Below are 115,343 nucleotides of genomic sequence, written 5' to 3' on the forward strand. Positions count from 1 at the left end.
AAATTTAATAGCCAAGATTTTATGGCAATAAATATTACAGCTACACTAGGAAAATTAGGAGAAGCCGAACCGAAACAGCAAGTAATAATTGATGTAGCTGGTACTGGAGAGGTTGCTAATCAATTTATTGGCAAGTTAGAAACAATCAAAGCATCCTGTCCTGCCAAAGATCCTTTATCAATTATTAAGAGTAATGGTGCTTTATCGAAGGAATTAGTAGCTGATGCTCTTACTGGTGAACAATATAAAGAAGCTGTAACAGAAAAAATTTCAGAAATTTTACATTCTGAACAAGATGAGGCTAAAGCAATAACAACATTAAAAAAACTAGATGGTGTTAAAGAGGCTTTAGCTGATTTGTTAGTAAAACAAATTGACCAAGCAATCGAAGCTCAAAAAGATAAAAAAACCGATAAATTAAGTGCAGAGTCAATTAACGATATTGCTAAAGAAACTGCTAGACAGTTAAGTAAGTTTATTGATCAGCCAGACAAATATACAATGAATAAATTTTCTAAAGATTTAGTAAAAGAGCGAGCTACTTCATCGGGTGTGATAGTTCCAAGGAAAAATTTTGTTGAAAAAATTTGTCAGTATTTAAAAAATAAATGGCACGGATATTATTACGATAAAAGCAAGATAGCGGCACTTGAACAATTGCATGATAAAGCAAAAATTGTAGGACAGGCAGCAAAATCACATATGTCATCTAAAATATCAATATCACCACCTCCACATAATAAAAAAGAGGGGGCTAGGACAATTTGAAAGAGTTATCGCAAGCAGCCTCCTAGTACTACAGTTGCAGATTGAATGTGAGTGTTCACGGAAAAAAGGTTAAAGTATAAGATGTCATTGCGAGGAGGTTGCCAGACCGACGAAGCAATCCAGGAAAGTGACTAGAAATGGATTGCTTCGTTGACCTTACGGTCTCCTCGCAATGACGCTTGGTGATCAGGTTTTTTTATTCATCACAAAAAAAATCGTGAATGCTCACATCTAAACTACAACTGTAGTACTAGTTTGATTATGAGTAAATTTAGCTTATCGAGATTATATGAGATAAAACCCGTATCCTTTTCTAATTTTCGATAGTTGTGCTATATACCATTTTACGCATAGTAATAAAACCTTGAGGAGCAGGATTGTTATCGACAAATTCCAGTATTTGTTTGGCATTTGCAAAGGCTGTTTTTGAGGTAGTATCAACTGTTAAATCATATTCACGCAAGCTACTTGCGTGAACTCTATCTATTTGATCATTCGATAAACCTATCGCACGATCACAGCGTAGAATTTCTCGCTCCTGCATCACTGAAAGATCACAGAAAACTCCAACAAAATAGACAATATAGCTACTCAAGGTTTTTATGTAAGATTTGAGACCGGAGTCATCAAGTAATACTTCATCAATAATAATATTATTTCCTCGGCTTGCAAGCAGATTGGCAAAATCTGGCATTACACCAAAAAGTTGCTCACCTTTTTCTCCACTCTCAACCCGCATAGTTGCCCCCCGATCATTTGTTCCTGACACAAAGGTAAAATATTCAGTAGACACTTTATCATTATATGAGCATGGCATCATATTGATAAAACTATCTACACCAAAAGTAAGCCAAGAATCCTTACTTAAATGTTGTATTGATCTTGCGATAGATGTTTTACCGGCAGAACCACATCCATTTAAAAATATAATCTTACTCATCTTGTACCTTCCTGATATTTTGTATTGCTACTATAACTCTCCCAATTTGTCTAGAGCAAATTTTTATAAATGATTAGAGGAATACAATAAAATTAGCTATAGCAATAAGTTAGGATATCAATAAATTAATAGAAGCACCATGGATAGAAATATTATCACTACAGAATATAAAGAGTTTTTAGAACAGTTAAAAGCCCGTGTATCTATAAGTCGTTATCAAGCAGCCCGATCTGTTAATAGACCTCTTGCATAACCTAAAGATAATTGAGGAATTTTTAGGAAAAACGAAGTCGAGTACCGCAGCGTACTAAGATGTACGTGAGGAACGGAGACGAGTTTTGACAACAAAATTACCAATTAGATTAGGTTATGCAAGAGGTCTAATAAAGAGCTGATAATTTTATACCACTATATTGGTAGCGAAATTTTAACTCGTCAAGAGCAACATGGTTGGGGTGCTAAGATTATTGACAAACTTAGCCGTGATTTAGTATCTGCTTTTCCTGAAATGAAAGGATTTAGCACTCGAAATCTGAAATATATGCAACAATTTGCTAAGGAATATCCTGATCCTGCATTTGTGCAAGAGGTGCTTGCACAATTAACATGGTATCATAATCTAACTCTTTTGGATAAGATTGCAGATAAAGAAACTCGTTTGTTTTATATTAAACACGCCATTGCATATGGTTGGTCAAGAAATGTAATGGTTATGCAAATTGAATTAGCTCTACATAAACGTCAAAATCAAGCTATAACAAATTTTAAAGATAAACTACCATCCCCGCAGTCAGATTTAGCCCATTATACTCTAAAAGATCCATATATTTTTGACTTCCTCAGCATAGGCGATGAAGCTCATGAGAGAGAAGTTGAAAGGGCATTAGTTTCTCACATGGAGAAATTTCTTCTTGAACTTGGAGCAGGCTTTTCCTTTGTAGGACGACAATATAAATTGTCAATAGGAAATGAAGACTATTATGTTGATCTGTTGTTCTATCATTTGCAACTCAGAGCCTTTATTATTATTGAACTCAAGACAGGTAAATTTTCTCCTCGTGATGTAGGACAATTGAATTTCTATTTATCAGCTGTTGACGATTTATTAAAGCAGCCGGGAGATAATCCATCTATAGGCTTAATTCTTTGTAAAGATAAAGGAGAACAAATCAAGGCTGAATATGCACTGCGAGACATGACTAAGCCGATTGGGCTTGCTGAATATAAGTTGGCTGAAAGCTTGCCAGAAAATATTAAAACATCCTTACCAACCATTGAAGAGCTTGAAGATGAATTGTCCAAGGATATTAAGGCTCTTGAGCAGACAACTGCTAAATTGCAATCATTAACTAACTTGCTAGCTAAAGAAAGAGAATTATTACACGAACTTGCCGAGAAAAATGCTACTTTAGCAGCTGAATTAGTAGCACTACATTATGCTACATATGCATTAGCGTATCAAAAAGAGAAAATAGCAGATGCAAGTAGTACAGCATTAGAAGAGTTAGAGAACATTGTAAAAATATGTGGTGGTTATGCAAAATTAGGCTTAACCCCAGTATAGACACAATTATACTCAAATCATTTGAATATATAGCTAATCGGCTTAGCTATAAAGCCAAGGTGGAACAGCCAAAGAAACTGGTAAGTTTCTTACAGTAATAACTGTATCTGCTAATGAATAATAATCATCCACCCTAATTAAAGCTATTGCCATGTTCTGATAAGCTGAACATACTACGCCAATTTTTATATTATTGGCGATAATTTCATCGTCTTTCGCGATATCTAAACTACCAACATTACCGGAATCTATGTTAATGGATAATTTAAATATTTTTTTTCTTACAACTCCTTGGTATTTTGTTCTGGAAACAACTTCCTGCCCAATATAACAACCCTTACTGTAACTTATAGCATTTAACTCCTCAGCCCCATATTCGATGGGAATAGACCTATTAGCAATTAAATCATCATAGCCATCAACTATGGCAAAATTATATTTATCCTGCTGATATAAGCCTTCTATTCTGGTGGTTGTTAAAAAATCATCTTTATTAATAATTGAACGAAAACCAAGTTGGTTATAACGAGGGTCTTGGTAGCTATTAAGTGGCAATTGCTGATTTGAGTAAATAACCTGATAGGCGTTAGTTAAGTCATTCACTTCAATTTTAGCACGTAACTTGTACTGCACTAAGTGATTTTTAAATAAATCAGACTGATTAATATTTATATCAATAAAAAACCTTGTTGCAGATAGTTTCAATACAAAAAAATCAAACAAATATCTCCCTTGGTTAGTTAGAGCATAGCTATAACAATAATCGTTATTTTTTATATCATTAGTGATCAAATTATGCAAAAAATTCATCGCATCATCACCAGAAACTTCAATTATTGATCTATTTGTTAATATTTCATACATAACTACCAACTATTACATTTTAATTGACTTTGTAACTTTTATAACTACTATAGAATAATGAAGCAACAATTGTTTGCCATAAATTATTTATTATATGAGATGCACTTCCTACTGTACTACTTCTGAATACAAAATGAACGATTTAGTAATAAACCTCAATAAAATCGGTCTTGAACCTAAATATTTCGATGATGTACTATATATTCAAAAAGAACAAGGGGAAAATTTAAATCCTATCGATGTTTTCTTTTTCCCTTTCGGTTGCGTTACTATATGGGGAGCTGAAGAAAGCCAAGAAAAAATGCTCCTTGCAGAAATAGCAGCTCTTAAAACTAATCAAAATGACGAGCTAGTTTCCGACTTTATTTATTTTGATTATGATGAAGCTACTGGTAAAACATTTATCGATGAAGAAAAAAACCAAATCATTCTTGCCGATAAATCAACTTTTATAAAATTATCTATCTCGCATGCTTTAGCTCAGTCAGTTAAGCTTAGTGTACTAGAAAAATCGGTAAGTAATCTAATTGTAAAAACCACCCCAATTCAACAAGAACTAGCCAGTACAGGTAGTGTATCACTTTCCAAAAAAGAAATATCTCAACAAATTGGGATATTATTTAACGAACGATATTCAATTAATTTACACAGCGATATACTGGATACTCCTGAATTCTTTTGGCGTCGTCCTAGTTACGAACCTTTATACTTAATGACTGCAGAGTTCCAAGATATTCAAATTCGTCAGAATATTCTTAATAATCGACTAAATATGATTCATGAACTTTACAATATTTTGTCAAATGACTTAAACTGTAAACACTCTACTAGACTTGAATGGATCATTATAATATTGATTACTATAGAAGTTGTGCTATCCCTTGCTCATGACAATCTCTTTTTCAAAATAATTGACTATTTTATAGATAAGATTTGAGATTTTGGATAGAATAAAAAATAACTGATGCAACTTATCTACAAAAATAAAAATATTCATCTTTTTATAAAAAAAATATAATAAATACTTAGTGGCAACTTAATTTTGAGTTATAATTTATATTATATAAAGTAATATGGTAATTTTTATGGAATTTCTCGATCAACAGCTAAAGTATGAAAACTGTCAATATGCTGATAGGCTACTCAAAAAACTATCTCAACTGAACCAACAAGTAATTTCACCAATAGATATTGAGGAGATTAAAAAAGGTATCTGTTACGCAAAAAAATATCATGGTAGCCAAATGCGACAATCCGGTACCCCATATTATTCTCATCCAATAGAAGTAGCATATATGGTGGCTGAATATACAGCACAAGAAATGCCTGAATTGTTTAGAACTGATATGATTATTACCAGCTTACTGCATGATACTATTGAAGATACAATACTTACTGAAAATATTATTGCTAAGGTTTTTGGTACGCAGATTGCCAGCCAAGTAGCAGATTTAACTAGGATTAAATCTTATGGGAAGATCAGCTCAGCAGAAACATTAAATTTATTATATAGTCAAAAGAAAGATGACGTTTTATTGATTAAGTTATTTGACCGGCTTCATAATATGCAAACTATTGGATATAAATCCCCAGAAAAGATTAAGAAGATAGTTGATGAAACAGTACAGAGTTTTCTAGCAGTATGTATTTATTTTGGTTATATAAAATTGGAAGAGTATTTGTTCAAATTATGTTGTAATTCTACATCTGTAGGATATAACACAAATGAGCTAGAAATTACTTATTAAATTATTAAACATTGCGTAACTTCTCCAACATTTCAAAATGACGCAAACCAAATCCATATAATACAATGAATGGTATAAATAATATTAGTAATCCCCAATTACCAAAACGCTCTATTAAATAAACTAATCCAAAAGAAGTAACAACATACATTGTTGCTCGCACTACAGCAAATGAGATACTGATACATCTAAAACGTTTAAATATAGGAAAATGTTTATAAAATATCGGCACTGCTGGAAATGTTCCTGTCTTAAATATCACTATAAAGAACTGCAATAATAATAAATAGAAAGAAGATGATATATTATTCAATAAATATGGCAAAAATATAATAGTACTAGCAAAAATTACTAATCTTGTTTTTAAAATTTTTAGTGGAGATATCTTATAACTCAAATAAGTGTATAGAATGACAATAAGTAGCTCCACTATTGCAATAATCAAGTTGTGGCTAATAATTTGTTGAGAAGTATAATTGAAGCTGGTTTTAAGTATGGTGCCACAATGCATATATAGGAAATAAAAATAAATTGGACCAGTGGCTCCAATTGATAAATAAGCCAATATAGTTTTTATATTAATTCTTTCATTTAACATTTCTTGATTAGTAACATCCTTTTTCTCTAAACCGAAAGTGTTAAGTTTTTTTACCAATCTTTTGGATGCATCAGCAAATTCTGTAGTTTCTCTAAGACGTGTCCTTGCTATAGCTCCAACCAGGGCAATCACTGTACCAAATAAAAAAGCATATCGCCAATTAAAACCATATGAAGTAACAAGCGTCGCGACCCCTAAAGCGAACACACCACCCAGCTCAGCGAATATTGTAATAGCACCAACAACAGGATATTGTATAGGAGGCTTGGTAATTTCAGTTAAATATAATCCAGCCCCTATTACTTCTCCTAAGGATGACAAACCTTGTACTATCCGACAAATAGTAATTAATACCGAAGCAGTAATACCAATTTTCGCATAAGTAGGCAAAATAAACATCACCAAACAAGAACATGCCATCATGAAAGTTGTGATAATTACCGTAGCTTTACGACCTACTTTATCGCCTATCCAACCAAAAATTATGGCACCAAATGGTCTTAACAAATATGTAGAACAAAAAGCAGCAGCCGTAAGAAGAGAATTCATATGTGGGTCATATTTAGGAAAAAATAACTCGTTCAATAATACTGCCATATGTATATAAAGCATCAAGTCAAAATACTCTAAAAATGTACCAATTGACAGCAAACCAACAGCTTCTGCTTGCTCCCTAGTTAGATTTCTTTGTTTTCCTTGATATTTTATTCCAGCAGAAACCATAATATTTTACTCCATCAAGCAAGGCTAGCTAATTTTGTTTAATTTTTACATCAGCTAGTATAATATATAATGGCTCGATAGAGTTAGAAAAATTACATTTTTTAGCTATTTTATCAGCTATATATTGACATATATGCCATGCCTTAATTTTAGTGAAACGCGGTAAGATTATTACATTTTCTAAATCCTTAATCTTGTCGTATATCATCTCTAACCCACTACCAGCACAGACTTTAATAATATTATCTTCTGTATTTAATAACTGCCTAACTTGGTCATAATTTACCAATAAAGGAATAGATGACTGTCCATCTTGATCAAAAACCTGGCTATATAATTGCTCTCTATATGCATTAAGAAAAATAAAAAACTTAGAAGTAACCTTTTTATTATGGTTATTTACTTGCCTAGTGGCTCTCCGCCAGGAATACTCAAAATTAGATATAGTAGTACCTATGATATTGGTACTTAGCAAAATGCCTTTTGCTACTGACAACCCTACCCTAATACCGGTAAAACTACCTGGACCATTTGTAACGGCTAGGTAATTTAAGTCATGGTAAGAAAGATTTGCTATTCTCAGAGCTTCTTCAATCATTGGCACTATTGTTTCAGCCTGCATAGAGGGTCTTAAATCCTCGATATAGGCTAAAATAACTTTATCTTCAGAAATCGCAACAGATGCACTATTATTTACCGTATCCAATGCTAAAATTTTCATTTATACTATCAACTCTTTAAATCATTTCAAGTATACTAAAATAGTAATGACAATGGAAATAAATAGCACAATTTTTAGATTGTACGATATTCGTGGAAGCAGTCTGCTAGATATTAATACAACTATTGCTTATAAAATTGGATTTTGTTTTACTAAACTGAGTATATCTAAACAAGGGAACAAAATATTGATAGGGCGAGATGGTAGATTAAGCTCCCCTGCCCTTTACCATGCTTTGGTTAATGGCATTATCTCAGCTGGTGGACAGGCTATCTCAATAGGAGTCGCCCCCTCTCCTATGCTATATTTTGCTGATAAAATATTTAAGCCACAAGCTAGTATAATGATCACAGGCTCACATAATCCCAAAGATGATAATGGCTTTAAAATGTTATCACAAGGAAAGTCTTTTTTCGACCAACAAATACAACATTTACTAAATAGCATTCTAAATACTGATTGGTCTAATATGCCTGATAAGTTTATAGCATCATCTATAGCGAAAGAGCTGGATATCACAGCTCAATACATAGATCGGATTTTACAAGAAATAACTATAGAACCTAAAATAAAAGTAGCATGGGATCCAGCTAACGGTGCGGCTGGAAATATTACTGATCTATTAGCATTAAGGTTACCCAACAAAAATATTGTCATCAATTCGGAAATTGATGGTAATTTTCCTAATCACCACCCAGATCCCACTATTGCTAAAAATCTAGAACAACTAATAGAAGTAGTGAAAACCCAAGATTGCGATATTGGTATTGCATTTGATGGAGATGCCGATCGTATAGCCATTATAAGTAAGAAAGGACGAATAATTTTAGGCGACCAGATTCTTTGTATATTAGCAAAAGATATAATTGACCAAAATCCACAAGCAACTATTATCATGGATATTAAATCAAGTAGTGCCATATTTAATCAGATTAAGTCATATGGCGGAAGACCGATAATGTGGAAAACAGGTCATTCCTTTATTAAAGACAAGATGCAAACAACTAAGGCATTACTGGGCGGCGAAACTAGCGGTCACATATTTTTTGCTGATAAATATTATGGATATGACGATGCAATTTATGCTGCTCTACGGTTTCTTGATTTATTATCAAGATCAGAAAAAACCTTGGACGATATGATAGATGAGCTACCTAAATGTTACAGCACTCCTGAAATTAGCATCCCGGTACCAGATGATCTCAAATTTGATATTATTCAGCAAATAAAAGAGGATTTAATCAGCCAAAATATCGCTTTCAATGACATTGATGGTATAAGGATTGACTTACCAATTGCCTCTAATGCATGGTGGTTACTCCGAGCCTCTAACACTGAAGCCAAAATTATTGCTAGATATGAATCAGATAGTTTGGAAGGAATGAATATTATAAAATCTGAACTTTCCTCTTTACTAGCTAAGTATGGTTTGAAGCTAGGTTAATAATATATAACACTAACCTAATTGTAAATAGTAATAATAGTATAGCCAAGTCCTAATAAATAGGATATAATAATGTCATTATGACACATTCAATAGATTTTCGAAAAAAAGTATAAGATATGGCTAATCCCCTATCTCTTCTCTCAACAGTCCCCTAATAGACGCTTGGTGATCAGATTTTTTATTCATCATAAGAAAATAGCAAAAAAACCGTGAACGCTCACCTCTAATATATTGATTGGACAGAGAGTTTTGGACTACAGCTTGTAATCCTTAAAGTTAGGTGGTAGCGAGGGAGGGACTTGAACCCCCGACACGCGGATTATGATTCCGCTGCTCTAACCAACTGAGCTACCCCGCCATGATGGAAAGAGCTTCAATACAAAAAAAGTAAGCCCCTGTCTTCCTCGCAATAACGCTAACCACATACGATTTTTAAAATGTATGCCTAGTATAGTCAATTGATGAGAAGTTGGTGACGTAGTGGCTCAATGCTCGCCTATTACTTATAGGCGTCGCTCCATCGCTCCTAGCCCCAACTCCTCCTGAATTGACTATATCTTTAACGTTTAGAGAACTGAGTACTTTTTCTAGCTTTATGCTTACCATATTTTTTCCGCTCTACAACTCTTGAATCTCTTGTTAAGAAGCCAGATTTGCGTAGAATACTGTGAAATTCTGGGGCCATTTTATCAAGAGCTCTAGCAACGCCATGTAATACAGCCCCCATTTGTCCTGATTTTCCGCCACCTTTGACAGTACATATTATATCATATTGTCCAGAAGTTTTGGTTACAACAAATGGTTGTAAGAGAGATTTGGTATGAGATTCACGAGTAAAATATTGTTCAACATTTTTTTTGTTAACAATTACTTTACCACTACCACTTTTTAACCAAACTCTAGCAATCGCATTTTTCCTTCTGCCTGTACCGTAAACCTTGTTATCACTGTTTTCTGCAGATGGTTTTTGCTTAACTAACTTACTCTGAACTGGACTATTCTTAGTGTTTTCACTTTGAAGCTTCAATGTTGTCATAATTCACTATTTTTTATTCTTGGTATTTTTGCTTGCAAAATCATAAAATTCTGGTTGTTGAGCTTTATGTGGGTGTTCATTCTCTGCATAAACATATAGATTACTCATTTGCTTTGATCCCAGAACATTTCTTGTGATCATTCTTTTTACAGAGAGTTTAACAACTCGCTCAGGGTGCTTACCAGCCAGGATTTTTCCAGCAGTTGTATCTTTTATTCCACCCGGGAAACCAGTATGACGATAATAAATTTTACCATCTTTAAGAGCTGATTTTTTACCTGTCAAGCAAATATGTTTGGCATTAATTATTACTACATAGTCACCACAATCTAAATGAGGAGTGAAGGAAGGCTTATGCTTACCGCGTAAGATTTTAGCCACCTCACTAGCAAGCCTACCTAATACAAGGTCTTTAGCATCTATAACCCACCACTTCTTTTGAATTTGCGATGGTTTTGCAGAATAAGTTTTCACGTTATATATCTTTATTAATTAGAATTATACTTGGAAATGGTACAAAAATTGCTGTTGCCATTCCCCAATCTGAGCTATATTAAATAGCATTATAACTAGTGTTTTGTCAAGATAAATGTACAGTATATTAAATATATACCATAATATAGTCTCTTGACTAATCTACCAACATAATTTTTTTATCAGTAATAATATACATAGCACCACAACAGGTTTTGCCTTGATATTCAATATTTTTAATAATTTTACTAATTACCGGAGTGGTGCTTAAATTACCATTAACATCTGATTGGAAACTATATAATTCACCTTTAGTAGAGATAATATTTAAATTCCAATCTTTTTCCCCAGTTGTTTTAGCAATTATCGGGGCTAAAAATGATGAAGCTTTAACTTTTTTGATATCTTTTCCATCGTTTAAATCTGCTACAAACTTAACTTTACCAAATTCAGTGCTTATAGCAGCTACTTGTCCAGCGTTATTTGTTACAAATAAACTATTACCAGCTAAAGACATTGATTGCACATCATAAGCTTTAGTTTGCCAAAGGATATTACCAGTCATAATGTCTAGCTTTATTAGCTTGCCAGCACTATTAGCTATATATATATGAGAGTTATTGATAACAGGTTTGCATAATATAAAAGCTGCCTCAAAATTTGGTAAACCTATTTCTCGCTGGCTAGATAAATCGTTAGTCCACAAAACTTTGCCGCTATTAGCTTCTAGAGCAATAATTTGCCCTGAATTATAGTTTACTATCACATAACCATTCTGTACTATTGGAGCAACATGATAACTTGATGACAAAGTTTCAATTATACCTTCATGTTGCCAAACAAAATTTAATTTCTCAATATTAATCGCTAATATTTGATTAGTTATTGTTTGAACTATAATAGTATGATTATTAATTAATACTGGTTTTATTCTAGTAATATCAGGTAATTCTTTTCTGATTATTTCATGCCCTGATTTACTATCTAAAACTACCAAAAATCTTGAACCATAGGTAACGTATAGTTTATCATTATGGTGTAATATTCCACCACCAGAATAATAGTCACTTTTGTTAGTACTTATATTATATGACCACATAATAGCTTTGTCTTTCATAGAAAAGGCGGAAACATTACCTTTATTATCTATGGTATAGACAACAGCTTTCTTAAAAATTGGCTCGGCTATTATTTTGTATTTTGTAACAGTATATTCATTATTCTGAAGCATCTCAGGGCTAAATATATCGGTTTTAGCAGAATCCACTTGAATTGCTTCATTAGTTTCTACAGATAATCTAGGAGTTAATTCTACAATATTTTTTGTTTTTTTACTTATTAGATCACAAGAAGTTAACATTAAAGGTAGTAAAAAAATAATTAATCGTTGTTTTGTCACAAGTTGTTTTGCCATAATCTAGACCTTTATTATTGTAAATTTGCAAGTAAAGCTTTAGCCTGCTCTTTAACTGTTTGAGTTGTACTTTCTAGTGATATCAACTTTTTTAAAGTATCTTCGGCTAAATCTTTTGAGTTGTTATTAATATACCAAATTGCTTTGATAATATTTGCTGTCCCAAAAAATGGTTTATTTTCATCATCAAAATAATTTAAATATTTCTCGATTTCATTAGTGTTTACATCAGATAAATTTGGTTCATCTATCATTAAACTCAACCAAACTAGATGGGCATAGGCATTTGTTAATTCATCATAATTGTTGTTATCGATAACTTTTTTTAATAAAGTTCTTGCTTCAATAAAATCTCCTTGGTGTATTTTGATACTAGCTTGCTCGATAGCAGCTAAACCACTTACTTTATTAGTACTTGTTGTCATTAAATTATCCAAAGACTTTATAGCAAGCTCTTTGTTATCATTAATAAGGGCTATAGATTTAGCTAAAATATCACCTGTCTTTTGGTTATTCTCTATTGCCTTTCTATCAAGCCAATTATTTATTAACATAAATAATATTACTATAAGTGTAAGGATTATAGTGATAGGAAGAATTTTTTTAAAGTAATAAAGTTTTTTTTCTTCATTTTTATCACTTAAAACTTCTTGCAAAATGTCAGTCATGATTATTTACCAATTATTATTCATATATCCTAATGTTTACAAGCAAATTTAATTCTTGCCTCCTTAGCTCTTTTTATTGAGGTAGCTGGTCTATTTGGAAACTCTGCTTCAAGTTTATCAAGAATAGAACATGCCTCTTGTCCTTTTTTAAGCTCTCCAAGAGATAATGCTAATTTTAGCAATGAGTCAGAAGCTTTGATCCCTTTTGGCGATTGTTTATAACCTTTTAAATAATTTATTGCGGCTTTATCAAACATCTTACGTCTAAAAAAAGATTCACCATACCAAAAATAAGCATTACTTAACAAAGGACTCTTAAAGTAATTTTTTAAGAAATTTGCAAATTTTTCTTCAGCCTCTGTTAATTTATTATCTTTTAAAGCGGCAAGTGCTAAATCATAAAGTTGTTTATCTGCTGCCACTCCCGAAATAGGTTTTACAACATCAGTAGCAACAACTTCTTTCTCCACTTTTTTAGTAGATGGTATATCAAAGACATCATTAGCCACAGAATCATCTACTGAATTTTTTGATGTATCGCTACTATCTTGGGAATTTGTTACCTCTTGTTTTGTCGAGTTTAAAATTTTCTCTAATTTACCAATAGTATGCTCAATTATTTCAATTCTGCCAAGTAAATGTTGATTTTCTTTTTCTAAACCATCTAATCTTTCCGTATAATCATTAGAGGTATCAAATTTCAAATTTTTTCTAGTAATTTGATTATCAGCTAATACTTGCGTAGCAATCAAAATAATCAATAAATATATAGAAATTATTTTCATACATTAATATTTTATTTAAAGGTTATAAAACCAGCTGAGTATACTAGAAATTTTATAGTAATCTATAACTTTTCAGTTCAACTTGATTTTTTATAGTTAGTTCACCTTACGCATAGCATTTAGGTCATAGGAAAAATAACCTAGCATCATTGTGAGAAGGCGTAACTATTTTTCAACGCAAGTGTCATTGCGAGACCACATAGTGGTCTCGGCAATTCATACTTATTGGATTGCTTCGTCGGCTTATGCCGCCTCGCAATGACGCTGATACTAAATACTAATCATCTTAGCTATAATTATAAGTTATGGTATGTGCAATGACAAGAAATGCATTAATTAAGCTAGTTCATCTAGTTATTATATCTTGTGATAATAAAATTCTCTTAATGAAGCGTACAAATACCAAAGTCTTTGCTGGTTATTTTGCTCTTCCAGGAGGTAAGATAGATAGGAATGAATCTCCCAAAATTGCTGCCCAGAGAGAAGCTAAAGAAGAGATTGGCATATTACCCAGATTAGATGATATTGATTTGATATTAAAGCCATATTATGGTTGGAATTTGGAAAATAAGGAAAAATATTTAAACTATTTCTATAGAATAAATAACTTTATAGGTATAATTTCAAATAAAGAACCAAATTTATGTGAAAAACTTGATTTTTTCTCTTTCGATAATATCCCACAACCTATCGTACCTTTTGTAAAACCTTGTTTAGAAAATTTAATGCAACTTATTCTTAAAAAAAATGATAAAGATACTTAGTGGAGAGATTATCACATGCTATAATACATTTTTCATCTAACTAACTATAAGTTAAGTACTAATCTATGATTAATATACTCAATCGATTAAAAATGCAAGTTTTTATAAAAATGTTGCACAAGCTTGTAGCATATTTTTTGTATAAAAAAAATATTATTATCCTAATAGGAGATAAAGGTACATTTCTTTGTGCTTTGCTTCACGATAAAGTTGTAGGTAGTTTATTTATCCCTGATGAAAAGCAAAATAAATTAGATTCCTATAAAGAATTTTTTGCTAAATTCAAGAAACATTATGTTTTCTTCTTATTAAGCGGTTCTGAATGTCAATTACGTCATGAGCTAGTACCTGTACTACATTCAATAGTAACAAACAATCCTGTGGAGAAGTTTATTGAAGAGTATTTTCCTGCAGATTATATAGTTGGTTATAGTGTTTATAACATCAATACCAAGCCTAGTGAGGTGTGGAATAGTTTGATTGTCTCTAGTCCTTATACTCCTCCTTTAAGTAAACTACTTGAAAATTTGCTGGCAAGTGATAGCCAAAAATTTGGTGGGATTTATTTTTTATCTTTAGAGTTGCAAACAATTATCGATAAAATTGTAAAAAATGTTGAGAATAATAAATATAGTGAATATTTACAAATTTTTGTATGTATTTTAAATAGCAGCGGCATTAAACTTGTTGTTAAACACCAAGGTAATATAATCTCAAAACAAACATTGGACTATCCAGCTGATAAGTCAGATTCATATATTCAGGGTATAATCGAACAAGAAGTGGAAGATTGTTTGATATCTTGTAAAAATTATATTGCTAATCTAGCCCTTAAAGTTTGTATAATTTTCATAGTAGACCAAAATTTAAAGTTGCTATTAGAACAATCCAATTTTGCTGGACATCCAGTAATATGTATAGTCAATTCAGGGGAATTGGATAATAAATTTTCAGATGGGATGATCGTTAAATTATTTAATGAACAAAAAAGCTTTCTAGCCTCTAATCAATATTTAGAATCGATAGCTAAACTCAATCTTATCAGCTCTTTAGTTTTTAAACCACTTATTACTATAATAATAATATTGATATTTGCCGCATCTATTATCAAAGTTAAAACCGTAGCAAATTACAAAAAGTTAGATATTTTAAATTCACATTATTTTAGTACTGAGCAGGATTATTATAATGTTAAGCAGACCTATCCATATCTTCAAAACGCTACTAATTTAGCTGATTTATACGTCTTTGAATCATTATTACAAATTCCAGCACCAATACCATTTGATTTGTTAGAAAAGTTTGTAACAAATTTACCACCTAGTATTCATATAGAAGAGGTTAAATGGCAAAGGTTGGATCTAGATAATACGTTATCATCCTCTAATCAGTATATAAAAATTGAAATATCATTGAGACTTGTAGTTAATGATATATTAGTCGAAGAGGCTACTAAATTTTTAGAACAAGAAATTGCAAATTTTAGTAAAATATTTAGCAATATGGATATTAAATTTACAATATTTACTGACCAAATATTAGATTTATCTAATAGAGTTGTAATACCGGCATCGGTTATTATTACTAAAAAGAAAGGGTAAAAGATGCTTAAAAATTTTATTATTCATCTAAAAAATGTTATATTTTTTAAGTTTGCTATATGTTGTTTGTGTATTTCTAGCGTTTTATGGTTGCTGCAAAGTCTTAATAAAGATTATATGGAGTCGATTATCAAGAATAACAATATTGCAGAATCCCTAGCTCAAGAAACGTTAAAGCTATATTCTATAATAAATTCAAAAAATAAAATACTAGAGACCTATGCAAGATATACGAAATTATTATCTATTTCTGCTAGACAAAGTTGTTTAGAGAGAGCAAGGTTAATAATGAAAATTGATAGTTTGTCAAAAAAATACAACCTAAATGAGCCGATTACTATATCGATTAAACAAGAATTCTTAAGTGGTATTAGATCAGATATGGGAACAAAGCAAGATACTATAAAGATAAAGAATTATGATGTTTACATAAGATTCTCTACTAAAGATTTTATAACATTCTCGACAATCATAAAAGAAATATACTCTTGTATGCCGGAAAATACTATTGTACTATCTATAGACGTCAAAAAAGAAGATGTATTGGAACCCAAGGTTATTTATAAACTATCAACAGAAAGAACCCCTGATGTGATTTTTACAAAACTCAACATGCGTATAAGAGAAATAACAACAAATAAATAAAATTATGAACATCTTCAACAGTACAAATATTTCTATATGCAGAAAAAGCATATGTGAAGAGCTAATTAATAATATAACAAAACAAGCATGTTTAACACTTGCTAATGTCATAGCTATTGATTACGAAATTAGACTTAAATCAATACCTGAAATTAATGTGCATATAGGTAATTGCATTGGTAAATTACGAACTTTTTTTGGTCAAAAAGTTATTACTGATGATAGTTTTTCAACAGTATTAATGTTGTTTTCGGTAGCAATCTCTGCAGATGCAGTAGAATATCAGGATAGAGATAATATTCTAAACAAATCAGAAGATATAGTAGTTGATACACTAATAAATACAAATTTTGGTGATACAAATTCTGAAGAGAGGGGAGTAATCAAACAAGTGGTAAAAGATTTGTTGGCAGCAAAAAATAATTATGAATTAACAAACTTTATTCAAGTTGAACCAGAAATATTTCGTACAACGGTAATGCATGCGGTAAAAAAGTATCAACAGCCCAAAGAGGTAAGTGATAATGTTCAATTGGAAATTAATAGAATAGTAACTGTTGCAACAAAACATAATAAGAAAATGGAAATATTTAAACAAGCAACCAGCAAAATTATAACTGCTATTAGTGTTTTAGCAGTTGGGGCGATTAGTGTTGCAACAGCCGGGGCTACATTTGCTTTTATGGTAGTCCCGGCTTCTATTCTAGCAATAGAATATGCTCCCAAAATAGGAGAGAAGATGGGGGGGATGATTCTTAGTGCTGATAAATCGATGAGTGAGGAAGAACAAAAAATTACTACTCTAAAAACTAATTTGTTAAAAAATAATAAAGAATTTTTGACCAAACAACAATCAGTAGAGCATAATGTTGCAAAGGAACATCTATTGAGTAGTGAGGTAAAGTCTGTAGCTAATCAAAAACATAACAAATTAAATATAATAAAAACTCAGGTACAGCCTAACTTGCCTAATAAACAATCTTCACAAAATAGCAAATCTTCAGGACAAATTAAACAAAGGTAATAATATGTTAGCAACTTGGATTCTCCTTATATTTGCCGGATTATTTGAAATAGGTTTTTCTATATCGTTGAAATTGTCAGATGGTTTTACCAAAATAAAACCTATTATAGCTTTTATTGGTTTTTCAATATTAAGTTTTATTTGTCTTAGTAAAACTCTGGATAAACTACCTCTTGGTACTGCTTATCTTCTATGGACTGGTATCGGAGCGGTAGGAACAGTAATAGTAGGAATAGTGTATTTTAATGAGCCATATTCTACTATGCGAGTTTTCTTTATTAGCACTATGATAATTTCCATGATAGGTTTGAAGTTATCTTAACCCATTTACCTTAGGTATAATCCATGGCAATTTATTGCTTCGTTGACCTATGGGCTTCCTTGCAATGACTTTGAGCAATATTACTTATAATAACTATGATCAGGCTTATTTACCCTAAATTTTGGCAAAGTAAAAATATTATTGCCTATTTATTATTACCATTAAGCTGGTTATATCTTTTTGCTAGTTATCTACGAAGGATCACAGCTCAGCCAATAATATTTCCTTGTAAAGTAATTTGCGTTGGTAATATAAGCATCGGGGGTACTGGTAAAACTCAAATAGTAATCTTCCTTGCTCAACTATTGAAAGCTATTAATATTGATTTTATAATTATCACTAAAGGTTATGGCAGTAATCTTCAAGCAGCATTGTTAGTTGAAGCACACCATACAGTAGCAGATGTCGGGGATGAAACAGTAATGCTGTTAAAATATGGTAAAGTCATTGCCGCAAAGAAAATTCAAGATATAGAGCCTTTTATAGAAAGGATTAAGCCAAAGGTGATTATAGTAGATGACTCGATGCAGAATCCTAATTTTCATAAGGATATTGTTATTCTGTCAGTTGATGCTAATAGATTATTTGGCAATGGGTTCTTAATTCCAGCTGGTCCTCTGCGTCAATACCCCAAACAAGCTATTGACAAAGCTGATATAGTTATTTCAGTAGGTTCTGATTCTTTTCTCTCATATAAGAAGTATCCATTTCTATACTCAAAGCAGAAGAGTATACAAGCTCAAATAGTTCCCTCTATAAATATCGACAAGACAAAAAATTATTTTGCCTTTAGTGGTATAGGAAATCCTGAAAGGTTTCTCTCTACATTAGAAAATTATGGATTGCAGTTAATCGGTCATAAGATTTTCCCTGATCATCATCAATATTCTGCAGAAGATTTAGAATATTTAAAAGAACAATCAAAAAAATCTAACTCTCTGCTAATAACCACTAGAAAAGATTACGTAAGAATATGCGATACTGATCTGTCCGTAATATGTTGCGATGTGCATTTATTATTAAATAATCAACAATTATTAGTAGATTTAATATATGAAAAAATTATTTAAAAATATTATATATTTACTTGAATATTTTTTTGTTTTAATAGTACTAAAAATACTAGGGGCATTGGGTATTGACAAATCTGTAAATATTTGTCGATACTTAGCAAGGAAAATAGGTCCTTTGTTACCAGTTAATAAAGTTGCAAAAGAAAATATTCAAAATATTCTTGGCAATAATCTATACACAAATGAAGGATCCATAAATTCTCAAGCAATCGTTAATCAAGTATGGGATAATTTTGGCAGTTTTATAGGAGAATTTCCATATGTTAATAAGATGTCAGAGGAAGAATTATCTAGACGAATAGAGATAAGTGGTCTTGAGAATATAATAGAATTCCAGAAATCACAGCAACCATTCTTATTCTTTACTGGACATTTTGCTAATTGGGATTTTGCTCTTAAAATTAGCAATAAATTTTATCATAAATTTGCTATTATCTACCGCAAATTAAATAATCCTTATGTTGACAAACTAATTAACGATACGCGTATAAGTAATGATATAAAGCTAATTCCCAAAGGAGCACAAGGTGCAAGAGAGCTAATATCTGCCATCAAATCAGGGTATTCCATTGCCATGCTGGTAGATCAAAAAATGAATAATGGCATTGAAGTGCCACTTTTAGGTCAGCCCGCCATGACTGCTCAGGCAATTGCTAAAATTGCCTTACAGTTCAGCTACCCAATTATACCATTACAAGTGGTTCGCACTAATAGTAATAACAGTTATTTTAAAATTATTATTCATCCGCCAATAAAATTACAAAAAACTAATAATAATCAAACAGATTGTTATAACATAATGGTTACTATTAACCAAATTTTAGGTAATTGGGTTAAAGAAAACCCAGGTCAATGGTTCTGGTTTCATAATAGATGGAAGAAGAATAATAATAAATATTCCAAGATTAAGTAATTGCAATTACTTAATAAATATGTATACTCTCCTGCTTTGAAGAATTGATACCGCAAATATACCTGCGAGGATATTCGCCTACGTACCTTTTTTACAGTTAAATGTGAGTCGTAGGTAAAACATGCATTTTTATGAAAATTTAATAAAAAATAATGTTATGATAAGGGTAACGCCTCCTCAAAAAATTATATCTTTCTCTGAAAATAAGTCTGACTTAGAAAAAATTACTCAATTTATTAAGGATGGTTGGGCAATAGTAAAGTTAATACCTTATGGTAATTATTTTATTGGTGTCATGGAAAAGATGCAGCATGACCACACTATAAATGACCAAGATAGAACTGTTTATATACCTCCAAGAAAAAAGATCATTTTTACTTGAGAGTTTTCTATTTTCTAGACTGTGAACAAAATCTAGATAGTTCCTCCGTCATTGTGCATAGGCGTCAGCAATTATCTTTTTTACTTTTTTATAAAAACAAATAATAGTGGATTCTAGGGTATGTCGTCACGAGATTTGAGCCCACATTAGTAAAGCCCTTAAACAAAGACCCGCCATGTATGATTTTGTATTTTTAGCATATCTTGTTGCTATACCACGCCATTCTTTAAATTTTTGAAATGTATTTTCAATAATGTGCCTTAGCTTATATAGATATTTATCTATCTCTCTTTGAATCTTCCTGTTTCTTTTTGATGGTATTACAGGAATTATGTTTGCATTCACAGCCGATTCTATTATGGCGTTTGTATCGTAAGCTTTATCAGCCATAAGATGTTGTGCCTCCATATTCTGGATTAACTCACAAGCTTGAGTACAATCATTTCTGGAACCTTCTGTAACAATAATTCTGACCGGCATACCATACGCATCCACGGCCATATGTACCTTTGTATTGAGCCCCCTTTTGTGCGACTAACCGTTTGATTCCCGCCTTTCGCTCCAAGTCCTGCTTTGTGAGTTTTTACAAATGTAGAATCTATCATTAACCATTCAAAATCAGGAGCATTTATAAAAATATTTAGCAAATTCTCCCATATCCCATTATCACGCCATCTACAGAATCTTCTGTGTACATTCTTCCAATTGCCATAATCAGGAGGCAAATCTCTCCATGGAGCTCCCGTTCTAAATATCCACATCACTGCATTTATAAAAGTTCTATTGTCTCTTGCAATACCTCCCCAACAACCTTTCTGACCAGGTAAATTACTTTCTATCTTATTCCAAAGCTCATCGCTTATATCATGTCTTCTATGTGCTAAACTCATTGCTTCTTATCGCCTATTTTTATTACTACAATTATAATAACAAATCACATAAAATTATGCAATCACAATCTCGTGACGACATACCCTAGTGAAATAAAGCTAAATCGAGGACTAGCTGAGCTTTATAAGAGTAGCAGAAATGGTGCTAGATGAAATTATAAGCTACCTACAGGTTATTAAGTAAAAATCTACAATGTGATATTACTAAGGCTAATAAAAATGAAATAAGCTTATACAAGGCTATGAGCTATTGTAAGGAGATAATAGGAAGAATTTATAATGATTTAATAAAAGGTTTAGTTAAAAGCCTTGAGAAATTTTTACTAAAATTGCAAAAATTTGCTCAAAAATCCAGGAGAAAAAACAGGTCTTCAACTTTCAGATATGCGGTTTATAGCATGTTTTCTTTTCTCCTTAAACTAACGCCTATGCGTCATTACGAAAAGCTACTTTAGTAGCAACGAAGCAATCCAAAAAAACGACCAAAAATGGATCAACTATGTTGAGGTTATTTAATAGCATTGCATTATTAATTCAAACTGATTACCATCAGTAACAATAATTTTTGTATCAGTGTTGTAGATAATTGGATCATTAACTCGTTCATGACCGAATCTATTGGTCTTAAATATTGGGATTTTTAAGGTAGCTGCAAAATCAGTAAGAGTCCTAATCATGGTCTCGTTATCATTTCCACAAGTTCCAAATATTATAGCGTTTACTCGTTCTAACAGCCCTGCTTGTTTTAAATGATATAATATACGATCTATTTGGTATGGCTTTGTATCAACATCTTCCAAGAAAAGTATCTTATTTGCCGTTTTTATTTGCCATGATGTACCTATAGATGTTTGCACAATGCTTAGATTACCGCCCGTAAGATTACCTGTAACGATTTTACTGGATTTTGCCGCAAGGTTAAGTGCTGATAATCCTTTAATTTTAGCTTGAGTTTCTTTACCAGAAATTATTTTTGCTATTTTTATAAAATTTTGACGATCTTTAGTTGGCTTAAGTATTTCAACGATACCATTACCATGAATTGTCTTCCAACCCCATTCTTGCGAAAAGAAAATATGTAAAGCTGTCATATCACTGAATCCTATAAAAAACTTTTCCTTTATCGGTTTCTTTAAGCGTTGTAAGTCAGGAATTAATTTAGCTGAACCATATCCCCCACGAAGAGCCCATATTACGTTATTTGATTGATCAGTTAAGGCCTTTTCCAAACATAATAATCTTGTTTGATCATCGGAAGAATGGAATAGGCTTTTTCCTTTAAAGCAATCATTTGGAATATTTAGTTTTAACGAAGTAATATTTCTCAAATTAGATAATATTTCATTGCTGACTCCTGAAGCAGGAGCAACAACAGTAATTTTTGTATCTTTCAATAAACTAATAAATTCTGCATTATTCTTGTTGAACTCTGAATTAGCAAATGCTGATAAGGACATAAAAATAACTGGTAGGAAGATTGTATGAATTGTTAGGAGCCTAATATGTAAAAGATAATTGTTAAATTTCATAGAGTAGTATACCTATTTATGATATGGATGGTTTTCTATTATGGTCTGAGTCCGATATATTTGTTCTAATAATATTATTTTTGCCATTTGATGGGGCATAGTCATTTTTGAAAGGCTAAGATGGATATTTGCTTGTTCAAGAATCGATTTATCTAAACCGAATGCACCACCAATAATAAATTGTATATTTTTACCTGATTGCAAATTATTTGTTATTAATTTTGTAAATTCATGACTATTATAACTATTACCAATAATGTTTAGTACTATTTTACAGGATTTTTCTTCTAAAAATTCATTAATTAATTTACCTTCAAATTGTTTGATTTGTTCAGCTGGTAATTTTTTTGAATAACAAATTTCTGTGGATTTTATATTATATTTTATCAATTTTTGATAATCTCTGGCAATTGGCTGATAATAATTATTAAGTTTACCAACGGAAATTATTTGTATTTGTCTCATTACTTTATTATTGATTAATTAATTTAATTATACACCAAAAAAGTTATGCACTAAGTAAAAGTTAGAAATTTATATTGACTTTTTATATATTTTTAATTAAAATGTTAACGAGCTTTAATATATACTTTAAGCAATTATGGCAACATATCTTGGCTATCAATAACATATAAAACTGACCTTAGCATAGTTACCCAAAATAAGTATTTTTTATTTACCCACAAAGTTATCCACAATTTATTCTGATTATTTGTCAAATATACTTGATTAGCTCTTCAGCAATATGCACAGCATTTAAAGCTGCTCCTTTACGTAAATTATCAGCTGTAATCCATAAATTAATGGTGTTTTTTTGACTATGATCTTGTCTAATTCGTGAGACATAGACCATATCCGTACCTACTACATCTTTGGGAGTGACATATTGTATTGGATATAAATGACAATTAACCTCAATAGAGTCTGATTCTTTAAGAATCTCTTTTACTTCTTCCGCATTTATTGCCCCACTAAATTCAACATTAACTGAAATAGCATGACCAACAAACACCGGTACTCTAACACAAGTTACACTAGCTTTAGCATGTGTTCCTATAATTTTTTCTAATTCCAGGGCGATCTTAGATTCTTCACTAGTAGAACCATCTTTATTAAAGCTACCTATATGCGGGAATAAATTAAAAGCTATTTGATGTGGAAAAACTTTAGGTTCAATGTCCTTAAAAACATATTTTGCCTTGGTTTGTTCATACAGTTCTTCCATTCCTTTTTTGCCTGCTCCGGAAGCTGACTGATAGGTTGATATAACCAGTCTCTTAATCTTTACGGCATTATCCAAAGGCTTTAACGCGGTAGCTATAGGAACAGTACAGCAATTCGGATTAGCTATAATATTTTTAATAGTATAATCTTTTAGGCTAGCCAGATTAGCTTCTGGAACTATCAAAGGAACATCAGGATCAAGTCTGAAAAATGATGATTTATCGATAACTACACAGCCTTGCTTGGTAACCATGGGTATATATTTCTTTGATATTTCTGATCCGGCTGAAAAAAAAGCAATATCAATTTTACTAAAATCTACACTATCTATATCAGCTATTTTTATAGTACCATCTCCAAAACTAACCTCTTTACCATTAGATTCACTCGATGCTATAGCATAGATATTATTAATTGGCAAACTTCTCTCAAATAAAATTTCTAGAGTTTCTCGCCCAACATTACCTGTTGCCCCAACCACTGCGATATTATATTTTTTTGTCATATTTACTTAATTTAATTGTTTTATCCATTAGTCAATTGATGAGAAGTTGGTGACTTCGTCGCTCAATGCTCGCCTATTACTTATAGGTATCGCTCCTAGTCACAAATTCTTCTGAATTGACTATATTACTTATGTTATTCAGACTTAAGGAGAGGAAGAATGATTTCAGTGTTATAGTCAATTGATGGGAAGTTGGTGACGTCGTCACTCGTCGCTCGCCTATTACTTATAGGCGTAGCTCCATCGTTCCTAGCACCAAATTCCCCTGAATTAATATATCAGTATTAGGGAAATATTTGTTCTAGGAGGTTGTCGAAGAATAAAAATTGACCGTATTTAGGGTAAATTCTCTATTCTCCGACAGGCTCCTAGTGTGTATCTAAATCATTAAGTATATGAAAGTGCTTATCTAGCATTTTCTTATCTAAGTTATCAGGCAACACTAACGGCAGTGTAGCAAATACTTCATCTAATGCCTTAATAATAGGCTGAGCTATAAGAAGAGATAATGCTTTTGATATACTGTGTACATCACCTGAATGCTGCTTATGGAAGTCTTGATATTTTATCACTATATCTTCAATTATAACAACTTTAGCACGCGGATAATTTGACATCATCAGATTCCAAGGATTACCCTGAGTCCTTTTCTGATCTCCCCCCAACCTAATATCACTTCTATATAATACTGCAGGTTTATCTAAAAATTTACTTTGAATAAATTCTACTATTGTACCAGAATCTGGGTCTGTACCGTCAAAACTAAATATGCCTCCATCAGCTTCTTTTATAGCTTTTAAATCATTATTTTTTATGTGTTTAGCATGGGTATCCCTTTGCTCTAAATTTTGAGGTAGTATAAATTTATACTTACCACTAGATGCCTCCTCTATGGCAGAAGCTAAATATAAATTACCTATAAGATCCTTATTAGTAAATAATGGACCTGCAAAATACAGATTATAAGATTTCTTAGTTACACTCTTATTAGAAGATTCTACTGAATGATGATTGCTCATATATTAAAAACCCATTTAGTTAGAGATAATTTAAAGTATAGTGGGCAAGAAATCAAGACAAAAGAAAATAATTTTTTCTAAATTTTCTTTAGTATAAGTTCAATGAATTAGTTGCTATAGATATAGTCAATTGATGAGAAGTTGGGGACGTTGTCCATAATACCCCTACAATTTTTATTCTATAAGTATTAAACAGCATAAAAACGTCATTGCGAGCTGATGTATCCCCACGAAATTGTTGCTACATGAAACCTAGATGTCAAGCAGTTTACGAACTATTTGACACGTCGAAAGTATAATCAAAACGCTATGTATTTTAAAAAATTTCTAATTTTGAGAATTTATTGCATTTTTTGACCTGATTAAATGTTCTTCAAACCTTGTGAAGTCTAGGGTTTACTAAAATCAATTAATTGGCAACTCGCATTATTTTGCAACAATTTCGTGGGGATACATCAGATTGCGAGGAGGCGTGAGCCGACGAAGCAATCCATATAGTCTTGATGTATCTAGACTATATGGATTGCTTTGTCGCTACTAAAGTAGCTTCTCGCAATGACACTTGGGCTGCATACATGCCATTCGAGACCACGCAAGTAGGTCGTGGCAATCCGCATATAATTAGATTAGACCTCTTGCACTTTAGCTTTTTTTCCGTGAACGATCACTTATAATTGCTGGTTTGTAAGTTCAAATCTCAACCTCTTACAAATTTCTCAGAAGGTAAATTTTCCATGAGATTTTTGGCTATTTCACTATCTGACATACTATTATTTTTTGTAGATTGCATATATGTAGCTACCAATTCTACCATTTTATCGCAAAACTCAGACTGCAGCATTTGAGAAGCTTCTAGTTTTTGCCTATTCATTAAATCTATAGTCTCGAGTTTCTTGCTTTCTAGAAACTTATCAATTTCTGCGTTTTGTTGTTCAATTAGATTATTGGCAGTTTCTTTGCCATCTCTGAGCATTTCTTCTCTTAGAACCTCAATCTGTTGTGTTTGCTTTACAGCATCTTCAAATAATAAGTTCATATCTTCATTAAGCTTTTGGGCTTCTAAGACTTGGTTTTTGATAGCAATAATTTTGTCATCTAACGATTTTAAAATTATATTTTTTATTGGTCTATAGACTAAATATACAAAAATTAGGAAACAAATAGCCAGCCAAAATCTTTCGTCAAATAATTGTATCATTTTATTCCATTATTTTATCTTTTTGTAAGACTTTTTTAGTAATTCTATATCAACCTGTTGATTAGTAATTTTTTGAATTAATAATTTTGCTAAATTGACACATGCATCATTTTCATCAAGCCAAAACGATTTATTAATTGTTTCTATGTCATGACGATTATTTTCAATTTGTACTTTCAATTCATTATGGAGCTGCTTTTTTTTTGACAAAAAAGCAGCTTCCATCGCATCTTTAGCTTCTTTCTTAATATTTTCTACGATATTTAATGTTTCTTCCAGCTTACTAGCACATTGCTTATGCAGACTATCAGCTTTTGCTGCAAGTTCTTCTGTACTAGCAACATTAGTATCTATATAATCTTTCCTATTCCTAAGAATTTTTTCAGTTAACGGTACGATGAACTTATGAACTAGAAGATATAAGAAACTGAAAGCAACTACCAACCAAAAGATTTGCGAACAATAAAAAACAACGTCAAACTGAGGCATAGTTCTTAAATAAATATTAGCAAAATTGCAATTACAAATGAGAATAAACCCATAGCCTCGGTAAGTCCTGCACCAATTAATGCTACTTTTTGTAATTGTTCAGCAGCTGAAGGGTTACGAGCAATTGAAGTTAGCAATGCACTGAATATATTACCTACACCAATGGCAGCACCTAGCATACCAATAGCCATAAGACCTACACCAATAAATTTTAGAGACGTTATGTCCATATTATATAAACTCCTAATAAAAATTTCTAATGTGAATTTACAGCATCATTCAAATATACACAAGCAAGAATTGTAAATATATAAGCTTGAAGTATTGCTATAAAAATTTCAAATCCAATAAGGATAACAATTAGGGGGATTGGTAAGAATTTAAGGAAAATCATTAATGAAACTATAAATCCTGCCATCACCTTTAATAATACATGTCCTGCCATCATGTTAGCCGCTAATCTTAAAGATAAACTTATGGGTCTTGCTAAATATGCAAATAATTCTATTACGATCATCAGCGGAGCTAACCACAGGGGTGTACCTTTAGGTAAAAATATTGATAAAAAATGCAGACCATGATTAATAAAACCAATAATTGTTACCATAAAAAATATCATAATTGCTAAGGCAAACGTTACTACTATATGGCTAGTAACAGTGAATCCATAAGGGATCATTCCGAGCAAATTACATAATAAAATAAACATAAACAAGGTGAAAATGAATGGTATGAACTTACGCCCCTTCTCTCCAACATTTTGACTTAACGTCACTGTAATTATATCATAAATTATTTCAGCACTAAGCTGTAATCTAGACGGAATAATTTTTTCTGATTTTAAAGCTAAATAAAAATACAACAGAGCTATAACCCCAGCAAGTACCATATACAAACTGGAATTGGTAAAACTAATATCAAAACCAAATAAGTTGATTTCTACTAGTTTCTTTATTGCAAATTGATCTAAAGGACTATGGGACATTATTTCTTAATATTTAATTTTTGCCAAATTATTCTAAAACCTGCAAGCATGCCTATCAATAAGAATATTATAACACAAAATGGCTTAGAATGAAACAATTTATCTAATGTAAAACCAACAATTAACCCCAACATCACGCTAGAAACTAGATCTAATGCAATAGCAAACGCATCAATTTGTTTTTCTGGATTAAGCTTAGGACATCGAGGATTATTTGTTTTAAGTTTCTTAACTCTTTCTTGGATATCTTTTAATTCTTCTAATTTTTTTTGTTCCACATGTATACATTTCTATCATTTAGGTATAGGGTGAGTAGTAGAGTTTTCTAATGCTTTATCAATTGTCTTAGAGAGAGTTTGTAAATCATAGCCGCTGGTCTGTATGCCATTAACAAAGAATGCAGGTGTACCAACAAAATTTGGGACACTAGCAGCAAGGTTAGTATTGGCAAGTAATATTTCAACAATCTGGTTATTATTAAGACATTTAGCATAAGTTTCTGCTGACATTCCGCCAATTTGAGCTATATTTGTTAGCAATTCACGATATCTATTACTGCTTCCCCATTTATCTTGTTGCGATAGTATTACACTTTGGAATTTAAGAAAACTATCTGTATTATTTTGACAGCGCTGTAAAATTGCTGCATCTAAATCCTGTTTATTACCAATAAATTCACGAATTATGTAAGCAATTTTATTAGGGTCAATATATTTCTCTTTAAGTTTCGGTAAAATTGTGTCATGGTAATAAGCACAATGCGGACAGGTTGGAGAATAATACTCAACTACTACTACATTTGCCTTGACATTACCAAGAACTATATCATTTTGGCTAACATTGAACGTTGGCTTATAAGGCATATGTTGTATGCTAGCAACCTGTACATCAGTTTTTACATCAGCAGATTCAGCTTTTGCAGAATTATTTGTTGTCCCTAAAGACTCCTCCTTGTCAGTTAAAGTCGTAGGGTCTTGCTGGTCTACTTTCTGATTATCTACTATTATATCTAATTTATCATTAGCAGGGTTGTCATCATTTTCTTCCGGCGGTGCTTTTTCCTGACTTACCTCTACCTTATTATCAGCTAACTTGTTTTTATTATTAGATGTATCACTTTCTTCTGAGCATGATATCAACAATAATGAAACTAGAATGATAATGATAGTATGCATAAGTCTGGATATACTTTTTAAGTTAAATTAAAACACAAATATTATATAAATATAAAGTTTTACTTACCTTTAAGCAATAAAAAATGTGAGCGTTCACGGTTTTTTTACTATTTTCTTATGATAAGTAAAAAATCTATTCGCCAAGCGTCTATTAGCGAGGAGCCGCTCATAGCACCCACAATTTTTATTCTATAAAGTATTACAACAGCATAAAAACGTCATTGCGAGACCACGTAGTGGTCGTTATATATTATTTTTTCTTGCATTATCGGGTAGGTCCATACAGAAAGTATTCTAGGAAGCTGCCTGCAATAACTAATTAATTATATTTTGAGATATTTTTCGGCGAGAATAAATATGATTTTTGAAGAATAGTTTACCTGTTTCAAGAAAATCACGTTTATTCACAGCCAAAAAGAGCCAAATATAGAATTAATTAGTTATCGCAGACTGCAGGAAAGGAGTTTATCTACTATTACCAGGCTTTTGCCTAGTTATTAGTGGTTTTGCTGGTAATTTTGCTGGAGTGCTAGGTAGTGCTTTTCCTGGTCTAACCTTTTGCAAACTCTGTCTAACCTTTTGCAAACTCTGTCTAACCTTTTGCACATTCCGCCTTATTTCTTTTGTCTTTAATTCTTGCTTTCTTAATGCTTGTACCTTTTTAAGTGCTACTAATGGTTCATTTAGCTTCTTAACATCTGCTTGCATTTTCTCTAATGTCATTTGTTGGTTCTGCTGCTTAGAAGAGTCTTGAATTTGTGGATTACCAAGGAGTCCTTTAATATTATCAACAATAACATCTATAATAGCACTTACAATTTTTGCAAACCAACCTGTTTGCTTAGATTTTGTCATTGATGGTTGTAAGGTATCTCTATCACTCTTATCGGATTTAGACGGTTCTTTAACTAATGGCTCTGGCGATGTTGCAGGAGAATTAGTCTCTAACTTATTATCCTTTGGACGGGCAGCTACTTTATCAACTACTTTCGTTGTTGGTTTTATCGGCTGAGGTTGTTTAGTCTCATTGTCTTTTAATTTCTCAACTTTCTTTTTTGGTTTTTCAACAGTTGGTGTTGAATCTTTTAACTTTTTAAGCCTAGCCTCTAATTCTTCGACAGTTGGTACTGGTGCAGGATTTTTTAACGCTTCTTTTGTAGGTCTTGGATCTCTTATAGCTTTAAGTCTAGCCTCTAATTCTTGATCTTTTTGTTTCCCTAATGCCGCACTTTTCTTATCTAAATTAACTTCAGACTGCATTTCCTCTATTAATTTATCTACTTCCTGCTCAGAAACAGAACCAGCAATTCTATCTAATGAATCATTGAATACGTCCGCCACTTTTTCGACTTTAGATAATTCTCTATCTAAATCGTCAGATACTTTTTCAAATTCTTCATTAATATTTTGTATTTTATTACTCAAAGAATTAGATTTTGTATTTTTCTTGGACATATTATAACCAATTAGTTATTTTATACACTATGTATTAATTATAATCTATTCTATTAGTTCCTACTAGTAATTTCACTAAAATATATATTTTTTTAAGTCTTTATACTTGTAAAATTGTTAATTTTGTGATATACATACTATGCTATAATTGGTATGTGTTTAATTCCTTCAATCAACTAGCTAATGCTCACACAACAAGCTATTCCTTCTCCCCCATTATCAAACAAGCAGCTACTTGCATTTTTTGCAATGACAGTCGGAATGTTTATGGCAATATTGGATATTCAAATTGTTGCCAGTTCTTTATCAGTTATTGCCGCGGGGCTTTCTGCTTCTAGCGATGAATTATCCTGGGTTCAAACGTCATATCTTATAGCGGAAGTGATTATAATCCCAATAACTGGTTTTACCGCTAGACTTCTTTCTACTAGAATTTCTTATTTTATTGCTGCTTTAGGTTTTACTGTTATGAGCATTCTATGTTCATTGGCAACCAACATAGAAACAATGATTATTTTTAGAGCTTTACAAGGATTTTTTGGTGGAGCAATGATACCAACAGTCTTTAGTACAATATTTATAATTTTTTCTGTTGAAAAACGTCCAGCAGTTACAGTGATAGTAGTACTAATCGTAACGATGGCCCCAACACTTGGAGGCTACATTACTGAATATTTATCTTTGCATTTTATGTTTTTACTCAATGTAATACCTGGTATTTTTGTTTGTGTGATCGTATATTTATATGCTGATTTTGACCAACCTAATTACGATTTGCTTAAGAATTTTGATTTTCTCGGTATTATTTTGCTGACTATTACTCTTGCTTCTTTGCAATATGTTTTAGAAGAAGGAAATAAAAAAGGTTGGACAGAGAATAGCTTAATATTATTCCTTATCATCCTGACTGCTGTTGGGTTCATTACGTTAGTTATTAGAGAACTAACATTTTTTAATCCAATCTTAGATTTAACAGTTTTTGTTAACAAGAATTTTACTTTTGGTTGTGTGTATTCTTTTGTTATAGGTATAGGACTCTACGGTGCAGTATATTTATTACCTTTATTTTTATTTACCATAGCTGGTTTTAATACTGTACAAATTGGTTTTACTATGATGATTACGGGTATCGGGCAATTTCTATCGGCTCCACTTGCCGGAAGGATGCTGGGTTCCGGAATAGATTTAAGAATTATGCTGACCATTGGTCTTGCTATGTTTAGTTTAGGATGCTATTTAAATAGTTTTTTAACAGCTGATGCTAAATTTGTTGAGTTTTTTTTACCGCAATTTATTAGAGGATTGGCGATGATGTTTTGCTTTTTACCTACCAATAATCTTGCTTTAGGGAGTATGAGTAAAGACAAGATAGGAAATGCTAGTGGTTTATATAATCTTACTCGTAATCTTGGAGGAGCCGTTGGTATTGCAATTATTAGCACTCTTCTTACAGATAAAACTAAGATTTTTAGTCAATATCTAAATGAGAATATTTCATCCACTTCACCTTCCGCTCTAATGAAGTTACAGTTTATAGGACAATTATTAGATGGCAAAGTGGTTGAGCCAGAAAAAGTATCATATTTTTTATTAGCCAATAATATAAATAAGGAAGCATTTGTCATTGCGATAAATAGCATATTTGGTATTATAAGTGCGTTGTTTTTTATGGTAATGATCTTTCTACCATTTACATCAACTGTTAGAGGTGGAAAAGGATATGATGCCCACTAAAATCTTTACTTTAATTATGTTGTTATTGATATTATTTGGTCTAACAGGCTTACCTACAGATGTTTTTACGTTGTTGATTTCCTCGATTATTGTCAGTATAACTTATCTTTTTGCGATAAAACTCAATTTAATGCCCCGTAGGGTTTATTTAAATTATCATTCTATACTATATTTTACTTGGCTAATTAAAGAAATACTGCTATCTAGCTTAGGGGTAATGAAGATTATATGGCGGAAGAATCTTAACTTGCAACCAGTTTTTGAGTGGATTGATTCAGAGCAAAAAAACGATACTAGTCTTGTAGTATATGCTAATTCTATTACCCTTACGCCAGGAACTGTAACGCTTGACATAGCAAATAATATGTTATTGGTGCATGCTTTGGAACAATCATCAATTGACAATTTAAAGTTTGGTGATTCTACTATGAGCAAAAGGGTACAGCAAATTTGCTGTCGTGGCAAAGAGGCATGAGCCATAGTACTCTACAATTTTTTATTTATTTCCTTATGATGAGTAAAAAAGCTTACTGCTAAGCGTCATTGCGAGGAGCTACTTTAGTAGCGACGAAGCAATCCATGAGAATTAGTATAGATACATCAAAACTATATGGATTGCTTCGTAGGCTTACGCCTCCTCGCAATGACGTTTTTATGCTGTTTAATACTTATAGAATAAAAATTGTAGAGTACTATGGGCATGAACCGACGAAGCAATATAACAAGCTTCGTGGATTGCCACGCTCACGTACATTCGCTCGCAATGACGTATAAGCGTCAGATATAAGTTTAAGAAAACAATAATTGAGAAACCGTCATTGCGAAGAGACCGTAAGGTCGACGAAGCAATCCAGAAATGATTAAAAATCGATTGCCACGCCACCTACGGTGGCTCGCAATGACGTATGTGCCTATAAGTCTTTTATTAGCAATAATGGTCAATGAAAAAAATAAGCAATATTGTAAAAAAAAAATGAACACAGCTATTAGTGGAGCAAAAAAATCTGCTATGTTTATAAACATAACCTAATCAGGAATAAGAAGTTATGGACAAAAACTTTAAACAAACCAGCTTTTTATTTGGTAGCAATGCTATCTTTATAGAAGAATTATATCAACTATATTTATCAGATAATACAGCAGTTGATAAAAGCTGGCAAAATTATTTCCAAAATATTGAAAATAATAATAGCCATCAGGTTACAAAAAGCATTGCTCATATTATCACTTCGCCTTGTGAAAGAGGGGAGGGGCTTGATACGGATTTTTCTACTGTTACTAACAAACTTAGAGTAAAAATGCTGATTGCCAGCTATCGCAAATATGGACATTATTTAGTAAAACTAGATCCATTGAATCTTGAAGCTCTTAAAACAAAAAGTCAGTTGAAGCTTAATATAGAAGATTTTGGTTTTACTAAAGATCAGTTGAATAATATTATAGAAATTGATGATCAATTTTTTGGAATAAAATCATGCACAGTTAGTGAACTGGTTAATTTGCTCGATCAAACTTATGCTAAAGATATTGCTATAGAGTTTGATCATCTGACCAATGAAGATGAAAAAACCTGGCTTTGTGAACAAATGGAAAGTAACGCCCAAGCTCTTAATACATTAGACTTTCTGCTAAAACAAGATAAGAAGGATATACTACAAGATTTAGTAGAAATTGAAGGATTTGAACAATATCTACACACAAAATTTCCTGGGGCAAAGCGTTTCTCAGTAGAGGGGGGAGAGGCAGCTGTAGTAGCTATAGATAAAGCTATAGATATGTCTATTGTTCATGGAGTAGAAGATGTCGTAATAGGTATGGCACATCGAGGAAGACTTAGCACCTTAACTAAGGTAATGACTAAACCTTATAAAGCTATTCTATCTGGATTTATGACTGGCAGTATCTTGTCAAATGATTTAGGTATTTCGAGTGATGTAAAATATCATATTGGCTATTCGTCAGATCGAATAAGAGGCCAATCTAAGGTTCACCTCTCTATGGCAGATAATCCTTCGCATTTAGAAGCGATAAACTCAGTGGTAGCTGGTAAAGTACGAGCAAAACAAGACAGCATTCAAGATGTTAATCGTCAAAAAGTAATGGGTATTTTAGTGCATGGTGATACTGCTTTTTGTGGTCAAGGTGTAGTAGCTGAAAGTTTATTTATGTCGAATTTAAAGGCTTATCATGTTGGCGGAACTATTCACTTTGTTATTAATAATCAGCTTGGCTTTACAACAAATAGTTATGATACCAGACCAAGTAGATATTCTACTGAATTTGCTAAAATAATTAATAGTCCAATTTTACATGTAAATGGTGATAATATTCAAGCTGTACTCAAAGCTACTAATATGGCAGTGAATTACCGACATAAATTTGCTAGAGATATAGTCATTGAGATCGTATGCTATCGTAAATACGGTCATAATGAAGGTGATGAGCCTATGTATACTCAAGGTGCTATGTATAATGTAATAAAAAATAAACAATCCCCAGCAACAGTTTTTGCCAATGAACTGATGGCAGAAGGAATAATTGACCAAAATCATTTTCCTACGTTAAAAGAACAATTTAAACTAAAATTAGATCAAGAATATGAATATGCTAAAAATTATCAAACACAAGCTCAGTACTTAGAGGGGTTATGGTCTGGTTACACTAGGTCAAATGCTAAAATACTCTCTACTGGTGTTAGTAAAAATACTTTAAAAGGGCTTGGTATAAAACTTTGCCAAATACCAAAAGATTTCCCTTTAAATCCTAAACTTGTAAAATTATTTGAATTAAGAGCAAATATTTTAAAGCAAGATAAACCGATCGATTGGGCAACTGCAGAGCAATTAGCATTTGCCAGTCTATTAAATTCAGGTACCAGAATACGTTTTACTGGTCAGGATTCTGAGCGTGGCACTTTCTCTCACCGTCATGCAGTATTGCATAGTCAGGTAGATAATAGTACCTATACACCATTAAATAATTTATCACAAAGCCAAGCAAACTTTGAAATTGCTAACAGTAATTTATCTGAATATGCAGTTTTAGGTTTTGAGTATGGCTATTCATTAGTTAATCCAAAAAATTTAGTAATTTGGGAAGCTCAGTTTGGCGATTTCGCTAATGGAGCTCAAATAATTTTTGACCAATTCATTTCCAGTAGTGAAAACAAATGGCTCAGAATGAGTGGTATAGTAGTGCTACTACCACACGGATTGGAAGGGCAAGGTCCAGAGCATAGTTCTGCAAGATTTGAGAGATTTTTACAGCTTGCTGCTGAAGATAATATTCAAGTTACCTATCCTACGACACCAGCCTCATTTTTTCATTTATTACGTCGTCAAATATACAGTAATATTCGTAAACCACTAATAGTAATGTCACCAAAATCTTTATTAAGACATAAAATGGCTGTATCCCCTCTATCGCATATTGATGAGAATACAAGCTTTGCCCCTGTACTAGACGAAATTAATGAGACGATAAATGCCAAGGAAGTAACACGAGTTATATTATGTAGTGGCAAGGTATACTATGATTTATTAGAAAAAAGAGAAGCAAAAACTATTTCAGATATGGTAATTATTAGAGTTGAACAATTATATCCGTTTGAAAAAGATGTTATCATTAAAATATTAGGTAAATATAATAAGGCTAAGGAGTTTATTTGGTGTCAAGAAGAATCTAAAAATATGGGAGCGTGGAATTTCATTAAAGACCACTTAAATGACACCCTAAAAGATATGTCAATTAATAATCAATTTAAATATGTTGGTAGAAATGAATCTGCTTCACCTGCCGTTGGTGCACTGAACATACATAATGAGCAGCAAGAAAAATTACTTGAAGAAGCTTTGGGCAAATAGTTAAGGGATTGCCACGACCACTACGTGATCTTGCAATAACGATGGTTGTTTTTCCTACGACTTCTAAACTATTCTGGGATATACTGCTATAAAATCAATAATTGACAATAGTTGAAGAATATAGTTAAATAAATTGAGATGAGAAAAAATATGAATGAATAAACCAAAGATAACAAATAGTAATGTAATTTTCCTGAAACCATTCACTAGGAATAAAAAATGAATAAATATTTAATAATATTAATATTATTAATATTGCCGCATAATTCATTTGCTCAACAACAAATATCTAATTTTGTTGCACCAGTTACTTATTTTGTCAATCATGTTAAACAATTAAATCTACTTAAGAATAATTTAATTAAATATCGACAAGCAAGTATTATAGGCACCAGCGGCATGGGAAAAACCCAACTTGCTAGAATGTATTGTTATGAAAATCAAAATAACTATAAACTTATTTGGTTTATTGACTGTAATTTAGATATTAATCAAGAACTACTAAAGCTAGCAAAAGCTATTAATAGTACGGCTAATAACTCTACTAAATCTAATCTAATATCAGAAGATATAAGATTAATCCGAAAAGAACTAATGAACCATTTATCGAATCAAGATAAATGGTTATTGATATTTGATAATCTAAAGGTAGGTCAAAATAAGAAAGTTCAAGAGTTTGTTGAGTGGGAAAATAATGGACATGTTATATTTTGTTCCCAAGATAGTGAAATATTACCGAATATAGTCAAGATGACTGCCTTTGCAAAAAGTGACGTTAGTATTCTGGTTAACAATATTTTAGAACATAACGATCCCCAATCAGCAGAATTTTTGAGCAAAGAATTTGCTGGTTACCTTATCATGATAGTACAAGGGGTACAATTATTAAATAATGTAAAAGGTTTAGATAAAGCCAAATATAAGGAAAGAATTCAACAATCAACAGATAGAATTCAATTGAACATTATGTTAATTATCAATGAATTAAAACCAAATGCTAGAAAATTATTAAATAAAATAGCTTTAATAAATAATCAAGGTTTTTCAAAAGACTTACTCAGTTTTATTACGGATGATCAAAGTACCATAAATGATGATATTTATCAATTGTCTAAATTTGCCTTAATATCTAACATTGACTCACATGAAACTAACCCTGTCTTTGAAATGCACGATGTTGTTGCTCAAAAAATAACTGAAATTAATGGAAGTATTAATAATAAAGCTTATTTAGAAGATATAGTTACTAAATTAATGAATTACGTACCAAAGAGCATTATCAAAGGCCAAATTTTTAGAAAAGCGAAAACTATGCATGAAAATTTTGAAATCCTTGCTAGGAATGCTGAGAAGTATAACGTTAATATATGTAAAATTATGCATCTGAATATGCAACTAATAGCACAGTATATTAATTCTTTCGATTACCATAACGCAGAAAAATTAGTTAACTGGTTCAATACAAATGATCAACAGGGTACTGGCAAGTTTAAATTATGGTTGATGAATAATGATGAAAAATATATGTATGCAAGGTACATACAAGCAATAGGTGTGTATCACAGTACACATTTACATTATAGTACGGCAATAAAATATTTTATAAGAACGAAAGAAATACTTGATAATATGAAAGGTTATGAATCTTTCACATGGATTGTATTTTATAATTTACTAATATGTAATGTTGCATTAGGACAGGTTCAAGAAGCAGAAGAAAATATTAAAATTATAGAACAGATGTTTAATAAAGGTTTAATAGATAAAAGTGACATAGGCTATATACAAACTTCTAAGGCAAAATTATTATGTGTACAAGGAAAATATATTGAATCACTAGAACATATTACTACAATTGTAGAAACGTTAATTAAAAATGGATTAAGTCCAAATGACCTATTGCTTGTAAAACCTTACCTATTTAAAGTAGAAATATTAAATTATCTCGAAGAATACCAAAAAGCATATGATCAAGTTAAACAAATATATTGTTTGTTTAAAACATACAAAACAGAGTCTTTTGAAATAATATTTAGTACTATTTATAGTCAAATGGCAAAAAGTGAATTAGGATTGGGTAAACTAGACCAAGCCTTAGAGCATATTAACCAATCTATCTCTATATTTTTAGCTGATGAACGTAGGAATCCCAAAGATGCAGATTATTCAGAAGATCCAAATTTAGCTGCTAGTTATGTAATACAGGGTGATATTTTATTTGCTCAAGATAAAATAAAAGAAGCAATAGAGTCCTATAATAAAGCTTATACCATATATTATTACTTATATAGGGATAATCGTAAAAATGTAGCTCAGGTTAGTTATTTATATAGCCAAGGAGCTAAAGCTGCATGTAAAGCAAAAAATTTATTTAGTTATAAATTTTTTGGTAAACCGCAAGTCAAGGAGTTTGGCATAAATCACCCAAATACTACATCTATGTTTGAGTATTGTAAACAATATGATATGGATTTATGGGCAAAAGGAAACTAGATTTTATATATAGATATTTAATAATATTAATATTATTAATAATGCCTCTTAATTCATTTGCCCAGAATCAAATAGCTAACCAGCTATCTAATTTTGTTGCACCAGTTACTTATTTTGTCAATCATGTCAAACAATTAAATCTGCTTAAGAATAATTTAATTAAATATCGACAAGCAAGTATTATAGGCACCAGCGGCATGGGGAAAACCCAACTTGCTAGAATGTATTGTTATGAAAATCAAAATAACTATAAACTTATTTGGTTTATTGACTGTAATTTAGATATTAATCAAGAACTACTAAAGCTAGCAAAAGCTATTAATAGTACGGCTAATAACTCTACTAAATCTAATCTAATATCAGAAGATATAAGATTAGTCCGAAAAGAACTAATGAATTATTTATCAAATCAAGATAAATGGTTACTAATATTTGATAATCTAAAGGTAGGTCAAAATAAGAAAGTTCAAGAGTTTGTTGAGTGGGAAAATAATGGACATGTTATATTTTGTTCCCAAGATAGTGAAATATTACCGAATATAGTCAAGATGACTGCCTTTGCAAAAAGTGACGTTAGTATTCTTGTTAACAATATTTTAGAAAATAATGATCCAAAGGTAGTAGAATTCTTGAGCGAAGAATTTGCTGGGTATCCTATCATGATAGTACAAGGGGTACAATTATTAAATAATGTAAAAGGTTTAGATAAAGCTGGGTATAAGGAAAAAATTCAACAATCAACAGATAGAATTCAATTGAACATTATGTTAATTATCAATGAATTAAAACCAAATGCTAGAAAATTATTAAATAAAATAGCTTTAATAAATAATCAAGGTTTTTCAAAAGACTTACTCAGTTTTATTACGGATGATCAAAGTACCATAAATGATGATATTTATCAATTGTCTAAATTTGCCTTAATATCTAACATTGACTCACATGAAACTAACCCTGTCTTTGAAATGCACGATGTTGTTGCTCAAAAAATAACTGAAATTAATGGTAATCAGAATAATAAAATTTATTTAGAGGATATTATTACTCAATTAATGAGTTGTATACCAAAGAGCATTATAAAATCCCAGATTTTCAGAAAATCGAAAACGATATATGAAAATCTTGAAATACTTGCTAGAAATGCTGAAAAATATAATTCAAATATATATAAACTTCTGCAACTAAATATACAACTAATGCCGCAATATACTACTTATTTCGATTACCGTAATGCAGAAAGATTAGTTAATTGGTTTAATAAAAATGATCAACAAGGTACTGGTAAGTTTAAATTATGGTTGATGAATAATGATGAGAAATATGCATATGCGAAGTACCTACAAGGAGCAGCTGTGTATCATAGTGTGAATTCTAATCATAGGATGGCAATAAAATATTTTGTAAGATCACAAGAAATATCTAATAATTTGCAAGGTTATGAGTCATACAAATGGACTTTATTTCATAATTTAGCAATATGTAATATTATGTTAGGACGGGTTCAAGAAGCAGAAAAAACATTCAAATTATAGAAAAAATGTTTAATGAAGGCTTGATTGATAAAAGTGACCTAGGTTATATACATGGGGCTAAGGCAAGGTTATTATTTGTACAAGGGAAATATACTGAATCATTAGAGCAAGATAATAAATCTATAGAAACATTCATTAAAAATGGGCTAAATCCTGATGATCTATTGCTTATGCCTCATTATCTAATTAAAATAGAAATATTAAATTATTTTGAAGAATACCAACAAGCATATGCTCAAACTAAAAAATTACTTAATTTATGTAAACATTGCAAAACTCCTGAAGCACTTGGTTGTATTTATAGTATAATGGCAAGAAGTGAGTTAGGATTAGGCATGCTAGATCAAGCTTCAGAGCATGTTAACCAGGCTATCTCCATATTTTTAGCCGATGAACGTAGGAATACTAAAAATGCAGATTATTCGGAAGATTCAGAGCTAGCAGCAAGCTATGTAGTGCAAGGTGATATTTTATTTGCTCAAGATAAAATAAAAGAAGCAATAGAGTCCTATAATAAAGCTTATACCATATATTATTACTTATATAGGGATAATCGTAAAAATGTAGCTCAGGTTAGTTATTTATATAGCCAAGGAGCTAAAGCTGCATGTAAAGCAAAAAATTTATTTAGTTATAAATTTTTTGGTAAACCGCAAGTCAAGGAGTTTGGCATAAATCATCCTAATACTGTATCTATGTTTGAGTATTGTAAACAATATGATATGGATTTATGGGCAAAAGGAAACTAGATTTTATATATATAGTCAATTCAGGAGAATTTGGGGCTAGGAGAGATGGAGCGACGCCTATAATTAATAGGCGAGCATTGATCGACAACGTCCCCAATTTCTCATCAATTGACTATAGATATTTAATAATATTAATATTATTAATAATGCCTCTTAATTCATTTGCCCAGAATCAAATAGCTAACCAGCTATCTAATTTTGTTGCACCAGTTACTTATTTTGTCGATCATGTCAAACAACTAGCTTTGCTTACAAACAACTTAACTAAATATCGACAAGCAAGTATTATAGGCACCAGCGGCATGGGAAAAACCCAACTTGCTAGAATGTATTGTTATGAAAATCAAAATAACTATAAACTTATTTGGTTTATTGATTGTAATTTAGATATTAATCAAGAACTACTAAAGCTAGCCAAAGCTATTAATAGTACAGTTAATAACTCTACTAAATCTACTCTAATACCAGAAGATATTGTATTAGTACGAAAAGAAATAATGAACTATTTATCGAGTCAAGATAAATGGTTAATAATATTTGATAATCTGAAGGTAAGTGAAAATAAGAAAGTTCAGGAATTTGTTGATTGGGAAAATAATGGGCATGTTATATTTTGTTCCCAAGATAGTGAAATATTACCGAATATAGTCAAAATGACTGCCCTTGCAAAAAACGACGTCAGTATTCTTGCTAACAATATTTTAGAAAATAATGATCCAAAGGTAGTAGAATTCTTGAGCGAAGAATTTGCTGGTTATCCTATCATGACAGTACAAGGGATACAATTATTAAATAATGTAAAAGGTTTAGATAAAGCCGAATATAAGAAAAAAATTCAACAATCAACAGATAGAATTAAATCGAACATTATATTAACTATCAATCAATTAAAACCAAGTGCTAGAAATTTACTAAATAAAATCGCCTTAATAAATAATCAAGGTTTTTCAAAAGAATTACTAAGTTTTATTACTGATGATCAACGTACATTGAATAATGATATTTATGAATTGTCTAAATTTGCCTTAATATCTAATATTGACCCACAGGAAGCTAATCCGATCTTTGAAACGCATGATATTATAGTCCAAAAAATAGCAGAGATTAATGGTAGCAGGAATAATAAATCTTATTTAGAGGATATTATTACCAAATTAATGAATTATATACCAAAGAATGCAGTAAAAGCTCGTATTTTTAGAAATGCTAAAACTATACAAGAAAATTTTGAAATAATTTTAAGAAATTCAGAAAAGTATAATATAAATATATATAAAATTATGGCTCTTAATTTGCAAATAATGGTTCAACATCATAATTCTCTTAATTATTCTATTGTAGCAAAGAAGGCTATTTGGTTTAATAAAGCCGATCAGGAAGGAAAATTTAAATTATGGTTAATGAATAATGATGAAAAATATGCATATATAAGGTATATGCAGACAATAGGTCTTTATCATATAAGTTATTCTAATTATAGGGCGGCAAGAGAATGTTTTATAAGAGGCCAAGAAATATTTGAGAATGTTGCAGGTTATGAATCTTACAAATGGACTTTATTCTATAATTTAGCAATATGTAATATTATTTTAGGGCAGGTTCAAGAAGCCGAAAAAAACATTCAAATTATGGAAAAAATGTCTAATGAAGGTTTAATGGATCAAAGTGAACTAAGCTATATACATATACTTAAAGCACAGTTATTATTTATACAAGGAAAGTATACTGAGTCATTAGAACAAAATAGTAAAACTATAGAAAATTTTATTAAAAATGGTCTAAGTCCTGATGATCTATTTTTTATACCTCTTTATACACTTAAAATAGAAATATTAAATTATCTTGGAAAATACCAAGAAGCATATGAGCAAGCTAAGAAATTGTATAATTTATGTAAACATTGCAAAGATACTGAAGCACTTGGTTGTATTTATAGTGTAATGGCAAGAAGTGAATTAGGATTAGGCATGCTAAATCAAGCCTCAGAACATGTTAACAAGGCTATCTCCATATTTTTAGTCGATGAGCGTAGAAACCCCAAAAATGCAGATTATTTGGAAGATCCAGATTTAGCTGCTATGTATGTAGTGCAAGGTGATATTCTATTTACCCAAGATAATATAAAATCAGCAATAGAATCCTATAATAAAGCTTATACCATATATTATTACTTATATAGAGATAATCGTAAAAATATGGCATATGTTAGTTATTTATATAGTCAAGGAGCTAAAGCTGCATGTAAAGCAAAAAACTTATTTAGTTATAAATTTTTTGGTAAACCGCAAGTCAAGGAGTTTGGCATAAATCATCCTAATACTGTATCTATGTTTGAGTATTGTAAACAATATGATATGGATTTATGGGCAAAAGAAAAATAGATTAAGATATGTATACTTTTCTGCTTTAAATAATAGGATTCCTTTTATAAAATGAATGAATTACAACAACAAGCATCAGATCCCCAATATTCTGTTTGGGTTTCTGCCTCAGCCGGTACAGGCAAAACCAAAATTTTAACAGATAGAGTACTCAGATTGCTGATTGAAGGGGTGGCATTTAACAAAATTTTATGCCTAACTTTCACTAATGCAGCTGCCCTTGAAATGCAGAGTAGAATTAGAAGTAAACTTGCTAGATTTGCTGTAGATGGAACTGCTAAATTGACGAAAGAGTTAAGTTTATTACTTACTAGGGAGCCTTTAGAAAGTGAGGTGCAATATACCAAGACTTTATATTACAGGCTACTAAACTCTGAAGATGGAATTAACGTTTATACTATTCATGCTTTTTGTCAAAAGATGCTTAAATTATTTCCTTTGGAATCGAGTATCAATCCAGAATTTCAGATTCTTGATGATATTACAGCACAAGGGGTTATTAACAAAATAAGAAACCAAATCTATTTAGATCCAACTTATAATGAGCTGATTAGTTTCTTTTTGACAAACTTCCATGAAGTAACCATCAATGATATTTTTTCTGAAATAATCCAGCAAAAGATTAAGTTTAAGAAACTATTTGCCAAGCAAGTGGATTACAAAGAACATCAAACTATTAATTCTTATGTTCCTGAGCAATTATCAGAACTTTATAGCCATGCTCGGCAATTACTGGCAAAATACTCAATAGCTATTAACCTAGATCAAGAAATTCAACTATTTTTTCTCACTAAAGAAGGTACTAAGCGTAAGAATATGCTGTCTAAATCTATAGCAACAAACTATCCAAAATTATTGAATGAACTTGAATATATTCAAGAGAAAATTTTTCAGTTAGATCAACAGGCTAAAATGCAAGATATGGAAAATTATTCAAATTTGTTGTGTAATTTGGCAAAAATTTTTCTTGATAAATATGAGTCCTATAAAACTGAGAACAGCTTACTGGATTATGATGATTTAATTTATTTGACACAATTATTATTAACAGATGATACTACCAAAAATTGGGTGTCATATAAACTTGATGGTGGGATTGAGCATTTGCTTGTTGATGAAGCACAAGATACTAGCCCTGAACAATGGAGCATTATCACTGCAATTATAGCAGAATTTTATTCTACCACTAAGCATAAAAATAGTACTATTTTTGTTGTGGGTGATGAAAAACAGTCAATTTTTAGCTTCCAAGGAGCAAATCTTAGCTCTTTTAATTCTGTTAATGCAAATTTATGCAAAAAATTCTCTGAGGCAAATAAAAATTTCAAAAATATTACTCTTGAATGGTCATATAGGTCTACTGAAAAAATTATCGATATTGTCTATCTAATTTTACAACAAATTAAAAACACTACCCCTCAATTATTTACTTCTGAGAATCCTAAAATTTTGCCATTTCGTCAAAATGATAAAGGTATAGTAGAACTCTGGCCACTAGTTAGAGGAGAGAAAGAGAGTAAATTATTTTGGCCCTTACCAGAAGAGCATAATAAATCCAAATCTGCTCAGCAAGTACTTGCGGAACAAATCGCTAATTTTATAAAAAGCCAGATAGCAAGCCAAAGAATCTTACATGCCACTAATTCCGAAGTTAAAGAATCAGATTTTATGATTTTGGTACGTAAGAGAGATGAGTTGGTTTTTGAAGTTATTAATTGTCTTAAGCAACATGGTCTACAAGTAGAAGATGTTGATCGAATCACTTTAGATAAAAGTTTATCAGTATTAGACTTAATAGCCATAGCAAAATTTGTGCTACTACCTCAAGACGATTTGAATTTGATTGGTCTATTAAAATCCCCAATAATCGGCATGAGTGAACAAGAACTACAGTTGCTTGCAGTTTCTCGTGGCAAAAATTCTATATGGGAATATCTGCAAAATATACCAGAATATACAAATATATATAATAAGTTATGTTATTTTTTACAAATATACAAAGTTGCCAATTGTCGGAATTTTTTCTCATTGATTGTCGATTGTTGGGATATTAGAAAAATTCTAGTTGAATCTAATGGATTTGATAGTAATGATGTAATAAATGAATTGATATATTTAAGTATAAATTATGCTAATAATATAGATAGCTCGCTGCAAAGCTTTGTTTATTGGTTTGAAAATAACAAAATTGATGTTAAAAGAAACTTAGAATCGTCAAGTAAGATAAAAGTCATGACCGTCCATGCTTCTAAAGGGCTACAAGCACCGATTGTTATCCTGTGTGATACTAGCTCAGTGCCAACTAACAGCAATAAATTTATTTGGGATCAAGATGGTAAAGTGTTCTCTGTCCCTCAATCATCTAATAGCCCAGAATTTTTTAAAGCTCTCAAGGAACAGGAACAACAAAAAGACTTACAAGAATATATCAGACTACTTTATGTGGCAATGACCAGGGCAGAAGATCATTTAGTGATATGTGGTTATCAGTCAAGTGGTAATAAGCTGCCACAAAATTGTTGGTATGAGTTAGTTTCTAGAGCAATGAATATGCATGGTAAGCTACATGAGAATGGGATTATAGTTTATGAAACAACTAAAGAGTACGAAGATTATTTTCCTTGTGAAAATAAGGAGGATATTAGACCTCTTGCAGAAATTGACAATGACCCAATAGCTAATAAGAAGTTGATAGAATGGCTACCAAATTTTTCTGTTATTAATAAAATCACCAAAGGTACCAAGCAAAATTATTCAGTTAATTCACCTCTTATAGTTAATGATCATTTGGAATATGGTAGGATATTTCATAAAATTCTAGAAGATGCCATAAAGATTAATGACTTCTCTATCATCAATAAACACCCATTTATTGATAAGTTACCAGCAATTTTACAAGAGAAAATTCACAAAAATATTGATAAGTTACTGAATAATGTAGAATTTATGATACTTACTTCTCAAGAACTAAAAACTGAGGTAACTATAGGAATAAATCTAAATGATGATGTTAAGATAGGAAGGATTGATCTACTTGCCATTGATACGAAGAAAATAACCATTATTGATTATAAATCCGATGCCAAGCCACCTAAAAGCTGTCAATTAGTTAAGGAATCTTATATTGATCAGTTGAATTTTTACCGACATACAGTAGCGAAGCTGTATCCTGACAATGAAATTATTTGCAAAATTTTATGGCTAGAAGATGCTAGCTTCATGACTATTAGTTAACCGTAACGGATGAGTGTTCACGGAAAGAAAGTGAAAGTACAAAAAGTCATTGCGAGCTGATGTATCCCCACGAAATTGTTGCAAAATAGCAAGAATTGATAGAATATCTTCATTATTTAATGACGATGGAGATAGTAGGTTATGGATGTAAAAACAGTATTAAATGAAGTAATAATAGATGGGGAGTTTTAATGTTACTATCTGCCATTGTTATTATAACATATTGGGTTATAGGTGTGTTAGGATATAGCCAAGGTATGCAAAGAATTTTCCAACCTAACACAGTAAAAGATAAAAAGATTTATTCGTATTTTACCCTTGGGAAATTTATTATTGAATTTAATTATTTGCATGCCATAAAACCATTGGTAGAACCCCTAGCATCTATTATAAAGACTGAGCTTTGTCGTGCTTAATTTCGTGGGGATATATCAGCTCGTAATGACATATAAAGTAATGCTATTTAGGTATACTCAAATGATTTGAAGAATTGGCTCCGTAAAACTTCGGGGTATTCGCGTGTTCACGTACTTCATGTACGCTCCGCTCGCTCACCCCTTGTTTTACGTTCCAATTCTCCAAATCATTTGAGTATAGTATAAAAATAATAAAAATATTTTTTATAAAATGCTTAGTGTACCTCATAATTAGTATATACTACAGAAACTTGATAAATTATATTAATTAGCATGAAAATTCTTGCAGGTCTTAGTCACAAAAAATTAGCTAGACATTTAGCTAAGGAGCTAAATTGTCAATATGTGGAAACTTACATTACAACTTTTGACGATAGTGAGACAAAAGTACAAATCCTTGAGGACGTACAAGGGTGTGATGTTGTTATAGTGCAATCTACTTCTAGACCAACTAATAACCACTTGATGGAGCTTTTATTATTAGTGGATACGGTAAAAAGAGCAGGAGCCTCAAAAGTGACTGCGGTTATACCCTATTTGGGCTATAGTCGCCAAGATCGTAGATATGATAATTTTTCTCCAGTCCCTGCTCGTCTGGTAGCAAATATGTTGGAAATTGCTGGGGTTGATCGCATAATAACTGTTGATTTGCATTCACAGCAATTAGAGGGATTTTTTAAAATTGCTATACAAAATCTTGAGCCAATCAGTTTATTTGCTCCGATTATTAAGAACTATAATAATGCTATTATTGTGTCTCCAGATATTGGTGGTTTTGTACGTATAGGTGCAGTTAATAAGCTTTTTAACATGAACATGGCTGTTATTAATAAAAGCAGGGATAGCACGGATCAATGCCAAATGTCAGAAATAATAGGTAACGTTTCAGGCAAGCATTGTTTATTAATTGATGATATTGTTGATAGTGGAGAAACCCTTTGCAAGGGGGCTAAGCTATTAATGGCAGTAGGAGCATTATCTGTTGATGCTTTTGTGACTCACCCTGTGCTTTCTGGGTTGTCTAAGAAAAATATTGAGAATTCTGATATAATGAACATCTATATAACCGATACTATAGAAACTACTGATTTACCTTCTAAATTTCATATAATATCCGTTACTCCAATTATTGTAGCAGCATTACAACCTATGCAAGATTATGACAAGATTATGAGGATTTAGGATTTTATTATGCACAATGCTCGTTGTACTCTTGAAATAGATTTAGCAAAAATTCGTACTAATTATCGTATTATTTCTGAAATTTGCAAAAATTCAAAAATTGCTGCTGTGGTAAAGGCTAACAGCTATGGACTTGGAGCCGATATTATCGCACCAGCATTACAGATGGAGAATTGTCAGAATTTTTTTGTAAACTCAGTTAATGAGGGGGTGGAATTACGTAAAGTGTTAGGAGCGAAACCTAATATTTTTGTGTTTCATGGTGTATTTTACAATGATGTTGAGGAATTTGGCAATAGCAACTTAATTCCGGTACTTAATAGTTTGCAACAAATTGCCATATGGCAAAAGTTTGCTGCTAAAAAACAACAAGTATTACGTTGTACAATCCATGTTGATACTGGTATGCATCGTTTGGGAATGGCTGACATAGAGATGCAACGTATCATAGATAACCCTAGCCTATTATCTGGTCTTGAATTACAATATGTTATAAGTCATTTATCTGCCTCTGAAATAGCGGATAATCCTTATACTTTACAACAATTAACAAAATTTAGATATTATCTAAACTATTTACCAACAGCTAAAGCTAGCTTAGCTAATTCTAGTAGTATATTTCTAGGACAAGAATATCATTTTGACTTAATACGTCCTGGTGCGGTATTATATGGGCTTAATCCTTTGGGAATTTCCTCGAAAAATCCGATGCATAACCCAATTAGGCTGACTGCTCCGATAATACAATTACAAGAATTACCGCCAGAAAGTTATATTGGTTATAATATGACTTTTAAAACAAAGCGTAATAGATTGATTGCTACCTTGCCTCTTGGTTATGCTGATGGTTATTCTAGAGCTTTTAGCAATTGTGGGGAGGTTTGTATTGGTTCCTACTTAGCTCCTGTAGTTGGTAGAGTATCGATGGACTTAATTACCATTGATGTTACTGAACTACCACCAAATGAAATATTTTTAGGGCAACAAGTGGAGATTATAGGGGATTATTGTACCCCAGATAAAATAGCTAGTGTAATAAACACCATTGGTTATGAAATTCTTACCATGCTCGGTGACAGATATAAGAGAGTATATAAAAATGATTATTAAGATAGTTAATTTATTCGGCAAACATACTATTGCTTTCGCAAAAACTATAGGAGCTTTTTCTCTATTTACTATAGCGGTAGTTACTAGTATTTTTAGGCGTCCCTTATATGGCAACTTACTATTCAAGCAGTTGTTATCTATAGGCTTTTATTCCCTACCAGTTGTTGCGATGACTACCTTTTTTTCTGGGGCTGTACTGGCATTACAAAGTTATACAGGTTTCTCTCGTTTCTCGGCTGAAAGTTCAATAGCTACGGTGGTAATTCTGTCAATAACTAGAGAACTTGGACCAGTTCTTGCAGGTCTCATGGTGGCTGGTAGGGTTGGTGCATCAATTGCCGCTGAAATAGCTACAATGAGAGTGACGGAACAAATAGATGCTCTTTATACTTTGTCAACTGATCCAATAAAATATTTAGTTTTGCCAAGGGTGCTAGCTGCCGTTATTACCTTACCATGTTTAGTATTAATCGGTGATGTATTAGGAGTAATGGGTGGCTATTTGGTAAGTGTTTATAAGCTTAATTTTAATAGCTCTAGTTATATGGTAAATAGCTTTAAGTTTTTACAATCAATAGATGTTATTTCTGGTTTGGTAAAAGCAGCGGCTTTTGGTTTTATTATTTCAATAATAAGTTGCTATAGCGGATATTGCTCTGGAACAGGAGCAAAAGGAGTCGGAACTGCTACAACTTCGGCGGTAGTAAGTTCTTCGGTGCTGATTTTAATCAGTAATTACTTAATAACAGCATGTTTTTTTTAAAGTTATGAATAACCAATCAAAAATAAAAATACGTTCATTATATAAATCTTTCGGTAGCCGAAAGGTACTTGATGGTATAGATTTGGACATAAAGCAGGATAGTTCGATAGTAATCCTTGGCGGTTCGGGAAGTGGTAAATCAGTACTAATTAAGACGATAGTTGGGTTAATACAGCCTGATAAAGGTAGTATAGTTGTTGATGGGGTAGAGACTGTCAATATCTCAAATAAAGATAGATTTAAAATGATGGAAACTATAGGCTTTCTATTCCAGGGTGGAGCTTTATTTGATTCTCTAACTGTTCAAGATAATATTACGTTTTTTGCTGAAAATTTGTATAAATTATCTCCCAAAAATAAACAAGAGTTAGCGGCATCTAAACTTAATTCGGTAGGTTTATCTAGTAAGATACTCAATCTTTATCCATCTGAACTTTCTGGGGGGATGCAGAAAAGAGTATCTTTAGCTAGGGCTATTTGTGGTAATCCTTTGATTCTTTTTCTTGACGAACCAACTACCGGTCTTGATCCTATCATGGCTAATGTTATTAATGAATTAATAATTAAAGTTCAAGAAGAGCTAAAAGCTACTACCATTACCATAACCCATGATATGAATAGTGCTTATATGATAGCTAAAGAGGTTGCTATGATTTATCAAGGGAAGATTTTATGGTTTGGAACAAAAGATGAGATAAAAAATAGTGATAATCCCTATTTGCAACAATTTGTTAATGGTTTAACTACTGGACCAATTGAGGTGTAAGCGTTCACGGAAAAAAGTTAAAGTACAAAATGTCATTGCGAGGAGCCGCTTTGCGGCGACGCGGCAATCCAAAAAATGACCAGGAATGGGATTGCTTCATCGGCTACGCCTTCTCGCAATGACGTTTGTGAATTTGATGTAATGTTAGTTGGAACTATATGGGAAGAATAATTGATTGCCTAACCATTTCTGTCCTCTAATTGACAATAGGGGATAAACTTGTTGTTTAATTTTTTGATAATATTGTTTTATATAACTTATTTCATCTTCATTTAGCATTTTATAATCTATTAACTCCTTTGCATAAGGAACCATGGTAAGAGTATCAAACTCTAAATAATTTACATCCTGTAAGCTATTTCTGATATACATCAAATTTTCTATTCTAATACCAAATTCGTTGATTTTATAGTAACCAGGCTCATTAGACACAATCATACCTGGTTGTAAAATCACGTTACTACGTAAATTAATATTTTGTGGTCCTTCATGGACATTTAAAAAGCTACCAACCCCATGACCTGTACCATGCGGGTAATCTTGTCCATCCCTCCACAAAAATTGTCGAGCTAATACATCTAAATGGCTTCCTGTAGTAATATTGACCGGAAACTTAATCATCGATAGAGCAATATGTCCCTTAAGAACTTGAGTATAACGTAATTTTTGCTCCTCGGTAGGGTCACCTATAGCAAAGGTTCTGGTTACATCAGTAGTACAGCCTTTATATTGTCCACCAGAATCAATTAATAATATACCTTTACCTAAGATTTTTTTTGCTTGATGGCTTGTTGCTCGGTAATGAATTATCGCACCATTTTCCTTAAAACCACATATAGTTGGGAAACTATTCGTAACATATTGATCTTGCTTAGATCTAAATTCGGTTAATATTTCTCCTAAATCATACTCAGTTTGATCTTGTAAATTTGGTAGCTCAAACAAATATGCCAAGAATTCACATAGTGCCACCGCGTCATTAATATGAAAATTAACTGCGTGTTTAATCTCAATATCATTCTTAATTGCTTTCGATAGTTGACAAGGGTCGTTAATTTTTTCTACTAGTTTATTATTGAGCAAATCCATAATGTAACTTGAGGCAAAATTTTCATCAACGAGAACCTTATTAGCATGACCCAATATACCGGCAAATCTTTCTTCCGATAAAATAGTTATGTCAGGGCGAGCAATCATAATTTCTTGATTAGCTCTATTCGGGTTAGTAAATAAATATAGTTGGTCTTGAGTGATTAGAACTATAGCGAGCATCAATGGTGAATATGGAGTGTCACTTGCTCTGAGATTTAATAGCCAGCATATTGAATCTGTTGAAGTAACAATCATCGTATCGGCGGAATATTTAGTTAGTAGATTGCGGCATATGGCAATTTTATTACTATATGATTGACCAGAAAATTTATCATCATGAATATATATTTTTGATGATGGCTGATCAGGTTTATCATACCAAATTTGGTCTATCAAATTATCAGATATCTTCTGTAAACGGGATCTTATTTTAGCAAATGTTTGTAACTTAACATTAGTAAAGAGTTTCGAATCATATCCCAATATACCATCATTACCTAAATAGTCATCCCAAGGAAAATGTGCTAAATCTTTAATATCAAAAATCTTAAAAGTTTCTTGATCTAGTTCATGTTTACTTTGTTCTAGATAACGACCATCTGTAAAAAATACCGCCTTACCTTTGCAGATCACCGCAATACCATTTGATCCGCTAAAGTTAGTTATATATTGCAGTCGCTTAGCACTTTGATGAACATACTCATTAAGATATTGATCGTTACATGGTACTATATAGCCATCTATTTTATACTTAGCAAATAGCCCTCTAATATTACGGATACGTTCTTGCATTAAACAACCTATTTATCCAAAAGAATTATCTGCTTCTTTCACTATGCGGTTTCTTAGTTACAGAGCTAACATTGCGGGGTGCAGCTTTTTCATCAGTCGGAACCTTAGATATATCATTTTTGATAGATTTGCCGATAAGTTGAGCAGCTTTTAGAACTTCAGGACTTAGGTTTTTTATGTTATCTAAAGGTTTTTCTATCTGCTGTTCTCTTGCGAGATTCGGAGTTCTACCAATCATCCCATCAATAGACACTTTAAAAAAATCGGCAAGAAGTACCAATGTAACACTAGATAGCATTTTTTGAGTATCATCTTCTTTTAAAAAAGGACGTAATGCATCTTCACTAAGACCAAGTTTTTTCCCTAACTCAGACTGAGTTAAATCATTTTTGACTAGCTCCTTATTGATAAAACTCCTTAAATTAGCACTTAATTCTTCAGGAGATAGTTTAGCATATTGTTGTTTTTCTCCAGAGTCAAATTCCTCTCTACCCAACAATTCATTGACAGAGCATTTAAAATAATCAGCTAGTTTGAGTATGTTTTTTATCTCAGGACGCCGATTATCTAGCATCTTCCTCATAGTAGTTTCAGGAACATCTGAAGTCTCAGCTAGTTGACCTACCTTTAGCCCTTCCTCCTTCATTTTTTTATTAAGGAAATCCTTTATATTTTCAAACCAACCCATTAAACATAATCTTTTATAAATTTATCCGTGAAAAACGGTTTTTTTTCTTGACAGAAAAAAAACCTTATAGTAAAGTTGTTTGTCTTACCAAATAAATTTAACAAATTCTTTCAGTAAGATAAACTTTAGGAATCGTAACCATTTTACATATAAATTCAACCACTTGTCAATATGTATAAGTTGAATATAAGAAAAATGTTATTAACCCTAAAAACCCAATCATAAAAGGAAATGCTTTATGAATATATACAATATTTATCTGATAATCAAATATATTATTGCTTATTTAGCAACTTTTTTATTAAAAATGCAACCTAAATTATTATTTTACTCAACAATTAATAGGAATATTTTTCCTATTATCATAATCAGGGGGTTTTGTGCAAAATGATCTTGAGGATAAAAAATTCAATATAAATGATAAAGATATAAAACAGCTATATAGCAAGATTATGACTATATCAGGTTACATAATTGCTATGAGGTCAGATTGTCTAAAAGAAGCTAAAAAGACTGAGGATGCTCTAAAAACTCTAATCAGACGTACATATGATATTAGAGGTGGACTTTGGATATGTTTGATTACTATATGGTTTTTAGTCATACTTTTTCTGCAAAAAACTTTTAGTTAATACCTACACAGTCAATTAGACTTCTTTTGAAACTTTACTTCTGCTGGTAATTTGTGCGTGATACCGGTACCATACTCCTCATGTACATTTTAGTACGCTGCGGTTCGAGGTGAAGTGTCTCCTACAAATCTTTGTGCATAAGCGAGTTTTGAAAGAAGTCTATTTTCTCTTTTTTCTTCTCTTTAATCCTTTTTTTGTCATGGGCTGAGAAGGTGGGGTTACTTGCGGGGCTAATTGTGGAATTAGCTTATAACCACAACAATTCATTTTTAGCATAAAATATAGCAATGTTGTTTGTACTAAATATAGTGATATGAAACGATAGAGCCAATCACTAGCTATAAAATACTGTATAATTGCATTAAACACACCACCAACATTAATGTAAATAATAATAAACCAGATATCGTCAGTAATTTTACCACTTCTAGAAATCTCAAAATTCTTAGTAGAATAATGTTTTAGAAAATTAATATGACTATAGCTAAAGCAACTAATAACTAATATCATAGCAAAAACTATACCTATAAAAAAATTTAAATTAATGAGTTCTTGTAAATCTCCTGTCTTGATATAATCATATAGTGCTTGTTCTGTCCAGCTGCTATTGGTTAATTTTTGGTTTATATATTCAAAAGATTTAAATCCTAATATGATTGACATTATACTGCAAGATAGCAATGTATAACTATATCTCATAGCAAATATCCATAATGGTATTTCCCTTTTAACCATGTTAGTAAATGCTAATCTACTCATAAATTACCTTTATTAAGCCCTTCTTCCATTAAATTAATAAATTCATCTAACTTTTTTCTATAAAAACTCTTCTCTTGAATTACAAGAATTAACATTAATACCTTGAAAAGGCTCTTCTATAATTTTTTTGGTCTAATATTAATTTCTTTAAGTGCCAACAGTCCAATCTAATAATTCTAATTCTTTAATACGTTGAAATTCTGATAAGTTATTAGTAACACAAATAATTTTATGCTCTAATGCGGTGGCGGCTATTAAAACATCATATGCTCCTATAGGCTTACCTTGCTGCTTTAGCAATGCTCTAATTGCAGCTGCTATTATTGCAGTACCATCATTAAATGGTAAGATACTAGGGCGTGTCATCAATTAAGTTGACATAAATATTAGGATGAGGCAAATTAGATATTGGTAAAAAAATAAGAAGGTGACCAATGCGCAGATATGCTTTAAGAGATGATCAATGGGAAAGGATAAAGGATATTTTACCTGGAAAAGAAGGAGACGTAGGAGCAAGTGCCAAAGATAATAGATTATTCGTAGAAGCTGTATTATATAGATATCGTGCTGGTATACCGTGGAGAGACTTACCAGAAAGATTTGGAGATTTTAGAGTAATTCATACAAGACATACACGTTGGAGCCAAAAAGATGTATGGAAGAAGGTTTTTGAACTACTTGCACAAGATGCAGATAATGAATATAGTATGATTGATTCAACGATTGTTAGAGCACATCAACATAGTGCCGGAGCTAAAAAAAAGTCATAGTAGATGACCAAGCAATAGGTCGTAGTAAAGGTGGTTTATCAACTAAAATTCATGCAACTGTTGATGCTTTAGGAAATCCGACAGCTTTTTATTTAACCCCTGGTCAGTCGCATGATTTACAAGGTTCTGATGCTTTAATGGAAACTTTGACAAAAGCGGATACCGTAATTGCAGATAAGGCTTATGATGCTAAGGCAAGAATGAGGAATAAGATAAAAGATAAGAATTGCACTCCTGTAATTCCATCCAAGAAGAATCGTAAATTTCCTGTAGAATATGATGTAGAGCTTTATAAGTATCGTCATTTAATTGAAAATTTCTTTGCAAAACTTAAACAATCTCGAGGCATTGCTACGCGTTATGATAAACTAGCTCAGAATTTTCTGGGAGCAATTTATTTGGCTTCTTCTGTAATATTACTTAATTGATGACACGCCCTAATAAGACTTACTAGGCTTTGCCATTTCTTATACAGCTTATTCATCTGCTGACTTTGTTTTATATTAAAACCATATTCTATCTCCAATAAAGTTACAACAGATATACTTAAGTCACTAGGACTAACCTGTTGCATTTGTTCTATAACATTAACCTGTCCTCTGAGAAAAAAGGATATTGTGCAAGTATCTAGAAGGTATTTCATAATTTATGTTGCCCTATATTTCATTAAAACTTGTGATCTTTTGGTTCTAACATACTTTGCCTTAATTCCTTTGTATCTGGGTATAAATCTCTTGTGTCTTTATCAAAACTAAAAATGCCTTCTGACCATTTTGTTTGTTTATGACTATTAATCCAGTCAGTTAATGCTTCATTTATTATGCTATTTCTACTTTTGCCTGATAATTGTCTTTGCTGCTCTAGCTCGTTATATAAATGATCGTTGATATAAATATTAAAATTCATATTAAACCTCCTATTTATTTAGTTATTTACGATATAACATATTATAACATGTTATATCATTAAGAAAAACATAAATATTTTTCTTTGTTATTACAATGAAGTAAGAATAGGGAAATATCGACTATACGCATAGAAATGAGGGTTCTGGAAATTCTTCTTTTGATAAACTAATTCATTGCCATCTAGATCAACAACATTTCCACCATTAGCTTTAATTAGTGCATGACCTGCTGCGATATCCCATTCCATAGTTGTCCCAAATTTGGGATAAATATCGGCTTTCCCTTCTGCTATTAGACATAATTTAATTGAGCTTGGTATGCTAACTATTTCGGTAATTAAATGTTTTTCTAAAAATTTCTTAATCTTTGAATTGGAGCAGCGTGAGCTAACAACAGCACTATAATGATTTCTAGGTAAGGCATCAAAACTTACTGCCACATCATTTTGTTCAACTCGCAAAATATTATTAACATCTGTATAATGTAATTTCTGTATGGATGGTTGATAGATAAAGCCAATAACAGGCATACCATTTTTTATCAAGGCAATATTTACTGTATATGTATCCTCACCTTTTACATAACTTTTTGTCCCATCAATCGGATCAATCAACCAAAAATGCTCTTTATTTAAAGCAACTGGCTCTCTCTCTTCACAAATTACAGGAATATTTGGTGTTAACTTTGTTAAACCATTATATATAAAATCACTAATTTCTTTATCAGCATTTGTTACAGGTGAATTATCATCTTTATAACAAACTATTAGCCCTAAATCTCTTGTCATTAGAGCAATTCTTCCAGCATCGGTAATTAAACTTTTTAACGATCTAATTAAATTAACTATCATTTGTTATTTTCTATAAATTGCTTAGCCTCATCATCTTCTAACCATTTTCCTGTTTTTAATAATATTTCTTGTTGAACTTTCACTATATTATCCTGTGGAATACCCTTTAATTCTGTAGCAGCTAAATATTCTATACCATAATAATTGAGATCAACTGTCTTTAGAAAATTATCTATATCATTTAATTCACTTTTTTTATTCTCAAAAATTATAATATTATTAGGCAAAATATTTGTGATACGCATGAACTCATATAGTGCCTGAGATTTATTTAAAAAATCAGTAAATATTATGCCTTTATAAAAAATCGGTGACCTTTTATCATTCTCATCAAATTTTAATATTTCTTTATTATTAACTTTATCAGTAAATTTAATACCAAGTCTACTTAGTTGCTCATACTGCCATTCCTCATAATTTTCAATCCTTCTACATGCTGGGTTAATTTTAGTAAAGCCAAAAACCAAAGCCCCAGAACTCTTTAGCTTATCAATAAATTTCGACCAATTAGCTTCTACCAACATAACTTGTCTTTGCAGTAGCAACTTAGCAATTACTTCATCTATATTGGAGCGATACTTTTTTAAAGCAGCAAGCTCCTGGGTAAACCCCCCATAAGGATTGGCATAACGAAACATATTAGACTTAGGCGTAACTATTGTATCATCAATATTGATTAGCACTAAGCTAGATCCATCAATTTTTTCAAATAAATTTTTTACTGTAACAGAATCTATGGAATAAGTGGGAATGATTATTGCATAACTCGTATATGGTAGCATAACAAGAATTAATAATAATTTTGACTTATGCAGGAGGTCTAACAATTTTAATAAAAAATTATTTTTTATTGTCATATGGATTTATGTTTTTCTGATTTTTAATTTTAACATTGCTTCTTTTTGTAGCATTTATCTTATTAATCAACTCACTAAATAATTTTACAAAATCACGAGAGTTAAATATTGATTCTTTTGTATCAGATAATCGATAATTATAACCAATAAACATCACGTTATCGTCATAATTTTTGAGTTGACTTTCCATCGAAATTAGCTCACTAGAATTTTCATCAACCATTATTAGAACTTTTGGCATGAACTTCACTTCTATTAAAAAGTTTAATATTAACCGAAATGAAGGACTATTATTGCTGCTCAATATACCTTGATAAAATGTCTGATAAGTATTATCAAAAGGCTCCATATTATTAAAAATAAGATAATTATGTTGAGGGAAACTATTAGATAAGTCAATATTGAATTTTTTTAAATAATCAGCCTTCCATATTTCTAGTTTCTTTATATTGTTAAAGTTACCAGTTAAACTACGGTCACTAACAATTACTGGACTGCCTTTATCCATTATACCTTTTATAAATTTAGGTAAATTACTATCTAATAACTCATTTTTATACTCTGTAAACAATATTGTATCAATATAAACTACCTTTGATGCTTTAACTGATTTAAATAATTCAGATAGTTTAGATAATTCATTTTTATTCAGTTGGTTAATTGGTGGAAAGAATGATTTGAATATAACTTTGTCTCTCCCTAAAACCAACAGGATATCCTCAGGAGGATAATTATTGCATAATTCTTGATATTCATTATTTATTTGCTCTAAACTATTAGTCTTAACAATCTTGCCATCTGCTATTAAGGGCAATAATAGTAGTATGCAAGCAATATATTTATTGCATAATTTGATACTTTTCAAAGCAAAATCGTATAGCTTTAATTTAGTTTCTCTAGTTAACATGGTATTTGCTCTTATTTTTAGTCATTGCAAAAGCAGAGTTTCAAAAGAGGTCTATTATCTTGCCATTATGAATTCAATATCAATATCCACTTTTTGCCATATCTTATCACAAGTAAGTATAGGATAATTTTTAAACATTGCTAAAGCAATACAACCCCTATCGCCTAAGGATAAACCATACTGTTTTGTTTTTTTAATTATTTTTGCTGTTATTAATGCCTGTTCTTCACAAAAATCTATAATTTTAATACCAGAAAGTTTGATCAGATTTCGACAATCGTCTTCTGTTAAATTTTGTACTTCAATACAATATTTATATAACTTCCGCAATATTTATACTTGAGATTATGGCATGTTTCAAATTCTGTCTTACAGATTCATACCCAGATTCTTTTGCAAATAGCATTATAAGAGCGGAAGAATCAAATACTATCTTATTAGCCATTTTTTATATTTCTCAATTCTTCTATCTGGTATTCTTCATGCTTTTTGTTTATAAAATCATCTACTACTGAATCTTTTTTATCAGTTTGATTTTTTATAAAAATTGCATGCATCTCATCTATTATTTTATTAGCACTAATTATTTTTACTTCATCTTTATAAATTTCTAGATTAACTTTATCACCAGGTTGTATATTAAGCACTCCTCTTATTTCTGACGGAATCAATACTCTACCATGTTGATCCATACTTGTTATTAGTTTTTCCACAATCTATACCTAAATGTTTATTTAAATAGTTTAACATTTAATATAATATGTCATTTAAATAAATTACACAATAAACTTATAAATTGCTGTCGATAACAAGGCATACCCTACAATTTTTATTCATCATCATAAAAAAATAGCAAAAAAACCGTAAACGTTCACTAGACCTCTTGTAAAACTCGCTTATGCTGAGGAATTTGAAGGAGACGCTTCACCTCGAACCGCAGCGTACTCTAGTGTACGTGAGGAGCAAAGTACCGCTATCACGTACAAATTATAGTCAATTCAGGAGAATTTGGGGCTAGGAGCGATGGAGCGACGCCTATAAGTAATAGGCGAGCGACGAGTGACGACGTCCCCAGCTTCTCATCAATTGACTATACCAGCAGAAGTAGAGTTTTGCAAAAGGTCTACGGAGATATGATTAATGGTTTTTTAGTTTCTGATAACCATTAACTATGCTACTTTCTTTTTTTATACCAGTATATTCAAGAGCAATATAATAATTGCTAACTTCAGAAATTCTTATACATTCATCTATATCATGGATATTATCGCTGTGTTGCATTTCTTCGTTCTTCGGGGCCTTCTCTCTTGCTTTTTCAATTGCTTCACTTCTTGATTGGGCAACTACCAAGGTCATAAAATGGTACTCTCCAAAGGAATTATTTTTATATGAACCAAGATTTACAAAAAACAGATAATTCTCACTAGCCGTAGGTTTTGTTTCGTGAATATGAATATTAAAACCATCAATACTATCCGCTATAAACCAAGAATCAATATGTAAAGATACAGGTGTACCAATCCATTTGTTTTTAATCTGTTGAGACATATCTATATTTGATTTCCCAATTACAAAAACCACATCATGTATTTCTATATTGCATCCTTCAATCTTACCACCAAGGTAAAAAATACCCAATTTAGGATAGTTAAACATAAAATCATGAAATTGTGGCATATAAAAAGTTCTCAACAAACAAATAAGATTATTCATGGTGCCGATAGAGGGAATCGAACCTCCGACCTACGCGTTACGAATGCGTCGCTCTGCCAACTGAGCTATACCGGCGAGATGTTTATAAACTTGCGTTAGTTTAACATTTTTGACCATTCTGGGTCAGAAGCATCTTGAGGGGTGATAATTTCTCTTTCATTATAACAGGTTAAATCAATGGAATATATACGATTTCTCCCAGCTACTTTGTTTCTAGGAGGCCAACCTTTAGCAAACATAATTATCCTACCATTGGTTGACCAGCAAGGACTTTCAACCAGATACCCACTAGTTATAATTCTTTCACTATTTTCCTCACCATTAGCAAGAGCTTTCATCACCCCAATGGTAAAACCCTCTCTAGAAATTTTAGTAAAAGCTATATAATCCCCTCTAGGCGACCAACTTGGTGCCGCATAAACTCCTCCACCAAAACTGATACGTTCAACATTTGAACCATCAGAATTCATAATATATAATTGCCTTGATCCACTTCGATCAGAATTAAAAACTATCTTAGTACCATCCGGTGAATAGCTAGGAGAAGTATTAATACCAATACCATTGGTCAATTGTTTAGTCACCATACTATTCAAATCAGTTTCAAAAATATGGGTAGCTCCATTTCTTGCTATTGACATTATAGCCTTGTCCCCCTGGGGTGAAAATCTTGGAGCAAAGGACATACCAGGGAAATTACCAACCAGTCTCTCTTTACCTGTTTTAAGATCACGAATATAAACATGTGGTTTTTGCTTTCGTGCATACGATAAATACATAATTTTATCTGCTTGCGGCGAAAATCTTGGAGTAAGAACTAGATTTTTACCATCTGACAGATATTTGTGATTAGCACCATCATGATCCATCATAGCTATTTTCTTTACTCGCTTTAGATAAGGTCCACTCTCTGACACATACACTATTCTCGTATCAAAATAACCTGAATCGCCAGTAATTTTCTCGTAAATTTTATCAGCTATTTTATGTGCCACCCTACGCCATAAATTTGCTGATACTTCAAAAACCTCACCTATAAGATCTTTTTCTAAACTTACATCCCATAATATAAAACTAACCTTTAGCTTACCAGAAGATAGTTTGATAACTTCACCATTAATTAGCAGATTAGCATTAATTTGTCGCCAAGCAGCAAAAAGAGGCTTATGTTTTATCCCTAGAGTTTGTTCTATAAAAGAAGCAGTAGAAATAGGACGAAACATACCAGAACTTTTTAGGTCATTAGATACTACACTAATTATATCAGCACCAATTACACTATTACCACTATTATCTGCATCAAATTTATTAATGGCTATCGGCATTGGATCAACATGTCCACGCTCTATAACTATAGTTTCTATTGCATAGCTATTAAAGTTAGCAACTACTAATAGTATAACAAATAAATACTTGATCACTAATCCCACCTAGATCATTTTTTAACAAATTATATCAATTTTTTTATTAGCTATATTTTATTAGCTACACTATAGCAGATAAATTGTAAAACACTAAGTATTAGAATGTAAAAAATAATAAATTTTGTAAAAATAATGAAGAGATGCTTATACCTTGTTATCAACAGCAAGAATACTAATATTTGACATTCATAAATGATCAAGATACAATCAAGATATGTGGCATAAAATGTTATATTATGTACAAATCGCTAGCATGGATATTATGGAAGTTATACGTACAAAATTAGGGGATGGTGGCAGAGTCATTATTCCATCAATCTTTCGTCACAATCTTAATCTAATGGCAGGAGATGACATTATATTACATATGAAGGATGAGACAATTTATATTACTACTCCTAATCAAGCTTTATCCAAACTACAAACAAAGGTGAGAAACCATATTAATGCCACTAATCAAAATGTTTCCCTTGTTGATGAGCTAATAGCCATGAGACGTTTAGAGGCAAAGCGTGAATAATAATATTATACTTGATGCTTCAGCATTACTCGCTCTCATCCAAGAAGAACAAGGGGCAGAGATAATAAAACCTTTATTAAAGTTTTCTGTCATGTCGACTGTCAATATTGTCGAATCTTTAACAGCATTACAGCGTTTCGGTATTTCACCACAAAAATCACTAACTTTGATTAGCGATATTATTACTCTAATTGTTCCATTTGATCTTGAACAAGCTGGGTATGTAGCCGAACTACAATCACATGTTCAGCACAAAGGTTTATCTTTAGGCGATCGTGCTTGTATTGCTTTAGGTATCAAATTACAAATACCCATATACACTGCTGATAGGGTTTGGACTCAACTACAATTAAATAATGCAGATATTAAATTAATTCGCTGAATTCCTACAAAAATATATCCAGACAAGTTGTAACTGGACATTAAATTAACTTATCTTCTATTCTTTCTAACTGCCAAAAGAATATTTAGTTATTGGAGTATAAAACACCACTTAATTAATTATCTCCGACAATCAATTAGTCAGATTAGCTATAATTTCGAAAGAAATCCAATGTTAAAAAAATACTGAAAAGATAAAATATTGAATAGGCAAATAATTTCTTAGCCTGTTTATTATCTTTATCACGAAACAAAGAAACAGCATAATATAGAAAAATTAGACCTAATATAAATGCCGTAAGCAAATATAAATGATTACTTATTCCTAAGCAAAATGGCATAAATGTAGTAATAAACATAATTATACTATAGGCAAGAATTTGCTTCTTAGTATAATAATCTCCCTTTACTACCGGCATCATCGGAACATCACAATTTTTGTAGTCTTCTGAACGAAAAATTGCCAATGCCCAAGAATGCGGTGGTGTCCAAGTTAAAATAATCATAAATAAAGAAAAAGAGCCAAGAGAAATCTCATTAGTCACCGTTGCCCAACCAATCATAGGCGGTAATGCACCTGCCACCCCACCAATAACTATATTTTGCATGGTTGAACGTTTTAGCCACATAGTATAAATGAAAACATAATATAATATGGTTATTAATAACAATAAAGCCGATAGCAGATTAACACAAAGACCCATCAGAAAAACTGAGAAGAAGGCAACAACCACACCAAAAGCTAAAGCGTCCCGTGGTTCTATAACCCCGGTGACTAGAGGTCTATTTTGCGTACGTTTCATTATGGCATCAATATCTCTATCATACCACATATTAATAGCTGCACTACTACCAGCTCCAAGCGTAATACAAAGCATAGCAATGCCCGCTATAAATGGATGAATTACGCCTGAAGCAAGCCATAGACCAGAAAAGCTGGTAAATACCACAAGTGCCATCACTCTAGGTTTCATCAGCATAATATAGTCCATAACAGAGCTATTAGACCTTTTTTGACTAGTATTAATCTCTAGTTTTGCAAGAGGTCTAATATAATTAGAGGAATTATTCATATATCTTTATCTCAAGAAAATTTATTATTTCTAGGAAATCCACTAGGAGGGATTTTGCCAACAGAGCCTCGTCGTCCACGAAATGGTAAAAGATCTTTCTCTACCCTAGTCTTTTCTCCTATTTTCCAGCTTAATCCTAAACTACTATCAAATATCTTAACATCCATCAGTTTGGCATCTTTAAATTTTTGCAGAGTTACGCCTTGTCCTCGTTTCATTATTGGTACTTCATTGAGATTAAATACTAATAATTTCCGGTTTTCACCTATACAAGCAAGACAATCGCCATCTACTGGTAAGCAAGTAATACAATAATGATTTTCAGGAACTTGCATAATTTGCTTACCAAGTTTAGTTTGGGCTACTACTTCATCTGAATCAATAATAAATCCTTTGCCAATACTACTGGCTAGTAAAAGCTTTTGGGTTGGTTGATAGACACACATGCTTACTATTTCTTCATTACCAATATCTATAATCAGCTTTATCGATTCTCCATTGCCTTTCCCTCTAAATATATTATCGCCTAGAATAGTGAAAAAACGCCCCGATGCACTAAATATAAGGATTTTGTCAGTAGTATAAGCCTCAAGAATAAAGTTTTCTGCATCGCCTTCTTTGTATTTTACAGTTGATAAATCATTATTATGACCTTTCAAAGAACGAATCCACCCCATTTTGGAACATATTATGGTGATAGGTTCTTTGGTTATGAAAGCTGAAATATCAACAATCTGAGCAACAATACTAGCCTCTTCAAAACTAGTTCGACGCATGCCTAATTTAGTAGTAAAACCAAACTTTGTTTGCACCATTTTTACTTCTTTCTTAACTATTTTCTTTAATTCATTCGGATCCTGTAAAATTTTCTGCAGATTTGCATGTTCTTTTTCTAGCGAAGTATGTTCGTTAATAATTTCTTGTTCTTCCAATTTTCTTAAAGACCTCAACCTTGTATTGAGAATTGCTTCAACTTGCAGATCAGTTAAACTAAATTTAGCGATCATTATTTGTTTAGGTTCATCTTCTTCACGAATAATTTTGATTATTTCATCCAAGTTTAGGTAAGCTATTCTTAAACCTTTAAGAATTTCCAATCTATGTTCAATTTTGCCAATAAGAAATTTGGATCTACGAGTAATAATATTTTGTCGGTGTAATAAAAATTCCTGCAATATTTCCAGTATATTAGCTACTTTAGGAATATTATTTGAACCTATAACATTCATATTAAGCTGGATTCTATTTTCTAGAACAGTTAATTTGAATAATGACTCCATAATTACATTAGGGTCACAATTACGATCTCTAGGTTCAATAATTAACCTTATATCTTCTGTCGATTCGTCTCTGATATTACCGATCAAAGGAATTTTTTTATCTTTTAACAAGCCAGCTACTTGTTCGATAAGTTTAGATTTTTGTACTTGATAAGGTATTTCAGTAATTACTATCTGATATAAACCATAACTTAAATCCTCTTTGACCCATCTTGCCCTTACTCTAAAACTACCACGTCCTATACTATAGGCTTGATGGATTGAATCAATTCTATCCACAATTATGCCACCTGTTGGAAAGTCAGGACCTTTGACAAATTGCAAAATATCGTTGACCTTTGATTCAGGATGGTCAATTAAATATATTAGTGCATCACATAATTCATGTAAATTATGTGGGGGGATACTGGTTGCCATACCAACTGCTATACCTTCTGAGCCATTAGCCAATAAATTAGGAAACATAGCAGGCATAATTACTGGCTCAGTATCTGAATCATCATAGGTAGCACGAAAATCGACGGTATCTTGATCTATATCTGACATTAATAAAGTACAGATTTCTGTCATTCTTGATTCCGTATAACGCATAGCTGCTGCATTATCGCCATCAATAGAACCAAAATTTCCCTGCCCATCAATTAATGGATATCTGAGAGAAAAACTTTGGGCAAGACGTACCAATGTATCATAGACTGCACCATCACCATGTGGATGGTATTTACCGATTACATCACCGACAACTCTTGCACATTTCTTATATCCTGAGGCTGGTTCTAACCTTAATTGCAGCATAGCATATAATAATCTACGATGGACTGGTTTCAACCCATCACGAACGTCAGGCAAGGATCTTGACATAATTGTTGATAGAGCATAAGAGAGATAACGCTCTGATAATGCATTACCAAAATCTATATGTTCTATTTTAGCATCATTGGTCATAAAAAACTTTTTCTTATATTTATTTCCGATAGTATAATACCCTAAATATATACTCACACTAATACAAAAATAGTATTAAATAGTAAAAATTATACTTTTTATTTTAATGGTTCTATATTTTACTAATTTTTACATTAAAGTGACCTTAATTTTCTTTGCAAATCCATAATTTAATATCTAGATATTAATTAAAATTTAATTAGTCCATTAAAATAGAAAGAGTGGGTAATAAGGTCTTTTTTAAAACTATAATCATAACCAGCACCTAGTTTAAATGGTAAGACAGATTGTACGTTTACATAACCTCCTAAAGTATATTTCACATTCTTTGCAGATGATCCTACAGGTTTTATGATGGGAACTACTATTGGGGCTTGATGTGATGTGTTAGTAAAAGTAATTATGCCTGTGGGATTATTTAGTAAAAGAGTATTGTCTAATTTGACGTGAATTTCCGGAATAATTGAAATATTTTCTACCAAAATATTTTTACTTAAACTTATTCCAGTTTCAAGTAATATTCTTTTGCCTTTCTTAGTTGGTACATTAATGTTAAACTCTTTCCTATATTCTGTAAAATTGTTTATTAAAAAATGATCAAATGTTATTCCTACTATTGGTTTGAACAGAAATTTATCTAAATCCATTTTATAGTAAGTTTCAAGTTTTGCACGTGTTACATAACCGTTAGTCTTGCTATTAATTGCAATATTATTCCGTTCTCCTTTGTTTTTAATAAAGGCTTTACCATATTTTAGATAAGAATTCAGATATATATTTGGTGATAATGTATGTTGGGTATAAATTGCTGCTACATGTAAAATAGTATTTTGCTTATCATTAAATATGGTTTGCAATCTAGTATACGAATTTGCAAGAGCATATGCGATTCCTATAATAAAACTATCCAGGGGGCGTGCATCAAAACCTAAAATAAAACCTTGCTGATTATTTTTAAAGGCTAAAATATTTCCTTGTTGCTGTTGTTTGGTAATAGAGCTGATAAATTGAATCCATCCTCCTTTTTTAATATAATCATTATCTCCTGACGCTACCACATTTACCGTAGAATTATCTGTTAATGTATGGTTAGTTAAAGCATTAGAAATCGTATCCAAATAGTCAAATTCTATATATGTAGTATATTTCGATATATCTTGCTCAACATCAGGGTTAATAGGTGAAATATAACTATTTTCTTCAGCTAATGTTTGAGAAGATGGAATTGCTACTGAATTTGGTTGTTCAGATTCTAAATTGGTTTGTTCGGATTCTAAATTGGTTTGCTCAGTGCTTGAATCTGGTTGTTCGGATTCTAAATTGGTTTGCTCAGTGCTTGAATCTGGTTGTTCGGATTCTAAATTGGTTTGTTCAGTGCTTGAATCTGGTTGTTCAGATTCTAAATTGATTTGCTCGGTTTCTGAATTGGCTTGTTTAGCTACTAAAGTTGGTTGTTCGTCTGCTTGGTCTGGTTGTTTAACTACTGAAGACGGAGGGTCATCTACTGGAGCAGTAGGTTCAGCTGCTATTGGCTCCTCTTCTGCAAACAATGTTGCTAACCCTAGGTTGTCTCCAAATATTTCATATGGATCAACATCTGCATTATCGTCTACAGATACTGCAGCTTGTTGAATTACTTCATGCACAGGTTTCTCAGCTGCTACATCTGTTTGTATAGCTACTGATGTTTGTTGTTCATCTACTATATCTGTTTGTGTAGCTACTGTTTTTGTATCTATGGTATTTGTGTGTTCAGATACTAGGGTAGGATGGGCATCTACTGTAACCGTCTTTGTTACTGGAGGCATATCTGTTGTTGTAGCAATTTCCATTACTGAAACTTCCTCGATTATTGGAGCCATATATATTACTGGATATGCCATTACTGTAGCCTTTTCTGTTACAGGAGAGGTTACTGTTACTGTAGCTGTAGCCGTCTTTGTTGCTGGAGAGGTTACTGTTACTGTAGCCGTCTTTGTTACTGGAGGTGCATCTGTTATTGTAGCAATCTCTATTACTGGAACTTTCTCAGTTATTGGAGCCATATGTATTACTGGAGTTGGCATTACTGTAGCCTTTTGTGTTATTGGAGAGGTTACTGTTACTGTAGCTGTAGCCGTCTTTGCTGCTGGAGGCATATCTGTTGTTGTAGCAATTTCCATTACTGGAACTTCCTCGATTATTGGAGCCATATGTATTACTGGAGTTGGCATTACTGTAGCCTTTTGTGTTATTGGAGAGGTTACTGTTACTGTAGCTGTAGCCGTCTTTGCTGCTGGAGGCATATCTGTTGTTGTAGCAATTTCCATTACTGAAACTTCCTCGATTATTGGAGCTATATGTATTACTGGAGTTGGCATTACTGTAGCCTTTTGTGTTACTGGAGAGGTTACTGTTACTGTAGCCGTAGCTGTCTTTGTTGCTGGGGGCATATCTGTAGCTCTCTCCATTACTGGAGATGGTTCTGTTATTAGAACAATAGCTGCATGCCCAATAATACCCTTTTTAGTGGTCTCCAACTCATCTCTCAATGATAACGAATTTCTTGTTGTAGGAGGTATATCATCTGATGACTCATCTTCAGAATCTACCCTTTTTCTTTTTCTAGATATTTGTTGTGGAGCAGTTTCATTAGATTCTGTGATTGTAGGTGATGGAGTATCTCTTGCTAAATTATCCAAAGAAAAATACCCTTCATCTTCCCACAGTAGGCGTTGTTCTCTGGCACGTTTTATACTATCAACGATTTGTTTATAGTTATCTTGTCCATCATTCTCTTCCGATATCTGAGATTCATCGGATATATTCCTTTTGGGCTGAACTATAGTTGTATTGGTTAGTAATTCAATATTATCATCTAGAGCATGTAACTTAGATTCAAGGGTAAGTCTTGTTTCTTTTAATTCAGCAATCTCAGTTTTTTTCTTATGGATAGAACCTAACAGTTGGTCGTATGTATTGATTTGTTCTTCGAGTAGTGGTTTTTGATCTTCTATATCACGTATATTTTGTCCTAAGTATGTCAACTGTTCGTTTACTTTTTGAAGTTTATCAGAAAAACTTTCTTCTGCTTCTACAACTCTATCAAAAAACTCCTCTTGTATTTCTTGAAGTTTAACAGAAAATTTTTGTTCTGTTTCTTGACTATTATAGTCTTCTTTAGGATTAAGTAATGCTAGATAATCTTTTTCTAGTAAATCAAGCATTTCCGTTAATTTATTTCCATCTTCAGATGGTTTTATTATTATGTTTTCTGGGTCTACTTTTTTTAATTTCTCATGAGTGTCATTAACAATAAACCATATTTGTTCCATGTTCTCTTTAAATTCAGCAAAAGAAATTTGTTCTGTTTCTTTACTATATAATGGCAAATTTTTGATCTCTTGTTGCTGTAAAATTGAGAGCATTTCTTCACTCTTTTGTTTCTCTAAATTATGTTCTCTTTTACGATCAAGTAATTTTAAATACTCTTCTTCTAGTGCATTAAGTTCTTCTTGTAATTCATTTCCATTTATTTGTAACTGTTCTTGTTCTAATTCTTTTAATTCATCACTGACTTTATCAATAGCATTCCATGTTGCCTCTATTTCATTTTCAAGGTGATGTCTATGAGTAAATGGACGTGGGTGAGAGAATTGTCCTATTTCTTCATTAAATCCTACTGCCAAGACATCAGATACGTCAAATTTTTGCAATAAGAAAAATAAAAAAACAAAAACTAGATACTTTTTTACTAAATGTCTATTCACAAAACTATTTTGTGGCATGCTAAATACAACCATTCTATTACCTATTAGTTAATTTATTTGTTAAAAATTAACTAATATTAATATAATTGTCATAGCTAAATAAAGCAAAAAGTGCATTTATAGTTTTATTCTTAGGAAATTAGGCTGTTGTATGTTGTAAAAAATCATAATTATAGATTAAAATCATATCATTAATAGAAATACGATTAATAAAACTAAGAATTACGAGAAGCAAGGAAAGTAAGGAAAAACACTAAATAATATAACCGCAGTTTGACATAAAGACGATAAGAAAGTATTTGAAAATAAACTGTGAAGGACGTAATATTCTCTAAATGATAAAGTAAAATTGGAGAATGTATCTATGTCTTACCTCACTGAGATTTTATACATAATTGATGATTTTGCAAGCCATTTGAAGGAGACGCTTCACCTTGAACCACAGAGTAATCTAATGTACGTGAAGATTCGAGGATAGTACCCTACATTTTTTACTATTTTCTTATGATGAATAAAAAATCTGGTCACCAAGCGTCATTGAGAGGAGATCGTAAGGTCGACGAAGCAATCCAAAAAATGACCAGGAATGGATTGCTTCGCCTGCTACGCCTTCTCGCAATGACGTTTTTATGCTGTTTAATACTTATAAAATAAAAATTGTAGGGTGCTATGAGCTATACTACCCGATCTTCTTCTTGTGTTAAAAATTCCTCCAGCTTTTCTCTTGTGTAATCTTTTTCTTCTAAGATTACTTCATTGTCAAAAATATGTTGTACTGTTTTTTCTTCTAATAATGGACCTTTTAAGTGCTCAATAGATCGAGGATTTTCTTGATAGAACTTTAATATTGCTTTTTCTTGATCCGGAAATCTCCTTGCTTGAGCTATAATAGCATTTTTAATATCATCCTGTTCAATACGTAAATTCTTAACTTGCATATATTCTGATAACATCAAACCTACTCTAACACGACGTAAGGCTAGCTTATTATAGTACTCATTAATTTCTGCTTCTGATTTATCTTTAAATATTGAATCTGAGTCGTTACTTTTCTCCGTTTGAGATTTTAAAGTATTTACTTCCTGGGCTATTAAAGATTTGGGAACATTAAACGTTAATATCTCTTCTAATTGATCAAATAATCTCATCTTCATTAAAGTATGTATATGCTCCCTATATTCATCTGCTATACTTTTAGAAATATTAGTACGCAATTCTTCAACTGTCTTACAATTAAATTTCTTAGCAAACTCATCATCAACGACTATTTCATCAGCAGAATGTACCGCCTTTACCTGAACAATAAATTTAGCAGGCTGACCTGCAATTTGTTCCATATGATATTCTTTTGGGAATGTAACATTAACCTCTACCTCATCTCCAGCTTTACTACCAATAAGCTGATCTTCAAACCCATCAATAAAAGCTCCACTACCAATTACTAATTTGTAATCTGTAACTTTACCACCTTCAAAAGGCTCATTATTGACATAACCAATCGCATCAATAGTAACTTCCTGCCATTTTTCTACTTTCCCTTTATTTTCTTTAGTATAATTTTTTGACATAGACGCAAGTTTATCTATTTGCTTATTAATGTCCTCTTCCTCAATTACTAATTTTGGATAAGTGATTTTTATTTTTTTGAAATCTGGTAATTCAATGTTAGGTAGTAGCTCAAATTTTAGAGTAAATTCTAGATCTTCATTATCTTTATCACATAAATCTCCTAATTGAGGATTACCTACTGTTTTTAGTTTATGATCTTTTATAATATGCTGTACTGCGTGATTAATTTCATGGCTTACCACATCAGACCTAACAGATTGCTTATATTTTTGATTAACAATGTTGATTGGCACTTTCCCAGCACGGAATCCATTGAGTTTAACTTTTTTTGATAAATTATCTAATTCTTTTTGCACTTGATTGGCAATTTTAGAAGAAGGAAGAACTACTTTCACTTCAAAATTTAGATCTTCATTTTTAAGTTCTGTGACTTGCATACTAAAAAACTCATTAGCAATATTAAAATATCATGCAAAAACTTGAAGGGCTGCAAAATCACTCCAATTTTTGCGTTATTAATTTAGTGGTGCGGATGGAGGGACTTGAACCCCCACGCCTTGCGGCGCTAGAACCTAAATCTAGTACGTCTGCCAATTCCGTCACACCCGCATAGTGTATCTTGACTATTTATCAACTAGTCTCAGCTAAAAATTTTGTCAGACAGTCATAATACACATGATACAAGTTTTGTAAATCGCTAACTTTTGTATATTCATTAATTTTATGAGCTGTCTCAGACAATAAGCCAAATTCCACAACAGGACAATAATCTTTAATAAACCTCGCATCAGAAGTGCCACCACTAGTAGATAATTTTGTAGATATTTGAGTTGTATCAGATACTACTTGAACAAAATCAGCAATTAACCCTGTTGGTTCTTGGATAAAACAATCAGCTGAAGATACACTACTTAATTCATATTTAAATTGGTATTTAGCACAATATTTGTTAATTATCTGATCTATCAAATCTGTTATGCTAGATAATGAATGAAGATCATTAAAGCGAACATTAAACTTTGCTGTAATTTTCCTAGGGATTACATTAGTGGTATCATTACCTACATCAATAGATGTAATTTCTAAATTTGACTGTTGAAAAAATTTACTCCCTTCATCTAATCGATAATTAACCAATTCATTAAGTATTTGAACTAAAGGATGAATCGGATTATTGGCTTGCAATGGATATGCTACATGCCCAGCTGTACCATATAGAGCTAAGTTAAAGTTAATACTTCCACGTCGACCAATTTTTACGGTATCCCCTACTTGCTGTTCATTTGTTGGTTCGCCTACAATAGCAAGATCGATCAAATTATTATCATGTTGATGCAAATATTTTAGCATTTCTACAGTGCCATATTTGCCACTTCCTTCCTCATCGCTAGTAATTAAAAAACTAATTGAACCATTAGGAACTTTAACACATTCAATGAACTGCAAGCTAGCAGCCAGAAAACATGCTATCGCTCCCTTCATATCGACAGTTCCCCTACCATAAATCTTCTCACCCACTTTACTTGCTATAAAAGGATCATTAAGCCATAATGCTCTATCACCTGCTGGCACAACATCAACATGTCCAGCAAAACAAATATTAGGACGGGCAGTACCATAAACAGCATAAAGGTTGGTTACTTTATAATTATCTTCACCAAATATTTTGGTTTCAGTCTTAAAACCATTTTTTTCTAATAAATTACTAATATATTCAATACAACCGCTACTATTAGGCGTTACTGATTGAAAACTAATCAATTTTTCAAGAAGTTGTATATACATATTCCAACTATTCTCGGACAACCAAAACAGATACCCCAGAATGCCGCACAATTTTTGACGCATTAGGACCTAGCATATAATCTCTAAGCTGTGGTCGTACTGCTGAAATAATAATTAAATCAGCTTTCACTTCATTAGCATATTGTATTATTTCATCATAGACCGCCCCTCGACCAATATGTAATTCAACTTCGATCTCCTCAGGCACATATTGTCTAATTAGCTCTGTTACCTGTACCCGATATTTTTCTTTTTGGTCTTTTGCCCAGCTTTTAGGCAAATAATCCTCGACCATTTTCATACCAAAATCCGAGATGATATAAAGAAAATGTAATTTGGCATTAAAGATAGTAGCAAAACTTAAAGCCTTTGGTAATATTGCCTTAACCGATTGTTTATCCGACAAATCTAATGGTATTATTATATTTTTAAACACAATTAACAACTACTCCGATATTTATTATCTATTTCTTACTGCTGAATGTTTTGGCAAAATAAAATTATTAGTATCAGCAAAATGATTAATATCAATATTATATAACATATAATTAGAATGTTTAAAATGTTTTACATTTTTATGAAACATACCAATAAATTTATCCAATAATTTAGCATCCATACTACTGTTAGTAACTAAAATTGCCGTTACTGCCACTGTATTCAAATCTGCAGTGATTCCAGGATATAATCTTTTATCCAGCAATCCCTTATGAAAAGCTTTATTAGTGGCTAGTAATTGTTCAATTTTATCATTTTCCATAGGTATAAAATCAACCCCACAGCTATTAGCAGTAAACCCTACTAAAGCGTTAGGATGACCTACCGTCATAATCATCACATCAATTTTACCATTACAAAATTGTTTTATTGACTCTTCGTAACTCATTTCATCGCAATCTATTGGCTCTTTGGTAAAATTATATAACTTCCTGATAGCATTGTAAGTAATGGTATTACTAGACAATGACAAACCATTTGATATTCTCTTCCCTTCAATATCTGAAAAGCCTTTTATCTTATCCTTATCCTGACTTTTTACTACAACAGTAAAAAGCTCGTCATATAAATTAAGCACCTGACGCATTTCTTGCATTTTCTCTGTATTGGCATAATGCCCAATAGCTTCAAACGCTTCCAATGCTATATTGGATTGCACCAAAGCTAAATCTATCTTACCTTCTCTTAGCAAATTTAAATTTTCAACACCTCCATTGGTAGGTACTACTTCACAATTTACAGTTTTATCAGCTAAAGTCATGGTTCTACACAAATCCAATCCGATAGAGTAATAACCTTTCAAAATCGAACCAGAACCAATTCTTATTGTTTTTTGCGAAGCTAAGACACAATTATTAGTACAAAACAGACAAAAAACTACCAATAAAACTCTAAAATTGTTCATAAATATAATATACACTATAACTAATTGACCACTAATACTTTTTAAGATAAATAATTAAAAAAATTACTCCCCCTATCAATAGAGAGTTATTTCCGACAATATTTTAGGGTACCATTCCTTCGTCATTGCGAGGAGCTACTTTAGTAGCGACGAAGCAATCCAAAAAAGTAATCAGGAATGGATTGCTTCGTTGACCTACGGTCTTCCTCGCAATGACGTCTGAGGGGCTTTGCTTCGTCGCAGCAAAACTACTTCTCGCTAATAGATAGACTTAGCTATAAACTACCCCTACTACTATCGATAATCAAGATAATTGTTACAGTGCATATATAAAAAATTCCTATTCCTTATAATATTCTTCTCCAATTTCAATTTCAGCCCGGTTATTTGACTTACGCCAATTATTGCTGTCCCTTAGTGAGTAGATACAGCCACAATATTCTTGCTTATAAAAATTCTCACGTTTAGCTATTTCGTACATTCTACTACTCCCGCCTGATTTTCGCCAATTATAAGTCCTTACTTTTACCCACAAATATAAAATTAAGTATAAACTAATATTGAATTATATACTTAAAATATAAGAAGGGGAAAGAATGAGGAATATGCAAGCGTTATCTAATGCTTACAACTTAGGTAATAAGTGGTTAGAAAGGGAATTTAGGCATGTTAACTTTGGAGATCAAAGGCTTATAAAAAGACTTATTAAAACTAGCTCACTTATAGAAAGCAAAGCTTCTGGTTCAATAAATCAAAGTTGCAGAAGTTGGAAAGAGGCTAAAGGAGCGTATAGATTATTTAGCAATAAAAAATTTGATCCAGCGGGAATTTATTATTCACATTATAAAGAAACACAAGAAAGGATTAAAGGTAATGAGTTTGTATTTTCAGTTCAGGATACAACATACCTAGATTTTGATTCTCATATTAAAACTAAAGGGCTCGGTAGCGTCTCAAAGTCTTATACAAAACATAAAATGGGGCTGATTGTGCATAGTGCCTTGATGTTTACAATGGAAGGATTACCTTTAGGATTATCTTCTCAACAATGTTGGGCTCGTGTTATACGTGAAGAAACTGCACAAGAAAAATCAAGAAGAAAATATATCTCTTCTACTGAAGATAAAGAAAGTTATAAGTGGATAGCAGCACTTAAGGACACTATGCATATTATACCTAAAGACACTAAAGTTATAACTATTGGTGACAGAGAAGCAGATATCTTTGAACTATTATGGTCGTGTCAAGAAATGGGTAGTTTGTTTATTGTTCGTAATAGACAAAATAGAAAATTTATTTCTACAGAGGGAGGAAAAACAAATTTGCAAACCCATATAAATCAGATATCAGCAAAGAAAGAAATAGTAATTCAAGTTCCAAAAAAGAACAATGAAGCAGCAAGAATGGCAAATATTGAAATAAAATATATGTCTGGTTTAATACCAATTAGAACCCCTTCATTATATGGTTCAAAAAATACTGAACACAAAATCAGTGATAAAGTAGTGCTCTATGTTGTAAGAGCTAAAGAACAAGTCCCCCCTAAAGGAGTGGAAGCAATTGATTGGCTCTTGCTAACTAATGTTCCTGTCAGTAATTTTGAAGATGCGATTGAAAGGATAAATTGGTATAAGTTAAGATGGAGAATTGAAGAATATTTTAGAGTTCTAAAATCTGGATGTAAAATAGAAAATTCTCGTTTAGCTACAAAAGAAAGGCTAGAAAAATTAATTGCCATAAAAAGCATCATTGCATTTAAAATTTTATATTTATCAAAAGTAGCAATATCTCATCCGCAAGAAGTGTGTACTAAGATTTTAACTTCACAAGAATGGCAAACTCTTTATATTCGAGAGCATAAAACTATTTCCATACCTGAAGAACCTCCAACTATGAAACAAGCTATTATCTGGCTTGGTAAATTAGGAGGATTTATGAATAGAAAAAATGATAAATTACCAGGAACTATGACACTATGGAGGGGCTACGAAAATCTTACAGAAAGTATCGAAATATTATCTATATTTCTCTCCCAAAATTGTGGGTAAAAGTAAGTTATAAGTCCAGTAAGTTATTCCATCGTAATGAGAGGCAGCTTTAATGCCTGATTCATTAATTTGATTCATGTCTTTCCAGCGGGAAATGCCAAGAGAACTGGTAATAACTTTAAAATCATTCTCATAGGCATAAAGGGCTGTACGTTCAAAACGCATATCAAAACACATAGAACAACGTTTGCCTCTTTCTGGCTCCCATTCCATACCTTTGCTTCTCGCAAACCAATTTTGTACGTCGTAATCTGCATCAATAAAATTGATACCCATTTTTTCAGCAAAACGAATATTTTCATTCTTACGAATTTCATACTCTTTTTTAGGATGAATATTGGGATTGTAGAAAAAAATAGTTAAGTCAATACCAGACATCAACATTTTCTCCATAAGTTCTCCTGAACATGGAGCACAACAGGAATGTAGTAGAACTTTATTTTCACCATTTGGTACTGATAGGATTTCATTCATAATTAGTTACTAATTTTTTTATAAATTTTAAAATAACATACGATATAGCTAATCCAAATTCATTAGATTTAGATTGCTTCGTTGCCGCTAAAGCGGCTCCTCGCAATGACGTAAAAGATATTGCATTGTTTTGTAGAAAAATGGATAATAAATTATTATTTTTTATTAACAATAATTTTGTCACTAAGTATTGAATATTAGTCTAATTGAGAGATAATTATGTTGAATAAAACAACTAATTTGCCTAAAGGTTTTGAGTATTTGGATCAAATAGATCCAACCATAATTCAACAAATGATGTATTATAGTACTAGGAATTTTATAGGAGAGAGGATCAGGGGCTATAAGGCTCCTAGAGCTATACTAACTAAACAAGCCGCGATTGCCCTAAGAAATGTTCAGCAAGATATAAAAAATGATAACTATTCTTTGGTAGTTTATGATGCTTATAGACCACAGAAAGCTGTACAACATTTTGTTGCCTGGGGAGAGGATAGGGCTGATCAAACAATGAAAGAATCTCACTATCCATACATTAATAAGACTGAAATCTTTTTGTTAGGTTATGTTGCTAAGCAATCACCTCATAGTCGCGGAAGTACGGTTGATCTAACTATTATTGAACTTGGAAAACAATTACATAGCAACCCTAAAATGATCAAAAGAACCATAAAAGATGGTCGTTCCATACCTTATTTTGATGATAATACGGTTGACATGTATAGTTCTGTAGACCTTATGGATTCAGTATCTTGTCATGATAGTGACCTAATTGATCAACGTTACTTACAAAATCGTAATTATTTACGGGCAAAAATGAAAAAGTATAATTTTGCAGAATATTTGCCTGAATGGTGGCACTATACTTTACAAGACGAGCCTTATAAGGATCAGTATTTTGATTTTGATGTTGAATAAGGTTTATAGCTAACCTGTTACTCCATCATTGTGAGAAGCTAGTTCGCAACACATCGTCATTGCGAGACCACGCAAGTAGGTTGTGGCAATCCATGAAACTTGTTATATGGATTGCTTCGTTGCCGCTAAAGTGGCTCCTCGCAATGACGCTTCAGTTTAAAACCGTCACGACTCCTTGCAATGGCGTTAAATTTTAACCTTCCAAATCAATATTGTTTCAAATATAACACAACTAAACACAACTAACAGGAATTTATGAAAAAATACTCTAAGTAGCTTGTAATTAATTAATTTTACATATATAGTACTTGCGTGGATATTCTAAAAGGGTTTTATGTAGAATAGATAGTGTCATCCATGTAAAAAGGCTGTCGTCTCTGCAAAAAAGGTGTCGTCCCCTCAAAAATGATGTTATTCTTAGCAACGATGGGAATCTAAAAAACCTGATATTCTCGCTGTTGCTAAGAATAACATAAGATGAGGGGAAAATAACCAGAACTTCGTGTAGGAGGGACATAATTAGAACACGGAAAGGACATTACAGGTTTTAGAGTTAATTACTCCAAGAAACTGATTTAGAAAATAAATTAACTTAAATTAGGAAAAATTATGAATAACAAAAGAAAAAAAAGCAATTTCTTGAAAAATTTGCTGACTACTGCTTCTGTTGCCTCGGTGATAGTTGGTGCAAGTAGTTCAGCGTTTGCTGTGACTAGGACGGTAGGAGGTAAAACCGACCTACGTGCTGGTGGAGGTCTAAATGGTGGAACCCCATTTATTACAGGACAGGATATTATCTATGGTGGTGGTGGTGCTTATAATGTTGATGCTAACCTTGTTGGGGGGCAAAACATACACGCAATTAGCACTGGTGGTGCTGCTGCTGTTAATGCTCCTGGTCTGCTAACTATTAGCACTGGACCTACATCTATTGGTTCTATCGGTGGTGATGCTAATCATGCTCATGTTCTTAATATAGCGATACTAGCAGATCAAGTTGTGACTTTAACTGGTACTGGTGGGGGTACTAGTGCTATTGCTCGTAACATTTATGATCGTTTAGGTGCAATTACTTTCAATGCTGGTTCGATCTTAAATATTGATCCTGCTCATCATGATAACATCGATTTTGCTAATTTTGAGATAGTTAATGGTCAGAATGCAACATTGAATATTAATAATACTGGTGCTGCTTTCGTAACACAATTCAACAAGCACAGTGTTGCCTCAGCTCACACAATTAATATCAGCGATGGCAGTACTGCTCAATTTAAAACTGATACTGCTGGTCTTAATATATTACACCTTCAGCAAGACCGTGATAGTGCTATCAACTTTGGTACTACTGGTACAGGTAAATTGTTACTTACTTCTATAGATCCTGGTTCCAGGGATTTTGTAGTTGACTATGGATCGCTTGGTGGTAAAAATGCTGGTACTCTTACGGACAATTATGGTGTAATTAGTCTTGATACTACAGCTGTAGCTGGTGAGCTTTCTTCTAAGGCTCTTAATACAACCGTAATCGGTCAAGATAAGGAGCATAGAGCTAAGAAACTCATAGTTACTGCTGTTGGTAATGCTGCAACCATTTCAGGGAAAGTATATAGTAAGGAAATTGAGTTAAACGGTGAAAACATCATTTTCAGACGTGGTGAAGTTGATGTAGGTGATGATGGAAAAACAAAAATGATTGTGGACTCAGCATTGGCTCTTCAAGATAATGCCAATCTTGGTGTAGTAGACTTCAATAACACCACCAGTACAATTGAAGTTTCTGCTAACAAAACACTTGCAGGAGAATTTTATGGTAAAGTAAATAATAATGACAGAAAAGGAACGATAAATTTTCTTGCTGGTGATGAAAAATTTGACGGTAAGGCAGTTAGGTTAGATGCTATTACAATTGTTGGTGGTAGTTTGACATTTTCAGGAACTAAAGGGAATGATGTAACGGAAATAAAAGCATTGGGCAATGGTATAAATCTTATATTTGCTGACGGTTATGAATTGACTGGTCATATTAATAAAACTAATGCTTTTGCTCCAAATCTAACTTTCTTAGGTGATGCTGAAATTAAGGGTACTATTTGTCAGGGTGGAGCCCTTGGTAAGATTAATATCACTGATAAGGATAAAACAGTAACATTAGATACTGATACGATTGAAGCTGCTAATATCTTTACTGAGACTGGTGGAGGAACATTAGCCTTAAATAATAAATCTAACAATGTAACCATTACAGCTCGAATAAGTGAAGTTGGTGGTGGTACTATTAATGCAAGTGCAATGGCCTCTAACAAGGATTTAATAATTGTGGGTGATATAGGAACTGATCCTTCTCAAAACAACTCTAAGGCTTTAGATAAAATAGTATTGGCTGGACAGAATCCTCAATTTGTTGTTGCCCCTAATGTAGGTTTTGTTAATGTTGGTGGAATTGATTTTAGCAAAGAATCTTCGACAGTTAAGTTGGATATTGCTGATGTTAAGTATGCCTTGGGAACCTTGGAAAATGCAGAGAGTGCTAAAGTTGTAATTAGTAACAATATCTCACTATATAATACAAGCACTGCTGATAAAGGTATATTAAAGGAAATTCAGTTTAAAGGAGATAATATTTTAACTCTATATAGTAATAATGATATTGTTGCTGGCTCTATAACAACTGAAAATGCTGATCAAGGTACTTTAATTTTTGCTGGCAAATCTACTCTGAAAGGTAATATAGGAGAAGACAGTCGTAAATTTAAAGAAATCCAAGTATTGGAAGGTATTGAGGCAACTACATCTGGTGTAGCTCGCCTTAAAGAAGATGTACTCTTGGCAAACAGATCTGTATTAAATATAGATAGTAACTATTATGTTAAAAGAGTTGTTAGTACTGACGCTGCTGGTGTTGGAACACTAAGATTTGTTAATAAGGATAAGGTAGAATTAGTAACATCTCAAATTCGTGCTACTAATGCTGGTAATGCGATCGAGAGCTTAGAACTGAATGGTGGTAATGTTCAATTAGTTAATAACAGTATATCATTCAAGAATATTAATTTCACCACTAAAGATAAAGCTATCTTAGAGTTAGATAAAGATATGCAACTTGCGGGAATAAATGTTAAGAGTAGTGCTACCGAAAGACCTACAATTAAGTTGACAAACGAAAAAGATGATGAAATTAGTGCAGGTCAGCATATTGGAGAAAAAGATCATTATGTTGATATACAACTTACTAAAGATAATGCTTTAAATGTTAAAAGCCAAGATGCCTTTATTGCTGTAAGCACTACAACTAATAATTCAGGTGTTGTTAACTTTGAGGTTGCTGGTGGTAATAATTTATTAGTCGATTATTTAGGTTCTGAGAATAACCGCTTAAAAGAGGCTAATTTTAAATCAAATGTCGAAAACCGTGGTAGTACCCATGTTAAAAAAGCTACGATTTATGATGGTATAACTTATACAGCTAGTGGAACAGTAGCCGGTGATGTATTAAATATTGGTAGTACTAATGGTGGTGCTATTGCTAGCTTTAAGGATGGTGTTGTTTTAAAAGATACTCTGATCAATGTAGGAACAAATAACAAAATCAACTTTGAAGGTAATGCTACAATTATTAGTAATATTGGTAAATCTGACAATAAATTTGAGGAAATTAAATTTAATGGAGACAAAAACAGTACTGCAACCTTGGGCTGTGATTCTATAAGTGCGAAAACAGCTAACTTTGGTAAAGAAAAGATTAAAGTTGCTGATAATGTTACACTTGATGCTGTTTCACATATCGATGCAAATATTGATTTAGGTTCTAATCAGCTATTCTTAAAAGAAGGCGGAACTTGGGGAAAAGATGTTAGTATTAAAACTACATTAACTGCAAATGGTGAACTTGGTTCTATTAAACTTGGTAATACTGTTACTGTTGCTGGTGATTTACCAGTAAATGTTCAGACTATAGGTATTCACATTATTGATGATGCTTCTTTACAGGATTATCGTGATACTGCATTTACCCTCATAGATGGTGATAAATACTTAGTTATGAAAGATGGTAAAATCACACTCATTGGTGGAATGCCAACCACAAACCGTGCATATACTGAGTGGGCTATTGAAAGTAGAGATGGCAAACAAATGATTACACGTAAGGTCAATGAACGCCAAGGTATGAAAAGTGACTTGAATCAGTTTGGTCATGATCCTATCAATGATCAAAATGTTGAGGCACTTCTTACTGCAAAACGTGGTACTGATGGAGCAAAATTTGCGGATGATGTAAGTCTTATACTAGATAAGAAAGAACGTAAGGATGTCATGGATAAACTTTTCAATAGTGAAAATGCTCATGTAACCACAGCATGTGCTGACGCTGCTCGTCGTGTTGCTGATAGTATTGATAATATAGTACAGAACAGAAATACTAAAATCGCTGTTAGTTCTGGGTCTGATGATGGTAATGCATCAATGGGGGCATGGGTTATGCCATATTATAGCCAAGCTACTCAGGATCAGGATAAAAAAGATAATTCTATTGGCTATACATCAAAATCTTTTGGTGGAGTCTTGGGTTTCGATACTTTATTTAATGAGAATCTAACAATCGGTGCTGCTGTTAATGTCGCTAATACTGATATGAAATTTAAAGGTTATAAAGACGAAAAAACCAAAATTGGTACTTTTGGGGTCTCTCTTTATGGGTCACAACAACTTGATAAAGATTTCTTTGTACAAGCTGTGGCTTCCTTTAGTTCAAGTAAAATTGACAGTAATGATGTTAGAAAAGTATCTACTAAGGTTCATGCTAGTGGTAAGGAAACTGCTAAAGCTAGTTATGATTCTACATCTTTCGGTGGAGAAGTATTATTTGGTTACAATGCTAAACTAGCTGACTCAGTATCACTAACCCCGACTGCTGGAATTCGTTATACAAGGTTTAATGATGCAGAGCATAAGGAAACTGGTACAACACATCAAAATAAGATATTTGCTAAGAAAGAAGCCAATATAGTTGAAGCTGTTATCGGTGCTAGAATTGCAACTACTATAGATACTGATGGTATTGCAATAACTCCTGAACTACATGGTTCTGTTTCTCACAAATTAAGTGGTAAGTCAGGAAAAGTTGATGCTAGATTAGATGGCATGACTGATCCGTTTGTTACTAGAGCTGAGAAAGGTGGCAAAACATCATATAATGTTGGTGTAGCTATTGCTGCTAAAGCCGGAGTTATGGAGTATGGAGCTGGTTATGATGCATATTTAGCTAATAAATATGTTGCTCACCAAGGTACTCTGAAAGTTCGTGTAAACTTCTAAACTAATCATTTAAGTTTACTTATCTATTACTACAAAAGGGCTTCCTTTCCAAAAGGAGGTCCTTTTTGTTTGTATACTCAAATGATTTGGAGAATTGGGTTTGAAAATGAGGGGCGAGTACACGCAGTGTACATAAGGTACGTGAGTATGCGAGTCCCTGATATTTTCAAAAAACAATTCTTCAAAGCATTTGAGTATATAAGTTCAGCAAAGTTCTCAACATAATAATAAAAATATATTTACAATCCTTAATCAAAATGGTAAACAAGTAGATCAGAAGTCTAGTAAATGGCTTGTTGAGAAATTACAAACTGATGATCAATAGAAATAAGTTGATTGCTTTTACTAACGGAATGTTTATTACTAAACAAACCTACGATAAGAACATTGTGTAACGATTATTCTTACTTCAATTTGGGTTTGAAAATCATCCACTAAGAGGATGCCTGCGATAACTAATTAATTATATTTTGAGCTATTTTTCGACGAGAATAAATATGATTTTTGAAGGAATAGTATACCTATTTCAAAAAAATTATGTTTATACTCAATAATATATTATTAGTGTATAGTTTACAAAAACTTGAGTAATTGATTTATCAATTTTCAAGTTTTTATTTTTTTATGTACAGTTTGTAATTATTACAGCCTGAAATAAGTTCAGGGTTTATCATACAATACAGGATTATATGTCACAAAAGCTCGGTTTTTGGTCAGTTTTTGCTTTAGTTATTGGTAGCCAAATTGGCACCAGTGTTTTAATATTACCAGCAAGTTTAGCACCATACGGTATTTTTAGTTTAGTTGGAGGAGTATTATCCTCCTGCGGTGCTATAATTTTAGCACTGTTATTTGCTATACTTTGTTACCGATTCCCACAAACAGGTGGACCCCATGTTTATTTAAAAAAGGCATTTGGTAATGATGTAGCATTTTTTACCGGCTGGACTTATTGGGTTATTTCATGGGTTAGTACTGCTGTAGTTGTTATTTCAGCTATTACATATTTAACACCTTTAATTGGGGTGAATAATAGTTTTGTGATCTTAATTTTGCAGATATTATTGTTATTTGCTATTATGTTGCTAAACCTTAAAGGTGTGGAAGTAGCAGGGCGAGCTGAGTTTATACTAGCAATTCTAAAATTCATTCCATTAATAGTAGTGCCAATTGCGGCATTATATCAGTTTGATAGTAATAATTTTGTTATGGATAAGCAAATAACTAATTTAACTTTTTCTCAAATTCTTGGTAAGGTAACATTATTAACATTCTGGGGATTCATTGGTTTAGAATCAGCAACTGCTCAAGCTGGTTCGGTAATGAACCCATCAAAAACAATACCAAGAGCTGTAGTAATAGGTACGCTTTGTGTTGCTATTTTATATCTCATTAATAGCGTTGGAATAATTGGTTTAATCCCACCAGAAGACTTAATACATTCTAAAGCTCCTTATGTAGACGCTACCCAAATAATTTTTGGTGGTCAGTGGCATCTACTTATTTCTTTGATTGCTTCAATTATTTGTATTGGAACGTTAAATGCTTGGGTACTAATCAGTGGACAAATTGCTTTGGGACTTGCCCAAGACGGCTTAATGCCATCTTTTTTTGCTAAACAAAATAAAAATGGTGCTCCAATTTGGAGTTTAATCATAAGTTGTATTGGAATATTATTATTATTGATTAGTACAACCAATGAAGATTTATCAGAACAAATTACCGAAATAATTGATTTTTCCGTTATCTCTTTTTTATTTGTATATCTAGCCTGTAGCGTAGCTTTTTTAAAATTACTGCTAACAAAATCAGAAAAATCTTCAACATCTCAATGGTTAATTGCCCTAGGATCAATGACCTTTTGCCTATGGATTATTTATGAAACACCATTAAATGTTACAATAAAAGCTATCTCATTTGTATTAAGCGGAATACCTGTTTATCTTTGGTATAAAAAGCAATCGTTTCTTAGGTTATGTAAACAAATCTTATAAGGATATAAATGCTTAAGTCCTGTATATTATTATTAACTATAATATTATTCCTACAAGGATGTAGCACCTCATCTGTCAATAAGACATTTTTAAACGTCACGGCACAACAATTACAAAAAGATTACAAACTAAATCACGGCACTTTAATTATACAATATAATTTAGCAGCACTAAGTAAAAATAACTGCATTTATGCAAAAAATTTTGGTCTTATTATTAATAATGAAAAATATAACAAGGCTTTTTTACAAAAATTTAAAACTATTGGAGCTAAGAATATTAATAGCCAAGCAATTAATAACCAGGCAATGATTAAATCAACTAAGATCAAAGATTTGCTGATAAAGTTAAATTATAAGTATAAATTCTTATCTAAAACAGAATTACAACTTGTTCAAAAAGCTAGTAATAAAAATAGTTCTGATAATATTAAGGAGCTAGGACAATTAGATAAACTAACTGCTACTATTCCTATAATGTTACCACAATATAATGTAAAGGTTACTAGTCATTATGGCATGCGTAAGCATCCTAGGAAAAAACAAAAAAAATTCCATTGCGGAACAGACTTAAAAGGACACAAAAACTCTTCCATTTATGCCTCTGCTGATGGAATAATTACCACCGTAAGGCGAGAAAGTGCTTATGGAAATTTGATAGAAATAAAACATTCAGATAAATTCATTACCAAATATGCTCACTTAAAAAAAATACACGTAAAAGAAGGAGATATGGTTATTAAAGGTCAGAGTATTGGAGTGCAAGGTAATAGTGGTAACAGTACAGGAGAGCATTTGCATTTTGAGATTTGCCTCAATAACAAGCATGTTAACCCATTTGACTTCATATCACATGCTTGCAACTGTAATACTTAATGAAAGAAGTCTATTGCAAGGAGCTACTTTAGTAGCGACGAAGCAATTTCTAACTATTTTCTTGGATTGTTTCGTCGGCTTACGCCTTTTCGCAATGACATATATGTACCCCCATCGTTATTGCGAGACCATGTAATGGTCGAAGCGATCCATTTTTGATCACTTTCTGGATTAGCTATATTAAGCAAGTAATGCTACCGACTCTTCACCGCCCATATAGTAGCTAAAGTAATCATTGCAATATAAACTCCTATAGATATAGAAGAGTCAGTAAAGTGCCAAAGAGCTATGCACACTGCAGGAGCAGAGCGTCCAAATATTGAAGTACCTAAAGCATCACCAATACTAACCAGCATATATTTATCTGAACCATGAAATAAGCTATTAAGCCAATAATTTAGTGGGCATAAGAAAGTTACCTCTAAGGCAATAATCCATAAACGGACAAAATTAACATACCATATAGAAGCATCAGTCATATATAACCATAATGGTACTATGCTAATAAATAGAATGCTAGGGTATGTCGTCACGAGATTTGAGCCCACATTAGTAAAGCCCTTAAACAAAGACCCGCCATGTATGATTTTGTATTTTTAGCATATCTTGTTGCTATACCACGCCATTCTTTAAATTTTTGAAATGTATTTTCAATAATGTGCCTTAGCTTATATAGATATTTATCTATCTCTCTTTGAATCTTCCTGTTTCTTTTTGATGGTATTACAGGAATTATGTTTGCATTCACAGCCGATTCTATTATGGCGTTTGTATCGTAAGCTTTATCAGCCATAAGATGTTGTGCCTCCATATTCTGGATTAACTCACAAGCTTGAGTACAATCATTTCTGGAACCTTCTGTAACAATAATTCTGACCGGCATACCATACGCATCCACGGCCATATGTACCTTTGTATTGAGCCCCCTTTTGTGCGACTAACCGTTTGATTCCCGCCTTTCGCTCCAAGTCCTGCTTTGTGAGTTTTTACAAATGTAGAATCTATCATTAACCATTCAAAATCAGGAGCATTTATAAAAATATTTAGCAAATTCTCCCATATCCCATTATCACGCCATCTACAGAATCTTCTGTGTACATTCTTCCAATTGCCATAATCAGGAGGCAAATCTCTCCATGGAGCTCCCGTTCTAAATATCCACATCACTGCATTTATAAAAGTTCTATTGTCTCTTGCAATACCTCCCCAACAACCTTTCTGACCAGGTAAATTACTTTCTATCTTATTCCAAAGCTCATCGCTTATATCATGTCTTCTATGTGCTAAACTCATTGCTTCTTATCGCCTATTTTTATTACTACAATTATAATAACAAATCACATAAAATTATGCAATCACAATCTCGTGACGACATACCCTAGTACTTACGATCATTACATCCACAGGACGATATTTTTTAACAAAATACCCTATTAATGGAATCATTGCTGCATCTACGATTAATAAAAGAGTATTAACACTCATCATCGCTTCCAAAGATATAGAGGTAATAAGAGGGACAAAACTATTCATCACTACAAAAGGTATGACATATGTCATATAGGAAAAGCCACTAATTATAGATATACGCAGAATATTGTACTTATTATTCAATATCACATTTGATGGGTAAGATTTTTGTTCTATTGCTCTTTGAGACATATTGGAATAACGTCTAAGATAAACCCCTACAATCCCTGTACTACCTCCTAATATAAAACATAAACGCCAATATTCATGGTGACTAGAACTAATTAGAATTGCACTGACAGAAGAGGCAATAATAATCCCAAATATTGTTGATAGTTCGTATAGGTAAGATGCTTTCACTCCTCGACTCTGCGTTTTATTTTCTACAATATATAATTTGGCAATACAATGTTCTCCTTCACCAAAAATTCCTAACATCATTCGAATAATAAGCAGCATCAATGGTGAAAACCAGCCAATCATTTGATAAGTTGGTATAATTCCTATTAACATAGTGGTAATAGCCACCCCTATTAATGAATAGGATAGAGCCAAAGTTGCCCCTCGTTTTTTTGCAATTATACTAAAAATTATTGAACCAATTGGTCTGGTAATTATTGAAGTTGCTAACATGCCATAGGTTAAGATCAAAGCAACTATAGGTTCATCTTTGGGAAAAAAGACTATTGATAAAATTGGAGCAAGAAAGCTATAAATATTCGTATCGAAATGATCTAGACTATTACCTATTAAAATTGATAAATCTTTCTTTTTCATGAGAGACCGTAAAATTTTTGTCAAAAATTATCTATAGCTAACCCGATTAGTATGTTATCCATAGTAACTGGTGCTATTAGCGAGGAGGCACTTTGTGCAACACACCGTCATTGCGAGGAGAGCGTAAGGTCGACGAAGCAATCCATTTTTGGTTACTTTTATCGATTGCCGCGTCGCCGCAAAGCGGCTCCTCGCAATGACACCTATGCACAATGATGGGAGTGCTGCGTGGTCTCGCTAATAAGTGTCTGTGAATTTGGTTTAGTGTTATCATACTAACTCTTTACATAGGTTACCATACGTGATAAACACACTTATATACTATTTAATAATTAATTAGGCTATATTTAAATTGCAAAAACTATTTGATAATAAAATTATCTCTCAGATGAATTCTTGCAGTTTGTGCTGTGACTCTAGACTAGCTAAAGCTGGCGATATATTCTTTGCGATTAAAGGAGCAAGCTCTGATGGTAATAAATTTATCGATGATGTAATAAATAAAGGGGTGAAATTCATTATTACAGATGATGCTGAGAGCTTAAACAACCCCAATATTACCGCCAATGATGTACATATAAATCTTGTGAGTGATGCACGGTTGGCACTGAGTCAAGCTGCTAATATTCTCTACCCATTATTACCACCATATATGGTAGCTGCTACTGGTACTAACGGCAAAACCTCGATAGTATCATATTGTAGGCAATTATACACATTATTAGGAGTACCAAGTTGTTCTATTGGGACTATTGGCGTAGAATGTGCCAGTGGTTTGGATTTAAGTGTTCAAGACATTTTAGACAAATCCCCGGCTCTCACTACTCTTGACCCTATAACTTTTAGACATATTTTACATAAGCTAGCTGAGAATAACACAAAATATGTAGCTTTTGAGGCTTCTAGCCATGGTTTAGATCAACAAAGATTATGTGGTGTAAAAGTAAATGCTGCTTGCTTTACTAGTTTTAGTCAAGATCACCTTGATTATCACCAAAATATGGCTAATTATCTTTTAGCCAAACTAAAATTATTTACAGATAATTTATTGCCAACAGGAACGGCTGTGTTAAACTCAGAAATAGCACAATTAGATTATATTAAACATTATTTACAACAACGTAATATAAAGTTTTTAACAGTGGGTATGAATGGCGATCTGAAAATTATCGACAGTACAATTCCTGGACATAAGGTTCCTGGACATAAGGTTTGTGACTATAAAGGGCAAAAATATAATTTTACTACTGATATAGTTGGTAGTTTTCAAGCTAGTAACTTACTGATTGCCGTTATGATGGTGCATTTGACTGGCTTTCCTTTGGAACAAGTTATATCGAAGTTATCGCAAGTTAAAGCAGTTAAAGGGCGTTTAGAGAGAGTAGGTAATAGTAATGTGTTTATCGACTATGCTCATACCCCAGATGCTTTGGAAAAAAGTTTACTGGAGTTAAGAAAAATAAAATCAGATAAGGGGTTATTAAAAGTAATTTTTGGCTGTGGTGGTGATAGAGATAGCAGTAAAAGACCATTAATGGGGCAAGTTGCGGCGAAAATTGCTGATGAGATTATTATTACTGATGACAATCCAAGAAACGAAGATCCAAAATTAATACGGCAGCAAATTATACCAGCTATTATAGCGATCACTAATAGTTTTATAGAAATAAAAAATAGAAAAATAGCAATTACTGAGACGATACATAATTTACAAAAAGATGATATTTTGCTAATTGCCGGCAAAGGTCACGAAAATTATCAGATAATCGGTAATAAAAAACTACCCTTTAACGACTTCGATATAGCCAATAAAGCTCTACAAAATAAGAATAAACTTATTGACAATTAAAGCAAAATTGGGGTAAGAATTGTCTTGAATGTGAGCGTTCATGGAAAAAGTTAAAGTATAAGCGTCATTGCGAGGAGTGGCTAGCGACGAAGCAATCCATAAAAGTAACAAAAAATGGATTGCTTCAACCATTAAATGGTCTCGCAATGACATGACGTCTTGTACTTTAACTTTTTTCTGTAAACTCTCACTTTTGAACTTTACGTAAGATATAATATAATGATTTGGTCAGCAAGAGACTTGAGTAATGCATTGAATATAGAGGTACATCCTGATATTCATGGTGGACAAGTTCAATTCAATTCTAATTCCGTTACATATGGTGATTTGTTCATTGCTCTTAAAGGAGATAATGATGGACATAATTATGCGTTACATGCTCTAGAACGTGGGGCAAATGCGGTAATTATTAGTCAGGAAATAACAGGGTTGCCTAATGAAAAAGTAATTATGGTTCCTGATACCTTAACTGCCTTGCATCAGATGGCAGAGTATAAACGGCAGAAATCCCAGGCGAAGTTTATTGGGGTTACTGGCAGTAGTGGTAAAACTGGAACTAAGGAAGCAATCAAAACTGTACTAAGTCACTTTGGCTCTACTTTTGCTAGTCGAGGAAATTTCAATAACCATCTTGGTGTACCTATAAATCTTGCTTCTCTACCAGATGATATAGAATATGCTGTTTTTGAAATGGGTATGAATCATCCAGGAGAAATAAGAGCTCTAACAAAAATGGTTAGACCTGATATATCAGTCATTACTACAATATCAGAAGCTCATCTTGAATTTTTTCAGTCTCAACTGCATTTGGTTGATGCTAAATGTGAAATTTTTGAAGGAATGTCAAAAGATGGTATAGCTGTTATAGATTTAGATAGCCCATATTATAACCAAGTTTTACAAAATCTTAAGCAATTATCGATTAATAATATATATAGTTTTGGCACATCACCATATGCAGATTGTAGCTTAATATCATATGAATATCAACAAATTACCCAACAAGTTCGTTTACGTTATTCGATTCATAATACTAAAATAGATATCGAGATTCCCCTTGTACCAGAACATTATGCTAGAAATTATACTATAGCTCTTCAGATGTCAGCCATATTGAACTTAGATATTAATGTAGCAGCAAGACAATTAAGCAAAATATTATTAATGGATGGTAGGGGTAAGCTAATCAATGCCAAATATCATGGTCAGGACTACCAAATTATATGTGATTATTATAATGCTAATCCAGAATCAGTAAAAGCTGCTTTATTATATCTAAAACAGCTTAGTGGTAAGAAAAAAATTGCTATAATAGGTGATATGTTAGAATTGGGAGACAATTCGATAAAATTCCACAAAGATTTAATACCAGCAATTCTCGATTCTGGTGCCAACAGAGTTTTTTTAGTAGGCAATAATACCCAATATATCTATCAATCTTTGCCAAACGAAATAGAAAAAATACATTTTGATAATGTTGATCTGTTAATAGAAAACTTAAGTAAATTACTTAAGGGCAATGAATTAATCTTAATAAAAGGGTCAAATAGTACCCAACTTAGTAAAATCATCCAATCTTTTGAGTTACACTAGTGATATACAACCTTCTTGCCCCCTATATACATAAGTTGCATGTCGCAAATTTATTCCACTATATTACTTTCCGTATAGGGCTTGCCATATTATTTAGTTTGACTATTTCTTTTTTGATAGGACCTAGAATAATTAGAATTTTACGAGATTTACAAAAATATGGTCAACCAATTCGTGACTACGGACCAGAAACCCACAAAGCAAAAGTAGGGACACCAACTATGGGCGGGATAATGATTATCCTCAGCGTTTGTCTTTCTACTCTCTTATTCTCTGACCTTACTAATAAATATATATGGATAGTGTTATTTGTCTTTATTAGCTTTGGTATACTTGGTTTTATGGATGATTACGCTAAAGTAACAAAAAACCACCATAAAGGAGTTAGCGGTAAGAAGAAATTATTATTTCAGTTTACTATTTGTCTAATTGCTTGTTTATTGTTAAGGGATGCCAATAATCAAGGAAATAACCTGCTGACTATTCCATTTTTTAAGAATTTATTGATTGATTTGGGATTATTTTACATTCCTTTTAGTATGTTTGTTATAGTTGGGGCATCAAATGCGGTGAATCTAACTGATGGTCTTGATGGTCTTGCCATCGTGCCGATTGCTATTACTGCAGGTTCTTTTACCTTAATTATTTACTTGGTGGGTAATAGTTTCTATGCAAATTATCTGCAAATTATTTATGTAGCAAATATTTCTGAATTAACTATCTTCTGTGCTTCAATTGTTGGTGCTAGCCTAGGATTTTTATGGTTTAATGCCCAGCCAGCAGAAATTTTTATGGGAGATACTGGTAGCCTAAGCCTCGGCGGTGCTCTTGGTATTGTTAGCGTTATTGCCAAACACGAATTTGTTCTAGCAATTATTGGTGGGTTATTTGTTATTGAAACTTTATCAGTAATTATTCAAGTATATTATTTTAAAGCTACTCGTGGTAAAAGACTTTTCAAAATGGCTCCGTTGCATCACCATTTTGAGAAACATGGCTGGTCAGAGTCAAAAGTTGTGATACGTTTCTGGATTATAGCTATAATATTTGCTCTAATTGGTTTGTCTTCGCTAAAACTAAGATAGGAATGCATTTAAAAATCGTCATTGCGAGCTGATGTATCCCCACGAAATTATTGCAAAATAGCAAGAATTGATAGAATATCTTCATTATTTAATGATGATGGAGATAGTAGGTTATGGATGTAAAAACAGTATTAAATGAAGTAATAAAAGAACATTGTCCTTTTATACATAATAATCGTTTAAATGCGTTAATTTTGTACAAGAGGGATGAGTTTACCTTTGTATCAAGATGTGTTTGAAGAAGGTGAATTAAAGGGCAGAACGGTAGAATTTCTAAATAAATTAAAGAGTATAATACCTTATGGTAAAAAGGTAATTGTGATTATGGACGCTGGCTTTCATATTGAATGGTTTAAGGAAATAGAAAAACAAGGGTGGAGTTGGGTGTGTCGGGTACGACAAGGAAAAGATTTAAAATTAGCTAAGAATGAGGATTGGATATCAGTTGAAAATTTCATGCCATCAATTGGTTCAAAAACGATGGAATGTGGTACGATTCTGCTAACCAAAGCTCATAAATATTCCTGCAGAATGGTTACAACTTGCAAAGTCCCTAAGGGGCGAGTGCAGAAGGTTAGCAGGAATCGTACTAGCAGTAAAACAGCAAATGGTTCATATAACAAAGCTGCAAAAGAACCTTGGATATTGGTAACTAACTTAAGTTCTGATGAATATAAGGGAGCGGAAATAGTGAGGTTATATAGCAAACGTATGCAAATAGAGGAAACGTTTCGAGTGATAAAAAATCATCAAATTGGTCTTGCTGGAAGATATATTAGAACTTTAGATGTGAATAGATGGGGAGTTTTAATGTTACTATCTGCCATTGTTATTATAACATATTGGGTTATAGGTGTGGTAGGCTATAGCCAAGGTATGCAAAGAATTTTCCAACCTAACACAGTAAAAGATAAAAAGATTTATTCGTATTTTACCCTTGGGAAATTTATTATTGAATTTAATTATCTGCATGCCATAAAACCATTGCTAGAACCCCTGGCATCTATTATAAAGACGGAGCTTTGTCGTGCTTAATTTCGTGGGGATATATCAGATTACGAGGAGGCGTAAGCCTATGAAGCAATTGTAAGATCATTCTTGAAAAAATTAATAAAGTACATTATTATATATCAGATAATGATAACTAATATAGTAGCATAGTATGAGAACTATTATTGATATACCTGACATGCAAGTAAAAATTTTGAATCAACTATCAAAGAAAAAAAAAGTGTCGAGGGCAGAAATTATAAGACAAGCTTTGGCTGACTACATAACCAATTATACTAAAAGTAAAAAAGGCTATAAATCAGCATTTGGTATATGGAAAGATCAAAAATTGGATGGCTTATTATATCAACAAAAATTACGTGGTGAGTGGGGTGAATGAAAGTATTATTTGATACTAATATATTGATAGATTATTTGTTAGGACATACAGTGGCTAGTAAAGAACTTGAGCAATATAAAGATTGTCAAATTAGTATAATAACTAAAATGGAAATATTAGTTGGAGCGTCAGAGGATAACGACGAAACCACCAGAGAGTTCTTAGATAATTTTACCATAATTGACTTAAATAAAGAAATAGCTGAAATTGCCATCTCTATTAGAAAAGAGCATAAAATCAAACTACCTGATGCAATAATATGGGCAACAGCTAAATATTGCAATGGTTTGTTAATAACTAGAAATACCAAAGATTTTCCTATCCATGCCTCTGACATAAAAGTTCCGTACAATATATAATTGATAGAATGGGAATACTATGAGATTATTTGGTTGTACATGAGTATCAACTTTCCAGTAATCGACCTCAGTTTAATAGGAATTATGATGTCCAAGACTTTAAAAATCGGTAAGTGTCAAGTACAGTTACTACCTTTATTGCTTACTATATTAGCATTTGTCATCCTTTTATCACTGGGGTTTTGGCAAGTTGCTAGATTACAGGAAAAAGAACTATTTTTAAGTTCAATAAAAAATAACCTTAATAATTCTCCTCTTGATATAAAAACACTTAGTGTAGATAAATTATATGCTAAAGTAAAAATGAAGGGGCATTTTTTGGTTGGTAAGAATTTGCATCTTTATGGACGTAAATCAATGGCCACGGAAAAAGATGGTTATTATTTAGTCAGACCTTTTCAAACTGATGATAACAAGATAATCTTAGTTGCCCTAGGGTGGTTTGCTGCGAGGTATAAGAAAGATATTGATAATATAACAGATGATTCGACGGAAATTACTGGTGTGATTCTCCCTGGGGAGAAAACCAAGCTGTTTGTCTTAGATAATGATGTTAAAAATAATGTTTGGTTTACTTTAGACTTAACTCAAGCATCTGATATTCTTGGTTTAACATTAGAGAATTTTTATTTAATTATGGAAGGTAAAGGTAATCATTCTGATATTCTAAAAAGTCTATCAATTAAAAATTTGCTGAATGTCAGAAATGATCATTTAGAATATGCCATTACTTGGTTTGCTTTGGCAATTTCATTAATAGTGATTTTTGTAATTTATCATTTGCCTAAAAAAAATTAGAGTGTAAACTGGACTATGAGACGCAAAAAAGTACAAAAAAGGAGTGGTTATGATATTAAAAGTAGGCGATATTGCACCAAATTTTACTATGCCAATAGGCGAAAATAGTAAAATCAATTTATCAGATTTATCAGGTAAGTTTGTGGTATTATATTTTTATCCGAAAGATGATACACCAGGCTGTACTATTGAAGCAGGTGATTTTAATAGGCTAAAGCCAGAATTTAAAAAAATGAATACCGTAATTGTTGGTGTATCAAAGGACAGTTTAGATTCTCATGACAAATTCAAGAAAAAATATTGTTTGGATTTTGATCTTGCGTCAGATTCTAACTCTGATACTTGTGAAAAATATGGAGTTTGGGTAGAAAAATCGATGTTTGGTAAAAAATATATGGGGGTCGAGAGAACTACCTTTTTAATAGACAAAAAAGGTACGATAGCTCACATTTGGTCAAAAGTGCAAGTGGCTAAACATGCTGAAGATGTGTTGAACCAGCTGCGGAAAATAAATTGAAATAATAATATCTTCATGTAGTATACAAAACAAATGTAACTTTATGTAGGTATAAATGACTAACTGGTTTTGTAAAGGTATTATTGTTGTTTATTTTCTTCTAACTATAACCCATGCAGCTCATGCTGAAAATTTTTTTGTAGTTAAAAAACAGGCTGAACAGTTAGAGAATAGACCTGTTGACAACCAGGCTATTGACCAGCTCAAAATATATTTACGGGAAATAAAATCTATTGCTGTGGATTTTATCCAAGAAGATTCGGCGGGAAATCAGGCTAAAGGGAAGCTGTTAATTAATAAACCGGAATTTCGCTGTAATTATTATCCACCATTTCCTTTGGTGGTTATTGGTAATGCTAACTATGTGTCGGTATATGACTATGATATGAAACATGTAAGTCGCATTAAGGCAGAGGAGAACGTATTTAATTTTTTGTTAGAAGACAGCATAGATTTTGATAAATATTTTAAAATTGAGTCGACGATAGATCGAGATAATATGTTTGAAATTACTATTTATCATACTTTATCAGAGCGACGTAGTCAAATTACCTTTGACAAAGAGACTAAACAGATGAAAATGTTAAAAATACTTGAGGATGACAATGTTATTACCATAAAATTTAATCATATTGCAAAAGTACAGAATTTTGATGATGATTTGTTCAAGCTCAAACATCCAGACATATTTGGAGCACCAAAGAGACTGAACAAAAGCGATATAGAAAAAAAATATAATTTAGCTAGTTAAATAGCTTGCCTATAGATGAAAAAAGCACTATTTTATCACATGCTAGTAGTGGGCATTGGCTATGTTCAGTTGGTCAGGTTCGAAAGGAAGCAGCCAAAATAGTCTCTGGTGGGTCATTACTAGCATATATATATTAGACCTCTTGCATAACCTAAAGATAATTGAGGAATTTTTAGGAAAAACGAAGTCGAGTACTGCAGCGTACTAAGATGTACGTGAGGAACGGAGACGAGTTTTGACAACAAAATTACCAATTAGATTAGGTTATGCAAGAGGTCTATTATGAAAATAAACAAAATTCATGCTATTGCACGGGCTTATATAAGAGATGAAGATTCTGTGTTAGTTGCTGACAATGGAAAAAATCTATTTTTGCCTGGTGGTCACATAAAGTATCAAGAGCCAATTCATACCGCATTATCAAGAGAACTAAGAGAAGAAATTGGTCTAATTAATTTTGAATTAGGCAACTTTGTTGGCATGATAGAAAATATATGGGATTATAATGGCAAAGCTGTTCATGAGCATTGCATAATTTTTAAAGTTATTTCAAAAGATTTATCTATAAATAGAGAAGTTAAATCAAAGGAAGATCACTTAAAATTCCATTGGGTAAAATTTAATGAACTGATAAATCTTAACTTTTTACCTGATGGTTTACATAATTTATTATCTAGATACGAAGAAGATGGTTTATCTCACTTTAAATCATTAATTAACCAATAAATGTGGATTGCCACACCACTACCTGTTCTTGCTAATGCACTAGTTATGGAATAATAAAATAAGCAATATCGCAAAAATAATGAAAACAGCTATTAGTGGAGCAAAAATATCTGCTATATTATAGATATAACAGATTTTGCCATAACTTAGTATACAAAATATTAAAGGAAGAACGGCACAAGTTTGGCTAAATGACAAATTAATCAGTTAAGTTAGTCAAATGACAAAAAAGTTAAAGCATGATTCATTAGTCAAAACAATAATGGCTGATCCTGTAGCAGCTCAAGAATTTTTGGAATATTATTTGCCGAATGATTTTAAGAGTTTAGTAGATTTATCAAAAATAACAGTAGAAAAAGAAAGCTACATAGAAGAATCTTTAAACAAGAAATATAGTGATATAGTGTATGGAGTTGCGACCAAGAATCAGGGTAAGGCTTTTGTTTATGTGTTGATTGAGGCTCAGTCGGGCGTTGATTATTGGACAGCTCTGCGATTATGGAAATACACATTATTATTGTGTGAAAGGCATAAAAAAGGAAGAAAGAAATTACCATTAGTATATAATTTAGTAATTTATAATGGTAAAGAAGTTTATACTGCTCCTAGGAATTTATGGAGTTTATTTACCGATGCAGTTATAGCCAAGAAAGTGATGACAGAAGATTATCAATTGGTCGATTTACAAAGCATGTCTGATGATGAAATAATGAAGAGGAAGCATGTTGGGATGTTAGAATATATGCTAAAACACATCCATCAACGAGATATGATAAAGCTTTGGGAAGAATTTCTACAAAGGTTTAAATTAGAGATATTAGTAGATAAGGAAAAAGGCTATATTTACATAAAATCATTTTTATGGTACACTGATGCTAAGCTTCCTGAAGCAAAGCAATCAGAATTGGAGGAAGTACTAACCAAATATTTATCAGAAGAAGAACAAGGTGTTATTATGAGAACTATTGCACAAAAATATATCGAAGAAGGCGAAGCTAGAGGTGAAGCTAGAGGTATCTATATAGGTAAAGTTGAGGGTAAAGCTGAGGGTAAAGCTGAATTGGTAAAGTTGTTGTTAAAGAATGGCAATTCCGTGGGGTCAATTGCTAAGATGACAGGTATGTCTATTAGTAAAATTAATGAATTGCTGAAAATACAATAATTGGGTGTTTCAAATATTTTTAAAATTTAGATTGCTGTAGTTGTGGCTGTGGAATTGTGGAGAACTTCGTTAGAAGTTACCCATAAATCTACAGCCCGCTAAGCTCGCTACCCTCAAAAACTAGCTCGTTTTAGCAGCACTAATGTTATAGCCAATTCAGGAGAAGTAGATAGCAGGAACGATGGAGCGACGCCTATAAGTAATAGGCGAGCATTGAGCAACAATGTCTCCAATTTCTCATCAATTGACTATAAAACTCAATAGGACAAGAAAATTAGTAAGAAACAAACTTGGGGTACCGTGACCAAAACAACAGATCAGTATATTACTTTCGCTAGAAAATATCGTCCTACTAATTTCTCTGAGCTATACGGGCAAGAAGTTTTAACAAAGATTCTAAATTATACTATTCAAAAAGATCGTATATCTCAAGGTTATCTTCTTACTGGTATTAGAGGAGTTGGTAAAACTACGGCAGCACGTATTGTTGCTAAAACTATTAATTGTACCAGTCCAATAGTTAAAGGTGAGTATATTGAGCCTTGTGAGAATTGTCAGAATTGTAATAGTTTTAACAAAAATAATCATCCTGATATAATTGAAATGGATGCTGCCAGTAAGACAAGTGTTGATGATATTCGTAAAATAATAGAAAGCAGTGATTATAAGCCGCTAATTGGTAGGTATAGTATCTTTATAATTGATGAAGTTCATATGCTATCTAAAGGGGCATTTAATGCTTTACTTAAAATTCTTGAAGAACCACCAGCCCATGTAATATTTATATTTGCTACTACTGAACCACAAAAAATTCCATTAACCGTAATTTCTAGATGTCAACGCTATGATTTAAAAAGATTAACATTTGATGATATTTTCCAATTAATTCAAGAAATTGCCAAAAAAGAACAGTTAAAAATTGAAATAGAGGCTCTTAAAATAATTGCATCTAGATCTGATGGGTCTGCTAGAGATGCAGTTTCAGTACTAGATCAAGCAACAAGTTTGGGGGCAGGGGAGGTTATTACCCCTGAAATCGTTTATCAAATACTTGGTTTAGTTGATACAGCTAGTATCATCAAATTCTTTGAGTATATTATTCAAAAAGATGCGGCTAAGTCGATTGATTTAGTAAACCAACTTTATATCTCTTCAGCAAATTTAGAAATTTTTGTAGGCTTAGTTGCTGATTTTAGTGCCTATCTTAATAAGGCAAAGATATTACCTGATTATCAAAATCCTATATATTTACCTTTTAATGATCAGGTTACAGCTATTTTAACAAAAGTTACCCTTTCTCAATTGTCTATTATCTGGCAAATATATAGTAAAGGGATTATAGAAATGAAAACTTCCCATAATCAGTTAATAGAAGCTGAAATGTTGGTGATAAAATCCATCTACTCACAAATGTTGCCATCATTAGAGGAATTAGTGGATATACATAATGAGGGGGACCAATTAGAGCAACCAATATTACAACAATCAACTCAAAATCATCAAATTACCGCTTCTCTTGTGACTGATTTTCTGGAGTTTTTACATTTGCATAATGAAATGGAAATTTATTACAGATTGCTAAACCAATTGGAATTAAAATCTTTTGCACTTCAGACTATGGAAATCGCTGGAAATGATCTGAATAATAAAATAAGAGAGCAAATTGCTAGCTTGTTATTTGCTTGGTCAGGTAAAAACTGGAATGTTATCATTACCAAGCAATCCCAAATAATCACTCTTAAAGAACAATTGATGAATAAAGTAAAATTAAGTAAAGATTGGGAAATTTTAACAAAACACTTTCCAAATGTCACGATTTCGGATATCCTATTAAAGAATTAAAGAGATGTAACATGGTAAATTTTAATCAATTTTTAAAACAAGCTCAGTCAATGCAGAAAAAAATGCAGGAAATGCAAGAGCAAATGGCAAGTACTGAATATTTTGGGAAAGCTGGTGGTGGGTTGGTAAATATTACCGTTAGTGGTAGAGGAGAGGTTCGTAAGGTCTCTATTGATGCCTCTTTGCTTAAAGAGACCGAGAAAGAGTTGCTGGAAGATTTAATTGTTGCAGCTTTCAGTGATGCAAAAAGCAAAGTTGATGAGGATTCACAAAATTCTATGCATAATGCTTTTGGTAATATTGGTTTACCACCTGGGCTAAAAATGCCATTTTAAATCCTTGTGACATATTTAATAACATTCTTGTAAATGTTGAAGGATATTGTGAGCGTTCACAGAAAAAAGTTAAAGTATAAGACGTCTATTAGGGAGAAGGTGTGAGCATAGTCCCCTACAATTTTTATTCTATAAGTATTACAACAGCATAAAAGCGTTATTGCGAGAAGGCGTAGCCTACGAAGCAACTCATTCCCGGACATTTTTGGGATTTTGCTTCGTCGACTTTACGGTCTCCTCGCTAATAAACGCTTGGCGAGCAGATTTTTTATTCATCATAAGAAAACGGCAAAAAAACTGTGAATGCTCACAAGTTAGAATTTAAGCCTTGCACCAATAAGAGCAACAGTACCTCTAGTTTTTGTTTTAGGAGCTTCAACAAAATAAACTGGTTTACCTTTAGCTTGGAAATAAGATATTTCAGCATAAGGCAACAACCCTGGTGTTACTAAATACTGAGTACCAAGACTTATTGTATCAACAGTATTTTTATACCTTAGCGATCTAAAATAGGAAACACTTGTTTTCATAGGTCCCTGCCCATAGGCAATTGCCCCCTTATAATATTGCGTGTTACGACCAACTTTATGGTAAGCTTTTGAAGTTAAACTTTTACCTAAATTACCATAAGAAGCTGCACAGGAAATATTACCGTAAGTAAAGATTGCTCCTAAATTGTAAGCAGCTAGATTTGATAGCTTATATCTATATAACACCTTGTCATCGGGATCTAATACTATAATCTTACTAGCTGGTTTACCATACTCTCCTGTAATGCCCACTTTTACTGATACATCATCTATAATTTCATATTTATAGGATATTCCTGCAGAAATCGCATCTCTGACATTCTGATTTATAATCACCTGATTATCTTTACCACCATTTATACCTGGTACTTTTACTTTAGTTACACCAACCCCTAATTTACTCAATCCATTATCGTCTAAATTTTTTAGACTACGATTACCACCAGTATTTGCTGAATCAGGAATATAAGAAATACCAAACTGAAAACCTTGCATTTCCGGGGTATAGTAAGAAACTTTTCTAGATGCCTCTGTTTTACTACTGATGTCATCAAAGCTATTGCTGAACGAACCCATGTGAGAAGTACTGCTACCGGATGTATCAAAATCTGGCTTTAGACCGTTATATTTCATGTTGTCATCATCTAGCACTGCAAACTTACTCCAACCACAACCACCAAGTGGTACAGCAGTTGAACCAGTACCAACACCTATCTTAGAAGCAGCGTCACCAGGAGATCCTAACTCTACTTTACCATAGTCTGTTGCTAAAAAAATATGAGAACCATTATAAGCTGCAGAAAGTTTTGGTTTAGTTGTTGGTAGTAAAACTATTTTAGCTCCAGCTGTTACATCATTCAATTCTTGCTTGACAGTAGCCATAAAAGCAGATTCCGTATAAAATCCAAGATTTTTCTTATTATCAGTAATATTTTTACTTGTCCCTGACAATTTTTTCTGATTTCTATAACCAGATTGGAAATCAAAACATCCTTCTAATTTTATTTCTGTATCTGAAGCAGCATCAGCTGGAGTAGTACTACCACTAGCGAATGCTATGCTTGAAAAACAAGAAAGACATAGTAACATCATTAATTTTTTCATTGTAATACCTAAATTTCAATTCACTTATCTTCATTCATCCATACTTAAACACAGACCAATTTCTTATTTAAAACTATAGCATAAGATAAATCATAATGTAACTAAATAACTCATAAATAGCTGTGTTCACTATATAAATAGGCTAGTTGTAATAGTAAATTTACAACTATAGTAATATTTTTTAATTGTTGCTAATATCATAGAAATATTGTATTTTAATTTAGTGGGTTGAAATTGTTGTGAAGAACAAAGGTGGGTTTAACCCACCTTTTTTATTAGATTTCCGGCATAAGTCAATCTAGTTGGTGATTTTGTTGTCAAAACTTGCCTCCGCTCCGTAACAATCGTTTATGTACGCGAAGGTAGCAGGCTTCGTTTCTCCTAGAAATCCCGAGGGCTTTTTTGACTTATGCAGGAAGTATATTGAAGTATTTAAAATATTTATATAGTAATGAAAACTATAGAGCAACAAATTATTAATGCTATCCAGGATAACCTAAAAGACCTTGGGTTTGATTTAGTAAAAGTAACTTTAAAGGGTTCAAGCCATAAAGTACTTGAAGTGTTAATAGATAGATTAGATGGCAAAAAGGTTAATATAATAGATTGTCGTAATGTTAGTAGAAATATCTCGGCAATCTTAGATGTTGAAGATATAATTAGTGATAAATATTTTTTAGAAATTTGTTCGGCAGGTATCGAATGTCCATTAATAAAATTTGAAGATTATACTAGATTTATCGGTAGAGAAGCTACCATAAAATTAAAAGAATTACTAAATGGTCAAACTCGATATCAGGGAAAGATAATTAAAGCTGAAAATAACAAAGTTTATCTGAATAGTAATGGTAAAGATATAGTATTTTCATTTGATATGATAAAAAAGGCTTCTTTGGTATTAACAGATGAAATGTTCAAAAATTTAATGAATAAAAAATCTTAAAAGGCAGTGACATTATGGTCAATATTGGTAACATAGAAATTTTACAGATCATAGAATCTGTAGCTAGAGAAAAGAACCTTCCTAAAGAATCCTTACTTTCGGCAATGGAACAGGCTGTACAGGCTGCAGGACGTAAGAAATATGGCAATGAACATAATATAAAAGCTGAGATTAACAGAAAAAATGGTAATATTAGTCTTTTTAGAGTCCTTGATGTAGTAGATGATGTAGATGATTATTTTACTCAAATTTCTTTAAGTAATGCTACTGAGAAGAAAGCCGACGCTAAAATTGGCGATAAAATTTATGAACTCTTACCACCCATTGATCTTGGGCGTGTTGCAGCTCAAACAGCTAAGCAAATAATAATACAACGCGTTGGTGAAACGGAAAGAGAAAAACAATATGAAGATTTTAAAGATAAGAAAGGTGAGATTTTAAACGGTATTGTTAAGAGAGTAGAGTTTAATAATATCATAGTTGATCTTGGTCGTGCTGAGGCAATAATTAAAAAGGAACAGCTAATTAGAGGAGAAAACTTTAAAATTAATGACCGTATTAAAGCGTATGTACAAGATGTAAGATTGGTGTCTAAAGGTCCACAAATTTTTCTATCTAGAAGCGATGACCAAATGCTAATAAAATTACTTGAATTAGAGATTCCAGAGATTTATGATAATATAATTGAATTGCGAGCTATAGCCCGTGATCCTGGATCAAAGGCAAAAGTTGCAGTATTTGCTTCTGATTCTAGCATTGATCCTATAGGTTCATGCGTAGGAATTAAAGGTAATAGAATTAGAGCTATTACTAATGAACTTAATGGTGAAAAGATAGATATAATATTATGGAGTAAGAATATTGCCCAGTTTATTATGAATGCATTGGCTCCTGCAGAAATTGCAAAAATTGTCATCGATGAAGATAAAAATATAGTTGATGTAGTCGTATCTCAAGATAATTTGAGTCTGGCAATCGGTAGAAGAGGTCAAAATGTTCGTTTAGCATCTAGGCTTACTGGCTGGAATATTAATATAATGACCGAAGATCAAGAATCTAAACGAAGAAGTGATGAGTTTCGTTCTGCTACCGAGTTATTTATGGAATCATTGGATGTTGAAGAAGTGATAGCACAACTGTTATCTGCTGAAGGTTTTACTTCTTTAGAACAGTTGGCTTCTAGTAAGATTGAAACTTTAATGAACATCGAAGGGTTTGAAGAAGAATTAGCAACTGAAATAATGGAACGATCAATAAATTATGTAAATGCTAAGAATGAAAAAATTATTATTAAGCTTGAGGATTTAGGTGTTGAACAAGAATTAATTGATGTATTGGATTTACAACCAGAATTCATATTAAAATTAGCTGAATACGGTATAAAGACTATAGAAGATTTGGGAGAGCTAACAGTTAATGAGTTTAAATCATTAGTGCCTAATTCTAACATGGTAGATAATGATATCGAATTACTAATTCGCACAGCTCGTACTGGTGATGATGAGTAAGCTGTTTGAGTTGGAGAGAAATATTTGGTTATGGATGTTTCAAATCCTAGAAAGTTAAAAATTTTTTCAAATAATTTAACATTAAGTATTAGTACTCAGAATTTTATTGATATAATTTAATTAGTTATCGTAGGTAGTTTTCTAGTATAATATTACCAACAAAGATTGTGAGCGTTCACGGTTTTTTTGCTATTTTCTTATGATGAATAAAAAATCTGCTCGCCAACTGTTGTCTATTATTGAGGAGCCGTTTTTGTGGTGACGAAGCAATCCAAAAAATGGTCAGGAATGGATTTCTTCTAGGCTTATGCCTTGTGGCTAATAGACGTCTTGTACTTTAACTTTTTTCCGTGAACGCTCACAAAATAATTCTTCAAATCAGAAGATATACTATCTGCTAATCGTTGAATTAGGTAGCAGAATTATTTACAAAACTTTAGCATATATAATTGCTATTTAAAGGTTTAATATTTATGACGTATGACCAGGAACCTAAACCAAAGAAATTAACACTTGGTGGCTCAAAACTCTCGCTTAACAAGCCCTCTAAACCTACTAATGTTACTAGAGGCTTTGTTAGTTCTGCAAAAACTATTGTAGAAGTTAGGAAGAGTAGTACTCCAACTGGTACTTTGTCTTTTAACAAACTTTGGTCTAATGGTTCTACTGCTCAGAGCGGGGAATCTGCTGCTGGAGAAGAATTTAATAGACGCCTAACTATTTTAAAAAAAGCAGCAGAAGATGCAAAATCTAAGGGTATTGATAATAAGATTAGTACTCTTAGTAAACTTGCAACTATCAATCAATCTGTGTCACAAGACTGTTTAGAAGGTATCCCAGAAAATATCCAGGATGATAACTCACAAGATATTGAAAATGATTTTGAGGTACCTCCTACAACTCCATCTTCGCAAGATAGAAATCAATCAAAACCCTTTGTTAGATCACCAGTGATTGGTTCTCAGAGCCATTTTGGTGTTGCACTTGAAGATATTTCTTCAACAGATAAGGTTGGTGACAATAAAATAGTAGTGCCAAAGGTTAAAATTGAGGAGCCTAAAAAATTAAAAAAGGCAGATATTTTCAATATGCTTGATGCAGACGGAAGTGATAATGCCGGTAAGACTAGAAGCCTTGCCTCAATAAGAAGAGCAAGGGAAAAAGAAAAACGTAAAGCTTATCAACAAACACCCGACAAAGTGTATAGAGAAGTTATTATTCCTGAAGCCATTTCTGTCGGAGATCTAGCCAATAGAATGTCTGAGCGGGCAACCGATGTTATAAAAGAATTGATGAAGCTTGGCATCATGGCTACGACCAGCCAAACAATCGATACAGATACAGCTGAACTTATTGCTACGACCTTAGGGCATACAGTAAAAAGGGTGCAAGAATCCGATGTTGAGAATATATTGATTAGTGAAGCTGATAAAGAAGAAGATTTAAAGCATAGAGCTCCTATTGTAACGATTATGGGGCATGTCGATCACGGTAAAACTTCGTTACTTGACGCTTTAAAATCAACTGATTTGGCAAGTCAAGAGGCAGGTGGCATCACCCAACATATAGGTGCTTATCGGATAACATTGCCTGATGGTAGGGCTATTACTTTCATTGATACTCCAGGGCATGAAGCGTTTTCAGAGATGAGGACTAGAGGTGCTAAGGTAACTGATATAGTAGTTATAGTAGTTGCAGCAGATGATGGAATCAAGCCGCAAACGATTGAAGCAATTAATCATGCTAAGGCAGCAAATGTCCCGATAATTGTTGCAATAAATAAGATTGATAAGCCGGATATTAATCTTGATCGAATTAAGAATGATCTGTTAATGTACGATTTAGTTAGTGAAGAATTAGGTGGTGATACCATAATTGTACCAGTTTCCGCTTTGAAGAAAACTAATTTAGATAAGTTAGAAGATGCTATATTATTGGTGGCAGAAATGCAGGATCTTAAGGCTAACTTTAGCGGACTCACTGCTGGTGTGGTCATAGAAGCAAAAGTTGATAAAGGTAAAGGAGCTGTGGCTACTATATTGGTACAACGTGGTACTCTAAGAAATGGAGATATAGTAGTTGCCGGAACGAAATATGGTAAAATTAAGAGAATGAATAATGATAAGGGAGTGGATATTACCGAGGCAGAACCAAGTTTACCAGTAGAGATTTATGGTTTAAATGAAGCTCCGCGGGCAGGAGATCAGTTTAATGTAGTACAGAATGAAAAACAGGCTCGGGATATTATAGAATATCGTGAACGATTGGCAAAAGAAAAGAAAATTTCTGTTACTCAAAGATCAAGCCTAGAAGAATTGTTCCTAAAAGCTTCTGGCAGTGCTGGTATGATAAAAGAATTACCAATAATTGTTAAAGGTGATGTACAAGGTTCGATTGAAGCAATTGTTACTAGCCTATTAAAGCTACCAAATGATGAAGTTCGTGTAAGAATTTTACACCATGCAGTAGGTGGAATATTGGAGTCAGATGTTACCTTAGCTAAAGCATCCAATGCTATTATTATTGGCTTTAACGTTAGAACTAATAATAATGCTTTTGCTATGGCAGAAAAAGAAAAAGTGGATATTAGATATTACTCTCTTATTTATAATTTACTAGACGATGTTAAATCAATACTCAGCGGTATGCTTTCACCAATTATTCGTGAGCAATATATTGGTACAGTCGAGATCAGACAAATATTCACTGTCTCAAAAGTTGGGAAAATTGCTGGGAGTTATGTTACTAAAGGTACTATTAAAAGAGGTGATAGGGCTCGCTTATTACGAGACAATATCGTTATTCATGAGGGAAAAATTAAAACTCTCAAACGTTTTAAAGATGATGTCAAAGAAGTTCATGAGGGCTTTGAATGTGGTATCGCTTTTGAAAATTATGAGAATATCGAACAATTTGATATTGTAGAAGTTTTTGAAATTATTGAAGAAAAAAAACAATTATTGTAAATGCAAAAAGTTTCAGATAGAGAAAAATCTTCAAGACAAAAAAAAGTTGCAACATTAATAAATGCAGCATTAGTGGAAGTACTAAGACGTGGTAAAATGTTAGATGAACGATTGATTAATTGTCCAGTAACTATTACCAAAGTCTTAGTTACGGCTGATTTAAAAGTAACAGATTGTTACTTTTTACCGTTTAATACGGTTTTTAATAAAATACAACTTACTGAATCTTTAAATAATTCGAAATATGCTATAAGAAATTTTATAACTGCTAAAATTAATTTAAAATATTCACCGGAAATTCGTTTTCATTATGATCACGGATTTGATAATGCCGATAAAGTTGATAAATTATTGAAGCAAGCTGAGACTAATAGGATGAGCTAGGACAAAATAGACTTACCTAGCATAAGTCAATCTAGTTGGTGATTTTGTCGTCGAAACTCGCCTCCGCTCCGTAACAATCGTTTATGTACACTGCGGTTGTTCTGCTTCGTTTCTCCTAAAAATCCTGGGGGCTTTTTTGATTTATGCAGGAAGTCTAATATATATGAGCATTCACATATGTCTACAATACTTCCAAAAACATTTTACGAAAGAAATACGCTTATTGTATCGCAGGAGTTACTTGGAAAGGTTTTGTGTTTTGGTAATATAGAGGCACGAATTATTGAAACAGAAGCTTATGTTGGAGAAGATGATCCTGCTTGTCATGCAGCCAAGGGGTTAACACCTCGTACAAAGCTTATGTATGGTTCTGCTGGTAATGCCTATGTATATTTAATTTATGGTATGTATTATTGTTTAAATATAGTAACAGAAAAACTAGGATTTCCAGCTGCTGTATTAATTAGAGGAGTGTATCAATATAAACCTTCACAAATTTTACTTGATGGACCTGGAAAATTATGTCGTACCCTTGGAATTAATAAAACCCAAAATGCTCAAGATATGACTAGTAATAAATCCTTTTGCGTTATTGACGTAGGTGATACACCTCAATTTATTACTACCCCTAGAATTGGCATTAGCAAAGGTACCGATAAACTTTGGCGTTATTTAGTACGATAAATGATCCCATACATCCTGAGTCCATAAAACCATTTGACCAATTATCCCTACATTCTCTTCTTTGACTTCTGGCATTGGCGGTATTATTGCAAGGTCTTGACGAGTTTGAAACAATAATTGCTCGATAGAATGCCCCGCTTCATTAGAAACTAGTAGATTATGATTTTTCCATAGCTCTGCTATCAAGCACGCCAGTTCAGAATGAATAGTTGGGACATCCTGTTTGGAACTAAAACCTACTCCTTCGACTTCAATATGATAACCTTTTTTATCTAATCCATATTTTTGTAATATTTTATCAACTTCTCTTTGAGTAGCAATTGTTTGGCGTTGAATGTAAGGGTTATTGCTGATAAATAAAATAACATAATCTTTTTGCTCACCAAGCCCCCCACTCAAAATCTTATCAACAAGAGTAACTGCAGCATCATAAGCAGTAGTAGCGGTATTAGGTCTTGCGTTATTGTTGCCCAGTTCGGTATTTATTACTTCAGCTGAGCTTCTCTGCTCCTTATTAAGGAAGTTATTTAATAAATCCTCACTCATCAGGCTTTCTGTGAGCTTTGTTTCATCTGTAGTTGCATAATTAGGATAGACTCTTCCAGGAAAGAAACCTGCAGGACATTCTTCTTTTGTGGTATATTGAATGAAGGGTTGTGTTAGTTCTAAAACAATATTATAACTTTTAGCAAGTGACCCCATATATTCCTTCCCTTCCTCTGTACGAGCTGAATCTTCTCCAACTAATAAAGAAGCATCTAATTTATTGATATCCCCCTTATCTTGCCATATTTTTAGTAATTTATCGTATGTCTCTGGGTTAATACCATCAATATTAGCCCATAATGGTCTTGCTCCGGCTAATACTAATACTGATCCATTAATTTTAATTTGTTCTATTATTTTATTATAGTAAATTATCCGTGCCAATAAGCCAATTCTAGAGGCTCCAGCAATCCAGCTTTCAGCATATTCCTGATGTTGGGGTGGTATTTCATCAATAAGCCCTAATTGTTTGGCAGCATCAATATATTGAGAGGCATATTTAATCATCCAATTTTCATTGGTTAGTTCATTACGTTCCTGACCAACTTTACGATTAAATGCATTCTGAGCAACATATAGTAACCAATCTTCAACATCTCGTACACTCAATTCATTAGTAGCTTTAAATAAATTTTTACGCAATAATTTAGCATCGAATTGATCAGGAGCATCTTGAGTAGCTCGAGATTTAATTAAACTTCTAGAAATTGAAGCAAATATTTTTTCTGAATTACCAGTTTTATCAAAACATGCTAGATCACGCCATAATTTTTCTGGTTGTAAATATCCGGCTAGATGAAGAATCTTTAACAAACTGTCTTGCTGAGTTGGGGAAGTGAAACCTAATCCCTTAGCAGCTATCTCAAATTTAGAAAGTTCTGACGAGCGTTTATAACCTTCATATGTTACCCCAGTAAACATCCCTGTTACTATAATAGGTAGCATCATTTTTTGTAAGAGTTTAGCTTTAGACATATTGTAAATCCTGTAGTTTAATTATTGTTTTATCCATACTAATACTACATGTCACCCCTGCGTAAGCAGGTATCCAGATTCCGCACCGAAGCGGGAATGACAATAGTGGGCGGGAATGACAAACTCACTAGTCCTGTATGGACGGTTATTACTACAATCCCAGATTTTTTGGATTTTGGTATTTAATCCAAATATCAATTAACAATTTAGTAATAATAATCGCAGAAAACATCGATGATATTATACCAATAGTTAGTGTTACCGCGAAGCCTTTTATAGCACCAACACCAAACATAAAAAGTAAAAATGCCGCTATCAAAGTTGTCACGTTTGAGTCAAGAATTGTCGCAAAAGCTGATTCAAACCCTGTCCTTATAGCATACAGGTTAGATGCCCCCTTTTTAAGCTCTTCCCTTATTCTCTCATAAATGAGTACATTGGCATCAACCGCCATGCCAATCGTTAAGATTATACCAGCAATTCCCGGTAGAGTTAATGTCGCTTGGAAAAGTGACAATAAAGCTAGAATATAGAGTAGGGCTAGACTTAATGCTATATTGGCAAAAATTCCAAGAATTCCGTACGACCAAATCATAAATATCACCACACTGGCAAAACCAATCATCCCTGCTTTCTTACCTGCCTCTATTGAGTCTGCCCCAAGATTTGGCCCTATGGTTCGTTCCTCTATTATCTTTAAAGGAGCTGGTAACGAACCCGCTCTAAGTAATAAGGCTAATTCATTGGCTGATTCAACAGTAAAATTACCTGAAATTATACCGCTTCCTCCAAGAATTGGTTCATTAATTACTGGAGCACTTAATAATTTATTATCAAGCACGATCGCAAGCCTTTTACCAGAATTATTTTTGGTTATTTCCGCAAATAATTTGCTACCAAGATTATTAAAGGAAAAAGCAACGGCTGGTTGAGTATTTTGGTTAAAAGAAGCTTGAGCAGTTATTAGCTGCTCACCACTAACAATAACTTTTTTCTTAACAACTACATAATATTCTTTTTTATCTGAATTTTCTCCTTTAACTAAAATTGAGCCAGAGGGTAAACGCCCATTTATTGCTTCTTGTATGTTGGCATTTTCGTCAACTAAATGGAAGGTTAATTTTGCAGTTTTACCAAGAATATTTTTCAGTTGTTGTGGGTTTTCCTCACCTGGTACCTGGAGCAATATATGTTTATCGCCTTGCCTCTGTATGTTAGGCTCTTTGGTACCTGTGCTATCTACTCTCATTCTAATTATTTCAATTGATTGAGCAATTACTTTTTGCCTTAATTCGGCAAGTTTAGAATCATTATAACTAAGCTTAATATTAAAATTATCGTTTTCTACAGTAATTTCTCGGTCAATTTTACCTAAAATCTTTTTTACTGTTTTGTAATCTTCTGGGTTTCTTAATTCAAACTGCACCATGTGATTTTTAGCAATAAGATTTTTATAGCCTACCTTATCTTCCCGTAAATATTTCCGTAAATGGTCAGCCAAACCTTCCATTACATCATTTAAATAGGCGTCAAAATCGACATCTAGCAATAGATGAGCACCACCTCTTAAATCAAGCCCAAGATTTACCCTATAATTGGGTAATATTTTTGAATCTATAGTTGTAAAATTAGGTAAAGCACAAATAAAAGCTCCTATTGTACATAAAATAGACAAGAATATTTTCCATTTAGCAATATTATGCACCGTTATTTTCCTTTGTCTTTTTTACTTTTATTAACAGCTATAGCTTCTTTTTTATTACGACTTGTAATATCAAGTATTGCAGATTTTAAAACTTTGATTCGTATATTTTCAGATATTTCAAGGTCTATTGTGTTGTCAGCATCGTTAATCTTGCTGACTATGCCAAAGATTCCGCTATTAGTTACTACCTCTTCGCCCTTTTTTACGCTACTCACCACACTTTCTTTCTCCTTACGACGTTTTTCTTGCGGTCTAATTAGGAAAAAATAAAATACAATGAAAATTAATACCATCGGCACCATGCTTGTTAATACTGACTGCATGGATGATTCAGGTGCTGTTGGAACTACTTCTACAGTTTCTTTGATTGCTATTGTATCGTCATCTGCATAGGCATTTTCTGTAAACATAATATATCTCCTAATGTTTATCTTTTACTGTAGTAAAAGTAGTTGTGTTAATTAGTAAACTACGTCATTGCTAGGAGTGTGTAAACACAACGAAGCAATCCATCTCTAATCATTTCTTTGGATTGCTTCGACTACTACGTAGTTTCGCAATGATGTAGTAATGTTAGCTATATAATGACATATTTACTCAAGATAAGTTAGCAAAGATTCATATCTAGCTATATCCAACTTAATAATGTCATTTTTTGTATCGTCATTTTCTTGGTTTATTTCTTTTTTTAAAAATTCTATTTTTTCAATTATTTTATTTGGTTGCAAATTGCTAGTATCAACAGCGAATTCAGTTATTATATTTACCTTGCTATCCGTAACCTCAGCTAATCCTGAACAGACAAAATATTTGAATACAGAATTATCTACTGTTATTTTTGTCAATCCAGCTTTCAAACTGGCAATCAATAATTCATGACCAGGTAAAACCCCAAATTCCCCTAACTCTCCTGGCATTATTACTTCTTGAGCCTGCTTATCAAACAGCACATTTATTGGTGTTACAATTTTAACCCTAATTGTTTTATTCATTATGCTACTTTGGCTTTAAGTGTTTCAGCTTTCTCTACTGCCTCGTCAATACTACCTATCATATAAAAAGCAGCCTCTGGTAAGTGATCATATTTACCAGAAACCAAGCCATGAAACCCCTCAATAGTATCAGCTAAACTAACAAGCTTTCCAGGCATACCTGTAAATACTTCAGCAACATGGAAAGGTTGAGATAAAAAGCGTTGAATTTTCCTTGCCCTGGTAACAGTTAATTTATCCGCTTCTGATAACTCATCCATTCCTAGAATGGCAATGATATCTTGTAGCGACTTATATGTCTGTAAAACTTTTTGCACCTCACGAGCAACTGAGTAATGTTTTTCTCCAACAATTGCCGGACTTAGCAATTGTGAACTGCTATCGAGAGGATCTACTGCCGGATAAATACCAAGCTCAGCAATTTGTCGACTAAGTACAGTCGTTGCATCCAAATGAGTAAAAGAGGCAGCAGGAGCAGGATCAGTTAGATCATCGGCTGGCACATAAATAGCCTGTACCGAAGTAATTGATCCAAACTTTGTTGAAGTAATACGTTCTTGCAACTCACCCATATCAGTTGCTAATGTTGGTTGATAGCCCACTGCCGAAGGTATTCTACCTAAAAGAGCTGATACCTCAGAACCAGCTTGAGTGAAGCGGAAAATATTATCGACAAAAAACAAGACATCCTGTCCTCCATCTAAATCTCTGAAACTTTCGGCTATAGTGAGTCCAGTTAAAGCAACTCTAGCTCTTGCACCGGGCTGTTCGTTCATTTGTCCATAAACCAGGGCTACTTTAGATTTTTCTGGATTTTCTAGATCAATTACATTGGAATCAATCATTTCATGATACAAATCATTGCCTTCTCTAGTCCTTTCTCCAACTCCGGCAAAAACCGTATATCCTCCATGAGCCTTGGCAATATTATTAATAAGTTCCATAATTAATACTGTTTTTCCTACCCCGGCACCACCAAATAATCCAATTTTTCCTCCTTTTGCATAAGGAGCTAGGAGATCAATGACTTTAATTCCTGTAGCCAGAATGTTTTTTTCAGTTGATTGGTCAACAAAGTCTGGGGCTGGTCGGTAAATTGAAGCACATTTAGTGGAATTAATTTCACCTCTTCCATCAATTGGCATACCAATTACATTCATTATACGCCCAAGTGTTGCCGTGCCAACAGGTACCTTAATGGTATCTCCTGTATCTACCACCTCTTGACCTCTTACTAACCCCTCTGTTGGATTCATAGATATGCATCTAACAATATCATCTCCGATATGTTGCGATACTTCTAATATCACCTTTTCTCCATTATTATAGCACTCAAGTGCGTTGAGAATCTTCGGCAATTTCCCACCACTATTAAATTGTACATCAACCACAGCTGAGATAATTTGTACAATCTTACCGATAGTCTTGCCAATAATTTTTGTCATATAGCTTCTGCTCCTGCAATAAT

General features: G+C 32.4%; 107 protein-coding genes, 3 tRNA genes, 1 other RNA gene and 3 pseudogenes (2 of these 114 cut by a window edge). 56 read left to right on the top strand and 58 right to left on the bottom strand.

Annotated elements, in window-relative coordinates; genetic code table 11:
- Window positions 1-768 carry the 3' portion of a hypothetical protein gene (locus tag ACFELW_RS01480; RefSeq protein ID WP_375330210.1) on the top strand. Its footprint begins 567 nt before the window's first position, so 768 of the gene's 1,335 nt are visible here — the last part of the coding sequence; the start codon falls outside the window, past its left edge; it ends in the stop codon at window positions 766-768.
- A 313-nt stretch (window positions 769-1,081) separates the two neighbouring features.
- On the opposite strand, the gene ACFELW_RS01485 is transcribed toward ACFELW_RS01480, so the two are convergent.
- Window positions 1,082-1,708, bottom strand: a complete 627-nt coding sequence (locus ACFELW_RS01485; RefSeq protein ID WP_375330211.1) for a chloramphenicol phosphotransferase CPT family protein — start codon at window positions 1,706-1,708, stop codon at window positions 1,082-1,084.
- Between the two features lie 424 nt (window positions 1,709-2,132).
- Here ACFELW_RS01485 and ACFELW_RS01490 point away from each other — a divergent pair, with 424 nt between their 5' ends.
- The gene (locus ACFELW_RS01490; protein WP_375330487.1) at window positions 2,133-3,272 is read left to right on the top strand and encodes a YhcG family protein; all 1,140 of its coding nucleotides are present in this window, start codon (window positions 2,133-2,135) and stop codon (window positions 3,270-3,272) included.
- A 42-nt stretch (window positions 3,273-3,314) separates the two neighbouring features.
- On the opposite strand, the gene ACFELW_RS01495 is transcribed toward ACFELW_RS01490, so the two are convergent.
- The gene (locus tag ACFELW_RS01495) at window positions 3,315-4,136 is read right to left on the bottom strand and encodes a YgfZ/GcvT domain-containing protein (RefSeq protein ID WP_375330212.1); all 822 of its coding nucleotides are present in this window, start codon (window positions 4,134-4,136) and stop codon (window positions 3,315-3,317) included.
- A gap of 133 nt (window positions 4,137-4,269) precedes the next feature.
- Between ACFELW_RS01495 and ACFELW_RS01500 the strand changes: the two genes are divergently transcribed.
- A complete protein-coding gene (locus ACFELW_RS01500) occupies window positions 4,270-5,073 on the top strand; it encodes an RMD1 family protein (RefSeq protein ID WP_375330213.1) in 804 nt (267 codons plus the stop codon).
- 136 nt (window positions 5,074-5,209) lie between these two features.
- Window positions 5,210-5,884 carry an HD domain-containing protein gene (locus tag ACFELW_RS01505; RefSeq protein ID WP_375330214.1) on the top strand — a complete coding sequence of 225 codons (675 nt, stop codon included), beginning with the start codon at window positions 5,210-5,212 and terminating at the stop codon, window positions 5,882-5,884.
- Between the two features lie 4 nt (window positions 5,885-5,888).
- Here the strand turns inward: ACFELW_RS01505 and ACFELW_RS01510 are convergent, their stop codons facing one another.
- Window positions 5,889-7,205 (bottom strand): MFS transporter, encoded by a 1,317-nt coding sequence (locus ACFELW_RS01510; protein ID WP_375330215.1) that lies wholly within the window; start codon window positions 7,203-7,205, stop codon window positions 5,889-5,891.
- Between the two features lie 28 nt (window positions 7,206-7,233).
- Window positions 7,234-7,926 carry a tRNA (adenosine(37)-N6)-threonylcarbamoyltransferase complex dimerization subunit type 1 TsaB gene (gene tsaB / locus ACFELW_RS01515; RefSeq protein ID WP_375330216.1) on the bottom strand — a complete coding sequence of 231 codons (693 nt, stop codon included), beginning with the start codon at window positions 7,924-7,926 and terminating at the stop codon, window positions 7,234-7,236.
- A 52-nt stretch (window positions 7,927-7,978) separates the two neighbouring features.
- Between tsaB and ACFELW_RS01520 the strand changes: the two genes are divergently transcribed.
- Window positions 7,979-9,370, top strand: coding sequence for a phosphomannomutase/phosphoglucomutase (locus tag ACFELW_RS01520; protein WP_375330217.1), 1,392 nt, complete (start codon window positions 7,979-7,981; stop codon window positions 9,368-9,370).
- Between the two features lie 284 nt (window positions 9,371-9,654).
- On the opposite strand, the gene ACFELW_RS01525 is transcribed toward ACFELW_RS01520, so the two are convergent.
- The 7 genes from ACFELW_RS01525 to ybgF all read right to left on the bottom strand — a co-directional run bounded on the left by ACFELW_RS01525 (window position 9,655) and on the right by ybgF (window position 13,750).
- Window positions 9,655-9,731 (bottom strand) — tRNA-Met (locus ACFELW_RS01525).
- A gap of 74 nt (window positions 9,732-9,805) precedes the next feature.
- On the bottom strand, window positions 9,806-9,979 hold the full coding sequence (locus tag ACFELW_RS01530; protein WP_375330218.1) for a hypothetical protein: 174 nt from the start codon (window positions 9,977-9,979) through the stop codon (window positions 9,806-9,808).
- Entirely contained in the window at window positions 9,933-10,409 is a 477-nt protein-coding gene (rpsI, locus tag ACFELW_RS01535) for a 30S ribosomal protein S9 (protein ID WP_375330219.1), read from the bottom strand. Before rpsI ends, ACFELW_RS01530 begins: the two co-directional genes overlap by 47 nt.
- Before the next feature lie 6 nt (window positions 10,410-10,415).
- A complete protein-coding gene (gene rplM / locus ACFELW_RS01540; RefSeq protein ID WP_375330220.1) occupies window positions 10,416-10,883 on the bottom strand; it encodes a 50S ribosomal protein L13 in 468 nt (155 codons plus the stop codon).
- Window positions 10,884-11,040: 157 nt separating this feature from the next.
- On the bottom strand, window positions 11,041-12,297 hold the full coding sequence (locus ACFELW_RS01545) for a PQQ-binding-like beta-propeller repeat protein (RefSeq protein WP_375330221.1): 1,257 nt from the start codon (window positions 12,295-12,297) through the stop codon (window positions 11,041-11,043).
- 14 nt (window positions 12,298-12,311) lie between these two features.
- Window positions 12,312-12,965: a DUF2659 family protein gene (locus tag ACFELW_RS01550; RefSeq protein WP_375330222.1), complete on the bottom strand. Its 654-nt coding sequence runs from the start codon at window positions 12,963-12,965 to the stop codon at window positions 12,312-12,314.
- 29 nt (window positions 12,966-12,994) lie between these two features.
- Complete coding sequence (gene ybgF / locus ACFELW_RS01555; protein WP_375330223.1) at window positions 12,995-13,750, bottom strand: tol-pal system protein YbgF; 756 nt, start codon at window positions 13,748-13,750, stop codon at window positions 12,995-12,997.
- A 317-nt stretch (window positions 13,751-14,067) separates the two neighbouring features.
- Between ybgF and ACFELW_RS01560 the strand changes: the two genes are divergently transcribed.
- The 8 genes from ACFELW_RS01560 (at window position 14,068) to ACFELW_RS01595 (ending at window position 20,474) form a co-directional block, all read left to right on the top strand.
- Window positions 14,068-14,514 carry an NUDIX domain-containing protein gene (locus tag ACFELW_RS01560; protein ID WP_341759719.1) on the top strand — a complete coding sequence of 149 codons (447 nt, stop codon included), beginning with the start codon at window positions 14,068-14,070 and terminating at the stop codon, window positions 14,512-14,514.
- A 92-nt stretch (window positions 14,515-14,606) separates the two neighbouring features.
- Window positions 14,607-16,115: a hypothetical protein gene (locus ACFELW_RS01565; RefSeq protein WP_375330224.1), complete on the top strand. Its 1,509-nt coding sequence runs from the start codon at window positions 14,607-14,609 to the stop codon at window positions 16,113-16,115.
- A 3-nt stretch (window positions 16,116-16,118) separates the two neighbouring features.
- The gene (locus tag ACFELW_RS01570) at window positions 16,119-16,760 is read left to right on the top strand and encodes a hypothetical protein (RefSeq protein ID WP_375330225.1); all 642 of its coding nucleotides are present in this window, start codon (window positions 16,119-16,121) and stop codon (window positions 16,758-16,760) included.
- 4 nt (window positions 16,761-16,764) lie between these two features.
- A complete protein-coding gene (locus ACFELW_RS01575) occupies window positions 16,765-17,784 on the top strand; it encodes an RP853 family protein (RefSeq protein WP_375330226.1) in 1,020 nt (339 codons plus the stop codon).
- A 4-nt stretch (window positions 17,785-17,788) separates the two neighbouring features.
- Complete coding sequence (locus ACFELW_RS01580) at window positions 17,789-18,106, top strand: DMT family transporter (RefSeq protein ID WP_375330227.1); 318 nt, start codon at window positions 17,789-17,791, stop codon at window positions 18,104-18,106.
- Between the two features lie 95 nt (window positions 18,107-18,201).
- Complete coding sequence (lpxK, locus tag ACFELW_RS01585; protein ID WP_375330228.1) at window positions 18,202-19,176, top strand: tetraacyldisaccharide 4'-kinase; 975 nt, start codon at window positions 18,202-18,204, stop codon at window positions 19,174-19,176.
- On the top strand, window positions 19,160-20,092 hold the full coding sequence (locus ACFELW_RS01590; RefSeq protein WP_375330229.1) for a lipid A biosynthesis lauroyl acyltransferase: 933 nt from the start codon (window positions 19,160-19,162) through the stop codon (window positions 20,090-20,092). Before lpxK ends, ACFELW_RS01590 begins: the two co-directional genes overlap by 17 nt.
- Window positions 20,093-20,249: 157 nt before the next feature.
- Window positions 20,250-20,474: a DUF2674 domain-containing protein gene (locus ACFELW_RS01595; protein WP_341759927.1), complete on the top strand. Its 225-nt coding sequence runs from the start codon at window positions 20,250-20,252 to the stop codon at window positions 20,472-20,474.
- A gap of 126 nt (window positions 20,475-20,600) precedes the next feature.
- On the opposite strand, the gene ACFELW_RS01600 is transcribed toward ACFELW_RS01595, so the two are convergent.
- From ACFELW_RS01600 to ACFELW_RS01660, 12 genes are all read right to left on the bottom strand, one after another.
- Window positions 20,601-21,364, bottom strand: a protein-coding gene (locus ACFELW_RS01600) for an IS5 family transposase (RefSeq protein WP_375329687.1) whose coding sequence is annotated in 2 segments (ribosomal slippage) — window positions 20,601-21,007 and window positions 21,007-21,364 — 765 coding nt in all. Because the reading frame shifts where the segments join, the coding sequence is not laid out codon by codon here.
- Window positions 21,365-21,876: 512 nt separating this feature from the next.
- Window positions 21,877-22,821, bottom strand: a complete 945-nt coding sequence (locus ACFELW_RS01605; RefSeq protein WP_375330230.1) for an LD-carboxypeptidase — start codon at window positions 22,819-22,821, stop codon at window positions 21,877-21,879.
- An 84-nt stretch (window positions 22,822-22,905) separates the two neighbouring features.
- Window positions 22,906-23,358, bottom strand: a complete 453-nt coding sequence (locus ACFELW_RS01610) for a 23S rRNA (pseudouridine(1915)-N(3))-methyltransferase RlmH (RefSeq protein WP_341759724.1) — start codon at window positions 23,356-23,358, stop codon at window positions 22,906-22,908.
- Between the two features lie 250 nt (window positions 23,359-23,608).
- On the bottom strand, window positions 23,609-24,622 hold the full coding sequence (asd, locus tag ACFELW_RS01615; RefSeq protein WP_375330231.1) for an aspartate-semialdehyde dehydrogenase: 1,014 nt from the start codon (window positions 24,620-24,622) through the stop codon (window positions 23,609-23,611).
- A 368-nt stretch (window positions 24,623-24,990) separates the two neighbouring features.
- On the bottom strand, window positions 24,991-25,641 hold the full coding sequence (locus tag ACFELW_RS01625; RefSeq protein WP_375330232.1) for a nucleoside 2-deoxyribosyltransferase: 651 nt from the start codon (window positions 25,639-25,641) through the stop codon (window positions 24,991-24,993).
- Between the two features lie 697 nt (window positions 25,642-26,338).
- On the bottom strand, window positions 26,339-26,839 hold the full coding sequence (locus ACFELW_RS01630; protein WP_341759726.1) for an ATP F0F1 synthase subunit B: 501 nt from the start codon (window positions 26,837-26,839) through the stop codon (window positions 26,339-26,341).
- Between the two features lie 9 nt (window positions 26,840-26,848).
- Window positions 26,849-27,328 carry an ATP F0F1 synthase subunit B' gene (locus ACFELW_RS01635; protein ID WP_341759727.1) on the bottom strand — a complete coding sequence of 160 codons (480 nt, stop codon included), beginning with the start codon at window positions 27,326-27,328 and terminating at the stop codon, window positions 26,849-26,851.
- Between the two features lie 5 nt (window positions 27,329-27,333).
- Entirely contained in the window at window positions 27,334-27,558 is a 225-nt protein-coding gene (locus ACFELW_RS01640; protein ID WP_341749928.1) for a F0F1 ATP synthase subunit C, read from the bottom strand.
- A gap of 26 nt (window positions 27,559-27,584) precedes the next feature.
- Window positions 27,585-28,313 (bottom strand): F0F1 ATP synthase subunit A, encoded by a 729-nt coding sequence (locus tag ACFELW_RS01645; RefSeq protein WP_341759728.1) that lies wholly within the window; start codon window positions 28,311-28,313, stop codon window positions 27,585-27,587.
- Entirely contained in the window at window positions 28,313-28,591 is a 279-nt protein-coding gene (locus ACFELW_RS01650; RefSeq protein WP_375330233.1) for an AtpZ/AtpI family protein, read from the bottom strand. Before ACFELW_RS01650 ends, ACFELW_RS01645 begins: the two co-directional genes overlap by 1 nt.
- A gap of 15 nt (window positions 28,592-28,606) precedes the next feature.
- Window positions 28,607-29,488, bottom strand: coding sequence for a DsbA family protein (locus ACFELW_RS01655; RefSeq protein WP_341759730.1), 882 nt, complete (start codon window positions 29,486-29,488; stop codon window positions 28,607-28,609).
- A 465-nt stretch (window positions 29,489-29,953) separates the two neighbouring features.
- Window positions 29,954-30,943 carry a hypothetical protein gene (locus ACFELW_RS01660; protein ID WP_375330234.1) on the bottom strand — a complete coding sequence of 330 codons (990 nt, stop codon included), beginning with the start codon at window positions 30,941-30,943 and terminating at the stop codon, window positions 29,954-29,956.
- 183 nt (window positions 30,944-31,126) lie between these two features.
- On the opposite strand from ACFELW_RS01660, the gene ACFELW_RS01665 reads away from it, so the two are divergent.
- From ACFELW_RS01665 to ACFELW_RS01735, 15 genes and pseudogenes are all read left to right on the top strand, one after another.
- Complete coding sequence (locus ACFELW_RS01665) at window positions 31,127-32,677, top strand: DHA2 family efflux MFS transporter permease subunit (RefSeq protein WP_375330235.1); 1,551 nt, start codon at window positions 31,127-31,129, stop codon at window positions 32,675-32,677.
- A gap of 16 nt (window positions 32,678-32,693) precedes the next feature.
- Window positions 32,694-33,152 (top strand): Na+/H+ antiporter subunit E, encoded by a 459-nt coding sequence (locus tag ACFELW_RS01670; RefSeq protein WP_341759930.1) that lies wholly within the window; start codon window positions 32,694-32,696, stop codon window positions 33,150-33,152.
- 423 nt (window positions 33,153-33,575) lie between these two features.
- Window positions 33,576-33,707 (top strand): hypothetical protein, encoded by a 132-nt coding sequence (locus ACFELW_RS01675; protein ID WP_375330236.1) that lies wholly within the window; start codon window positions 33,576-33,578, stop codon window positions 33,705-33,707.
- A gap of 16 nt (window positions 33,708-33,723) precedes the next feature.
- Window positions 33,724-36,540, top strand: a complete 2,817-nt coding sequence (locus tag ACFELW_RS01680) for a 2-oxoglutarate dehydrogenase E1 component (protein WP_375330237.1) — start codon at window positions 33,724-33,726, stop codon at window positions 36,538-36,540.
- A 219-nt stretch (window positions 36,541-36,759) separates the two neighbouring features.
- Window positions 36,760-39,033 (top strand): tetratricopeptide repeat protein, encoded by a 2,274-nt coding sequence (locus ACFELW_RS01685; RefSeq protein ID WP_375330238.1) that lies wholly within the window; start codon window positions 36,760-36,762, stop codon window positions 39,031-39,033.
- Window positions 39,015-40,565, top strand: coding sequence for a hypothetical protein (locus ACFELW_RS01690; RefSeq protein WP_375330239.1), 1,551 nt, complete (start codon window positions 39,015-39,017; stop codon window positions 40,563-40,565). Before ACFELW_RS01685 ends, ACFELW_RS01690 begins: the two co-directional genes overlap by 19 nt.
- 5 nt (window positions 40,566-40,570) lie before the next feature.
- On the top strand, window positions 40,571-41,314 hold the full coding sequence (locus ACFELW_RS01695) for a tetratricopeptide repeat protein (RefSeq protein ID WP_375330240.1): 744 nt from the start codon (window positions 40,571-40,573) through the stop codon (window positions 41,312-41,314).
- Window positions 41,296-43,695, top strand: a complete 2,400-nt coding sequence (locus tag ACFELW_RS01700) for a tetratricopeptide repeat protein (RefSeq protein WP_375330241.1) — start codon at window positions 41,296-41,298, stop codon at window positions 43,693-43,695. Before ACFELW_RS01695 ends, ACFELW_RS01700 begins: the two co-directional genes overlap by 19 nt.
- Window positions 43,696-43,746: 51 nt before the next feature.
- Window positions 43,747-46,236, top strand: a pseudogene (locus ACFELW_RS01705) (UvrD-helicase domain-containing protein); the annotation flags it as partial.
- Window positions 46,237-46,245: 9 nt separating this feature from the next.
- A complete protein-coding gene (locus ACFELW_RS01710; protein WP_375330489.1) occupies window positions 46,246-46,929 on the top strand; it encodes a PD-(D/E)XK nuclease family protein in 684 nt (227 codons plus the stop codon).
- 191 nt (window positions 46,930-47,120) lie between these two features.
- A complete protein-coding gene (locus ACFELW_RS01715) occupies window positions 47,121-47,345 on the top strand; it encodes a hypothetical protein (protein WP_375330242.1) in 225 nt (74 codons plus the stop codon).
- A 273-nt stretch (window positions 47,346-47,618) separates the two neighbouring features.
- The gene (locus ACFELW_RS01720) at window positions 47,619-48,527 is read left to right on the top strand and encodes a ribose-phosphate diphosphokinase (RefSeq protein ID WP_341759738.1); all 909 of its coding nucleotides are present in this window, start codon (window positions 47,619-47,621) and stop codon (window positions 48,525-48,527) included.
- A gap of 9 nt (window positions 48,528-48,536) precedes the next feature.
- Window positions 48,537-49,637, top strand: coding sequence for an alanine racemase (locus tag ACFELW_RS01725; protein WP_375330243.1), 1,101 nt, complete (start codon window positions 48,537-48,539; stop codon window positions 49,635-49,637).
- Window positions 49,627-50,400, top strand: a complete 774-nt coding sequence (locus ACFELW_RS01730) for an MlaE family ABC transporter permease (RefSeq protein ID WP_094649179.1) — start codon at window positions 49,627-49,629, stop codon at window positions 50,398-50,400. Before ACFELW_RS01725 ends, ACFELW_RS01730 begins: the two co-directional genes overlap by 11 nt.
- Window positions 50,401-50,404: 4 nt before the next feature.
- Entirely contained in the window at window positions 50,405-51,166 is a 762-nt protein-coding gene (locus ACFELW_RS01735) for an ABC transporter ATP-binding protein (protein ID WP_375330244.1), read from the top strand.
- 144 nt (window positions 51,167-51,310) lie between these two features.
- Here ACFELW_RS01735 and ACFELW_RS01740 read toward each other — a convergent pair whose 3' ends face one another.
- Window positions 51,311-53,050 carry a M24 family metallopeptidase gene (locus ACFELW_RS01740; protein WP_375330245.1) on the bottom strand — a complete coding sequence of 580 codons (1,740 nt, stop codon included), beginning with the start codon at window positions 53,048-53,050 and terminating at the stop codon, window positions 51,311-51,313.
- Between the two features lie 25 nt (window positions 53,051-53,075).
- Entirely contained in the window at window positions 53,076-53,738 is a 663-nt protein-coding gene (locus ACFELW_RS01745; protein WP_375330246.1) for a helix-turn-helix domain-containing protein, read from the bottom strand.
- Window positions 53,739-54,118: 380 nt separating this feature from the next.
- On the opposite strand from ACFELW_RS01745, the gene ACFELW_RS01750 reads away from it, so the two are divergent.
- Window positions 54,119-54,370, top strand: a complete 252-nt coding sequence (locus ACFELW_RS01750; protein ID WP_341759743.1) for a hypothetical protein — start codon at window positions 54,119-54,121, stop codon at window positions 54,368-54,370.
- Window positions 54,371-54,529: 159 nt separating this feature from the next.
- Here ACFELW_RS01750 and ACFELW_RS01755 read toward each other — a convergent pair whose 3' ends face one another.
- Both ACFELW_RS01755 and ACFELW_RS01760 read right to left on the bottom strand, forming a co-directional pair.
- Window positions 54,530-55,129 (bottom strand): hypothetical protein, encoded by a 600-nt coding sequence (locus ACFELW_RS01755; protein ID WP_341759744.1) that lies wholly within the window; start codon window positions 55,127-55,129, stop codon window positions 54,530-54,532.
- 147 nt (window positions 55,130-55,276) lie between these two features.
- A complete protein-coding gene (locus ACFELW_RS01760) occupies window positions 55,277-55,495 on the bottom strand; it encodes a PIN domain-containing protein (RefSeq protein ID WP_375330247.1) in 219 nt (72 codons plus the stop codon).
- Window positions 55,496-55,563: 68 nt separating this feature from the next.
- On the opposite strand from ACFELW_RS01760, the gene ACFELW_RS01765 reads away from it, so the two are divergent.
- Window positions 55,564-56,327 (top strand): IS5 family transposase gene (locus tag ACFELW_RS01765; RefSeq protein ID WP_375329714.1). Its coding sequence is split into 2 segments (ribosomal slippage): window positions 55,564-55,896 and window positions 55,899-56,327, totalling 762 coding nucleotides; the frame shifts between segments, so codons are not numbered across the junction.
- Here ACFELW_RS01765 and ACFELW_RS01770 read toward each other — a convergent pair.
- The 11 genes from ACFELW_RS01770 to tolB all read right to left on the bottom strand — a co-directional run bounded on the left by ACFELW_RS01770 (window position 56,294) and on the right by tolB (window position 62,555).
- A complete protein-coding gene (locus ACFELW_RS01770) occupies window positions 56,294-56,542 on the bottom strand; it encodes a hypothetical protein (protein ID WP_375330248.1) in 249 nt (82 codons plus the stop codon). The genes ACFELW_RS01765 and ACFELW_RS01770 overlap by 34 nt on opposite strands.
- A gap of 23 nt (window positions 56,543-56,565) precedes the next feature.
- Window positions 56,566-56,805: a hypothetical protein gene (locus tag ACFELW_RS01775; RefSeq protein ID WP_341759745.1), complete on the bottom strand. Its 240-nt coding sequence runs from the start codon at window positions 56,803-56,805 to the stop codon at window positions 56,566-56,568.
- A 90-nt stretch (window positions 56,806-56,895) separates the two neighbouring features.
- Window positions 56,896-57,657 (bottom strand): 3'(2'),5'-bisphosphate nucleotidase CysQ, encoded by a 762-nt coding sequence (locus ACFELW_RS01780; protein ID WP_375330249.1) that lies wholly within the window; start codon window positions 57,655-57,657, stop codon window positions 56,896-56,898.
- A complete protein-coding gene (locus ACFELW_RS01785) occupies window positions 57,654-58,514 on the bottom strand; it encodes a DUF2608 domain-containing protein (RefSeq protein ID WP_375330250.1) in 861 nt (286 codons plus the stop codon). Before ACFELW_RS01785 ends, ACFELW_RS01780 begins: the two co-directional genes overlap by 4 nt.
- Window positions 58,498-59,421 carry a DUF2608 domain-containing protein gene (locus ACFELW_RS01790; RefSeq protein WP_375330251.1) on the bottom strand — a complete coding sequence of 308 codons (924 nt, stop codon included), beginning with the start codon at window positions 59,419-59,421 and terminating at the stop codon, window positions 58,498-58,500. The genes ACFELW_RS01785 and ACFELW_RS01790 overlap by 17 nt, the downstream gene beginning before the upstream one ends.
- 54 nt (window positions 59,422-59,475) lie before the next feature.
- Window positions 59,476-59,751 carry a PIN domain-containing protein gene (locus ACFELW_RS01795; RefSeq protein ID WP_341759748.1) on the bottom strand — a complete coding sequence of 92 codons (276 nt, stop codon included), beginning with the start codon at window positions 59,749-59,751 and terminating at the stop codon, window positions 59,476-59,478.
- A complete protein-coding gene (locus ACFELW_RS01800) occupies window positions 59,735-59,866 on the bottom strand; it encodes a hypothetical protein (RefSeq protein WP_375330252.1) in 132 nt (43 codons plus the stop codon). Before ACFELW_RS01800 ends, ACFELW_RS01795 begins: the two co-directional genes overlap by 17 nt.
- Complete coding sequence (locus ACFELW_RS01805) at window positions 59,859-60,134, bottom strand: AbrB/MazE/SpoVT family DNA-binding domain-containing protein (protein ID WP_341759750.1); 276 nt, start codon at window positions 60,132-60,134, stop codon at window positions 59,859-59,861. Before ACFELW_RS01805 ends, ACFELW_RS01800 begins: the two co-directional genes overlap by 8 nt.
- A 424-nt stretch (window positions 60,135-60,558) precedes the next feature.
- On the bottom strand, window positions 60,559-61,098 hold the full coding sequence (locus ACFELW_RS01820; RefSeq protein WP_341759751.1) for a DUF1543 domain-containing protein: 540 nt from the start codon (window positions 61,096-61,098) through the stop codon (window positions 60,559-60,561).
- A 35-nt stretch (window positions 61,099-61,133) separates the two neighbouring features.
- Window positions 61,134-61,209: transfer RNA gene (locus ACFELW_RS01825), tRNA-Thr, on the bottom strand.
- Window positions 61,210-61,229: 20 nt separating this feature from the next.
- A complete protein-coding gene (gene tolB, locus ACFELW_RS01830; protein ID WP_375330253.1) occupies window positions 61,230-62,555 on the bottom strand; it encodes a Tol-Pal system beta propeller repeat protein TolB in 1,326 nt (441 codons plus the stop codon).
- A 265-nt stretch (window positions 62,556-62,820) separates the two neighbouring features.
- Here tolB and ACFELW_RS01835 point away from each other — a divergent pair, with 265 nt between their 5' ends.
- Together ACFELW_RS01835 and ACFELW_RS01840 are read left to right on the top strand one after the other, a co-directional pair.
- On the top strand, window positions 62,821-63,078 hold the full coding sequence (locus ACFELW_RS01835) for a hypothetical protein (RefSeq protein ID WP_375330254.1): 258 nt from the start codon (window positions 62,821-62,823) through the stop codon (window positions 63,076-63,078).
- On the top strand, window positions 63,071-63,460 hold the full coding sequence (locus ACFELW_RS01840) for a PIN domain-containing protein (RefSeq protein ID WP_341759753.1): 390 nt from the start codon (window positions 63,071-63,073) through the stop codon (window positions 63,458-63,460). Before ACFELW_RS01835 ends, ACFELW_RS01840 begins: the two co-directional genes overlap by 8 nt.
- A gap of 145 nt (window positions 63,461-63,605) precedes the next feature.
- On the opposite strand, the gene cyoE is transcribed toward ACFELW_RS01840, so the two are convergent.
- From cyoE to ACFELW_RS01885, 9 genes and pseudogenes are all read right to left on the bottom strand, one after another.
- On the bottom strand, window positions 63,606-64,532 hold the full coding sequence (gene cyoE, locus ACFELW_RS01845; protein WP_375330255.1) for a heme o synthase: 927 nt from the start codon (window positions 64,530-64,532) through the stop codon (window positions 63,606-63,608).
- 11 nt (window positions 64,533-64,543) lie between these two features.
- Complete coding sequence (gene parC / locus ACFELW_RS01850) at window positions 64,544-66,757, bottom strand: DNA topoisomerase IV subunit A (protein WP_375330256.1); 2,214 nt, start codon at window positions 66,755-66,757, stop codon at window positions 64,544-64,546.
- Between the two features lie 188 nt (window positions 66,758-66,945).
- Window positions 66,946-70,539 (bottom strand): autotransporter domain-containing protein, encoded by a 3,594-nt coding sequence (locus tag ACFELW_RS01855; RefSeq protein WP_375330257.1) that lies wholly within the window; start codon window positions 70,537-70,539, stop codon window positions 66,946-66,948.
- A 641-nt stretch (window positions 70,540-71,180) separates the two neighbouring features.
- Window positions 71,181-72,512: a trigger factor gene (gene tig, locus ACFELW_RS01860; protein WP_375330258.1), complete on the bottom strand. Its 1,332-nt coding sequence runs from the start codon at window positions 72,510-72,512 to the stop codon at window positions 71,181-71,183.
- A gap of 87 nt (window positions 72,513-72,599) precedes the next feature.
- Window positions 72,600-72,684, bottom strand: a tRNA-Leu gene (locus ACFELW_RS01865).
- Between the two features lie 21 nt (window positions 72,685-72,705).
- The gene (dapE, locus tag ACFELW_RS01870; protein ID WP_375330259.1) at window positions 72,706-73,860 is read right to left on the bottom strand and encodes a succinyl-diaminopimelate desuccinylase; all 1,155 of its coding nucleotides are present in this window, start codon (window positions 73,858-73,860) and stop codon (window positions 72,706-72,708) included.
- Between the two features lie 7 nt (window positions 73,861-73,867).
- Entirely contained in the window at window positions 73,868-74,296 is a 429-nt protein-coding gene (locus ACFELW_RS01875) for a universal stress protein (protein WP_341753060.1), read from the bottom strand.
- Between the two features lie 24 nt (window positions 74,297-74,320).
- The gene (locus tag ACFELW_RS01880; protein WP_375330260.1) at window positions 74,321-75,262 is read right to left on the bottom strand and encodes a TAXI family TRAP transporter solute-binding subunit; all 942 of its coding nucleotides are present in this window, start codon (window positions 75,260-75,262) and stop codon (window positions 74,321-74,323) included.
- Between the two features lie 340 nt (window positions 75,263-75,602).
- A pseudogene (locus tag ACFELW_RS01885) lies at window positions 75,603-75,785 on the bottom strand (epoxyqueuosine reductase QueH); the annotation flags it as partial.
- 82 nt (window positions 75,786-75,867) lie between these two features.
- On the opposite strand from ACFELW_RS01885, the gene ACFELW_RS01890 reads away from it, so the two are divergent.
- A complete protein-coding gene (locus ACFELW_RS01890; protein WP_341761641.1) occupies window positions 75,868-77,310 on the top strand; it encodes an IS4 family transposase in 1,443 nt (480 codons plus the stop codon).
- A 6-nt stretch (window positions 77,311-77,316) separates the two neighbouring features.
- Here ACFELW_RS01890 and ACFELW_RS01895 read toward each other — a convergent pair.
- Window positions 77,317-77,784: pseudogene (locus tag ACFELW_RS01895) on the bottom strand (epoxyqueuosine reductase QueH); the annotation flags it as partial.
- A gap of 219 nt (window positions 77,785-78,003) precedes the next feature.
- On the opposite strand from ACFELW_RS01895, the gene ACFELW_RS01900 reads away from it, so the two are divergent.
- The 4 genes from ACFELW_RS01900 (at window position 78,004) to ACFELW_RS01915 (ending at window position 86,884) form a co-directional block, all read left to right on the top strand.
- A complete protein-coding gene (locus tag ACFELW_RS01900; protein ID WP_341759760.1) occupies window positions 78,004-78,702 on the top strand; it encodes a M15 family metallopeptidase in 699 nt (232 codons plus the stop codon).
- Between the two features lie 609 nt (window positions 78,703-79,311).
- Entirely contained in the window at window positions 79,312-84,015 is a 4,704-nt protein-coding gene (locus ACFELW_RS01905) for an autotransporter domain-containing protein (RefSeq protein WP_375330261.1), read from the top strand.
- 689 nt (window positions 84,016-84,704) lie between these two features.
- Window positions 84,705-86,009 carry an APC family permease gene (locus ACFELW_RS01910; protein ID WP_375330262.1) on the top strand — a complete coding sequence of 435 codons (1,305 nt, stop codon included), beginning with the start codon at window positions 84,705-84,707 and terminating at the stop codon, window positions 86,007-86,009.
- An 8-nt stretch (window positions 86,010-86,017) separates the two neighbouring features.
- Window positions 86,018-86,884, top strand: a complete 867-nt coding sequence (locus ACFELW_RS01915) for a M23 family metallopeptidase (protein WP_375330263.1) — start codon at window positions 86,018-86,020, stop codon at window positions 86,882-86,884.
- Between the two features lie 194 nt (window positions 86,885-87,078).
- Here ACFELW_RS01915 and ACFELW_RS01920 read toward each other — a convergent pair whose 3' ends face one another.
- From ACFELW_RS01920 to ACFELW_RS01930, 3 genes are all read right to left on the bottom strand, one after another.
- Complete coding sequence (locus ACFELW_RS01920; RefSeq protein WP_375330264.1) at window positions 87,079-87,417, bottom strand: hypothetical protein; 339 nt, start codon at window positions 87,415-87,417, stop codon at window positions 87,079-87,081.
- Window positions 87,414-88,177 (bottom strand): IS5 family transposase gene (locus ACFELW_RS01925; protein ID WP_375329687.1). Its coding sequence is split into 2 segments (ribosomal slippage): window positions 87,414-87,820 and window positions 87,820-88,177, totalling 765 coding nucleotides; the frame shifts between segments, so codons are not numbered across the junction. The genes ACFELW_RS01920 and ACFELW_RS01925 overlap by 4 nt, the downstream gene beginning before the upstream one ends.
- Before the next feature lie 54 nt (window positions 88,178-88,231).
- On the bottom strand, window positions 88,232-89,131 hold the full coding sequence (locus tag ACFELW_RS01930) for an MFS transporter (protein ID WP_375330265.1): 900 nt from the start codon (window positions 89,129-89,131) through the stop codon (window positions 88,232-88,234).
- 388 nt (window positions 89,132-89,519) lie between these two features.
- Here ACFELW_RS01930 and ACFELW_RS01935 point away from each other — a divergent pair, with 388 nt between their 5' ends.
- From ACFELW_RS01935 to ACFELW_RS02005, 14 genes are all read left to right on the top strand, one after another.
- Entirely contained in the window at window positions 89,520-90,980 is a 1,461-nt protein-coding gene (locus ACFELW_RS01935) for a UDP-N-acetylmuramoyl-L-alanyl-D-glutamate--2,6-diaminopimelate ligase (protein ID WP_375330491.1), read from the top strand.
- Between the two features lie 219 nt (window positions 90,981-91,199).
- Window positions 91,200-92,573: a UDP-N-acetylmuramoyl-tripeptide--D-alanyl-D-alanine ligase gene (locus ACFELW_RS01940; RefSeq protein ID WP_375330266.1), complete on the top strand. Its 1,374-nt coding sequence runs from the start codon at window positions 91,200-91,202 to the stop codon at window positions 92,571-92,573.
- Window positions 92,573-93,658, top strand: a complete 1,086-nt coding sequence (gene mraY / locus ACFELW_RS01945; protein ID WP_375330267.1) for a phospho-N-acetylmuramoyl-pentapeptide-transferase — start codon at window positions 92,573-92,575, stop codon at window positions 93,656-93,658. The genes ACFELW_RS01940 and mraY overlap by 1 nt, the downstream gene beginning before the upstream one ends.
- Before the next feature lie 207 nt (window positions 93,659-93,865).
- Window positions 93,866-94,693 (top strand): IS4 family transposase, encoded by an 828-nt coding sequence (locus tag ACFELW_RS01950; RefSeq protein ID WP_375330268.1) that lies wholly within the window; start codon window positions 93,866-93,868, stop codon window positions 94,691-94,693.
- A gap of 127 nt (window positions 94,694-94,820) precedes the next feature.
- A complete protein-coding gene (locus tag ACFELW_RS01955) occupies window positions 94,821-95,048 on the top strand; it encodes a CopG family transcriptional regulator (protein WP_341748994.1) in 228 nt (75 codons plus the stop codon).
- Window positions 95,045-95,407: a type II toxin-antitoxin system VapC family toxin gene (locus tag ACFELW_RS01960; protein WP_094648949.1), complete on the top strand. Its 363-nt coding sequence runs from the start codon at window positions 95,045-95,047 to the stop codon at window positions 95,405-95,407. The genes ACFELW_RS01955 and ACFELW_RS01960 overlap by 4 nt, the downstream gene beginning before the upstream one ends.
- 84 nt (window positions 95,408-95,491) lie before the next feature.
- Window positions 95,492-96,205, top strand: a complete 714-nt coding sequence (locus ACFELW_RS01965) for an SURF1 family protein (RefSeq protein WP_375330269.1) — start codon at window positions 95,492-95,494, stop codon at window positions 96,203-96,205.
- Window positions 96,206-96,254: 49 nt separating this feature from the next.
- The gene (bcp, locus tag ACFELW_RS01970; protein WP_341759769.1) at window positions 96,255-96,722 is read left to right on the top strand and encodes a thioredoxin-dependent thiol peroxidase; all 468 of its coding nucleotides are present in this window, start codon (window positions 96,255-96,257) and stop codon (window positions 96,720-96,722) included.
- 55 nt (window positions 96,723-96,777) lie between these two features.
- Window positions 96,778-97,473, top strand: coding sequence for an outer-membrane lipoprotein carrier protein LolA (locus ACFELW_RS01975; protein ID WP_375330270.1), 696 nt, complete (start codon window positions 96,778-96,780; stop codon window positions 97,471-97,473).
- Between the two features lie 37 nt (window positions 97,474-97,510).
- Window positions 97,511-97,604: signal recognition particle sRNA small type (ffs, locus tag ACFELW_RS01980), an RNA gene on the top strand.
- Between the two features lie 151 nt (window positions 97,605-97,755).
- Window positions 97,756-98,199, top strand: a complete 444-nt coding sequence (locus ACFELW_RS01985; protein WP_375330271.1) for an NUDIX domain-containing protein — start codon at window positions 97,756-97,758, stop codon at window positions 98,197-98,199.
- A gap of 220 nt (window positions 98,200-98,419) precedes the next feature.
- Window positions 98,420-99,361 carry an Rpn family recombination-promoting nuclease/putative transposase gene (locus ACFELW_RS01990; protein WP_375330272.1) on the top strand — a complete coding sequence of 314 codons (942 nt, stop codon included), beginning with the start codon at window positions 98,420-98,422 and terminating at the stop codon, window positions 99,359-99,361.
- Between the two features lie 300 nt (window positions 99,362-99,661).
- On the top strand, window positions 99,662-101,203 hold the full coding sequence (gene dnaX, locus ACFELW_RS02000) for a DNA polymerase III subunit gamma/tau (RefSeq protein WP_375330273.1): 1,542 nt from the start codon (window positions 99,662-99,664) through the stop codon (window positions 101,201-101,203).
- Window positions 101,204-101,214: 11 nt separating this feature from the next.
- The gene (locus ACFELW_RS02005) at window positions 101,215-101,538 is read left to right on the top strand and encodes a YbaB/EbfC family nucleoid-associated protein (RefSeq protein WP_094648943.1); all 324 of its coding nucleotides are present in this window, start codon (window positions 101,215-101,217) and stop codon (window positions 101,536-101,538) included.
- A gap of 314 nt (window positions 101,539-101,852) precedes the next feature.
- On the opposite strand, the gene ACFELW_RS02010 is transcribed toward ACFELW_RS02005, so the two are convergent.
- Window positions 101,853-103,172 (bottom strand): porin, encoded by a 1,320-nt coding sequence (locus ACFELW_RS02010; RefSeq protein ID WP_375330274.1) that lies wholly within the window; start codon window positions 103,170-103,172, stop codon window positions 101,853-101,855.
- 451 nt (window positions 103,173-103,623) lie between these two features.
- Between ACFELW_RS02010 and rimP the strand changes: the two genes are divergently transcribed.
- From rimP to ACFELW_RS02035, 5 genes are all read left to right on the top strand, one after another.
- Complete coding sequence (rimP, locus tag ACFELW_RS02015) at window positions 103,624-104,115, top strand: ribosome maturation factor RimP (RefSeq protein ID WP_375330275.1); 492 nt, start codon at window positions 103,624-103,626, stop codon at window positions 104,113-104,115.
- A 14-nt stretch (window positions 104,116-104,129) separates the two neighbouring features.
- Window positions 104,130-105,623 (top strand): transcription termination factor NusA, encoded by a 1,494-nt coding sequence (gene nusA, locus ACFELW_RS02020; RefSeq protein WP_375330276.1) that lies wholly within the window; start codon window positions 104,130-104,132, stop codon window positions 105,621-105,623.
- A 473-nt stretch (window positions 105,624-106,096) separates the two neighbouring features.
- Window positions 106,097-108,589 (top strand): translation initiation factor IF-2, encoded by a 2,493-nt coding sequence (gene infB / locus ACFELW_RS02025; RefSeq protein ID WP_375330277.1) that lies wholly within the window; start codon window positions 106,097-106,099, stop codon window positions 108,587-108,589.
- Window positions 108,590-108,973 (top strand): 30S ribosome-binding factor RbfA, encoded by a 384-nt coding sequence (gene rbfA, locus ACFELW_RS02030; RefSeq protein ID WP_375330278.1) that lies wholly within the window; start codon window positions 108,590-108,592, stop codon window positions 108,971-108,973. It begins immediately after the preceding gene.
- A gap of 177 nt (window positions 108,974-109,150) precedes the next feature.
- On the top strand, window positions 109,151-109,657 hold the full coding sequence (locus ACFELW_RS02035; protein WP_375330279.1) for a DNA-3-methyladenine glycosylase: 507 nt from the start codon (window positions 109,151-109,153) through the stop codon (window positions 109,655-109,657).
- Here the strand turns inward: ACFELW_RS02035 and ACFELW_RS02040 are convergent.
- The 6 genes from ACFELW_RS02040 to atpG all read right to left on the bottom strand — a co-directional run.
- Window positions 109,646-111,178, bottom strand: coding sequence for a hypothetical protein (locus tag ACFELW_RS02040; RefSeq protein WP_375330280.1), 1,533 nt, complete (start codon window positions 111,176-111,178; stop codon window positions 109,646-109,648). The genes ACFELW_RS02035 and ACFELW_RS02040 overlap by 12 nt on opposite strands.
- A gap of 151 nt (window positions 111,179-111,329) precedes the next feature.
- Complete coding sequence (gene secD / locus ACFELW_RS02045; protein ID WP_375330281.1) at window positions 111,330-112,883, bottom strand: protein translocase subunit SecD; 1,554 nt, start codon at window positions 112,881-112,883, stop codon at window positions 111,330-111,332.
- Window positions 112,884-112,885: 2 nt separating this feature from the next.
- Entirely contained in the window at window positions 112,886-113,293 is a 408-nt protein-coding gene (gene yajC, locus ACFELW_RS02050; RefSeq protein WP_341759782.1) for a preprotein translocase subunit YajC, read from the bottom strand.
- A 183-nt stretch (window positions 113,294-113,476) separates the two neighbouring features.
- Window positions 113,477-113,875 (bottom strand): ATP synthase F1 subunit epsilon, encoded by a 399-nt coding sequence (gene atpC, locus ACFELW_RS02055; protein WP_341759783.1) that lies wholly within the window; start codon window positions 113,873-113,875, stop codon window positions 113,477-113,479.
- Entirely contained in the window at window positions 113,875-115,308 is a 1,434-nt protein-coding gene (gene atpD / locus ACFELW_RS02060; protein ID WP_375330492.1) for a F0F1 ATP synthase subunit beta, read from the bottom strand. Before atpD ends, atpC begins: the two co-directional genes overlap by 1 nt.
- Window positions 115,309-115,316: 8 nt before the next feature.
- A protein-coding gene (atpG, locus tag ACFELW_RS02065; protein ID WP_341759784.1) for an ATP synthase F1 subunit gamma crosses the window boundary here: on the bottom strand, window positions 115,317-115,343 show its final stretch. The gene runs 855 nt beyond the window's last position; only the last 27 of its 882 coding nucleotides appear in the window; its start codon lies off the right edge, out of view; it ends in the stop codon at window positions 115,317-115,319.

The sequence above is a fragment of the Candidatus Tisiphia endosymbiont of Nemotelus uliginosus genome (assembly GCF_964264755.1).
In the GTDB taxonomy this organism is placed as follows: domain Bacteria; phylum Pseudomonadota; class Alphaproteobacteria; order Rickettsiales; family Rickettsiaceae; genus Tisiphia.

What these genes read in the sequence shown, in the direction of transcription:
- tig (WP_375330258.1), bottom strand. Translation starts at nt 72,512, where the DNA reads ATGCAAGTCACAGAACTTAAAAATGAAGATCTAAATTTTGAAGTGAAA.
- ACFELW_RS01975 (WP_375330270.1), top strand. Translation starts at nt 96,778, where the DNA reads ATGACTAACTGGTTTTGTAAAGGTATTATTGTTGTTTATTTTCTTCTA.
- ACFELW_RS01715 (WP_375330242.1), top strand. Translation starts at nt 47,121, where the DNA reads ATGTTACTATCTGCCATTGTTATTATAACATATTGGGTTATAGGTGTG.
- ACFELW_RS01915 (WP_375330263.1), top strand. Translation starts at nt 86,018, where the DNA reads ATGCTTAAGTCCTGTATATTATTATTAACTATAATATTATTCCTACAA.
- ACFELW_RS01510 (WP_375330215.1), bottom strand. Translation starts at nt 7,205, where the DNA reads ATGGTTTCTGCTGGAATAAAATATCAAGGAAAACAAAGAAATCTAACT.
- ACFELW_RS01790 (WP_375330251.1), bottom strand. Translation starts at nt 59,421, where the DNA reads ATGTTAACTAGAGAAACTAAATTAAAGCTATACGATTTTGCTTTGAAA.
- ACFELW_RS01710 (WP_375330489.1), top strand. Translation starts at nt 46,246, where the DNA reads ATGCATGGTAAGCTACATGAGAATGGGATTATAGTTTATGAAACAACT.
- ACFELW_RS01740 (WP_375330245.1), bottom strand. Translation starts at nt 53,050, where the DNA reads ATGCAAGAACGTATCCGTAATATTAGAGGGCTATTTGCTAAGTATAAA.
- ACFELW_RS01730 (WP_094649179.1), top strand. Translation starts at nt 49,627, where the DNA reads ATGATTATTAAGATAGTTAATTTATTCGGCAAACATACTATTGCTTTC.
- ACFELW_RS01605 (WP_375330230.1), bottom strand. Translation starts at nt 22,821, where the DNA reads ATGTCCTTATCAGCATTTGCTAATTCAGAGTTCAACAAGAATAATGCA.
- ACFELW_RS01985 (WP_375330271.1), top strand. Translation starts at nt 97,756, where the DNA reads ATGAAAATAAACAAAATTCATGCTATTGCACGGGCTTATATAAGAGAT.
- ACFELW_RS01930 (WP_375330265.1), bottom strand. Translation starts at nt 89,131, where the DNA reads ATGAAAAAGAAAGATTTATCAATTTTAATAGGTAATAGTCTAGATCAT.
- ACFELW_RS01495 (WP_375330212.1), bottom strand. Translation starts at nt 4,136, where the DNA reads ATGTATGAAATATTAACAAATAGATCAATAATTGAAGTTTCTGGTGAT.
- ACFELW_RS01560 (WP_341759719.1), top strand. Translation starts at nt 14,068, where the DNA reads ATGACAAGAAATGCATTAATTAAGCTAGTTCATCTAGTTATTATATCT.
- ACFELW_RS01685 (WP_375330238.1), top strand. Translation starts at nt 36,760, where the DNA reads ATGAATAAATATTTAATAATATTAATATTATTAATATTGCCGCATAAT.
- ACFELW_RS01665 (WP_375330235.1), top strand. Translation starts at nt 31,127, where the DNA reads ATGCTCACACAACAAGCTATTCCTTCTCCCCCATTATCAAACAAGCAG.
- nusA (WP_375330276.1), top strand. Translation starts at nt 104,130, where the DNA reads ATGGTCAATATTGGTAACATAGAAATTTTACAGATCATAGAATCTGTA.
- ACFELW_RS02005 (WP_094648943.1), top strand. Translation starts at nt 101,215, where the DNA reads ATGGTAAATTTTAATCAATTTTTAAAACAAGCTCAGTCAATGCAGAAA.
- ACFELW_RS02010 (WP_375330274.1), bottom strand. Translation starts at nt 103,172, where the DNA reads ATGAAAAAATTAATGATGTTACTATGTCTTTCTTGTTTTTCAAGCATA.
- ACFELW_RS01940 (WP_375330266.1), top strand. Translation starts at nt 91,200, where the DNA reads ATGATTTGGTCAGCAAGAGACTTGAGTAATGCATTGAATATAGAGGTA.
- ACFELW_RS01725 (WP_375330243.1), top strand. Translation starts at nt 48,537, where the DNA reads ATGCACAATGCTCGTTGTACTCTTGAAATAGATTTAGCAAAAATTCGT.
- atpC (WP_341759783.1), bottom strand. Translation starts at nt 113,875, where the DNA reads ATGAATAAAACAATTAGGGTTAAAATTGTAACACCAATAAATGTGCTG.
- ACFELW_RS01745 (WP_375330246.1), bottom strand. Translation starts at nt 53,738, where the DNA reads ATGGGTTGGTTTGAAAATATAAAGGATTTCCTTAATAAAAAAATGAAG.
- ACFELW_RS01955 (WP_341748994.1), top strand. Translation starts at nt 94,821, where the DNA reads ATGAGAACTATTATTGATATACCTGACATGCAAGTAAAAATTTTGAAT.
- lpxK (WP_375330228.1), top strand. Translation starts at nt 18,202, where the DNA reads ATGATCAGGCTTATTTACCCTAAATTTTGGCAAAGTAAAAATATTATT.
- ACFELW_RS01580 (WP_375330227.1), top strand. Translation starts at nt 17,789, where the DNA reads ATGTTAGCAACTTGGATTCTCCTTATATTTGCCGGATTATTTGAAATA.
- yajC (WP_341759782.1), bottom strand. Translation starts at nt 113,293, where the DNA reads ATGTTTACAGAAAATGCCTATGCAGATGACGATACAATAGCAATCAAA.
- ACFELW_RS01505 (WP_375330214.1), top strand. Translation starts at nt 5,210, where the DNA reads ATGGTAATTTTTATGGAATTTCTCGATCAACAGCTAAAGTATGAAAAC.
- tsaB (WP_375330216.1), bottom strand. Translation starts at nt 7,926, where the DNA reads ATGAAAATTTTAGCATTGGATACGGTAAATAATAGTGCATCTGTTGCG.
- ACFELW_RS02035 (WP_375330279.1), top strand. Translation starts at nt 109,151, where the DNA reads ATGTCTACAATACTTCCAAAAACATTTTACGAAAGAAATACGCTTATT.
- rpsI (WP_375330219.1), bottom strand. Translation starts at nt 10,409, where the DNA reads ATGACAACATTGAAGCTTCAAAGTGAAAACACTAAGAATAGTCCAGTT.
- ACFELW_RS01990 (WP_375330272.1), top strand. Translation starts at nt 98,420, where the DNA reads ATGACAAAAAAGTTAAAGCATGATTCATTAGTCAAAACAATAATGGCT.
- infB (WP_375330277.1), top strand. Translation starts at nt 106,097, where the DNA reads ATGACGTATGACCAGGAACCTAAACCAAAGAAATTAACACTTGGTGGC.
- ACFELW_RS01595 (WP_341759927.1), top strand. Translation starts at nt 20,250, where the DNA reads ATGATAAGGGTAACGCCTCCTCAAAAAATTATATCTTTCTCTGAAAAT.
- ACFELW_RS01950 (WP_375330268.1), top strand. Translation starts at nt 93,866, where the DNA reads ATGAGTTTACCTTTGTATCAAGATGTGTTTGAAGAAGGTGAATTAAAG.
- ACFELW_RS01520 (WP_375330217.1), top strand. Translation starts at nt 7,979, where the DNA reads ATGGAAATAAATAGCACAATTTTTAGATTGTACGATATTCGTGGAAGC.
- ACFELW_RS01755 (WP_341759744.1), bottom strand. Translation starts at nt 55,129, where the DNA reads ATGAGTAGATTAGCATTTACTAACATGGTTAAAAGGGAAATACCATTA.
- ACFELW_RS01900 (WP_341759760.1), top strand. Translation starts at nt 78,004, where the DNA reads ATGTTGAATAAAACAACTAATTTGCCTAAAGGTTTTGAGTATTTGGAT.
- ACFELW_RS01690 (WP_375330239.1), top strand. Translation starts at nt 39,015, where the DNA reads ATGGGCAAAAGGAAACTAGATTTTATATATAGATATTTAATAATATTA.
- ACFELW_RS01965 (WP_375330269.1), top strand. Translation starts at nt 95,492, where the DNA reads ATGATGTCCAAGACTTTAAAAATCGGTAAGTGTCAAGTACAGTTACTA.
- dapE (WP_375330259.1), bottom strand. Translation starts at nt 73,860, where the DNA reads ATGTATATACAACTTCTTGAAAAATTGATTAGTTTTCAATCAGTAACG.
- ACFELW_RS01720 (WP_341759738.1), top strand. Translation starts at nt 47,619, where the DNA reads ATGAAAATTCTTGCAGGTCTTAGTCACAAAAAATTAGCTAGACATTTA.
- ACFELW_RS01500 (WP_375330213.1), top strand. Translation starts at nt 4,270, where the DNA reads ATGAACGATTTAGTAATAAACCTCAATAAAATCGGTCTTGAACCTAAA.
- ACFELW_RS01640 (WP_341749928.1), bottom strand. Translation starts at nt 27,558, where the DNA reads ATGGACATAACGTCTCTAAAATTTATTGGTGTAGGTCTTATGGCTATT.
- ACFELW_RS01695 (WP_375330240.1), top strand. Translation starts at nt 40,571, where the DNA reads ATGTTTAATGAAGGCTTGATTGATAAAAGTGACCTAGGTTATATACAT.
- ACFELW_RS01655 (WP_341759730.1), bottom strand. Translation starts at nt 29,488, where the DNA reads ATGCATACTATCATTATCATTCTAGTTTCATTATTGTTGATATCATGC.
- ACFELW_RS01700 (WP_375330241.1), top strand. Translation starts at nt 41,296, where the DNA reads ATGGGCAAAAGGAAACTAGATTTTATATATATAGTCAATTCAGGAGAA.
- ybgF (WP_375330223.1), bottom strand. Translation starts at nt 13,750, where the DNA reads ATGAAAATAATTTCTATATATTTATTGATTATTTTGATTGCTACGCAA.
- ACFELW_RS02040 (WP_375330280.1), bottom strand. Translation starts at nt 111,178, where the DNA reads ATGTCTAAAGCTAAACTCTTACAAAAAATGATGCTACCTATTATAGTA.
- ACFELW_RS01855 (WP_375330257.1), bottom strand. Translation starts at nt 70,539, where the DNA reads ATGGTTGTATTTAGCATGCCACAAAATAGTTTTGTGAATAGACATTTA.
- ACFELW_RS01675 (WP_375330236.1), top strand. Translation starts at nt 33,576, where the DNA reads ATGACGTATGTGCCTATAAGTCTTTTATTAGCAATAATGGTCAATGAA.
- ACFELW_RS01545 (WP_375330221.1), bottom strand. Translation starts at nt 12,297, where the DNA reads ATGGCAAAACAACTTGTGACAAAACAACGATTAATTATTTTTTTACTA.
- rbfA (WP_375330278.1), top strand. Translation starts at nt 108,590, where the DNA reads ATGCAAAAAGTTTCAGATAGAGAAAAATCTTCAAGACAAAAAAAAGTT.
- ACFELW_RS01575 (WP_375330226.1), top strand. Translation starts at nt 16,765, where the DNA reads ATGAACATCTTCAACAGTACAAATATTTCTATATGCAGAAAAAGCATA.
- ACFELW_RS01880 (WP_375330260.1), bottom strand. Translation starts at nt 75,262, where the DNA reads ATGAACAATTTTAGAGTTTTATTGGTAGTTTTTTGTCTGTTTTGTACT.
- ACFELW_RS01780 (WP_375330249.1), bottom strand. Translation starts at nt 57,657, where the DNA reads ATGATAGTTAATTTAATTAGATCGTTAAAAAGTTTAATTACCGATGCT.
- ACFELW_RS01735 (WP_375330244.1), top strand. Translation starts at nt 50,405, where the DNA reads ATGAATAACCAATCAAAAATAAAAATACGTTCATTATATAAATCTTTC.
- ACFELW_RS01565 (WP_375330224.1), top strand. Translation starts at nt 14,607, where the DNA reads ATGCAAGTTTTTATAAAAATGTTGCACAAGCTTGTAGCATATTTTTTG.
- ACFELW_RS01760 (WP_375330247.1), bottom strand. Translation starts at nt 55,495, where the DNA reads ATGACACGCCCTAGTATCTTACCATTTAATGATGGTACTGCAATAATA.
- ACFELW_RS01835 (WP_375330254.1), top strand. Translation starts at nt 62,821, where the DNA reads ATGGAAGTTATACGTACAAAATTAGGGGATGGTGGCAGAGTCATTATT.
- ACFELW_RS01570 (WP_375330225.1), top strand. Translation starts at nt 16,119, where the DNA reads ATGCTTAAAAATTTTATTATTCATCTAAAAAATGTTATATTTTTTAAG.
- ACFELW_RS01670 (WP_341759930.1), top strand. Translation starts at nt 32,694, where the DNA reads ATGTTGTTATTGATATTATTTGGTCTAACAGGCTTACCTACAGATGTT.
- parC (WP_375330256.1), bottom strand. Translation starts at nt 66,757, where the DNA reads ATGACCAATGATGCTAAAATAGAACATATAGATTTTGGTAATGCATTA.
- bcp (WP_341759769.1), top strand. Translation starts at nt 96,255, where the DNA reads ATGATATTAAAAGTAGGCGATATTGCACCAAATTTTACTATGCCAATA.
- ACFELW_RS01635 (WP_341759727.1), bottom strand. Translation starts at nt 27,328, where the DNA reads ATGCCTCAGTTTGACGTTGTTTTTTATTGTTCGCAAATCTTTTGGTTG.
- asd (WP_375330231.1), bottom strand. Translation starts at nt 24,622, where the DNA reads ATGACAAAAAAATATAATATCGCAGTGGTTGGGGCAACAGGTAATGTT.
- ACFELW_RS01530 (WP_375330218.1), bottom strand. Translation starts at nt 9,979, where the DNA reads ATGGTAAGCATAAAGCTAGAAAAAGTACTCAGTTCTCTAAACGTTAAA.
- ACFELW_RS01645 (WP_341759728.1), bottom strand. Translation starts at nt 28,313, where the DNA reads ATGTCCCATAGTCCTTTAGATCAATTTGCAATAAAGAAACTAGTAGAA.
- ACFELW_RS01800 (WP_375330252.1), bottom strand. Translation starts at nt 59,866, where the DNA reads ATGGCTAATAAGATAGTATTTGATTCTTCCGCTCTTATAATGCTATTT.
- ACFELW_RS01890 (WP_341761641.1), top strand. Translation starts at nt 75,868, where the DNA reads ATGCAAGCGTTATCTAATGCTTACAACTTAGGTAATAAGTGGTTAGAA.
- ACFELW_RS01775 (WP_341759745.1), bottom strand. Translation starts at nt 56,805, where the DNA reads ATGAATTTTAATATTTATATCAACGATCATTTATATAACGAGCTAGAG.
- ACFELW_RS01905 (WP_375330261.1), top strand. Translation starts at nt 79,312, where the DNA reads ATGAATAACAAAAGAAAAAAAAGCAATTTCTTGAAAAATTTGCTGACT.
- ACFELW_RS01935 (WP_375330491.1), top strand. Translation starts at nt 89,520, where the DNA reads ATGAATTCTTGCAGTTTGTGCTGTGACTCTAGACTAGCTAAAGCTGGC.
- ACFELW_RS01625 (WP_375330232.1), bottom strand. Translation starts at nt 25,641, where the DNA reads ATGAGCAATCATCATTCAGTAGAATCTTCTAATAAGAGTGTAACTAAG.
- ACFELW_RS01485 (WP_375330211.1), bottom strand. Translation starts at nt 1,708, where the DNA reads ATGAGTAAGATTATATTTTTAAATGGATGTGGTTCTGCCGGTAAAACA.
- rimP (WP_375330275.1), top strand. Translation starts at nt 103,624, where the DNA reads ATGAAAACTATAGAGCAACAAATTATTAATGCTATCCAGGATAACCTA.
- ACFELW_RS01630 (WP_341759726.1), bottom strand. Translation starts at nt 26,839, where the DNA reads ATGATACAATTATTTGACGAAAGATTTTGGCTGGCTATTTGTTTCCTA.
- ACFELW_RS01910 (WP_375330262.1), top strand. Translation starts at nt 84,705, where the DNA reads ATGTCACAAAAGCTCGGTTTTTGGTCAGTTTTTGCTTTAGTTATTGGT.
- ACFELW_RS01770 (WP_375330248.1), bottom strand. Translation starts at nt 56,542, where the DNA reads ATGAAATACCTTCTAGATACTTGCACAATATCCTTTTTTCTCAGAGGA.
- ACFELW_RS01550 (WP_375330222.1), bottom strand. Translation starts at nt 12,965, where the DNA reads ATGACTGACATTTTGCAAGAAGTTTTAAGTGATAAAAATGAAGAAAAA.
- ACFELW_RS01960 (WP_094648949.1), top strand. Translation starts at nt 95,045, where the DNA reads ATGAAAGTATTATTTGATACTAATATATTGATAGATTATTTGTTAGGA.
- ACFELW_RS01590 (WP_375330229.1), top strand. Translation starts at nt 19,160, where the DNA reads ATGAAAAAATTATTTAAAAATATTATATATTTACTTGAATATTTTTTT.
- ACFELW_RS01610 (WP_341759724.1), bottom strand. Translation starts at nt 23,358, where the DNA reads ATGAGACAAATACAAATAATTTCCGTTGGTAAACTTAATAATTATTAT.
- ACFELW_RS01785 (WP_375330250.1), bottom strand. Translation starts at nt 58,514, where the DNA reads ATGACAATAAAAAATAATTTTTTATTAAAATTGTTAGACCTCCTGCAT.
- ACFELW_RS01680 (WP_375330237.1), top strand. Translation starts at nt 33,724, where the DNA reads ATGGACAAAAACTTTAAACAAACCAGCTTTTTATTTGGTAGCAATGCT.
- ACFELW_RS01660 (WP_375330234.1), bottom strand. Translation starts at nt 30,943, where the DNA reads ATGTCCAAGAAAAATACAAAATCTAATTCTTTGAGTAATAAAATACAA.
- ACFELW_RS01820 (WP_341759751.1), bottom strand. Translation starts at nt 61,098, where the DNA reads ATGCCACAATTTCATGATTTTATGTTTAACTATCCTAAATTGGGTATT.
- cyoE (WP_375330255.1), bottom strand. Translation starts at nt 64,532, where the DNA reads ATGAATAATTCCTCTAATTATATTAGACCTCTTGCAAAACTAGAGATT.